Source organism: Aequorivita sp. CIP111184, assembly GCF_900489465.1.
GTDB lineage: Bacteria > Bacteroidota > Bacteroidia > Flavobacteriales > Flavobacteriaceae > Aequorivita.
The window spans coordinates 519,044-634,386 of sequence record NZ_UEFQ01000013.1 but is presented as its reverse complement, the minus strand read 5'-3'; the positions used below and the strand labels follow the sequence as shown (position 1 = coordinate 634,386).

Annotated in this window: 110 protein-coding genes, 3 tRNA genes and 1 pseudogene (1 of these 114 cut by a window edge); 49 read left to right on the top strand and 65 right to left on the bottom strand. The window is 36.2% G+C overall.

What is annotated here, in order from left to right:
* Nucleotides 1-2,928, bottom strand: partial view of a hypothetical protein gene (locus AEQU1_RS03055; RefSeq protein WP_111878675.1) — the 5' portion only. Its footprint begins 1,557 nt before the window's first position; only the first 2,928 of its 4,485 coding nucleotides appear in the window; its start codon is at nucleotides 2,926-2,928; its stop codon lies off the left edge, out of view.
* A gap of 9 nt (nucleotides 2,929-2,937) precedes the next feature.
* Entirely contained in the window at nucleotides 2,938-3,609 is a 672-nt protein-coding gene (locus tag AEQU1_RS03050; protein ID WP_111878673.1) for a hypothetical protein, read from the bottom strand.
* Nucleotides 3,610-4,290: 681 nt separating this feature from the next.
* On the opposite strand from AEQU1_RS03050, the gene AEQU1_RS03045 reads away from it, so the two are divergent.
* Nucleotides 4,291-4,449 carry a hypothetical protein gene (locus AEQU1_RS03045; RefSeq protein ID WP_181566694.1) on the top strand — a complete coding sequence of 53 codons (159 nt, stop codon included), beginning with the start codon at nucleotides 4,291-4,293 and terminating at the stop codon, nucleotides 4,447-4,449.
* Here AEQU1_RS03045 and AEQU1_RS03040 read toward each other — a convergent pair.
* The gene (locus tag AEQU1_RS03040; RefSeq protein ID WP_181566693.1) at nucleotides 4,446-4,598 is read right to left on the bottom strand and encodes a hypothetical protein; all 153 of its coding nucleotides are present in this window, start codon (nucleotides 4,596-4,598) and stop codon (nucleotides 4,446-4,448) included. The genes AEQU1_RS03045 and AEQU1_RS03040 overlap by 4 nt on opposite strands.
* Before the next feature lie 467 nt (nucleotides 4,599-5,065).
* Between AEQU1_RS03040 and AEQU1_RS03035 the strand changes: the two genes are divergently transcribed.
* Complete coding sequence (locus AEQU1_RS03035) at nucleotides 5,066-5,215, top strand: hypothetical protein (protein ID WP_181566692.1); 150 nt, start codon at nucleotides 5,066-5,068, stop codon at nucleotides 5,213-5,215.
* 711 nt (nucleotides 5,216-5,926) lie between these two features.
* Nucleotides 5,927-6,169 (top strand): hypothetical protein, encoded by a 243-nt coding sequence (locus tag AEQU1_RS03030; protein WP_111878670.1) that lies wholly within the window; start codon nucleotides 5,927-5,929, stop codon nucleotides 6,167-6,169.
* A gap of 180 nt (nucleotides 6,170-6,349) precedes the next feature.
* On the opposite strand, the gene AEQU1_RS03025 is transcribed toward AEQU1_RS03030, so the two are convergent.
* The 3 genes from AEQU1_RS03025 to AEQU1_RS03015 all read right to left on the bottom strand — a co-directional run bounded on the left by AEQU1_RS03025 (nucleotide 6,350) and on the right by AEQU1_RS03015 (nucleotide 8,382).
* Nucleotides 6,350-7,612: a type II toxin-antitoxin system HipA family toxin gene (locus AEQU1_RS03025; protein ID WP_111878668.1), complete on the bottom strand. Its 1,263-nt coding sequence runs from the start codon at nucleotides 7,610-7,612 to the stop codon at nucleotides 6,350-6,352.
* A 3-nt stretch (nucleotides 7,613-7,615) separates the two neighbouring features.
* Nucleotides 7,616-7,879, bottom strand: a complete 264-nt coding sequence (locus tag AEQU1_RS03020; RefSeq protein WP_111878667.1) for a helix-turn-helix domain-containing protein — start codon at nucleotides 7,877-7,879, stop codon at nucleotides 7,616-7,618.
* Between the two features lie 421 nt (nucleotides 7,880-8,300).
* Nucleotides 8,301-8,382, bottom strand: a tRNA-Leu gene (locus tag AEQU1_RS03015).
* Between the two features lie 121 nt (nucleotides 8,383-8,503).
* On the opposite strand from AEQU1_RS03015, the gene AEQU1_RS03010 reads away from it, so the two are divergent.
* The 12 genes from AEQU1_RS03010 to AEQU1_RS02955 all read left to right on the top strand — a co-directional run bounded on the left by AEQU1_RS03010 (nucleotide 8,504) and on the right by AEQU1_RS02955 (nucleotide 23,161).
* Nucleotides 8,504-9,442 carry a ribose-phosphate pyrophosphokinase gene (locus tag AEQU1_RS03010; protein ID WP_111878665.1) on the top strand — a complete coding sequence of 313 codons (939 nt, stop codon included), beginning with the start codon at nucleotides 8,504-8,506 and terminating at the stop codon, nucleotides 9,440-9,442.
* A 141-nt stretch (nucleotides 9,443-9,583) separates the two neighbouring features.
* A complete protein-coding gene (locus tag AEQU1_RS03005) occupies nucleotides 9,584-10,231 on the top strand; it encodes a 50S ribosomal protein L25/general stress protein Ctc (RefSeq protein WP_111878663.1) in 648 nt (215 codons plus the stop codon).
* Nucleotides 10,232-10,310: 79 nt separating this feature from the next.
* Nucleotides 10,311-10,943 (top strand): aminoacyl-tRNA hydrolase, encoded by a 633-nt coding sequence (gene pth, locus AEQU1_RS03000; RefSeq protein ID WP_111878662.1) that lies wholly within the window; start codon nucleotides 10,311-10,313, stop codon nucleotides 10,941-10,943.
* A gap of 2 nt (nucleotides 10,944-10,945) precedes the next feature.
* Nucleotides 10,946-11,878 (top strand): bifunctional riboflavin kinase/FAD synthetase, encoded by a 933-nt coding sequence (locus AEQU1_RS02995; protein ID WP_111878660.1) that lies wholly within the window; start codon nucleotides 10,946-10,948, stop codon nucleotides 11,876-11,878.
* Nucleotides 11,871-13,208, top strand: coding sequence for an HTTM domain-containing protein (locus AEQU1_RS02990; RefSeq protein ID WP_111878659.1), 1,338 nt, complete (start codon nucleotides 11,871-11,873; stop codon nucleotides 13,206-13,208). Before AEQU1_RS02995 ends, AEQU1_RS02990 begins: the two co-directional genes overlap by 8 nt.
* A gap of 41 nt (nucleotides 13,209-13,249) precedes the next feature.
* Nucleotides 13,250-14,521: a serine--tRNA ligase gene (serS, locus tag AEQU1_RS02985; RefSeq protein WP_111878657.1), complete on the top strand. Its 1,272-nt coding sequence runs from the start codon at nucleotides 13,250-13,252 to the stop codon at nucleotides 14,519-14,521.
* Nucleotides 14,522-14,567: 46 nt separating this feature from the next.
* Nucleotides 14,568-15,350: an enoyl-CoA hydratase/isomerase family protein gene (locus AEQU1_RS02980; protein ID WP_111878655.1), complete on the top strand. Its 783-nt coding sequence runs from the start codon at nucleotides 14,568-14,570 to the stop codon at nucleotides 15,348-15,350.
* Nucleotides 15,351-15,366: 16 nt separating this feature from the next.
* Complete coding sequence (locus AEQU1_RS02975) at nucleotides 15,367-17,184, top strand: Xaa-Pro dipeptidyl-peptidase (protein ID WP_111878653.1); 1,818 nt, start codon at nucleotides 15,367-15,369, stop codon at nucleotides 17,182-17,184.
* A 75-nt stretch (nucleotides 17,185-17,259) separates the two neighbouring features.
* The gene (locus tag AEQU1_RS02970; protein ID WP_111878652.1) at nucleotides 17,260-18,330 is read left to right on the top strand and encodes a PA0069 family radical SAM protein; all 1,071 of its coding nucleotides are present in this window, start codon (nucleotides 17,260-17,262) and stop codon (nucleotides 18,328-18,330) included.
* 102 nt (nucleotides 18,331-18,432) lie between these two features.
* Nucleotides 18,433-20,103 (top strand): AraC family transcriptional regulator, encoded by a 1,671-nt coding sequence (locus AEQU1_RS02965; protein ID WP_181566691.1) that lies wholly within the window; start codon nucleotides 18,433-18,435, stop codon nucleotides 20,101-20,103.
* A gap of 210 nt (nucleotides 20,104-20,313) precedes the next feature.
* On the top strand, nucleotides 20,314-20,736 hold the full coding sequence (locus tag AEQU1_RS02960) for a hypothetical protein (RefSeq protein WP_111878649.1): 423 nt from the start codon (nucleotides 20,314-20,316) through the stop codon (nucleotides 20,734-20,736).
* Between the two features lie 127 nt (nucleotides 20,737-20,863).
* On the top strand, nucleotides 20,864-23,161 hold the full coding sequence (locus AEQU1_RS02955; RefSeq protein WP_111878647.1) for a S9 family peptidase: 2,298 nt from the start codon (nucleotides 20,864-20,866) through the stop codon (nucleotides 23,159-23,161).
* An 84-nt stretch (nucleotides 23,162-23,245) separates the two neighbouring features.
* Here the strand turns inward: AEQU1_RS02955 and AEQU1_RS02950 are convergent, their stop codons facing one another.
* From AEQU1_RS02950 to AEQU1_RS02930, 5 genes are all read right to left on the bottom strand, one after another.
* The gene (locus tag AEQU1_RS02950) at nucleotides 23,246-24,412 is read right to left on the bottom strand and encodes an RDD family protein (protein ID WP_111878645.1); all 1,167 of its coding nucleotides are present in this window, start codon (nucleotides 24,410-24,412) and stop codon (nucleotides 23,246-23,248) included.
* Nucleotides 24,413-24,472: 60 nt separating this feature from the next.
* A complete protein-coding gene (locus AEQU1_RS02945) occupies nucleotides 24,473-24,940 on the bottom strand; it encodes a toll/interleukin-1 receptor domain-containing protein (protein WP_111878644.1) in 468 nt (155 codons plus the stop codon).
* Nucleotides 24,941-25,171: 231 nt separating this feature from the next.
* Complete coding sequence (locus AEQU1_RS02940; RefSeq protein WP_111878642.1) at nucleotides 25,172-25,840, bottom strand: HD domain-containing protein; 669 nt, start codon at nucleotides 25,838-25,840, stop codon at nucleotides 25,172-25,174.
* Nucleotides 25,840-26,583, bottom strand: coding sequence for a 1-acyl-sn-glycerol-3-phosphate acyltransferase (locus tag AEQU1_RS02935; protein ID WP_111878641.1), 744 nt, complete (start codon nucleotides 26,581-26,583; stop codon nucleotides 25,840-25,842). Before AEQU1_RS02935 ends, AEQU1_RS02940 begins: the two co-directional genes overlap by 1 nt.
* Before the next feature lie 318 nt (nucleotides 26,584-26,901).
* Entirely contained in the window at nucleotides 26,902-27,312 is a 411-nt protein-coding gene (locus tag AEQU1_RS02930) for a BrxA/BrxB family bacilliredoxin (RefSeq protein ID WP_111878638.1), read from the bottom strand.
* A gap of 206 nt (nucleotides 27,313-27,518) precedes the next feature.
* Between AEQU1_RS02930 and AEQU1_RS02925 the strand changes: the two genes are divergently transcribed.
* The 4 genes from AEQU1_RS02925 (at nucleotide 27,519) to AEQU1_RS02910 (ending at nucleotide 31,447) form a co-directional block, all read left to right on the top strand.
* Entirely contained in the window at nucleotides 27,519-28,250 is a 732-nt protein-coding gene (locus AEQU1_RS02925; protein WP_111879037.1) for a TerB family tellurite resistance protein, read from the top strand.
* Nucleotides 28,251-28,387: 137 nt separating this feature from the next.
* On the top strand, nucleotides 28,388-29,047 hold the full coding sequence (locus AEQU1_RS02920; protein WP_111878636.1) for a metal-dependent transcriptional regulator: 660 nt from the start codon (nucleotides 28,388-28,390) through the stop codon (nucleotides 29,045-29,047).
* A gap of 2 nt (nucleotides 29,048-29,049) precedes the next feature.
* Nucleotides 29,050-30,930, top strand: coding sequence for an Nramp family divalent metal transporter (locus AEQU1_RS02915; RefSeq protein WP_111878634.1), 1,881 nt, complete (start codon nucleotides 29,050-29,052; stop codon nucleotides 30,928-30,930).
* 100 nt (nucleotides 30,931-31,030) lie between these two features.
* A complete protein-coding gene (locus AEQU1_RS02910) occupies nucleotides 31,031-31,447 on the top strand; it encodes a hypothetical protein (protein ID WP_146743708.1) in 417 nt (138 codons plus the stop codon).
* Nucleotide 31,448: 1 nt separating this feature from the next.
* Here AEQU1_RS02910 and AEQU1_RS02905 read toward each other — a convergent pair whose 3' ends face one another.
* From AEQU1_RS02905 to AEQU1_RS02890, 4 genes are all read right to left on the bottom strand, one after another.
* Nucleotides 31,449-31,607, bottom strand: coding sequence for a hypothetical protein (locus AEQU1_RS02905; protein WP_181566690.1), 159 nt, complete (start codon nucleotides 31,605-31,607; stop codon nucleotides 31,449-31,451).
* 231 nt (nucleotides 31,608-31,838) lie between these two features.
* Nucleotides 31,839-33,938 (bottom strand): ferrous iron transport protein B, encoded by a 2,100-nt coding sequence (feoB, locus tag AEQU1_RS02900; protein ID WP_111878631.1) that lies wholly within the window; start codon nucleotides 33,936-33,938, stop codon nucleotides 31,839-31,841.
* Nucleotides 33,939-33,975: 37 nt separating this feature from the next.
* The gene (locus AEQU1_RS02895) at nucleotides 33,976-34,200 is read right to left on the bottom strand and encodes a FeoA family protein (RefSeq protein WP_111878629.1); all 225 of its coding nucleotides are present in this window, start codon (nucleotides 34,198-34,200) and stop codon (nucleotides 33,976-33,978) included.
* A gap of 110 nt (nucleotides 34,201-34,310) precedes the next feature.
* Nucleotides 34,311-34,976 carry an SCO family protein gene (locus AEQU1_RS02890; RefSeq protein ID WP_111878627.1) on the bottom strand — a complete coding sequence of 222 codons (666 nt, stop codon included), beginning with the start codon at nucleotides 34,974-34,976 and terminating at the stop codon, nucleotides 34,311-34,313.
* A gap of 180 nt (nucleotides 34,977-35,156) precedes the next feature.
* Between AEQU1_RS02890 and AEQU1_RS02885 the strand changes: the two genes are divergently transcribed.
* The 8 genes from AEQU1_RS02885 to AEQU1_RS02850 all read left to right on the top strand — a co-directional run bounded on the left by AEQU1_RS02885 (nucleotide 35,157) and on the right by AEQU1_RS02850 (nucleotide 43,094).
* Nucleotides 35,157-37,091 carry a M1 family aminopeptidase gene (locus AEQU1_RS02885; RefSeq protein ID WP_111878626.1) on the top strand — a complete coding sequence of 645 codons (1,935 nt, stop codon included), beginning with the start codon at nucleotides 35,157-35,159 and terminating at the stop codon, nucleotides 37,089-37,091.
* A gap of 287 nt (nucleotides 37,092-37,378) precedes the next feature.
* The gene (gene rseP / locus AEQU1_RS02880; RefSeq protein ID WP_111878623.1) at nucleotides 37,379-38,710 is read left to right on the top strand and encodes an RIP metalloprotease RseP; all 1,332 of its coding nucleotides are present in this window, start codon (nucleotides 37,379-37,381) and stop codon (nucleotides 38,708-38,710) included.
* 245 nt (nucleotides 38,711-38,955) lie between these two features.
* Complete coding sequence (locus AEQU1_RS02875) at nucleotides 38,956-39,543, top strand: RNA polymerase sigma factor (RefSeq protein WP_111878622.1); 588 nt, start codon at nucleotides 38,956-38,958, stop codon at nucleotides 39,541-39,543.
* Nucleotides 39,530-40,264 carry a CDC27 family protein gene (locus AEQU1_RS02870; RefSeq protein WP_111878621.1) on the top strand — a complete coding sequence of 245 codons (735 nt, stop codon included), beginning with the start codon at nucleotides 39,530-39,532 and terminating at the stop codon, nucleotides 40,262-40,264. The genes AEQU1_RS02875 and AEQU1_RS02870 overlap by 14 nt, the downstream gene beginning before the upstream one ends.
* A 105-nt stretch (nucleotides 40,265-40,369) precedes the next feature.
* Nucleotides 40,370-40,443, top strand: a tRNA-Asn gene (locus tag AEQU1_RS02865).
* A gap of 162 nt (nucleotides 40,444-40,605) precedes the next feature.
* Nucleotides 40,606-41,595, top strand: coding sequence for a DNA topoisomerase IB (locus AEQU1_RS02860; protein WP_111878620.1), 990 nt, complete (start codon nucleotides 40,606-40,608; stop codon nucleotides 41,593-41,595).
* Nucleotides 41,596-41,749: 154 nt separating this feature from the next.
* Nucleotides 41,750-41,821: transfer RNA gene (locus AEQU1_RS02855), tRNA-Arg, on the top strand.
* Nucleotides 41,822-42,224: 403 nt separating this feature from the next.
* The gene (locus AEQU1_RS02850) at nucleotides 42,225-43,094 is read left to right on the top strand and encodes an SdiA-regulated domain-containing protein (protein WP_111878619.1); all 870 of its coding nucleotides are present in this window, start codon (nucleotides 42,225-42,227) and stop codon (nucleotides 43,092-43,094) included.
* Nucleotides 43,095-43,109: 15 nt separating this feature from the next.
* On the opposite strand, the gene AEQU1_RS02845 is transcribed toward AEQU1_RS02850, so the two are convergent.
* Nucleotides 43,110-44,057: an NAD-dependent epimerase/dehydratase family protein gene (locus AEQU1_RS02845; RefSeq protein WP_111879036.1), complete on the bottom strand. Its 948-nt coding sequence runs from the start codon at nucleotides 44,055-44,057 to the stop codon at nucleotides 43,110-43,112.
* A gap of 116 nt (nucleotides 44,058-44,173) precedes the next feature.
* On the opposite strand from AEQU1_RS02845, the gene AEQU1_RS02840 reads away from it, so the two are divergent.
* Both AEQU1_RS02840 and AEQU1_RS02835 read left to right on the top strand, forming a co-directional pair.
* Nucleotides 44,174-44,764, top strand: a complete 591-nt coding sequence (locus AEQU1_RS02840; RefSeq protein ID WP_111878617.1) for a hypothetical protein — start codon at nucleotides 44,174-44,176, stop codon at nucleotides 44,762-44,764.
* A gap of 73 nt (nucleotides 44,765-44,837) precedes the next feature.
* Nucleotides 44,838-46,904 carry a M13 family metallopeptidase gene (locus AEQU1_RS02835; protein ID WP_111878615.1) on the top strand — a complete coding sequence of 689 codons (2,067 nt, stop codon included), beginning with the start codon at nucleotides 44,838-44,840 and terminating at the stop codon, nucleotides 46,902-46,904.
* 54 nt (nucleotides 46,905-46,958) lie between these two features.
* On the opposite strand, the gene AEQU1_RS02830 is transcribed toward AEQU1_RS02835, so the two are convergent.
* Together AEQU1_RS02830 and AEQU1_RS02825 are read right to left on the bottom strand one after the other, a co-directional pair.
* Entirely contained in the window at nucleotides 46,959-47,765 is an 807-nt protein-coding gene (locus AEQU1_RS02830) for an NAD(P)H-binding protein (RefSeq protein ID WP_111878614.1), read from the bottom strand.
* Nucleotides 47,758-50,127: a M20/M25/M40 family metallo-hydrolase gene (locus AEQU1_RS02825; protein ID WP_111878613.1), complete on the bottom strand. Its 2,370-nt coding sequence runs from the start codon at nucleotides 50,125-50,127 to the stop codon at nucleotides 47,758-47,760. Before AEQU1_RS02825 ends, AEQU1_RS02830 begins: the two co-directional genes overlap by 8 nt.
* A 122-nt stretch (nucleotides 50,128-50,249) precedes the next feature.
* On the opposite strand from AEQU1_RS02825, the gene AEQU1_RS02820 reads away from it, so the two are divergent.
* On the top strand, nucleotides 50,250-50,711 hold the full coding sequence (locus AEQU1_RS02820) for a CBS domain-containing protein (RefSeq protein WP_111878611.1): 462 nt from the start codon (nucleotides 50,250-50,252) through the stop codon (nucleotides 50,709-50,711).
* Here AEQU1_RS02820 and AEQU1_RS02815 read toward each other — a convergent pair whose 3' ends face one another.
* A complete protein-coding gene (locus AEQU1_RS02815; protein ID WP_111878610.1) occupies nucleotides 50,712-51,293 on the bottom strand; it encodes a TMEM175 family protein in 582 nt (193 codons plus the stop codon).
* A gap of 176 nt (nucleotides 51,294-51,469) precedes the next feature.
* On the opposite strand from AEQU1_RS02815, the gene AEQU1_RS02810 reads away from it, so the two are divergent.
* The 5 genes from AEQU1_RS02810 (at nucleotide 51,470) to AEQU1_RS02795 (ending at nucleotide 55,840) form a co-directional block, all read left to right on the top strand.
* Entirely contained in the window at nucleotides 51,470-52,228 is a 759-nt protein-coding gene (locus tag AEQU1_RS02810; protein WP_111879034.1) for a ferritin-like domain-containing protein, read from the top strand.
* Nucleotides 52,229-52,259: 31 nt separating this feature from the next.
* Nucleotides 52,260-53,087, top strand: a complete 828-nt coding sequence (locus AEQU1_RS02805) for a ferritin-like domain-containing protein (protein ID WP_111878607.1) — start codon at nucleotides 52,260-52,262, stop codon at nucleotides 53,085-53,087.
* A 264-nt stretch (nucleotides 53,088-53,351) separates the two neighbouring features.
* Complete coding sequence (locus tag AEQU1_RS02800; protein ID WP_111815382.1) at nucleotides 53,352-53,687, top strand: single-stranded DNA-binding protein; 336 nt, start codon at nucleotides 53,352-53,354, stop codon at nucleotides 53,685-53,687.
* 73 nt (nucleotides 53,688-53,760) lie between these two features.
* A complete protein-coding gene (locus AEQU1_RS16355) occupies nucleotides 53,761-54,180 on the top strand; it encodes a DEAD/DEAH box helicase (protein WP_309300243.1) in 420 nt (139 codons plus the stop codon).
* Nucleotides 54,146-55,840 carry a RecQ family ATP-dependent DNA helicase gene (locus tag AEQU1_RS02795; protein ID WP_309300242.1) on the top strand — a complete coding sequence of 565 codons (1,695 nt, stop codon included), beginning with the start codon at nucleotides 54,146-54,148 and terminating at the stop codon, nucleotides 55,838-55,840. The genes AEQU1_RS16355 and AEQU1_RS02795 overlap by 35 nt, the downstream gene beginning before the upstream one ends.
* 8 nt (nucleotides 55,841-55,848) lie before the next feature.
* Here AEQU1_RS02795 and AEQU1_RS02790 read toward each other — a convergent pair whose 3' ends face one another.
* From AEQU1_RS02790 to metG, 6 genes are all read right to left on the bottom strand, one after another.
* Entirely contained in the window at nucleotides 55,849-56,043 is a 195-nt protein-coding gene (locus AEQU1_RS02790; protein ID WP_111878606.1) for a hypothetical protein, read from the bottom strand.
* A 2-nt stretch (nucleotides 56,044-56,045) separates the two neighbouring features.
* Nucleotides 56,046-56,996 (bottom strand): histone deacetylase, encoded by a 951-nt coding sequence (locus AEQU1_RS02785; RefSeq protein ID WP_111878604.1) that lies wholly within the window; start codon nucleotides 56,994-56,996, stop codon nucleotides 56,046-56,048.
* A gap of 27 nt (nucleotides 56,997-57,023) precedes the next feature.
* Nucleotides 57,024-57,440: an ester cyclase gene (locus AEQU1_RS02780; protein WP_111878603.1), complete on the bottom strand. Its 417-nt coding sequence runs from the start codon at nucleotides 57,438-57,440 to the stop codon at nucleotides 57,024-57,026.
* Between the two features lie 100 nt (nucleotides 57,441-57,540).
* Complete coding sequence (locus AEQU1_RS02775) at nucleotides 57,541-59,682, bottom strand: Tex family protein (protein WP_111878602.1); 2,142 nt, start codon at nucleotides 59,680-59,682, stop codon at nucleotides 57,541-57,543.
* 9 nt (nucleotides 59,683-59,691) lie between these two features.
* Nucleotides 59,692-61,158, bottom strand: coding sequence for a hypothetical protein (locus AEQU1_RS02770; RefSeq protein WP_111878601.1), 1,467 nt, complete (start codon nucleotides 61,156-61,158; stop codon nucleotides 59,692-59,694).
* Between the two features lie 6 nt (nucleotides 61,159-61,164).
* Complete coding sequence (metG, locus tag AEQU1_RS02765; RefSeq protein ID WP_111878599.1) at nucleotides 61,165-63,240, bottom strand: methionine--tRNA ligase; 2,076 nt, start codon at nucleotides 63,238-63,240, stop codon at nucleotides 61,165-61,167.
* Between the two features lie 62 nt (nucleotides 63,241-63,302).
* On the opposite strand from metG, the gene AEQU1_RS02760 reads away from it, so the two are divergent.
* From AEQU1_RS02760 to cysM, 4 genes are all read left to right on the top strand, one after another.
* On the top strand, nucleotides 63,303-64,199 hold the full coding sequence (locus tag AEQU1_RS02760; RefSeq protein WP_111878597.1) for an LD-carboxypeptidase: 897 nt from the start codon (nucleotides 63,303-63,305) through the stop codon (nucleotides 64,197-64,199).
* 22 nt (nucleotides 64,200-64,221) lie between these two features.
* Nucleotides 64,222-64,584, top strand: coding sequence for a YraN family protein (locus AEQU1_RS02755; RefSeq protein ID WP_111878596.1), 363 nt, complete (start codon nucleotides 64,222-64,224; stop codon nucleotides 64,582-64,584).
* Nucleotides 64,585-64,665: 81 nt separating this feature from the next.
* Nucleotides 64,666-65,454: a serine O-acetyltransferase EpsC gene (gene epsC / locus AEQU1_RS02750; protein ID WP_111878595.1), complete on the top strand. Its 789-nt coding sequence runs from the start codon at nucleotides 64,666-64,668 to the stop codon at nucleotides 65,452-65,454.
* Nucleotides 65,447-66,331: a cysteine synthase CysM gene (cysM, locus tag AEQU1_RS02745; RefSeq protein WP_181566689.1), complete on the top strand. Its 885-nt coding sequence runs from the start codon at nucleotides 65,447-65,449 to the stop codon at nucleotides 66,329-66,331. The genes epsC and cysM overlap by 8 nt, the downstream gene beginning before the upstream one ends.
* Nucleotides 66,332-66,361: 30 nt before the next feature.
* On the opposite strand, the gene AEQU1_RS02740 is transcribed toward cysM, so the two are convergent.
* Both AEQU1_RS02740 and mfd read right to left on the bottom strand, forming a co-directional pair.
* On the bottom strand, nucleotides 66,362-67,165 hold the full coding sequence (locus AEQU1_RS02740; RefSeq protein ID WP_111878591.1) for a helix-turn-helix domain-containing protein: 804 nt from the start codon (nucleotides 67,163-67,165) through the stop codon (nucleotides 66,362-66,364).
* Nucleotides 67,166-67,270: 105 nt separating this feature from the next.
* A complete protein-coding gene (gene mfd / locus AEQU1_RS02735) occupies nucleotides 67,271-70,612 on the bottom strand; it encodes a transcription-repair coupling factor (RefSeq protein WP_111878590.1) in 3,342 nt (1,113 codons plus the stop codon).
* Between the two features lie 102 nt (nucleotides 70,613-70,714).
* On the opposite strand from mfd, the gene AEQU1_RS02730 reads away from it, so the two are divergent.
* On the top strand, nucleotides 70,715-72,067 hold the full coding sequence (locus AEQU1_RS02730) for an NAD(P)/FAD-dependent oxidoreductase (RefSeq protein WP_111878589.1): 1,353 nt from the start codon (nucleotides 70,715-70,717) through the stop codon (nucleotides 72,065-72,067).
* A 63-nt stretch (nucleotides 72,068-72,130) separates the two neighbouring features.
* Here AEQU1_RS02730 and AEQU1_RS02725 read toward each other — a convergent pair whose 3' ends face one another.
* From AEQU1_RS02725 to AEQU1_RS02705, 5 genes are all read right to left on the bottom strand, one after another.
* A complete protein-coding gene (locus AEQU1_RS02725) occupies nucleotides 72,131-72,931 on the bottom strand; it encodes a tryptophan-rich sensory protein (RefSeq protein ID WP_111878588.1) in 801 nt (266 codons plus the stop codon).
* A gap of 95 nt (nucleotides 72,932-73,026) precedes the next feature.
* Complete coding sequence (gene pdeM, locus AEQU1_RS02720; protein WP_111878586.1) at nucleotides 73,027-73,665, bottom strand: ligase-associated DNA damage response endonuclease PdeM; 639 nt, start codon at nucleotides 73,663-73,665, stop codon at nucleotides 73,027-73,029.
* Entirely contained in the window at nucleotides 73,662-76,121 is a 2,460-nt protein-coding gene (locus AEQU1_RS02715; RefSeq protein ID WP_111878585.1) for a ligase-associated DNA damage response DEXH box helicase, read from the bottom strand. The genes pdeM and AEQU1_RS02715 overlap by 4 nt, the downstream gene beginning before the upstream one ends.
* Complete coding sequence (locus tag AEQU1_RS02710) at nucleotides 76,118-77,710, bottom strand: ATP-dependent DNA ligase (protein ID WP_111878583.1); 1,593 nt, start codon at nucleotides 77,708-77,710, stop codon at nucleotides 76,118-76,120. The genes AEQU1_RS02715 and AEQU1_RS02710 overlap by 4 nt, the downstream gene beginning before the upstream one ends.
* A gap of 3 nt (nucleotides 77,711-77,713) precedes the next feature.
* On the bottom strand, nucleotides 77,714-78,736 hold the full coding sequence (locus AEQU1_RS02705) for a ligase-associated DNA damage response exonuclease (protein ID WP_111878580.1): 1,023 nt from the start codon (nucleotides 78,734-78,736) through the stop codon (nucleotides 77,714-77,716).
* 149 nt (nucleotides 78,737-78,885) lie between these two features.
* Between AEQU1_RS02705 and AEQU1_RS02700 the strand changes: the two genes are divergently transcribed.
* The gene (locus tag AEQU1_RS02700) at nucleotides 78,886-79,314 is read left to right on the top strand and encodes a TerB family tellurite resistance protein (protein WP_111878579.1); all 429 of its coding nucleotides are present in this window, start codon (nucleotides 78,886-78,888) and stop codon (nucleotides 79,312-79,314) included.
* A 47-nt stretch (nucleotides 79,315-79,361) separates the two neighbouring features.
* Here AEQU1_RS02700 and fbp read toward each other — a convergent pair whose 3' ends face one another.
* Nucleotides 79,362-80,369 carry a class 1 fructose-bisphosphatase gene (gene fbp / locus AEQU1_RS02695; protein ID WP_111879032.1) on the bottom strand — a complete coding sequence of 336 codons (1,008 nt, stop codon included), beginning with the start codon at nucleotides 80,367-80,369 and terminating at the stop codon, nucleotides 79,362-79,364.
* A 125-nt stretch (nucleotides 80,370-80,494) separates the two neighbouring features.
* Between fbp and AEQU1_RS02690 the strand changes: the two genes are divergently transcribed.
* From AEQU1_RS02690 to AEQU1_RS02675, 4 genes are all read left to right on the top strand, one after another.
* Entirely contained in the window at nucleotides 80,495-80,965 is a 471-nt protein-coding gene (locus AEQU1_RS02690; protein ID WP_111878577.1) for a GNAT family N-acetyltransferase, read from the top strand.
* A gap of 14 nt (nucleotides 80,966-80,979) precedes the next feature.
* Nucleotides 80,980-82,239 (top strand): aspartate kinase, encoded by a 1,260-nt coding sequence (locus AEQU1_RS02685; protein ID WP_111878576.1) that lies wholly within the window; start codon nucleotides 80,980-80,982, stop codon nucleotides 82,237-82,239.
* A 50-nt stretch (nucleotides 82,240-82,289) separates the two neighbouring features.
* Nucleotides 82,290-84,104 carry a lysophospholipid acyltransferase family protein gene (locus tag AEQU1_RS02680; RefSeq protein ID WP_111878574.1) on the top strand — a complete coding sequence of 605 codons (1,815 nt, stop codon included), beginning with the start codon at nucleotides 82,290-82,292 and terminating at the stop codon, nucleotides 84,102-84,104.
* Nucleotides 84,105-84,177: 73 nt separating this feature from the next.
* Nucleotides 84,178-84,930 (top strand): DUF5995 family protein, encoded by a 753-nt coding sequence (locus tag AEQU1_RS02675; protein WP_111878573.1) that lies wholly within the window; start codon nucleotides 84,178-84,180, stop codon nucleotides 84,928-84,930.
* Here AEQU1_RS02675 and AEQU1_RS02670 read toward each other — a convergent pair.
* The 18 genes from AEQU1_RS02670 to AEQU1_RS02585 all read right to left on the bottom strand — a co-directional run bounded on the left by AEQU1_RS02670 (nucleotide 84,927) and on the right by AEQU1_RS02585 (nucleotide 98,064).
* On the bottom strand, nucleotides 84,927-85,310 hold the full coding sequence (locus AEQU1_RS02670; protein ID WP_111878571.1) for a DoxX family protein: 384 nt from the start codon (nucleotides 85,308-85,310) through the stop codon (nucleotides 84,927-84,929). The two genes, AEQU1_RS02675 and AEQU1_RS02670, sit on opposite strands and share 4 nt — an antisense overlap.
* Before the next feature lie 5 nt (nucleotides 85,311-85,315).
* Entirely contained in the window at nucleotides 85,316-85,732 is a 417-nt protein-coding gene (locus tag AEQU1_RS02665) for a VOC family protein (RefSeq protein ID WP_111878570.1), read from the bottom strand.
* Between the two features lie 58 nt (nucleotides 85,733-85,790).
* Complete coding sequence (locus AEQU1_RS02660) at nucleotides 85,791-86,147, bottom strand: TM2 domain-containing protein (protein ID WP_111878569.1); 357 nt, start codon at nucleotides 86,145-86,147, stop codon at nucleotides 85,791-85,793.
* A 44-nt stretch (nucleotides 86,148-86,191) separates the two neighbouring features.
* Complete coding sequence (locus tag AEQU1_RS02655) at nucleotides 86,192-86,578, bottom strand: VOC family protein (RefSeq protein WP_111879031.1); 387 nt, start codon at nucleotides 86,576-86,578, stop codon at nucleotides 86,192-86,194.
* A 4-nt stretch (nucleotides 86,579-86,582) separates the two neighbouring features.
* Nucleotides 86,583-87,524, bottom strand: a complete 942-nt coding sequence (locus AEQU1_RS02650) for a 2-hydroxyacid dehydrogenase (protein ID WP_111878568.1) — start codon at nucleotides 87,522-87,524, stop codon at nucleotides 86,583-86,585.
* A gap of 3 nt (nucleotides 87,525-87,527) precedes the next feature.
* Nucleotides 87,528-87,893 carry a cupin domain-containing protein gene (locus AEQU1_RS02645; RefSeq protein WP_111878566.1) on the bottom strand — a complete coding sequence of 122 codons (366 nt, stop codon included), beginning with the start codon at nucleotides 87,891-87,893 and terminating at the stop codon, nucleotides 87,528-87,530.
* A 2-nt stretch (nucleotides 87,894-87,895) separates the two neighbouring features.
* Nucleotides 87,896-88,414, bottom strand: a complete 519-nt coding sequence (locus AEQU1_RS02640; RefSeq protein ID WP_146743707.1) for a hypothetical protein — start codon at nucleotides 88,412-88,414, stop codon at nucleotides 87,896-87,898.
* A 9-nt stretch (nucleotides 88,415-88,423) separates the two neighbouring features.
* On the bottom strand, nucleotides 88,424-88,957 hold the full coding sequence (locus AEQU1_RS02635) for an outer membrane beta-barrel protein (protein WP_111878563.1): 534 nt from the start codon (nucleotides 88,955-88,957) through the stop codon (nucleotides 88,424-88,426).
* A 92-nt stretch (nucleotides 88,958-89,049) separates the two neighbouring features.
* Nucleotides 89,050-89,925: an ATP synthase F1 subunit gamma gene (gene atpG / locus AEQU1_RS02630; protein WP_111878561.1), complete on the bottom strand. Its 876-nt coding sequence runs from the start codon at nucleotides 89,923-89,925 to the stop codon at nucleotides 89,050-89,052.
* Nucleotides 89,926-89,997: 72 nt separating this feature from the next.
* Nucleotides 89,998-91,578 (bottom strand): F0F1 ATP synthase subunit alpha, encoded by a 1,581-nt coding sequence (atpA, locus tag AEQU1_RS02625; protein ID WP_111878560.1) that lies wholly within the window; start codon nucleotides 91,576-91,578, stop codon nucleotides 89,998-90,000.
* Between the two features lie 103 nt (nucleotides 91,579-91,681).
* Nucleotides 91,682-92,218, bottom strand: coding sequence for an ATP synthase F1 subunit delta (gene atpH / locus AEQU1_RS02620; protein WP_111878558.1), 537 nt, complete (start codon nucleotides 92,216-92,218; stop codon nucleotides 91,682-91,684).
* Between the two features lie 7 nt (nucleotides 92,219-92,225).
* On the bottom strand, nucleotides 92,226-92,726 hold the full coding sequence (locus AEQU1_RS02615; RefSeq protein ID WP_111878557.1) for a F0F1 ATP synthase subunit B: 501 nt from the start codon (nucleotides 92,724-92,726) through the stop codon (nucleotides 92,226-92,228).
* A gap of 108 nt (nucleotides 92,727-92,834) precedes the next feature.
* A complete protein-coding gene (atpE, locus tag AEQU1_RS02610) occupies nucleotides 92,835-93,026 on the bottom strand; it encodes an ATP synthase F0 subunit C (protein WP_111842971.1) in 192 nt (63 codons plus the stop codon).
* 73 nt (nucleotides 93,027-93,099) lie between these two features.
* The gene (gene atpB / locus AEQU1_RS02605; protein WP_258455105.1) at nucleotides 93,100-94,263 is read right to left on the bottom strand and encodes a F0F1 ATP synthase subunit A; all 1,164 of its coding nucleotides are present in this window, start codon (nucleotides 94,261-94,263) and stop codon (nucleotides 93,100-93,102) included.
* A 101-nt stretch (nucleotides 94,264-94,364) separates the two neighbouring features.
* Nucleotides 94,365-94,754, bottom strand: coding sequence for a DUF6168 family protein (locus tag AEQU1_RS02600; RefSeq protein WP_111878554.1), 390 nt, complete (start codon nucleotides 94,752-94,754; stop codon nucleotides 94,365-94,367).
* A gap of 10 nt (nucleotides 94,755-94,764) precedes the next feature.
* A complete protein-coding gene (locus AEQU1_RS02595; protein WP_111878552.1) occupies nucleotides 94,765-94,983 on the bottom strand; it encodes an AtpZ/AtpI family protein in 219 nt (72 codons plus the stop codon).
* Nucleotides 94,984-94,994: 11 nt separating this feature from the next.
* Nucleotides 94,995-95,471 carry a polymer-forming cytoskeletal protein gene (locus AEQU1_RS02590; RefSeq protein WP_111878550.1) on the bottom strand — a complete coding sequence of 159 codons (477 nt, stop codon included), beginning with the start codon at nucleotides 95,469-95,471 and terminating at the stop codon, nucleotides 94,995-94,997.
* Between the two features lie 49 nt (nucleotides 95,472-95,520).
* Nucleotides 95,521-98,064 carry a hypothetical protein gene (locus AEQU1_RS02585; RefSeq protein ID WP_111878549.1) on the bottom strand — a complete coding sequence of 848 codons (2,544 nt, stop codon included), beginning with the start codon at nucleotides 98,062-98,064 and terminating at the stop codon, nucleotides 95,521-95,523.
* Nucleotides 98,065-98,257: 193 nt separating this feature from the next.
* On the opposite strand from AEQU1_RS02585, the gene AEQU1_RS02580 reads away from it, so the two are divergent.
* Nucleotides 98,258-99,298 (top strand): 2Fe-2S iron-sulfur cluster-binding protein, encoded by a 1,041-nt coding sequence (locus AEQU1_RS02580; RefSeq protein ID WP_111878547.1) that lies wholly within the window; start codon nucleotides 98,258-98,260, stop codon nucleotides 99,296-99,298.
* A gap of 18 nt (nucleotides 99,299-99,316) precedes the next feature.
* On the opposite strand, the gene AEQU1_RS02575 is transcribed toward AEQU1_RS02580, so the two are convergent.
* From AEQU1_RS02575 to AEQU1_RS02555, 5 genes are read right to left on the bottom strand one after another with little or no spacing between them, the layout of a single operon-like run.
* Nucleotides 99,317-100,348 (bottom strand): glycosyltransferase family 9 protein, encoded by a 1,032-nt coding sequence (locus AEQU1_RS02575; RefSeq protein WP_111878546.1) that lies wholly within the window; start codon nucleotides 100,346-100,348, stop codon nucleotides 99,317-99,319.
* A gap of 36 nt (nucleotides 100,349-100,384) precedes the next feature.
* On the bottom strand, nucleotides 100,385-100,993 hold the full coding sequence (locus AEQU1_RS02570; RefSeq protein ID WP_111878544.1) for a DUF4254 domain-containing protein: 609 nt from the start codon (nucleotides 100,991-100,993) through the stop codon (nucleotides 100,385-100,387).
* 3 nt (nucleotides 100,994-100,996) lie between these two features.
* Nucleotides 100,997-101,995 carry a DNA adenine methylase gene (locus tag AEQU1_RS02565; RefSeq protein ID WP_111878542.1) on the bottom strand — a complete coding sequence of 333 codons (999 nt, stop codon included), beginning with the start codon at nucleotides 101,993-101,995 and terminating at the stop codon, nucleotides 100,997-100,999.
* Nucleotides 101,992-102,636, bottom strand: a complete 645-nt coding sequence (locus AEQU1_RS02560; protein ID WP_111878540.1) for a hypothetical protein — start codon at nucleotides 102,634-102,636, stop codon at nucleotides 101,992-101,994. The genes AEQU1_RS02565 and AEQU1_RS02560 overlap by 4 nt, the downstream gene beginning before the upstream one ends.
* On the bottom strand, nucleotides 102,633-103,586 hold the full coding sequence (locus tag AEQU1_RS02555; RefSeq protein WP_111878539.1) for a DUF6427 family protein: 954 nt from the start codon (nucleotides 103,584-103,586) through the stop codon (nucleotides 102,633-102,635). The genes AEQU1_RS02560 and AEQU1_RS02555 overlap by 4 nt, the downstream gene beginning before the upstream one ends.
* A 41-nt stretch (nucleotides 103,587-103,627) precedes the next feature.
* On the opposite strand from AEQU1_RS02555, the gene AEQU1_RS02550 reads away from it, so the two are divergent.
* Entirely contained in the window at nucleotides 103,628-103,855 is a 228-nt protein-coding gene (locus AEQU1_RS02550) for a DUF6341 family protein (RefSeq protein WP_111878537.1), read from the top strand.
* Between the two features lie 4 nt (nucleotides 103,856-103,859).
* Here AEQU1_RS02550 and purD read toward each other — a convergent pair whose 3' ends face one another.
* Entirely contained in the window at nucleotides 103,860-105,131 is a 1,272-nt protein-coding gene (purD, locus tag AEQU1_RS02545) for a phosphoribosylamine--glycine ligase (RefSeq protein ID WP_111878535.1), read from the bottom strand.
* Nucleotides 105,132-105,250: 119 nt separating this feature from the next.
* On the opposite strand from purD, the gene AEQU1_RS02540 reads away from it, so the two are divergent.
* Together AEQU1_RS02540 and AEQU1_RS02535 are read left to right on the top strand one after the other, a co-directional pair.
* Nucleotides 105,251-106,561, top strand: a complete 1,311-nt coding sequence (locus tag AEQU1_RS02540) for a phenylacetate--CoA ligase family protein (RefSeq protein WP_111878534.1) — start codon at nucleotides 105,251-105,253, stop codon at nucleotides 106,559-106,561.
* A gap of 11 nt (nucleotides 106,562-106,572) precedes the next feature.
* Nucleotides 106,573-107,736 carry a glycosyltransferase family 4 protein gene (locus AEQU1_RS02535; RefSeq protein ID WP_111878532.1) on the top strand — a complete coding sequence of 388 codons (1,164 nt, stop codon included), beginning with the start codon at nucleotides 106,573-106,575 and terminating at the stop codon, nucleotides 107,734-107,736.
* Here the strand turns inward: AEQU1_RS02535 and AEQU1_RS02530 are convergent.
* From AEQU1_RS02530 to AEQU1_RS16415, 8 genes and pseudogenes are all read right to left on the bottom strand, one after another.
* A complete protein-coding gene (locus tag AEQU1_RS02530) occupies nucleotides 107,733-109,085 on the bottom strand; it encodes an exopolysaccharide biosynthesis polyprenyl glycosylphosphotransferase (RefSeq protein WP_111878530.1) in 1,353 nt (450 codons plus the stop codon). The two genes, AEQU1_RS02535 and AEQU1_RS02530, sit on opposite strands and share 4 nt — an antisense overlap.
* A gap of 5 nt (nucleotides 109,086-109,090) precedes the next feature.
* Nucleotides 109,091-110,077 carry a UDP-glucuronic acid decarboxylase family protein gene (locus tag AEQU1_RS02525; protein WP_111878529.1) on the bottom strand — a complete coding sequence of 329 codons (987 nt, stop codon included), beginning with the start codon at nucleotides 110,075-110,077 and terminating at the stop codon, nucleotides 109,091-109,093.
* Nucleotides 110,074-111,387: a UDP-glucose/GDP-mannose dehydrogenase family protein gene (locus tag AEQU1_RS02520; protein WP_111878527.1), complete on the bottom strand. Its 1,314-nt coding sequence runs from the start codon at nucleotides 111,385-111,387 to the stop codon at nucleotides 110,074-110,076. Before AEQU1_RS02520 ends, AEQU1_RS02525 begins: the two co-directional genes overlap by 4 nt.
* A gap of 79 nt (nucleotides 111,388-111,466) precedes the next feature.
* Complete coding sequence (locus tag AEQU1_RS02515) at nucleotides 111,467-112,696, bottom strand: O-antigen ligase family protein (protein WP_111878525.1); 1,230 nt, start codon at nucleotides 112,694-112,696, stop codon at nucleotides 111,467-111,469.
* Between the two features lie 286 nt (nucleotides 112,697-112,982).
* Complete coding sequence (locus AEQU1_RS02510) at nucleotides 112,983-113,729, bottom strand: WecB/TagA/CpsF family glycosyltransferase (protein ID WP_258455104.1); 747 nt, start codon at nucleotides 113,727-113,729, stop codon at nucleotides 112,983-112,985.
* Between the two features lie 39 nt (nucleotides 113,730-113,768).
* Nucleotides 113,769-114,134, bottom strand: a complete 366-nt coding sequence (locus AEQU1_RS02505; protein WP_111878522.1) for a hypothetical protein — start codon at nucleotides 114,132-114,134, stop codon at nucleotides 113,769-113,771.
* A 111-nt stretch (nucleotides 114,135-114,245) separates the two neighbouring features.
* Nucleotides 114,246-114,875, bottom strand: coding sequence for a sialate O-acetylesterase (locus AEQU1_RS02500; protein ID WP_181566688.1), 630 nt, complete (start codon nucleotides 114,873-114,875; stop codon nucleotides 114,246-114,248).
* Between the two features lie 68 nt (nucleotides 114,876-114,943).
* Nucleotides 114,944-115,093: pseudogene (locus AEQU1_RS16415) on the bottom strand (DapH/DapD/GlmU-related protein); the annotation flags it as partial.
* Between the last annotated feature and the right edge of the window lie 250 nt (nucleotides 115,094-115,343).

The window sequence follows — 115,343 nt, the reverse complement described above, 5'->3', positions numbered from 1 at the left end:
TGTGAAAACTCGTAATTCAACTTTTTTTCTAAAGTTTGATAGTAATATATCTTCTATTTTACTTTTTTCACCATCATTTAGCCAATGATACATTTGACCAAATACTTCTAACATCATAAAGTTCAAATATTGATTTAAACTATATAATTCTTCAAGTTTTGTCGTATTTGTAAAAAAGCGATAGGCTTCATTTTTAAACTTTTTTGGATATTTGAAGATAATACTGAAACCAATTATAATTTCAACAATTCTATTAGAATCGAGATATTTATATACTTCATCTTTTACAAAAATAGGAGCGATTATAAATTTGTCTTCAAGATAGGTTTGAAGAATGTCCAATTGTTTATTATGATAATATAAATCGAGGTTCTTTCTATCATATAATAAAAAAGCAGAATCAAGTTTTATAACGCCATTACTCTCAAATTGACGTTTTGTAATTATTTCAGTTATAATATCTTTTACTAATGTATAGGCTACATCTGGGTGTTTCTCCCATAGTTTTTCATATATTTCAATCCCTAGATTTTGGGTGTAGAAATAATTTTTATCGTCATTTATATCTGTTCCTTCAGTAATATCAATATGCTCATGTAATTTTTTGGCCGTCCATTTGGGAAAATTTACTGATGTATTATCTAGGATTCTATAATACCAGTATTGCTTAGAATATTCTTTTTTTCGGCTAAAAACATCTTCAATTAATTCTATTGCAAGTTCACTTTTAACCTCGCCTACTTGCCATAGATAATCTATTATTAACTCATCCTTGATGGGTGAATCTTTTAAAGCTTTGTAGTACTTGAGTAAATCCTCTTTATTCTCAGCTAAAGTAAATCGTCTAAAAGAACTTGTTATTTGACTTTGTAGTTCTTCATTATTATTTTCAATATCATCTCTAAAAATATCCCTATCTATAAAAAAAGATAACCATCCTTGACCCATATGTGATGCATTAAAGGCGCTTTTTAATTCATCAACTTTAAAGACTATATGTTCAACAGTATTTTGCTCGGCAATAGTTGGGTTTTCTTGAAATGCAATTTCCTGAAGGATCAATAGCTTAATATGAAAGCGAACCTCTTTATGTTGCAGAATTTTATTGACATCAATTATATATTCATTATGCAACACACTACTTTTATAGTTTAGGATTTGTTTAATTTTTGATCTTACAAACAACCCTTGATGTCTCTTTAGAATATCTTTGAGAAAATCTTTTTCTCCATTTATAAAGTTTCTTGCATAGGCATAATCAAAAAAAGATTGATGAAAAAACTCAATGTTTTTACCCTCAACAAGGATGCCTTCTGATTTTAGAAATTTTATCTCTTTAAAATAATTGTCTTCAAATAATCGAGCATCTAAATTTATTTCTTGAAGCTCGTACATTTTTGAAGCTACTTTAAATACAAAATCAGATAATTTTTTAGGGTTTATAACAGTTAGATTAAAGCTATTTGCAACCAAAATTTTCTGTTTCCATAATTGCGAATACAAATCTTGAAGACTCTTAATTTCTTTGACCTTAAGACTTTCCGAGTAAACCTTTAAGAACACATCAAGATGCAAGGGAACAGCAATTAATTCTAGAAAAGCTTCTGTAAATTGTCCTACCTTATCAATTCCAGATCGTGTTAAAACATCGAATAGAACATCTCTTTTAAGCGCCCTAACTATAAAGCTTTTCTTTCCCTTGTAATTAGCGATAATAGGATCATAATTTAGATCATAAATTCTAGTAGAGATAACGATTTTAACTTTTGGATGATTTGTAAATCTCTGTATAAGATTATCATAGAATTTGAGCGGTTTTAAATCTGAAGATAAGGCTTGAGATAAAGCGTCTATTTGATCAATTAAAAGAACTCCTGTCGTATCAGAGTCAATAATTCTGTCAAATAATTTTTCAAAACTTATATTGAGATTATACTCGTTTTCTAAATCTGTTATTGAATTAAAGATTAATCTATCAGCTTTTAATGAAATTACAGGAATATTTTCATCCTTTAGTTTAGAATAGAGTTGAGATAGAATAACTGATTTACCCATTCCAGCATTACCAGCAACGACAGCTATATTCGATTCATTGTCTTTAGGCTTTTGGTGTATCCATTTAAAAATATCTTCTGTCTCCGCTCGTTCAACTTTCAACAATTCATTCTTACCAAAAAAAGATTTTACACGTGTAATATCATTTGATATTAACTCCGTTTTTTCAACTGCAAGCTCCTTGCTTATAGAAAAATGTTTGTTATTGGTGTATTTTTCTATCAGTAAATTTTCTTGCTCATTGCCAACTAATGATTGTGGTGAAAAATATCGGTTTTTCAAGTAAGGATTAATACGTACTATAGGATCTAAGTCTACGGCTGTTATCGCCACTACATTTAAGGTATTAAGAAGTTCCCTTAATTGCTCTTGAGCTTCTTCAACATTTAATTTTTCAAATGATTTTACAGAAGTAATTTTATTAATAATTGGGCTAATTTTTCTTGATGACCAATTTTGATTGAAACTGGCCAAAAGTAATTTTGTTGCTTGAGTAAAATCTTTTGATACAACAAAGTAATATGTAAAATCCTCAATATCATAAATTAAAGAAGACCCTCTCTTCTTCCCTAATTGAATTTCTAAAATATGATATAATAGAAATTTGATAATCTCAGCTAAAACTATTTCAACAGTAAGGTTACTTTTATATTTCTTGCATTGCACCACACCTTTAATTCGACTATCAAAAAAAAGCATAGCATCAGCTCCCCGTTCTCCTACTCCAGAAGACAGCTCTATGTTATCATAAATCCCTTGATAAAGACCTCTATCAATTTGATCCTTAAAATAATAATACACGACCTCTTCAAATTCCCTATTGTTTAATGCATTAAAATCCAATGCCCTATTAGCATATACATCTATTTTCATATATTAAATTCATTTAAAATTGATGCCATTTTCAAGTAACCAACTATTGATTAATTCTTTTGTAATCCTAGTTTTTCGACCAGAACATTCTAAACTTTTTATTGCAAATAAATTCGCCACTTCCTTATGATGACCTAATGGAACAAAACGATGCTCAATTAGTTTTTTAATTTCATAGAGAGGCAAACATCTCATAGAAACATTTTTCGCCAGGCCTAGTAGAGTGTAGTCATCATAATCGAATAATTCTTTAGCACTTTCCCAAATTTCTATACATCTACTTGATGCAAGGACCTGATCTAAATCGTTAATTGTAATTGCGTTTATGGCACGTTGAAAGACTTCTGTGACTAAATAACAATCACTTTGGGATACAAATACAATTTTAGCTTTTCGATCAGCTTCAAATTGTTGCTTAATGTGTTTTATTACGCAATGAGAAACTAATTCACCATTTTTCCAATGCAAACTTTTTGCTGGTGATATATGCTTTACATTGTAAAATGTAGTCATCTTATTTTGTAACACTTTTATATCATCTATAATGCTTGAATCAGTAATAAATGTTTCTGGGTAAATAATCCTATCTGGCTCAAAAAAGCTATAGGCAATTTGTAAAGCCAAAAACCAACTTTGATATTCAACACCCATATGTGTAGCACTACCACCTGGATATGACATTATTTGCTATAATTTTGGCGTGCGCTTGGATGCATAAAAAGGTTTTATTTTTTAATGTAGCGCCAAAATAAGAAATTTGATTACTAATATGTGAGTATCAATAAAAATTAAAAAATTTGTAGTGTTTGTTTGGGAACATTCTTAGATATTACTTTTTAATTTCAAAAACCACACTAGACAGGAGCGAGCGGACTCAATTTCAAATTTTGTTCTTTCAAGATTCACTTCTACGAATATAATTCATTTAAAATTTTGGGATTTTGTCCAAGACAATGTATTGAAGCGCATTTCCCGAAATGCAATGAAGTGGGAATGGGCTGGAACGGGTTGTGATTACTATTCGAATTTGTTATTATGAGCCGATTAGGAATACTATTCGGCTCATAATTTGAATTTTTCTGAGCCGAAAAAATTAAATACGCTTATTGACTACCAATTCACTATCTGAAATTTCGGGTTCTATACACAAGAGGCGTCAAATCTCAACTAAATAAGGAGTGATGGAAAAATTTAAAAATATAAATGAAGTAATAATTGAAGCTGTGCAAGTATTAAATAATCATGGATTTATTACATGCGAATCATGTCATGGTGGAGAAGGGCATTGTTTTGATTTGCCCACAGTGAGATTTCAGGACAATGAATTTGACTTAATAAGGGTGTATAGAATATGCGAAAATTATGGCATTAAAATATATCAAGCGAATAAGAGTATATGGAACGGTAGAAATAGAAACAGGAGATACAAATCTTTGCCAAAAAGGAGAAGTTTGGAACGTTCCTTTTAATGAAATAATATTTTTGGAACGTCCTAAACTTCTTAAAAACAAAAAAGCTTAAAGTCTTTTACAGTGGTCGCATTTTGGACGCCCATCTGTTCCAGATTTTTTGTACTTCGCCTCAATGTTGTTTCCTTCTGTACAACTGCTATTGTCATGATAAACAGATGCAGAAGGATGTGTACTGTGAAATGGTGACACCTTTCCCATATTTTAAAAATTTAAAGGGTTAATACTGAGGGGAGAATACTCAAATTTACATAATATATTTTTAAATTCACTTTAAATCAACCCTTTATGAAATATTTTCTTTTCATAATACTATTATCTTCATTAGGTTGCAAGGAACAACCAAAGGACAACTACGAGTTAAACATAGAAGTACAACAAAGCAAAACGGAAATACATCGATTAGAGAAGATTAACGAGAGTCTTAACGAGAGTCTTAACGAGCAATTAGAGAAATGCTCGGATTTTGTGAATGTTCTTGTGGATAATTAATTTTGGATCGATTAAGTGTATAATTTCTTCGTTAAAATACGCAAGTAGTTAAAAATCAAATTGTTGACAACTTCGTTAATAACGTTTGTGGTTAAATGTGCTTTAATTTAATAACTACTTTATATTTGATTAAAACCAAAATGAAAATATTTACTAACTTTTAAATAATGGGGATTATGGAAAAAAGTACGACAAAACAAAGATCAATTAGGCTAAAGGAATCATTTATCCTAAAAATTGAAAGTATGGCGGAAGAGGAGAACAGAACATTTAATAATATGGTGGAAACCTTATTGATTAAGGCAACGCAACAATCAACTTGTTAAAATAAAAATGGACACTCGGCAAAGTGTCCATTTTATTAAAGCCGAATTTCTTACGGCTTTGTGTTAAGAAATAGTATTAATTTTTAATTCCAAGACTATGGCGAAGACCAAAGGGGGCAATAAAAAAGTGTATGTAGCCCCACATACAAGGAATGGTAAAAAAGTAGGACCTCATTATAGGTCTACTCCAAACTAAAACTATTTTTTCCCGGAGCACTATTTTTATAGTAGTGCTCCTTTGGATTTGGAAAGTCCATTTCCGTTATTGTTTAATTAAACCCGCTAGGATCCAATGACTACAAGAACAGTCACGATTCGTATCCCCTCTAGGAGGGTTACGATCACTAGGACAATCCGTATTACTAGACGCATAGTGCGTTAGTAATCGGTATCGAGGGTGCAACCTCGGTATTTTGTAAGTGTCGCTCAGCTTAGTGAGCTTAGAACTTGAAATTAGTAAAATAAAGGGCATTAACACTATGATGACAGCCTGAAAAGATATAAGGAACTTTCGCATTAGAAGCCACCCTTAACACTCAAAATTTTACTTCTTAGAACATAAAAACGTCTATACCTAACGGTGTAGGCGTTTTTTTATTTGGTCAAATGTAAAAATTTAACTTGAATTTACCTAAATTCGTCTCCCAAACTTATTAACATATAAGCGCTTAATTGTCAATAATTGACATATAAGTGTGTATATGTCAATTTATGAACAAATCTTTAAAAGAAATATATGTTGCTGTAGCAAACAATAATATTGTTTATGCTAATACTTGTCTTAATAGGTTTGTTAAGGGAATGAAACTATACATTCCTGATATGGATTCCAGGAATACTCTGAAGAAAAAACTTGATGAAAGCGGTGTGGCCTATTATAACAATAAGGTGGGAACGCCTTATGCTATTTATTACTATAAAAATTCAGAGTATAGAGGGATTAAAAATGTTTGACCTTCCAGACTGAATAATCTTTGTAAATAATTGGAAATTCTTTTTTACAAATTACTGTATTCAGCATCAGGTATTGTTTTTCTTTTTAGCATTAAGTTCTTAAAAGTTTATAATTGAAAAAATATGACCCTAATTATATTAACGTATAATTGATTTGGGAATATTGCTTTCTAATTGCCACTATTCTATTCTCTTTATTTCTTTTTGGATTGCTTTAATTATATTCTCAGGTATCCCTAATTCCAGCGCCACCACCATCCATCTTGGCATCAATGCCTGAATCTCCTCTATCATGCCTTTAGGGTTTTTAATGACAAATTCTTCGGCAATCGTTAGCAAATCTTTTAAAGTAATCCCAGTACGCTTTCCATTTATAGACAAAGCTCTAGAGGTAGTTTTAAATGTAAATAGTGGATTTAGTGCATAAGTCAAATCATAAGCAGGTCCTAAGTTCCACTTGTTTTCTTCTTTGTTATAGATAAAACTGTGGTTCTTTAAATGGTCGTCTACGTTTCTAAATACTACATTAAATACCATACGCTTAAACAACTGTTGTAAGTCTTTATGCGGCACTTCTAGTCCTAAAGCCACTTTAAAAAGATTCTCATAAGAGGAATTTTCTGGTTGACTTTTATAGTCCCAACCCGTTAAACCAGTAGCAGTTAATACGTGCTGTTTTTCTCCGTGTTGTCTGTCGTATCTTAATGTTGCGAAGTGTTTGTTTTCAATGAGTTTAGATGGCATCATATCAATACCTGCTTCTTGCGCTAGCAAATAATATGCATATTCTACTTTTTCTTTGTTATAACCATCGCTATCGTCAAGGTGTAGCTTGACTAGATAGTGGTTGTATTCGTCGCTTGTTTCTCTGTCTCCTGCTATAATTGCTCCCGTTTTCTTATGTTCTGAGATTAAAATTTTTGGTCTTGCACCACCCGCAGAACTTCCTATTTTAAAAACGTTTAGTAATGATAATTCATCAAGGGAAGCACCAGAAGTATCGTCCTTTAGCTTTAAAACCTTTTCTAAAATGCTAATAATATCATCGATGTTTATAGAAGTGGTATTTGGTAATTCTTTCACAGGTTTGTATTCCAAAGCACCCATACCACGATCAGCCACATAAGCAAGCTGCTCTAAAGGAGTTGCTTTCTGAATACCTCTCGCTGTTAACCATTCTTGAAAAATGATATTACCAAAGGTATCTGGTAAAGAATCTGCTATCATAGGGGGCAAACCTTGAAAGGTATCTTGCTGGTATTCGGTAAATACCTGCGCTGGTTTGGTACGCTTAAAAATAAATGGAAAAAGTTTTGAGAATTGGCCAGACTCCAAAAACTCTGGATTGTATTGAAAAAAGGATTTACCCTGATCTATGTCATAGCCTAGTTTACCAATTTCTTGGTTAAAAGCAATGACATCTATAATTTTATCTCTAGCCATCTATTAATACAGTGAAATGTCATTTTGACTAACAATAACTTTATCTATTTCCTTGGCAATAGATTGTAATAAACCAAAATGATTTGCTACTTTTAAAATATTATCAAGCGTGGCATTTTTGCCATTCTCGATGTTCTGAATAGTTGTGCTTGAGACCTCAAGCGCTTCTGCAAGTTCATCTCTAGACAGCCCATTTGATTTACGAAGTGCCTTAGAAGCCTTACCAATCTTGATTTTTACATCTTTTAATGTAATAATTTCTAACATATTATACCAATATAATGGTTAAATATAATCAATTTAGCCCATATTTACCATTATAACACTAAAAATATTGTTCTGTAAAGCTGCTATGATAGACTTTATTTTATGAAGACGGGATGAATCAACTTTAGTTAACTTTTGAGAAAAACACTGAAAATTGGTACTTTTCTCAAAAATTTACTATTGAATTTATATTTTGCTTACCTATTAATTACGACTATTACTTTGAAAATATAATTTGAATAGATTTTAAAGCCTCGAAAACACTCAAAAAATAAGATTTTGGATAGTCCCACTTTTCTCCAGACTATTATTTATCAAATCAATACAAATCCAATTAAATATTATAAAGAATGAAAATGTTGTACCTATGTTGTACCAAGTCATAAAAAAAAGACTCCAACATTTCTGCTGAAGCCTTTTGTACTCGAGGCGGGAATCGAACCCGCACGTCCTAAAACACTGGATTTTGAATCCAGCGCGTCTACCAATTCCGCCACTCGAGCAAACGGGAGGCAAAAATAAACAAATATTTGTAATTTACTTTAAAATTTATCTGGCTATTTTTTTAAATATCGCTAACTATTAATTTTTACCTTTGCAGTCTATTCAAACAAAACCTAAAAAATGTCAACTCTCGCACCGGACCCCAAGATTTTTGCCTGTAAACAAAGTGAAGCACTCGCACAAGACATAGCAGATGCCTTCGGGATTCCTTTAGGAAAAGTTATAACTTCCCATTATAGTGACGGCGAATTCCAACCTTCCTTTGAAGAATCTGTTCGCGGAAGCCGTGTTTTTCTAATTGGCTCCACATTTCCAAACAGTGACCATTTAATGGAACTGTTGTTAATGATAGATGCCGCAAAACGTGCATCTGCAAGACACATTACAGCAGTATTGCCATATTTTGGCTGGGCGCGTCAGGATAGAAAAGACAAGCCACGCGTTCCGATTGCAGCAAAATTAGTTGCAAAAATGCTAGAAACTGCTGGAGCAACAAGAATTATAACCATGGATCTGCACGCAGATCAAATTCAAGGATTTTTCGAAAAACCTGTGGATCACCTTTTTGCTTCCACCATATTTCTTCCATATTTAAGAAGTTTGAAACTTGACAATCTTACCATCGCTTCGCCTGATATGGGCGGCTCAAAACGTGCGTATGCCTATTCAAAGTTTTTAAATAGTGATGTGGTAATCTGCTACAAACAACGTGAAAAAGCCAATATAATCTCACATATGGAACTTATTGGCGACGTAAAAGGTAAAAATGTAGTGCTTGTTGATGATATGGTTGATACCGCCGGAACCCTTACTACGGCCGCAGATTTAATGATGGAGCGAGGCGCATTGAGCGTCCGTGCAGTTTGTACACACCCGCTTCTTTCAGGAAATGCTTATGAGCGAATAGAAAAATCACAAATGCTAGAACTTATTGTTTCAGATTCTATTCCCACCAAACCAAGTAATAAAATTAGAGTAATTAGTTGTGCGAAGCTTTTTGCGGAAGTAATGTTAAGTGTTAACGCCAACAAATCCATCAGTTCCAAGTTTTTGATGTAAAACTATTTTGAAAAGAGTAGTATTTTTTTAAAAATTGAAAAAATCAAAAATCGTAAATTGATAATCCAAAATAAAATTTATCTTTGCACTCCCTAAAAAACAGCTTTTTAGGGAGTTTTTATTAACAAACAATTAAAAAAAATGAAATCAATTACAATTAAAGGATCACAAAGAGAAAGCGTGGGCAAAAAGGCAACTAAAGCCCTACGTAATGCTGGAATGGTTCCTTGCGTAGTTTACGGAGGGAATGAGCCAATTAGCTTTTCAGCAGAAGAAATTGCATTTAAAGATTTGGTTTACACTCCAGACGTACACACAGTTGTAGTTAATTTAGGTGGCCAAAAAGTTAACGCTATCCTTCAGGATATACAATTTCACCCTGTAACGGACCGTATTCTTCACGTAGATTTTTATCAAATCTTTGATGATAAGGAAGTAACTATGGAAATACCTGTACGTACAACCGGAAACGCTCGCGGTGTTCGTAACGGTGGTACATTGCGTATTGTTACTCGTAAACTTCGCGTAAAAGCGTTGCCAGAAAATCTTCCAGATTTTATCGAGGCAGACATTACCGAAATGCGTATTGGTAACAAAATGTACACTAAGTCTCTTGAAACAGACAATTACAAAATTATGCACCCAGAAAACACAGTTATCTGTCAGGTTAGAACTTCACGTACCGCAATTGTGGACGATGCTGATGATGAAACTGAAACTGCTGAAGGTGCAGAAGGAGAAGAAGTTCCAGCTACAGAAACAGATGATGTTGCTGCAGTAAAGGAATAAATTTCTTTTTTGAAGATAACCAAAAAGCATCCTGTTAATTCAGGGTGCTTTTTTTATTTTTACCGAAGATTATAAAAATATGCTGTCATTTTTCAGAAAATTATTTTCAGCAAAAGCTGACCAAAAAGTTACCGAAGAAGATTCTATGAAAAAATTTCTTATCGTAGGCCTTGGCAATATTGGCCCTAAATATGCAAATACCCGCCACAACATAGGGTTTAAAGTAGTTGATTTTTATGCCGCTAAAAATTCACTAACGTGGGAAACAGCCAAACTAGGGGACATCAGTTCACATAAAGTAAAAGGAAGAACCCTAATTTTTCTGAAACCCAGCACGTATATGAACTTAAGCGGAAAGGCCGTAAATTACTGGCTCGATAAAGAAAAAATTCCGCTGGAAAATATGCTTGTCATTACCGACGATTTAAATTTGGCATTTGGAACCATTCGCATAAAAACGAAAGGCAGCGACGGCGGTCACAATGGTTTAAAAGATATCCAAAACACGTTGCAAACTACAAATTACAATCGTTTCCGCTTTGGAATTAGCGATGCTTTTGCAAAAGGAAGACAAGTAGATTATGTTTTGGGTGACTGGGAAGCCGAAGAAGAAAAACAACTTCCAGAACGTTTGGAGTTGAGCTGTAACATTATAGAATCCTTCGCACTTGCAGGAATTAATATTACTATGAATACCTTTAACGGAAAATAATTTTGGAGAAATATTCATCAGCCTCTACTTTTAAAAATGAACGCCAAAGCGTAGTCACCATCGGCACTTTTGACGGCGTTCATATTGGCCATAAGACAATTCTGAAACGTTTGGTGGAAACTGCCAAAAAAGAAAATCTAGATTCTGTGGTGCTAACTTTTTTTCCGCATCCGCGGATGGTGCTTCAGCAAAAATCAGACATTAAGCTTTTAAACACTATTGAAGAAAGAACCCATTTATTGGAAAAAACGGAACTGGACTATTTAATAATACATCCTTTTACGCAAGCATTTTCAAGATTGACAGCTTTGGAATATGTGCGTGATATTTTGGTGAATAAATTAAAGGCTAAAAAAATAATCATAGGTTATGACCACCGTTTCGGAAGAAATAGAACCGCCAATATTGATGATTTAAAAGAATTCGGAAAGACATATAATTTTGAAGTTGAAGAGATTTCAGCAAAGGAAATTGATGATGTAGCAATTAGTTCCACAAAAATCAGAAAAGCTTTAAATGAAGGCGATATTGAAACTGCCAACAATTATTTGGGTTATTATTTTATGATTTCTGGGGAAGTTGTGAAAGGAAAGGCCATTGGCAGAACCATGAAGTATCCTACCGCAAATTTGAAATTGAAAGAAAACTACAAACTCATTCCAAAAAACGGGGTTTATATAGTTCAAGCTTTAATTGAAGATGAAAAAATATTCGGAATAACAAGTATAGGTACCAATCCCACAGTAGGCGGTACCGAAAAAACCATTGAAACCCACTTTCTCGATTTCAACAAAGACTTATACGGAAAGGAAATCACCATTGAATTTTTAAAATTCATTAGAGATGAGGAAACATTTGATTCGTTAGAATTATTACGTCAAGAAATAGTAAAAGATGAGCATTTCGCAAAGCAATATTTAAAAGAGCGTGAATAAATTTCTTTTCAAACAGGTTGATAACATTGGGCTCGTTCTTTTTCGTGTCGTGTTTGGCCTTTTGATTGCTACCGAAGCTATTGGTGCTGTTTTTTCAGGTTGGCTACGTCGTACTTTAGTTGATACACCATTTACTTTCAACTTTATTGGCTTCGATTTTCTACAATATCTGCAAGGTGATTTATTGTATTATTACTTCGCAATAATGGCCATCTTTGGTATTTTCGTGATGTTGGGCTACAAGTACCGCTTCAGTATGGTTGCCTATGCAATTATGTGGACCTGCGTTTATTTAATGCAGAAATCAAGTTACAACAACCATTATTATTTAATGATGTTGTTGTGTTGGATAATGGCTCTTCTTCCTGCCAACCGTTGGTTTTCACTTGATGCAAAAATAAATCCCAAACTCAAAAATCCTGCAATGTCGCACTGGGTGCTTATTGTTTTAATTCTCCAAGTCTGGATTGTTTATACATATGCCTCTGTCGCCAAATTGTATCCAGATTGGCTCAATGGCTCTATGACTGCATTACTTATGGAAGGAAAAAGTGATTATTGGATCATTGGAAGCATATTGCAAAAAACCTGGGTCCATTGGACAATTGCTTATACAGGTATTTTCTTCGACTTACTTATTGTTCCTTTAATGCTTTGGAAACGTACACGGCTTCTTGGTTTTATTATTTCTATATTTTTTCATCTTTTTAATTCCTTCATTTTTCACATTGGCATTTTTCCGTATATGTCCATTGCGTTTGCCTTGTTTTTCTTTTCTCCGGAAATACTTCAAAAACGATTTCTTCCTAAGAAAAAATTATATACAGGAAATGATGTAATTATTCCGAAACATAAAAACCTAATTATCGGTGTATTTTCAGTTTACTTTCTGTTTCAGATTGGCCTCCCGCTTCGACACTGGTTTTTAAAAGATGATGTTCTATGGACTGAAGAAGGCCACCGCCTTAGCTGGCGAATGATGCTTCGGGCCAAGAGTGGAAGCCTTGTGGTTTGGGTAAAGGATAAGAAAACGGGTAAAAAATCATATTACAATTACGGTACCATGCTTGGGCGCAAGCAAAAAGCAGCAGTAACAACCAAACCAGATTTAATGTGGCAACTCGCACAAAAAATAAAAACTGTTGAAGCCGAAAAAGGTAATGATGTAGCTGTTTATATGGAATCAAAAATTAGTGTGAACGATGGCCCTTACCATCCCTTTATTGATGCCAATGTTGATCTTGCTTCACAAATATGGCATCCTTTTAAACACAGTGAATGGATTTTGCCATCTCCAGAGGATTATAACGAAAAGCCTGATAAAGAATAAGGTGATTTTCCTAACTTTGCTTTTCAAATTAATTTAGGAAAATGCTAGAAGTAACCAACATTCGCGAAAACAAAGAAAAATATATAAAAGCCCTTGCCAAACGTGGTATTGACGCAGCTTCCACTATGGAAGAAATTTTAAACCTTGATGAAGAACGCCGCAGTTCGCAAGCGCAGTTAGATGAAGTTTTAGCGCAAAGCAATTCCTACTCAAAAGAAATTGGGAAGCTTTTTCAAAGCGGTGAAACACAAAAAGCAAACGAACTAAAGGAAAAAACGGTTGAGTTGAAGGAATCTTCAAAGCAACTAAACGACCAAATGTTGGCTGCTGCTGAAAAGTTACAACAGCTACTTTACACGCTTCCAAATATCCCAAATGATTTGGTACCGGCCGGAACCGACGAGAATGATAACGAAGAAGTTTACAAGGAAGGCGACATTCCAAAACTTGTTGAAGGAGCATTGCCGCATTGGGAGCTTGCCAAAAAATATGATTTAATCGATTTTGAACTCGGTGTGAAAATTACAGGCGCAGGTTTTCCAGTTTATAAAGGAAAAGGAGCCCGTTTACAGCGCGCATTGATTGCTTACTTTTTAGACAAAAATACTTCCGCTGGCTATACAGAATATCAAGTGCCCCATTTGGTTAATGAAGCATCCGGTTATGGAACTGGGCAATTACCAGATAAAGAAGGACAAATGTATCATGTGGGCATTGACGATCTTTATTTAATTCCAACAGCTGAGGTGCCAGTAACAAATATGTTCCGGGGCGATTTGCTGAATAATTCAGATTTACCTATAACATGTACCGCTTATACACCTTGTTTCCGTCGCGAAGCTGGAAGTTACGGCGCACACGTTCGCGGTTTAAACCGTCTGCACCAATTTGATAAAGTTGAAATAGTTCGCATTGAGCATCCCGATAATTCATATGCTGCTTTGGATGGAATGGTTGAGCACGTTAAAGACATTCTTCGTGAGTTGAAATTGCCGTACAGAATTCTTCGTCTTTGTGGCGGCGATTTAGGTTTTACTTCAGCTTTAACATACGATTTTGAAGTATTTTCAACTGCGCAAGATCGTTGGTTGGAAATTTCTTCAGTTTCAAATTTTGAAACTTTTCAAGCGAACCGTTTAAAACTTCGCTTTAAAGATTCTGACGGAAAGAATAAACTTGCACACACTTTAAACGGAAGCTCATTGGCATTGCCAAGAGTTTTAGCAGGAATTCTTGAAAACTATCAAACGGAAGATGGAATAAAAATCCCCGAAGTTTTAGTTCCATATTGCGGATTTGATTTTATAAAATAATTTTTCGTGATGTAGTACACATCACTCACATTTAAAAATATTTAAAATGAGTTACCAAAACATCCTTTCAGACACTAAAAACGGCATCACAACCATCACTATCAATCGCCCTTCAAAATTGAACGCCTTGAATCGTGAAACCATCCAAGAGTTGCACGATGCTTTTGAGAAAGCTGAAAATTCTTCCAAAACGAAAGTGGTAATTGTAACTGGAAGTGGCGAAAAAGCGTTTATTGCAGGAGCAGACATTAGTGAATTTGCCGATTTTTCAATTGAAGAAGGTGGAAAGTTAGCTGCAAAAGGACAAGAATTATTGTTTGATTTTGTTGCAAACTTTTCAAAACCAGTAATTGCAGCCGTAAACGGTTTCGCTTTGGGCGGGGGATTAGAATTGGCGATGGCGTCACATTTCCGTATTGCTTCCGATAATGCAAAAATGGGGCTTCCCGAAGTTTCATTGGGCGTAATTCCTGGCTATGGCGGCACACAGCGTTTACCACAATTGGTGGGCAAAGGCCGCGCGATGGAAATGATTATGACCGCCGGGATGATTGATGCTACTCAAGCGCTGCAATACGGCTTGGTAAACCACGTAACAACTCCGGAAGAATTGTTAGAATTTGCTGGAAAAATTGCTGGAAAAATTATGAAAAATTCTTCGGTTGCAATAACGTCAGCAATTCGTGCAATCAATGCAAATTATGAAGATGGCGAAAACGGTTTTGAAGTTGAAATTGAAGAGTTCGGTAATTGTTTTGGCACCGAAGATTTTAAAGAAGGCACACAGGCATTTCTTCAAAAGAGAAAAGCTGATTTTCCTGGGAAATAATTAATTAAAGAATAGTATGAAAAATTACATCTTACTTTTTTTAGCTCTAGCTTTTACCTTTTCTGTAACTGCCCAAGAAAAAGCCGAACCTTGGTTTAAAAACGGTGAAGCACAAATTGTTCCCGCTTTTGAAAATCAAAAAGATTGGATAAGAACAGATCTTTGGGTTGAAACCACTTTTAACACTGACGGCGATGGCAAACTAGACAGAATGCACGTAGATGTTACGCGGCCCAAACAAACCGAAGATGGCTTGAAACTTCCCGTGGTTTATGAATCAAGCCCATATTTTGCAGGCGTTGCGCCAGAAGTTGAAGGAGCTTTTCACGATGTGCATCACGAATTGGGTGCTCCCGAAAAGGAAATTGTACATCCTTCAGTAAAAAGACTTGGAGAACGGCCTATAATTTCAAATTCACAAATTAAAACCTGGGTTCCGCGAGGTTACATTGTTATTCATTCCTCTTCGCCGGGAACGGGACTTTCGCAAGGTTCGCCAACCGTAGGCGGTGATAATGAATCCTTAGCTCCTAAAGCAGTTATCGATTGGTTAAACGGTCGTGCAAAAGCCTACACAACTCCAGACGGAAACGAAGAAGTAAAAGCTTATTGGACCACTGGTAAAGTTGGCATGACAGGTACTTCTTATAATGGAACAATTCCGCTGGCAGCTGCAACCACTGGTGTTGAAGGGCTTGAGGCTATAATTCCCATCGCGCCAAATACTTCCTATTACCATTATTACCGAAGCAACGGATTGGTGCGTTCGCCGGGTGGATATTTGGGCGAAGATGTGGATGTACTTTATGATTTCATAAACAGTGGTGATGAATCGAAACGTGCTTATAATAATGCAACGTATCGCGATGACGAAATTAAAAATGGAATAGACCGCAAAACTGGTGATTACAATGAGTTTTGGGCGGGTCGCGATTATTTGAACGATATGAAGCCAATGAAAGCCGCGCTATTTATGTCGCACGGTTTTAACGATTGGAACGTAATGCCTGAACACAGCTACAGAATTTACAAAGCTGCAGAGGAAATGGGCTTGCCTGTAAAAATCTATTACCATCAAAACGGTCACGGAGGACCACCACCGTTTTCTATGATGAACCGTTGGTTTACACGTTACCTTTTCGGAATTGATAATGGGATTGAAAAAGAGCCGAAAGCTTGGATTGTTCGCGAAGATGATAAAAATGACAACCCTACTCCCTACGCAGATTATCCAAATCCGGAGGCTAAAAAAGTTACGCTTCATTTAAATTCCACCTCCCCAAATGAAGGAGTTTTAACTGTTGGAAAAAACAAGAAACAAGGCACCAAAATCTTGACGGACGATTATAATTTTTCTGGCGAAGAACTTGCTCAACTTCCAATTTCAGACCACAGACTACTTTTTGTAACACCTATTTTAAAGAAAGACCTGCATATATCTGGTCTTTCAAAATTGAACATCAAATTAGCCAGCAGTAAACCCGCAGCCAATCTTTCTGTTTGGATGGTTTCTTTGCCTTGGAATAAAGACAAGAATGCAAAAATAACCGACAATATTATTACGCGAGGGTGGGCAGATCCGCAGAACTACAAATCCATTTCAGAAAGTGAGCCTTTAAAACCTGGAAAGTTCTACGAAATGTCTTTTAATCTTATACCAGACGATCAAGTAATTCCCGCTGGGCAACAAATTGGCTTGATGATTTTTTCAAGTGATAGTCAATTTACACTTTTGCCCGAACCGGGAACTATATTAACTGTTAATCTTGATGAAACAACAATTGAAATTCCAGTTGTTGGTGGAAAAGAAAAATTCGAAAAGGCAATTAAATAGGAATATTTCCAAATATAAAAGGAAATAATCCAAATAATAATTAACTTTGAAGAGTAAAATTTTCAAAGTTTTTTTATGGCTGATAATGTTCTAAAGGGCCGTGGTGCACAAAAAAATATAAATAACCGTTTTTTCGAAAACAGTCACGAAGTGCTGGATGAGTACCTCAATTTTTGTGAAGCGGAAGGTGAAGAAGCAGACAAGAACAAAACAAACTATATTGAAGTTTTTCCGAAAACGTTTGTAAATAAAGTTGATAGCCCCGATGTGGGGATGGGTTTTTCAGCCAATCCTTACCAAGGTTGCGAGCACGGTTGCGTATATTGTTACGCACGCAATAGTCACGAATATTGGGGTTATGGCGCGGGATTGGATTTTGAACGAAATATCCTTTTCAAAAAAAATGCGCCCCAGCTTTTAGAGGAAAAAATAACTTCAAAAAATTGGCAGGGAAACCCCATCGTTTTTTCGGGTAACACAGATTGTTACCAGCCATTGGAACGAAAACTTGAAATCACACGAAAATGTTTGGAGGTAATGCTGAAGTGGAAACACCCAACTGGCATTATCACCAAAAATTCATTGATTCTCCGCGATCTTGATATTTTGAAAGAAATGGCAAAACTGAATATTATTTCAGTAAACATTTCCATCACTTCCCTTTCAGAAGATACGAGACGCTTGTTGGAACCAAGAACGGCGACTATAAAACAACGGTTAAAAACTGTGGAAACCCTTTCAGAAAATGGAATTCCCGTTCGGGTAATGATGGCACCAATTATTCCTTCGCTGAACAGTCACGAAATTCTTCCTTTGGTAAAAAAAGTTGCCGAACTTGGAGCGAACGATGTGAGTTACACCATTGTTAGATTAAACGGCCAAATTGCCGAAATTTTTAAGGATTGGGCGCACAAAACCATACCAGATAAAGCTGAGAGAATTCTAAACCAAATTGCCGAATGCCACGGCGGAAACCTCAACGATAGCAATTGGGGAAGGCGAATGAAAGGTGAAGGAACCATTAGCGAACAAGTAAAAAACACAATGAATCTTGCCAAAAATAAGTTTTTAAAAGACCGAAAAACTGAGCCTTTGGATGTATCGCATTTTCTGCAGCTTAAAAACCCGCAGATGCGTTTATTTTAAATAGTATCTTTGGCGCATAGCAAGTTAAATGAAAGCCATACCAGAATATTTATGTCCCTATTTAAAAAATTTCTTCTTTTTTGTTTTCTTTTAAATTGTTCGATGTTTTTTGGGCAGGAAAAAACAGAGCTTTCGCAATTGTCTTTTGAATCACTTAGTGACTCTATTCAGAAATACATTAACACAGATCTATCAAAATCTGTTATTTTATGCAACGCTTACATACAAAAAGCCATAAGAGAAAAAGATAAAAAACAACAGTATTTAGGCTTGGAAGCTCTTACTTCAACTTATCTAAGTCACCGCCAACTCCAGAAAGGACAGGAGTATTTTAAAAAAACGCTAGAATTTGCCGAAAAAAACCAATTGGAGGAGCAAATTATTACAGCGCATATTTTGGGAGCGAAAAGCAAAATGCTTGTTCCGGACGCATCCTTGGCATTGGATGAACTAAATAAGGCACTCGAGCTTGCCCAAAAATTAGATAATGATGATTATAGGGAAGCTATTTTAATAAATATAGCTTATATATTACAACTATCTGGAGATACCCAACAAGCAATTGATATTCGTAAAAAAACCATCTCAATTTATAAAAATAAGCCGCTTGATTCTGTGTATACTTCTGTTGAGAAAAAGCAGGTTCTCGTAAATTGCTATTATTTACTTTCCGAATCCTTTCTTAAAATAAAGCAGGCGGATTCCGCTAAGCACTACGCCAAGCAAATTTCAAAATTGATAACTCCCGAAGATAGTTGCGGTCAAAGAATCCTTTATATAACAAGAGGCGAAATTGATTTCTTCGAGAAAAAATATAGTGCTGCCAAGAAAAATTTTGCTTTCGCTTCACAACTGTGTGATCCAAATTCACCATTGATGGATTTGAGAATGAATTATGATTTGGGAAAAGCGGCGCACGGGGAAGGCAATTTTGAGGAGGCAAAAACTACGTTGTTAAAAGGCTTGGAAAAGTATGACGTAAAACCTTCGGAGGAAGGGTATATGGACAATTACTACAAGCTTTTGGCAGACAGCTTTAAAGAAACAGGCAATTTTGAAAAGGCGAATTATTATTTTGAAAAGTATATTAATTCCACCTCAGAATTCGATAAAATAAAAAGTGATCTAAAAGCTTCCACTAAAGCACAGGAAATAGAAAGATTCAGAACCGAACTGAAAACGCTGGAAACAGAAAAAAACAAAAAGCAAACCTACCTGAATTATTTATTTTTAGGAGCTTCGCTGATAATTTTAGCATTGCTTTTTGTCTTACTTCACTTTTACAGAAACAAAAAGAAAAACGAAGCCAAATTTGAAGCTTTACTTAACAAAATGAAGCATTCTTCAGAAAATGAACTTTCTATTATTGATACGAAAGATGAGGTGCTGGAAGAAAAAAACACCACTGATGTATCCGAAGAAACAAAACAACAAATTTTAGCAGGGCTTAAAAAGTTAGAGAAACAGGAATATTTTCTAAAACAGGAATGTAACTCATACAATGTTGCAAAAAAGATAAATACAAACACCTCTTATCTGTCAAAAGTAATTAACTCCCATTACGGTAAAAACTTCAATACGTACATAAACGATCTTCGTATTAATTACACCATTGTCCGCCTTAAAAACGATGTGATTTTTAGGTCCTACTCCATTCAATCTATCGCCGAGGAAGTGGGATATAAATCGGCAGATTCCTTTACAAAATACTTCAAAAAAGATACAGGACTGAACCCTTCTTTCTACATTAAAGAAATTAAGAATATCGCCTAAAAAACTCTTTTGAACCCTAGATTTATAAATATAGGGTTAGCGAATTCGTCGTCTTTTCTATTTTTATAAAATTCCCTTAAGCTCTTTAAACACAGTATATTTCATCGTTATTTATATTCCCCAATTTCCTAAATCTAGGGAAGCTTCTCTTTTATTAATGTGTTTTGTGTTGCAAGTTTGTTTCAGAAATTAACCACTAAAACAATTTATATGAAATCACAAAAAAATCAAAAACGCAATCACAAACTTATTGTAAAAATAATCCTCGGTTTTATAATCGGGATTTCATTTGGTTTCGGTGTAGGTAAATTCTTCAAATCTGAAAAAAAACTTACTTCTTCCATTGAAAAAACCATTCAACAAAACTGTCAGTGCGAAAGTATCACTTCAAATTTCGGAGCAGTTGGAATTCAGTTCAGCAAAGAAGACGGTTTCAGCAATAAGAAATTAAGCTTCACGCTAATAAATTGCGATTATTATTCTTCGGAAAAAGAGGAAGCCACACGGTTGAACGAAATTTTAAAACAAGAGGTTGAAAATTATGCTTCGGTAGATTTTATCTCCTTTCAATTTAAATCAGAAGAGAAAAATGAAATTGTAAAAATCAAGAACGGGAGTATTTTAAATCAATAATAATTTAAATATACAAGTATGAAAAGCAAAACCACAAAACGTATTCAAGCTATCAAATTTGGAATTGGAATTATAATAGGAATTTCAATCTATTTAATCGTAAAACTAATATTCTAAATAAAACATTATGACAACACTTATAAAATTTACAATCGCAATAACATTACTGTTTTTAGGAGCAAAAGTAAATGCACAAGAGCTGAACGGCTCTTACAGCGGCACTCTGGATGTGCAGGGAATGCAAATGGAACTAATCTACAACATAACCCAAACGGCAGACGGATTAACGGCGACACTTGATGTTCCTGTGCAAGGAGCCTCAGGAATTGAACTGGATTCGGTAATTTTACAGGACAAAGAAGTTACCATCAAATCTGCCAAAATGAAAATGACCTTTACGGGGACATTATCTGGGAACAACATTGAGGGAACTTACGAACAAATGGGCCAAGAATACCCACTAACCCTAAAAAAGACTTTGAAAACAAAACCAGGAAACACTTCGCTGCCATCAACAGATGCTGAATTAACAAAACTCGCTTCAAAAGAAACTGGAAATTATAAATATTCCGTTGCAGATTATTTTAAAACCCCCGAAGCCTATTCGTTTAAACTTTCGCCAAATGGCAGGTTTATAAGCTATATGAAAAGAAGGGAAACAGGAGAGCGCGATTTATATTTAAAAGAAACGGCAACACAAAAGGAAACGTTATTGATTAAGCAGGAAGAAGATTTAATTCGCGGCTATTTTTGGGCCAACAACAATCGTATTCTTTACCTACAGGACAAAGGCGGAAATGAAAACCATCACGTTTTTGGCGTAGATGTTACAGGCGAGAGCAAAAAAGAACTTACTCCTTATGAAGGCGTAAAAGTAAACATTATTGAATCTTTGAAAGAAGACGAGGATCACGTAATTGTTCAAATGAACAAAGACAACTTGCAACAGGAAGAACCCTATAAACTCAATATAAATACCGGAGAAGCTATAAAGTTATATACAGTAAACGCAGGCGATCCGCCCGTAGCTGGTTACGATTTTGACCGCAACGGAAATCTACGTGCTATTAACCGAATTGTTGATGGAATCAATGCTGAAATTTTGTATAACATTGATGGTGAATTTAAGCAGTTAAGAGTTACAGATTTTGGAGATGTTTTTGGTATCTCTTCCTTCAATCCTAATACTGACAATCCAGACGATGCTTATGTAATTTCCAATTTGGGAAAAGACAAAATGGAGATTCAGCTTTTTGATTTGAAGAAAAATGAAAAGATAAAAACCATTTTTAGCAATGATACTTTTGATGTTTCCGGATTATCTCTATCCCGAAAACGCAATTATGAAATAGATTACTTCTCATACACGGGCGAAAAGGCAGTGATTGTTCCAGTTAGCAGCACTTACAAGAAAATATATAAGCGTTTGCAAAAAGAATTTGGAGAGAAGCAGTTTTTCACCGTAGATAGAACCGATGACGAATCGCAGTATATGGTGGCGGTTACCAGCGACAAAATTGTAGGCGAATATTATCTGTACGATGTTGAAAAAGATACCGTAACCCTTCTGTACAAATTATTGCCACAGTTAAAGTCCGAAGATATGGCTACTATGAAGCCCATTTCTTATAAAAGTCGCGATGGACTTACCATTCACGGTTATATCACGCTTCCAAACAGTTACAAAAAAGGTGAGATGCTGCCTGTAATTGTAAATCCTCATGGCGGGCCACAAGGAATCAGGGATAATTGGGGGTTCAATCCAGAGGCACAACTTTTTGCTAGTCGCGGTTATGCAACTTTGCACGTCAATTTTAGAGTTTCCGGTGGTTATGGCAAAGAATTTTTAAAAGCGGGTTATGGACAAATAGGGCGTAAAGCCATGGACGATGTGGAAGATGGTATTGATTACATAGTAAATCAAGGCTGGGCAGATAAAAACAAAGTTGCAATTTACGGTGGAAGTCACGGTGGTTATGCCGTATTACGCGGAATGACCAAAACCCCAGATAAATATGCTTGTGGTGTAGATTATGTAGGCGTAAGCAATTTGCATACGTTTATGAAAACTATTCCTCCTTATTGGGAAAAATACCGGGACTTACTTTATAAAATTTGGTACAACCCGAATATTCCAGAAGAGAAAGCTATTATGGATGAGATTTCGCCTGCGCTACACGTTAATAAAATCCAGAAACCACTATTCGTTGTTCAAGGTGCTAATGATCCACGTGTAAATATTGACGAAGCAGATCAAATTGTTGAAAGCCTAAGAAAAAGAGGGGTAGAAGTACCTTATATGGTAAAATATGACGAAGGCCATGGCTTTGGAAAAGAAGAAAATAGATTGTCCTTGTATGAAGCAATGATGGGCTTTTTTGCAGAAAATCTTAAGGCTGATAAAGTAAATCCTGTAAAAGAGTAAACACATCAAAATATTTATCAAACCAAATAATGCCGATGCAAAAAGCATCGGCATTATTATTTACCACTATATTTCAGAAAGCAATTAATGCTTCATCTTTTCACCCACAACGGTATAGGAAAGCTGATCGTGAAAGAATTTTTTGGTTTTAATAAATGTGAAAATCTGTATGATAAAAGGAATTATCAAAACATAGGAATAGGCAACAATAAAACGGAGAATATTTCGCCAAAAGGCTTTAAAAAAAGAAACCCGATGTCCATTTCTATCGGTAATCTCCAGTTTCATAATTTGTTTGCCAAAAGTACCCCGATGCTTTGAGGACTCGAAAATGGCGCAGATAACAAAATAGAAAAAAAAGCTGAATAAAATCATAAAGAGTGTCTCGGTTTCCGATATTTCTTGAGTGTCTGAAACAATTACCGAAATAATAGTCCAAAAAAGAAAAGCTATTAGCACTGAAGGAATCGCGGTGATTATATTGTCTAGAAAAAAGGCTATAGCACGTTTCCAAAATACATTTTTATAGTAACTTTTTCGCCAATCAACATCCATGGCTACATTGTTGATGTTTTTGGGTTTTGCTTTAAGCGGTTGCGGTTCCACTTTTTTGGGCTCTACTTTTTCTTGTATTTTTTCAACACTGGGTGCTTCTTTATCAGTTTCTACCTCAAACGTTTCATTTTCTGGTGGGGTTCTATCTATATGTGTTTCGGTCAATAGTTCAGAAACCTTTTCATCAACTAGCTCATCTTCCTCTGCATTTTCATAACTAAAATTCTCGATAGACTCATAGATATCTGTAACTACTGCAGTTAAGGCATCGTCTTCACTATTCCAAAATTGCTTGTTATTTAGCGGTTGGATATTTTTTGGTAAGAGTGGCAAATTTACAAACGGAGTCGATTTCCACATACAGTTACGCACCAAAATAGGAAGCATTACGGTTTCATTTCTATTATATCTTTCTATGACTTTCTGGGTGCGCAGATACGTTTCATCATCGTTAATGAAATCGGAACTTATAAAAGCAAGGACAATATCTGCTTTATACAATTTCTCTTTGTATTGTTTTACATCCTGACCGGGTGGAATTTCAAAGTCACTTTCAATTTCAATGGGTCTTTTTGAGCTTCTTATGACTGGGGCAAGATATTTTTTTACAGCTATACACTGTTGTTCATCCTCTGGTGCCGCTAAAAAATAGATGTTTATTGTAGCTGTGGATACTTCTGATTGATCAATTGCCATTTTGAAAATCTTTTATTGGTTAGTAATTAGTTAATATTATAACTGGGCCTAGCCAGTAAACTATTTTGCTAAAATGTGGTCAACGAGTCGTTCAATACCGTCTGCCACTTCTGTAAAAGCAGCATCTCGATCTGGATAGTCTAAAATTGGACGGGCGTTTCGGGGCAGAGCCTGCAATTTTGCATAGGGCAATGAGGTCCATTTGCAGTTTCTAAGAATAATGGGCACTACGTAAGCACTACCTTCTTCATGACGACGCATGGATTCTGCCAACTCTTTATCCCAAATAAAATCTGAAGCATTAAAATCAACACTAATTAAGAGCAAAATTACATTGGCCTTTCGCAATTCATCCATTATAGAATCATTCCATTCCTGCCCAGCAATTAGAGCTCTATCATTCCAAGTATCAATTTTTCCGGATCGTTTTAATACCTTTAGGTATTTGTCCATTTCGTTTTTGAGTTCCTCATCTTCGTGGGCGTAGGAGGTAAAGATTTGAACTTTTTTTGTTGAAGAATCTGACATAATATCCAAAATTAATTTTATAATTAGCCTCCAGAAATATTGGAGTATTAAAATTGTAATGTGAGGATATTACTTTTTTAAAATATGTTATTAAAGGACTAAATTTAAGTAATTTATCGGAAATAGGCTTCACAAATGTTTCTTTTAAGTCATTTGGCAAGAATGATTTGTAGCGACTCTTAAGATAATAGGACTGTAATTTCACACAATAAATAAGGAAAACTAAATCCGTTATATTTTTTTACCTGCCCATTCCGCATAGAATTGTTTAAGAAATTCTTCCATAAATAAATGTCTGTCTGCAGCGATTCGCCGTCCAGTTTCAGTATTCATTCGGTCTTTTAACAGAAACAGTTTTTCGTAGAAATGATTGATTGTTGGTGCATCCGAAGCTTTGTATTCTGAAGGAGTCATATTCAAATTCGGTTTTATTTCCGGGTCGTAAAGTTTTCGGTTTTTAAAACCTCCATAATTAAAAGTTCTAGCAATTCCTATTGCCCCCAACGCATCCAACCTATCTGCATCTTGAACAACATCCAATTCCTTTGAATGAAATTCTTGGTTTTTATTGCCACCTTTAAAAGAAATATTTTCAATTATTTTTACAACGTGCTCAATTATTTCTTCTGAAAGATTTTGTGATTTTAAGAATTGACGTGCCATTTTTGGCCCCAAGGTTTCATCGCCATCGTGGAATTTTGAATCGGCTATATCGTGAAGCAATGCACCGAGTACGACTACAGTTTTGTCCACTGTTTCACTTTCGGAAATCAACAATGAATTTTTGTAAACACGTTCAATGTGAAACCAATCGTGGCCACCTTCGGCATTTTGTAATTTATTCTTAACGAAGCTGATTGTGTTTTGGATTATTTCTTCGGTAGAAAAAAATGAAACCATTATTTGTGGATTTTTGAAGTGACTGTTTCTTCCACTTTGTCAATCAGCATTTCAACATCATAATCTGATATTTTGATTGCGGGGTGGGCAATTATTTCTAGGCAAACACCTAATTGTATAGGGAACATGCCCCGACGTTGTAGTTTCCAGGAATTGTTAATTGTAACTGGAACAACATATCCATCAGGAATTTTTTTGAAAAGCGTTTGCAATCCGCTTCTTCGGAAGGGTTTGGGAACACCAGTTTTGCTTCGGGTTCCTTCAGGGAAAATTACTCCACTTCTTTTAAATTTTTGAAGGTATTTTGAAAACTTCACCAATTCTACTATCGCCTGCCTTGGGTTTTTTCTGTCTATTAAAATGGAACCGCCGTGACGTAGATTATAGGAAACAGAAGGGATTCCTTTTCCTAATTCTACCTTGGAAATAAATTTGGGATGATATTTCCGCAAATACCAGCTTAAGGGTGAAATATCCCACATGCTTTGATGGTTTGAAACAATTATTATTGGCACATTGTTGGGAATGCTCGTGTTTATATCAACGTGAAAAGTGGTTCCTAAAACATTTAAACACCGCAATAAGGTCCAATTGAAACAATCAACACTTTTTTTGTGTGCATTGTATCCAAACCAGTTAAAGCAAACCCACTGAACTGGATGAAAAAATAAAATTGTAATACCGAAGAGCAGGTAAAACAATACCGTAAATGGATAACTGATAATTTTTAATAGTGCATTCATTACGGTTCAAAAATAAGAAAACCGCCTTAAAAAAGACGGTTTTACTTTTTACTTATTTATATTTTCAAAATTGAATATTCAACGTTTGGATTTTGACTTATTTTTTAAGGTGTTTCGGTCTATATAAATATAGTTGTAAACACAAAGAGCAACAATTAATAACCAAAATGCTCGGTATAACCAATCATTTATTTCTTTTCCGAATAAATGTGAAACCGTCGGATTTTGATAAATGTTAAAAATAAGAGCTCCGAGCGCTAAAATACCTATCACAATTGTAAATGGCTTAGTAATTTTCATAATGCCAGATTCTCAAATTTAGCAGTATTCGTTATAAGCGCCTTTCAGGTTTTCAGCAATCATTTGTGCGGGACGGCCTTCAATATGGTGGCGTTCCAGCATATGAACCAATTCGCCATTTTTAAACAATGCCATAGAAGGTGAACTTGGCGGAAAGGGAACCATATTAGCTCGAGCAGTATCTACAGCTTCGCGGTCAACGCCTGCAAAAACTGTCACTAAATGATCTGGCTTTTTACTGTTATCAAGTGACATTGCTGCGCCAGGCCGTGCGTTTGCAGCTGCACAACCACAAACAGAATTTACAACTACTAAAGTTGTTCCTTCTTGTTTTAATGCCTCTTCAACATCGCTTGCTGTATATAATTCGGAAAAACCTACTTTAGTTAGATCTTCACGCATCGGTTTTACTAGTTCGGGTGGGTACATAAATATTTCTTTTAATGATTATTGAAATGTGATTGCAAAGATACAAATTATGATGTTCAGAAAATTCCAAATTCTCTGTTCAGTATGCCAAGGAAATCATAAAATTTAAATTAAACCGCATAATGAATGTTTCGTATTTAGTGTTTTAAATTTGTTTGTTTAATTGAGTACCTTTGTCGGCTCAAAAAAAGAAAAATTACAATTCTATGCTTCGTTGGTTATTGGCCGTTCTTGGTTACTTTGTTTATAGATTTCCGGGTGCTATCGCGGGTTTTCTTATAGGAAGTCTTTTAGACAATCTAAGTGTGAAGGGTAAAACTTTTCAAACGTCTTTCGGCACATCACAACAGCAAGTTACTCCTGCAGATTTTGAACTCAATTTGCTTTCCTTGGCCTCATTGGTCATAAAAGCGGACGGCCAAGTAAGCCAGACAGAACTGGATTATGTACGCCAGTATTTTGTGCAGGCTTACGGACGGGAGCGTGCCAACGCTACATTTAAAGTTTTTAATGAAGTAATAAAGAATCGTGAAATTTCGGCACAAAACATTTGTAGCCTTTTACAACAACGAACTCGTTATGAAAGCCGTCTTCAAATTCTTCACTTTTTGTTCAGCATTGCAAACGCAGATGGCAACGTTTCAACTTCCGAAGTAAACGAAATAAATAGAATTGCTGGATTTCTAGGTATATATGCGCGCGATTTTGAAAGCATAAAAGCAATGTTTTTCAAAAATCCCGACAGCGCTTACAAGATTTTGGAGATTGAAAGGACCGCCACAACCTCAGAAATAAAAACCGCTTACCGCACAATGGTAAAAAAATACCATCCCGACAAACTACAGCATATGGACGAAGCCCACCAAAAAGGTGGCGAGGAAAAGTTCAAAAAGGTGCAGGAAGCATATGAGCAGCTTCAAAAAGAGCGCGGGTTTTAGTTTTCACAAATAATTATTTTCTTCAAGAATATTAACTTTGGCTTTTTAGCTAATTTGAAACTATATATTTTAATTTTTTTAGACAAGGCTAAAAATATAATATGCATTAATAGAAAAATATATTTACTTTTGTGCCTATGTTTACATTAGCCGAAGAAAATTATCTTAAAGCCATTTTTCACCTGGAAAACGAATTTCAGGGTGAGATTAGCACAAATGCAATTGCAGAAAGTATGGAAACTAAGCCATCATCTGTAACAGATATGATTCAAAAACTCGCAGAGAAAAAATTGCTCACCTATAAGCGTTATAAAGGGGTGCAATTGACAGGGAGTGGGAAAAAAGTAGCAGCAGGTGTTATAAGAAAACACAGATTATGGGAAGTTTTTTTAGTTGAGAAATTGAGTTTTCATTGGGATGAAGTTCACGAAATTGCCGAACAATTAGAGCATATTCAATCTGAAGAGCTCATAATACGCCTCGATAAATTTTTGGGCAGTCCAGATTTTGATCCACACGGTGATCCAATTCCGGATAAACATGGCGTTTTAAAACGCACAGAGAAAAAAATACTTTCAGAAATTGACAAAAACCAGAAAGGAGTTTGTGTGGGAGTGAAAGAATCTAGCCCAGAGTTTCTTCAATATTTAGACAAAAAGAAAATCAGTATCGGCACCAAAATCTATGTTTTGGGGAAAGAATTTTTTGACGGGTCTATGATAATTCAAGTAGGAAGCGAACAATTTTTTATCTCACATAAAATTGCAGAGAACCTTTACGTTCAAACCCAAGAATAGCGATGGACAGAAGAAGCCATAAATCACTCGAGGAAGTTCACGGAACGATTGAAACAGCTGGAAAAAAATCATCCTGGAAAAAATTGCTAGCCTTTTTGGGACCAGCATATCTTGTGAGTGTTGGTTATATGGATCCCGGAAATTGGGCAACAGATATTGCCGGAGGAAGCCAGTTTGGTTATAAATTAATTTGGGTATTGCTAATGAGCAATATTATGGCGTTGCTACTTCAAAGCCTTTGTGCGCGTTTGGGTGTTGTTCGCGGAAGAGATTTGGCCCAAGCATCCCGAGAAGCCTATAATCCATTTGTGAATTTTGTTCTCTATATATTAGCTGAAATCGCCATTGTAGCCTGCGATTTAGCCGAAGTTATCGGTATGGCCATTGGTTTAAACCTTCTTTTTGGATTACCAATGGTATGGGGTGTAACAATTACTGCGCTTGATACTTTTTTGCTGCTTTTTCTTTTAAACAAAGGGATGCGAAAGATGGAAGTTTTCATTATTGGCTTAATTTTTATTATTGGAGGTTCTTTTGTTGTCGAAATGTTTTTTGCGAAGCCAGATATGGGGGATCTTATGGCTGGTTTTATTCCCTCCCTTCCCAATAGTGCAGCTCTTTATATTGCTATTGGTATTATTGGTGCAACCGTTATGCCGCATAACCTTTACCTACATTCTTCCCTCGTACAATCCCGAAAAATAGAAAGAACAAAAAAGGGGATTAAACAAGCATTGAAATTTAATTTTATTGATTCGGCAATTGCACTAAACTTGGCCTTTTTTGTGAATGCAGCAATTTTAATACTTGCAGCAGCAGTTTTCCACAAAAACGGAATGTTTGAAGTTGCAGAAATACAAGATGCGCACGAATTATTAGCACCACTTTTAGGTTCAAACGTGGCCCCTGCGTTTTTTGCCATCGCCCTGATTGCAGCGGGACAGAGTAGTACATTAACCGGAACTCTTGCAGGACAAATTGTAATGGAAGGGCATTTAAATTTGCGCATCCAACCGTGGGTTCGCAGATTAATTACACGTATGCTTGCTATTATTCCTGCTCTTTTCACCGTAATTTATTTCGGAGAAAGCGGTACTGGAAAGCTGCTTGTATTAAGCCAGGTGGTATTAAGCCTTCAACTTGGATTTGCAATAATTCCTTTAATCCATTTTGTAAGCAACAAAAAGCTAATGAACGGATTTCATATAAAATGGCCGTTGCGCATTGGCTCTTGGCTCATAACCATTATAATTGTTGGATTGAATGCAAAACTGGTTTATGATGAAATTTCAGGTTGGCTCACAACTTCTGAAAACCCAATATATATTTGGACTTTGGTAATTCCCGCAGCTATTGGTGCAGCAGTGTTGTTGATTTATATAACTTTTAAAACTACTATTAAAGATATTAAATCGGAAAAAAGAAAAATGGTTCCACACATACTCGATGCGAAAGTGGACGAACTGGCCCGCCCGCTTTCCTATAAAAAAATTGCGATTCCAGTGGATTTTTCAACTTCTGACGAAAAAAGTATTTCCGCGGCTCTGCAATTGGGTGGAAAAGATGCGGAATATACGCTCATTCACATTGTAGAAACACCAGGAGCTATGATTTATGGAGATGAAATAGATGATTATGAAACCGAAAGTGATGAAGCTTTTTTAAATACCTATAAAGAAAAATTGACAGAAAAAGGATTCAACGTTTCTGTTAAACTTGGGTTTGGTTCTCCGAAAAAGCATATTCCTAAAATTGTGAATGCAGCAGAATTTGATTTGTTAGTTTTAGGCGGTCACGGTCACAGCGGGTTTAAAGATTTACTTTTCGGAACCACTGTTGATAGTGTTCGCCACAAAGTAAATATCCCTGTGTTTATTGTTTAAAAATAATTTTTAAGGCAACTTTAGATTCAGGATTTCTAATTTCCTTAATATTATGGCACTAATTTTTAATGTATCTTTAAAATTGAAAAAATTTACTACAATGAAAAACTCACTTTTAGCAGTACTAATTCTTTTTTCTTCATTCGCTTTTGGGCAAGAGGAGTCTGCAGAAACTCCTAAAATTGCCGTGAAAGTTCCAAAAGGGGAAACCGTAATTTTGAAAGGTGTCTCTATAAAATTTTTAGACGTTGTGGAAGACTCACGTTGTCCAACGGGCGTTACATGCATCTGGGCTGGTCGTGCAATTGTAAAGGTTGAAGTGACTTCTAACGGAACTAAGGAAGAAAAGATGTTGACTTTTGGAGAAGTAAGACCCGGTGAAGAAAAAAACACAAATATTTATAGCTCCAGTAAGTTTTCAATTAACGGTCTTACGCTTAACCCCTATCCAACTTCAGAAAGTACAGGTAAAGATAAAGGCTACGTATTGTTGATTTGTGAAGAAAAAAATGAATAATTTAATGACAACCACAATCTTTCTTGCCACATTTGGTTTTCCCACCATCTAAAGTACCGCTTGAATTTTGGCGTGCTTCAAAAATAGGATTCCACACAAACTTTTTTAGCAAAAAGCCTGCAGCAATAGAAAAAATTATTAAAACTAGAATAGTTTGCATATTCAAAGATACTTAAAAACGCCTAAGGCGCAAATATAAGAAGGTTCCGAAAATTTGAACTGTTTAAGATTAATGGAAAGTACAACTCCCGCAATCTGAATGATCTCCCGGCTTATTGCCCGCAGAATTCTTATTGTTTTCAAAAGGATTCCAAACAAACCTTTTTACAAGAAATCCCAAGGCGAATACAAATGTTACTAAAACTAATATTATCTGCATAATAAAGATATTTTATTTCAAAAATTGATAGGCTGCCAGCGCCACAATATATGCAATTGCTGTCATTACAAATAATTGCCACATTGGCCACTTCCAGCTATTTGTTTCCTTTTTCACGATTGCTAACGTGCTCATACACTGCATTGCAAAAGCATAAAACAACAATAATGATACGCCACTCGCAAAATTGAAAAGAGGGCCTCCCAAAACAGGGTTTATTTCTGCTGCCATTCTATTTTTAATGGTTTCTTCCTGCTCGCTTCCAACGCTGTAAATTGTTGCGAGCGTTCCTACAAACACTTCGCGTGCCGCGAAAGAACTTACAATGGCAATTCCAATTTTCCAATCGTAACCCAAAGGTCTAACAACTGGTTCAATGGCATGGCCCACATGCCCAATATAGGAATGTTCCAATTTATAGGAATCAACATGCATCGCGATATCATCTTCTGAAAGATTTTGTGAAGCGTATTGTTTTTGAATAATTTCCTCCGCATTATTAAAATCCCCAGGACCATAAGAAGCCAAAACCCAAAGGATAATTGAAATTGCAAGTATTATTTTTCCCGCACCAAAAACGAAAGCCTTTGTTTTTTCAACTACGGTAATTAATACATTCTTCGGAAGTGGAAGTTTATAATTTGGCATTTCCACAACAAAGAAGCTTTTGGTTTTTATTTTAAGAATTTTATCCAACAGATATGCTGAAAAAATTGCCGCCCCAAAACCTAAAACGTACATAAACATTAACGTAAGCCCTTGTAAACTGAAGATTCCCAAAACCCGATCATCTGGAATAACCAATGAAATTATGATTAAATAAACAGGTAAACGCGCCGAACATGTTGTAAAAGGCGTAACCAAAATAGTAATCAGGCGTTCCTTCCAGTTTTCAATATTTCGAGTGGCCATAATTGCGGGAATAGCACAAGCGGTTCCGGCAACTAAGGGCACAACACTTTTCCCGCTGAGACCAAAACGCCGCATTACTCTATCCATTAAAAAAACAACACGGCTCATATATCCAGTTTCTTCCAAAATTGAAATAAACAGAAAAAGAAACGCAATCTGAGGGATAAAAATCACAATTCCTCCCAGTCCGGGAATAATTCCCTCAGCAATCAAACTAGTAAAATCTCCAGGAGGCAAAGTAGTTTTAGCCCATTCGCTCAAAGATGCAAAGGTGCTATCTATAAAATCCATGGGATATGAGCTCCAATCAAAAATAGCTTGAAAAATTAGCAGCAGTATTCCGAAGAAAATAACATAGCCCCAAATTTTATGGGTCAAAATTCGGTCCAAGCGACTTCTTAAATCTTTCGCGTTTGCTGTGTCTATATGAAGTGTTTCTTTTAAAATTTCGTTTATAAACTGGTAGCGTGCAACAGTTTCTTTTTGCTGAAGCCTTTTCAGGTTGCTTACAGATTCTGTTTGAAACGAAGCCACACCTTTCAGATCATTTCTACTCAATGTGCCGAAATTAACATCCTGTGTAATAACCAACCAAAGTTTATAAAGATCTTGGTTTGGGAAAGCTTTTCTTAAACGGTCAAAATACTCGGGAGATATGCTTGAAGCATTTAGACTTGGTCTTGTGGAAAGTTGATTGTAGTTTTCAATCAATTCCTTCAAATAATCAAAACCAAGATTTTTGCGCGAGCTGATAAGCGCAATTTTGGTATTTAATTTTTCTTCAAGCAACGCAACATCCAGTGAAATTGCTTTCCGCTTCATCCTATCAGACATATTAATTGCCAGGATAGCGGGAATTCCTAAATCTTTTATTTGTGTGAAAAGCAGCAGATTCCTCTTAAGGTTTTCTATATCTGCAACCACTACGGCAACATCTGGAAAGTCTTTGTCGTTTTTATTAAGTAGTAATTCAATAACCACATTTTCGTCAACTGAGGAAGCATTCAAACTGTAAGTTCCCGGTAAATCCAACACGTGAACCTTGCAAGCACGACCAAATTTGCATGTGCCTTGTTTCTTTTCTACAGTGATTCCAGGATAGTTCCCCACTTTTTGGTTCAGTCCCGTAAGCCTGTTGAACACAGAAGTTTTTCCCGTGTTCGGGTTTCCAATAAGTGAGACGTTTATGTGTTTTGCCATATTTCGGCTTCGCTTAAAAAGGCGAGTTTTAATTTAATTATATCAGTTCAATTTCAATCTTGCTGGCGGTTTCTTTCCGAATGGCGAGATGGCTGCCATTAATGTTTAAATACAGTGGATCATTAAAAGGAGCTACCTGTACCAAACAAACTTCGTTACCTGGAAGACATCCCATCTCCAATAGTTTTAGGGGAACAACATCAACAGAAAATTCCTTAATAATACCGCGCTGCCCTTTTTTTAATGAAGCTATTGTAATCATCTTTTATTTAGATTGATTTTAAACAAGGCAAAAGTAAAGTAAAAAATGGACGTGGGAAAAGACTTTCCCTTTTTTTGGATGAAACCCGATTTTAATTATTTAAGAAGTAATTAATCTTCCTTTTCTAGAATTTTAATATCGTGTAAAAGCTTGTCAATAGATTCAGGATCTGTTCCGTCATAAAAACCGCGAATACGTTTCTTTTTATCTACCAATACGAAATTTTCGGTGTGTACGAGATCATTTTCTGAGAAAGGGACATCTTTAGCAGCTAGGTAAGATTTTCGGGCTAGGTCATAGATTTCCTTTTTATCGCCGGTTACCAAATTCCATTTGGCATCGTTAACTCCTTTTTCCAGGGCATATCTTTTAAGTTGTGCAACTGTATCAATTTCCGGAGTTACGGTATGGGAAAGCAACATTACCTCATCATCATTCTTCAATTTTTCTTGTATTTCCGCCATATTACCCGTCATTATTGGGCAAATTGTCTGGCAAGTGGTGAAGAAAAAATCCGCAATATATATTTTGTCTTTGTAATCGTCTTGAGTAATGGTCTCTCCATTTTGGTTGATCAAACTAAAATCTGCAATAGTGTGATACTTTTTCACATATTGAAGTGTGGTGTCTACAAGTTCTGTGGAAACATCTGCTGGCTGATAGATTTTCAGCACCTCTTTCGGTTTCATTATCTGGTAAATAATTGCGATAATGATAATTGAAAGAACAAGAAAAAAAATTGCGAAGAATTTATATTTGCTAAAAAAAGTAAGCATTGCGTTAAATTTTAGACTTAAAGTATATAATTGGGAGCAAAAATAACTCCTAATACTAACAAAATGAATACATTTAACATCCTAATTTCACAGTGAAATGTATCTTCTTATTTATTTTATTCAATCTTGGAAATGAAACGATGTATTTCAACAAAACTATAATTATATAAATATGAACCAATGAAAAAATTAGTACTCCCCTTTTTATTTTTAATTTCCTTTTTTTCCTTTTCGCAAAATTTTCAAGAACAAAACATAAGTGAAGCTGAAGCCAAAGCTGCAACTGGTATGTTTGCTGGAGAGCGAAACTTGAATACCAACAATTATGATATTAAGTATGCCCGTTTGGAATTGACAGTAGATCCATCGCAACCTTTTATCAGTGGAAAAATCACTTCACATTTTGAAGCGAAGGAAAACATGAATGCCGTAACCTTTGAACTTGTTGATAATATGACAGTTTCACAGGTTACCCAACGAGGCACTCCGCTTACATTCACACAAAACAATAATGACGAAGTTGTAATAACACTACCCCAGATTCAAAATCTAGGGGTTTTGGATTCTCTTTCCGTTAGCTATTCTGGAAACCCAATAAGTTCTGGTTTTGGTTCCTTTGAAGTATCTACTCACAACGGAGATCCTGTTATGTGGACACTTTCCGAGCCTTTTGGCGCAAAAGCCTGGTGGCCCTGCAAACAGGATTTGATTGATAAAATAGAATTAATTGATGTTTACATTACTACGCCGCGTTTTAATCCTTCAAATGAAGAATATGTGGCAGTTTCAAACGGATTGGAGCTAAGCCAAACCATTAACGGTAGCAACAAAACCACACATTTTAGACATCAATATCCTATTCCTGCTTATCTAGTGGCCATTGCAGTAACTAACTACACGGTTTATTCGCATACAGTGGATAATAACGGAAACCCTTTTGAGATTGTAAACTATATTTATCCCGAAGATCTTGCTTATGCACAAGCCCGAACTCCCGTTACGGTTGATATTATGAATCTTTACGCAGATCTTTTTGAGCCCTATCCGTTTGCTGATGAAAAATACGGCCATGCAGAATTTGGCTGGGGCGGTGGAATGGAGCATACAACTGTTTCCTTTATGGGCGGACTAAGCCGTGGATTGATTGCTCACGAACTTGGTCACCAATGGTTTGGAGATAAAGTAACCTGTGGTAGCTGGCAGGATATTTGGCTAAATGAAGGTTTTGCAACCTATTTAGCTGGAATGGTGATTGAAAATCTTGATGGTAATACAGGTTTTAGAAGCTGGAAAGCAGATCAAATCTCTTCGATAACACAAGAAACCGATGGATCTGTATATATTCCAGCTCAAGATACCACTTCTGTTAACCGAATTTTTAGCAGCAGACTTACCTACAATAAAGGCTCAATGGTGTTACATATGCTTCGCAAAAAATTAGGCGATGCCGTTTTCTTTCAAGGTTTAAAAGATTATTTGGCAGATCCTGCGCTTGCGTACGGATATGCTAAAACAGGAGATCTAATTCGTAATCTGGAGAATGCGAGCGGCGAAGATCTTACAGAATTTTTTGATGATTGGATTTACGGCCAAGGTTATCCAAGGTATACTATTCAATGGAATCAAGCTAATGGGTCGACAAATTTGAACGTGAAAATTTCACAGACCCAAAGCAATTCTTCGGTTTCATTTTTTGAAGTGCCAGTGCCTTTAAGAATTATTGGTACTCAGGGGGAAACACTGGATATCGTTTTAGACAATACAACAAACGATCAAACGTTCCAGCCAGCAATAGGCTTTACGGTTCAAAACGTACTGTTTGATCCAGAAAAAGATATTATTTCAAGAAACAATAATGTTGTTTTGGGTGCTGGAGATTTTGCTTTGGACCAGCAACTAATTTTATACCCAAATCCAACGTCTGCAGCTATAACCCTTCAAAAATCTGAAGCTTTGCAAATAAACCAAGTGAGAATTTACAATGCTTTGGGACAATTACTTTACAAAGAAAATTATTCTGAAAATATTGATGTTTCCAGATTTTCAAAGGGCATTCTGTTTTTCCAAATTGAAACCGAACAAGGAATTATAAATAAAACAATTGTGAAAGAATAAGTTTGTTCGTTACGATAGATTCATAAATTTATACAATTATTTCAAGATTCACAGCTATAAATTTTTGAGTAATACAATAAAACGATTTCAAAATATATAATAAATAAGCGGGAACAAACCCGCTTATTTTTTTTGCAAGGTCTAAAAGCTTACTTTTGTGCGATTTTTGCCTAAAACCGCTAGATATTAAGCGGAACCAAGATATAGCAAGCAAAATCATTTTAGGCTCGATTTTGGTAATAAGATATTTATTAATCGAGACCATTTAAAAATATATTTAAGACACTATGAGTCCATTTTTTATAAAAACTATTCAGCTTCTTTTAAGTTTATCCCTTTTAATCGTACTCCACGAATTGGGACACTTTATTCCTGCAAAAATTTTCAAGACAAGAGTTGAAAAATTCTATCTTTTCTTTGATGTGAAGTTTTCACTTTTCAAAAAGAAAATTGGCGACACCGTATATGGTATTGGCTGGTTGCCATTGGGTGGCTATATTAAGATTGCCGGGATGATAGACGAGAGCATGGACAAAGAGCAAATGGCACAACCGCCACAGCCTTGGGAATTCCGAAGCAAACCAGCTTGGCAACGGCTCATTATTATGCTGGGTGGTGTAACAGTGAACATTATTCTGGGATTTGTTATCTATATGGGAATCCTTTATTTCTATGGAAGAAATATTACCACCAATGAAGACATTCCACAAGGTTTTGCAGTTACTGAACAATTTAAGGATTACGGTTTTCGGGATGGCGATCATGTTCTGACTGTAAATGAAGAGCCCTTAGAAGATGTTATGGACATAAACAGATATCTCTTTCTGCGCGATGTTTCAAAAGTAGAAGTAAAACATGCTGATGGCACTTCTGAAAGCATTTCGGTGCCAGAAGATGCAGGGACTAAAATGTTCAAAAATGATACTCATTTCCCTTTTACTCCAATGCGAATAGCAGTAATAGATACCATATACCCTGATTATCCAGCTAATAATTCTGGTTTTGAAATAGGGGATAAAATTTTATCTGTTAATGGTAAGCCTATTAAATATTTTGATGAATTTGGTTCAGTAATAAAAGAAAATGGTCAAAACGAAAATCTATTTGTGGTCTCAAGAGAAAACCAAATAGATACCATTAAAGTTACGGCCAATAATGAAGGAAAAATTGGCATAAATGCATTTGGAAAAGAGTTACGATCACAAGTTGGTAAAACGAAGCTTGAATACTCTATTGGCGAAAGCATCGTTGGCGGTTTTGGTTATGGCTTTAATACATTGAAAGATTACGTAAAGCAATTCAAATATGTTTTCACTAAAAAAGGTGCGACCCAAGTAGGTGGTTTTGGTGCCATAGGGAATCTTTTCCCTGATGTTTGGGACTGGCAAAGCTTTTGGGCAACTACGGCTTTAATCTCAATAATACTCGCATTTATGAACATTCTACCTATTCCTGCTTTGGATGGTGGCCACGTAATGTTTCTTTTATACGAAATAGTCACCGGCCGTAAACCAAACGACAAGTTTATGGAATACGCACAAATGGTCGGTTTCTTCATTTTGATAGCTTTAGTGCTTTTTGCTAACGGAAACGACATCTATCGTTGGTTGTTTGAATAAACGAATATAAAACGCTTAAAAAAAATACTTCGGAACTACTTCGAAGTATTTTTTTTGAAGTATTGTGATGACATTTTAGGCGCTTCTTCGATGTAGTTAAAACAGCTGAATGGAATATTTTGAATACATGTAAAAGGAATTTATGGCTCATTTCAACGAAAAAAAATATCCATATAACTTAAGTTGCACAATTTTTTTTAAACGATTGCGTATAAATTGTATCTTTCTGTATTGTTTCAATCAAAATGCAGAAAATAAGCAACCAAAATAGTACGGATTTGCCATTAAATGAAATGGTAGCGCTCATAAAAAAAAATGATGCGACTGCCCTAAAACAATTATATAAAACAAATTTTCCTAAAGTGAAACGCTATGTTTATAAAAACAGTGGCGATGAGCAACAGGCAAAAGATTTATACCAAGAAGCATTCATTGCGATGTGGCGAAATATTAAAGACGATAAATTTTCTGCTCAAAGTGAAACAGCCATCAATGGGTATCTTTTTCAGATTGCAAAATATAAATGGTTGGACCACGTGCGGTCGGTAAGATATAAAAACACCACATTTATAAATCGTGAAATTGAATATAAGGAGCCAGAAATAGAGGAAAATGAAATGCAGAATAGAAAAATTAAAATTATTATGGACTCCATAAGCAAACTTGAAAAACGCTGCCAATTGCTTATGAAACTTTTCTACTTTGAACAGAAACCCTTTAAAGAAATAGCCAAAATAATGGCCATGGACGAGGCCTCTGCGCGAAATGCAAAATATAGATGCCAAGAACAATTAAAAAAAATGACCCAAATTATCCCCAATGGATCCAAATAAAAAAATAGAAAACAATCAAGAAAATCAAGAGCTTATTGATGCCTATCTTTTGGGCAAACTAGATACAGCTGAATTGGCCGATTTTAATGAGCGCATGAAAATTTATACAGATTTTAAAACGCTGGTTGAAGAGCAACGCCTACTTTTTAATAGCGTAGAGGAATACAACTTAAAAAATGCCTTAGATAACTTTCATGAAGACATTGCAGAAGAGCCCGAAAAAAAATGGAAAAATATAGGTTGGCTTGCTTTAGCGGCCTCTTTTTTAATATTAATTGGTGTTACTTCTTGGGCAATTTTTACTAGTGGAAATTCTCCTGAAAAAGTCTTTGCTGAAAATTTTAAACCTGACCCCGGCCTTCCCACCACTATGGGAACTTCTTCAGAATATGAATTTTATTATGGAATGGTTAATTATAAACGAAAGGAATATGCTGATGCCATATCACGTTGGGAGCCTATTTATGGGGCTCATCCAGAAAATGATACCTTGGTGTATTTTTTAGGAGTGGCAAATTTGGCAAACGGAAATGCCCGACAAGCTGAAAAATATCTCCAAAAAGCAAATAAAAAAACTAAGAGTGTTTTTTATGAAGACACAAAATATTATTTGGCTTTGTCACTTTTGAAAGAAAACAAAATACAAGAAGCTATAGAAACGCTTACAAACAGTAGCTCTTCCGCAAATATATCGCTACTCCAACAAATTAAAGACCTATAATTTTTTATATTTTGAAATATTAAAAAACAGAAAAATCACAAAGTTTTTGGTTTTTATTTTGATGGAATTAAAAAATAGGTATATTTGCAACCGCTAACGCAAAATTCCTCCTTAGCTCAGTTGGTTAGAGCATCTGACTGTTAATCAGAGGGTCCTTGGTTCGAGCCCAAGAGGAGGAGCTTAGTTAGAGAAAGCCTTTACAGAAATGTAGAGGCTTTTGTGTTTTAGATAGGTAAAACATAAATTAAACATTCTCTTTTATTTAGCATTTATAATCTTCCAAAATCGCACAATTTTTCTGTAAGAATAAAATTTTGTTTTAATTTTATTTTAAAAAAGCTATGTATTACAGAAAGAAGCACGGTAAAGGCTTTACCTATCAAGATAATGATGGGAAAACCATAAAAGAAAAGGAAACACTAGACTGGATAAAATCACTAATAATTCCGCCCGCTTGGACAAATGTTGAAATAAGTGAAAACAGAAATGTAAAATTATTGGTTACAGGAAGAGATGACAAAGACCGTAAGCAGTACATCTATCATGCTAAACATACAAAGCGCCAAAATTCTAAAAAATTTGATCGCATTATACATTTTGCCGATCAGCTAGAGCATATGCGGCGGGTAACCGGGCAGCATCTGCGTAAGCGAAAATTGAATCGGGAAAAGGTTATGGCCACTATGTTGCGTTTATTGGAATCTGCATTTTTTCGTCCCGGCAGCGAAACATATTCTAAAGAAAATGAGACGTATGGCTTAACTACTTTAAGACATAAACACCTTAAAATTGAGGGTGATGAAATGATCTTTACTTATAACGGGAAATCTGGTCAAGATCAGGAAAAACATATAGTGGATAAAAAATTGGCCAAAATTGTAAAAGAAATTGATGATATGCCCGGCTATGAAATTTTCAAATATCTAGACGAAGACAACAATATTGTTGACGTTAGGAGTGACGATTTGAATGCCTATATCCACGAAGTAATGGGTGAAGAATTTTCAGCTAAGGATTTCAGAACTTGGGCGGGAACAATGATTGCCGCAATAGCGTTGGACGAACTTGGGGTTGTTGATAAAAAAGATCAAAAACTATTGGACCAAAATATAAAAGAAGCCGTAAATATGGTTTCTGAAAGGTTGGGCAACACACCTTCTGTAGCAAGAAGTAGTTATATTGATCCACGTGTTATTGATGATTATACAAAAGGACGTACACTACAATATTTTGAAAAGGAAATAAATCAATTGCTTAAAAAGGCAGAAAATTTATCAAAAGAAGAAATTGGTGTTTTGTGCATGCTTCGCAATCGTTTAAAAAAGAAATAAGAACATTTCATTGGCTTGAAGTTTACTAATAGCAATCGTTCTAAAATAACTAAATTTGCCTTCCATAATGAAGGCCTCATAGTTCAATGGAAAGAATAGCCCCGAAGCCTCGGGGTCCTAAACTTTAGGTACTAATTATTGGAGCAAAAAAATTGGCCTCATAGTTCAATGGATAGAATAGAAGTTTCCTAAACTTTAGATCCAAGTTCGATTCTTGGTGAGGCTACAAAATTAGATCTAAGTTCCCCCGACGCTTCGGGGTTGGTGAGGCTACAAAATTAGATCTAAGTTCCCCCGACGCTTCGGGGTTGGTGAGGCTACAAAATTAGATCCAAGTTCCCCCGACGCTTCGGGGTTGGTGAGGCTACTAAATTAGATCCATACTTCCCCAAACTTTAGGGCTTGTGAGGCCAAGGAAAAATCTAGAACAATCGCTTTTTAAGCTTTTGATGAATAGTTTGATATTTTATGAAACCGAATTGAGAACTAGCATTTGATGGTTGCAAATAAATAATAGTTTCATTTTTTTATAATAATTTTATGCCAACCAAATTAATATTTAGCTTAAATTATCGCCTATTTCATTTCAACCAATTGAAAAATTAAAAATCTAACACTACTAAAACTTTATGAACGAAAACAAAATAGCTTTTTGGATAATATTTGGCGTATTAGCCTTTGTCGGTATTTTATGGTATGCCTTTGAAAATCCAGCTCTCAATCCGCGTTTAGAAGAAGAAACCTATACAATAATCCGCAAATGGGATATGCCCGTTGAACTCAATGAAATTTCAGGTATTGGTTGGATTTCTGAAGACAAAATTGCCTGTGTGCAGGATGAGGAAGGTATTATTTTTGTGTATAATCTTTCCACTTCATTGGTAGATTACCAAATCAATTTTTCTAAAGCTGGAGATTATGAAGGACTCGTAATAGTTGACAGCACCGCATATGTTTTGGAAAGTAATGGTGAGATATTTGAGGTTGCGAATTTTTTGAAAACCGATTTCACAGTAAAAAGCTATAAAACTCCTTTTACAGGGAAAAACAATATGGAATCTTTAGGGGTTGATCTCAAGAACAACAGGCTTTTAATGACTGCAAAAAACAAAGATCCACAAGGGAAAGATTATAAAAGTATTTATGCATTTGATCTCGCTACCAAAACAATTTCAAATAACCCTATAGCTAAAATTTCACTTAAAGATCCTGTTTTCCAAATTAAAGATACTGATGACGATGTTGATAAAACCCCTTCTTTTTCACCATCAGATATGGATATAAACCCCGCTGATGGAAATATCTATGTTTTACAGAGCAATCCACCCCAAGTATTAATTATGGATTCCTTGAGCAAGCCGAAAATTATACATTACTTCCACAGTGATATTTTTCCCCAACCCGAAGGAATTACATTCTCTCCAGAAGGAACGCTCTATATATCTAATGAAGGAAAAAATGGCACTGCAAATATTCTTGAGGTAGAGTTTAAAAAGTAATATTGTTGGTCAATATCAATACTTTCCTTTCAAGTTTTCAAGCATAATAGTTGTCATTTCATCTAAAGAAATTTCACTTTTCCAATTCCAATCTTCCTTAGCTTTAGTATCGTCAATGCTTTGCGGCCAGCTATCGGCAATAGCCTGTCTAAAATCGGGCTCATATCCAATCTTAAATTCTGGAATATGTTTCTGAATACTCGCGGTTATTTCTTCTGGATTAAAACTCATTGCGGCAAGATTATAGGAGCTTCTAATTTTAACCTTTTCAGGTTCTGTTTCCATAATATTTACAGTTGCTTTTATTGCATCGTCCATAAACATCATGGGTAGTGTAGTTTCAGCATTTAAAAAACAAATGTATTTTTTGTGTTTTATAGCTTTGTGATATATATCCACCGCATAGTCCGTAGTTCCACCACCCGGAAGTGTTTTATAGCTTATTAATCCAGGATAGCGGATGCTGCGAACATCTACTCCGTAACGGTTAAAATAATATTCACACCAACGCTCGCCAGTTTGCTTGCTTATTCCGTAAACGGTGCTTGGCTCCATAACGGTCCGTTGAGGGGTATTGGTCTTGGGGGTTGTAGGGCCAAAAACTGCAATACTAGAAGGCCAGAATATTTTTTCAATTTTTTTGTCTTTTGCTAAATTCAAGACGTGAAAAAGTGAATTCATATTCAAATTCCATCCTTTCATAGGAAACTTTTCTGCTGTGGCCGAAAGCATAGCCGCCATTAAATAAACATCTGTAATTTCATGGCGTATCACAATTTCTTCAATCGCATTGTAATCCATGGCGTCCAAAATTTCAAACGGACCACCTTTCATCAGTTCATCATCTCCTTCACGAATGTCGCTTGCTATTACTTTATGCTTGCCAAATTTATCCCGCAAATAAACTGTTAATTCCGTTCCTATTTGTCCGCAAGCACCAATGATTAGAATTCGTTTCTTCATATTTTTCTTTTTCAAAAATGAAGTGTAAATATACATATTATCACTTCTTTCAAAGCCAAAAAAAATTATGCTTCATGTAGTTAATAACCAGTATCTTTGTTCCTCTTTTATTTTTTATGAGATTTACAGTTTTCCTTTTAATAATTCTTGGCTTTATTTTTTCATGCGGAAATTCTTCTGAAGAGAATCAAAACCAAGAGCCTACAAATGACGCTTCCATTATTTTTGGCTACAAAGAGTATAGTTTCCCGGAGCTTTCTGCCCCTGCAAAAGAGCAAGCAGTACATTGGGGAGTTTTGGAAGATTTATTTTTGGAAGCAAAAAAAATTAACGGTAGCAATTATGAAGGTTTAAGAACCCATTCTGAACGCTTAAAAGAATACTCAGATTCTATTTTTAAAAACATTCCAGATACACTTAACACTAAGCCCATAAACAGTAGATTGTTAGTTTTAAAAACACGTTCTGAGTTACTCTATCAAACATCACATCAATCTTTATTGGATTCTGCCAAAATTCAAAATTCCGTTAAAGAGATGAACGTTGCTGTAAATAACTTAATAGTGCAACTAAACGAAAAATTTCAGAAAGACAATATAGATTTTCAAAGGAAAGAAGACGAAGAAACCGAATTGAAAAAACAAAAGCGCTATAAAGATTCCATCATGAATTTGGAAATTCAAGACAAAAAGAACAAAAAAGTGTAACAAAAACAAGGAAAAGACAACTTATCATATTATATAAATTCAAACAATAAATACTTTAATCAAAAATCATAAAATGAAGACTAATTTTTTAAAACCCGTTGTTGCTTTTGCAGTTATTGCAGTAGCCGCAACCGCTTGTAAAGAGAAGACCGAAGTTGCGCAGGCAGACACTGAGCCACACGGAATTATTCTTGCAAACATGGACACCACTGTAAGTCCTAAAGCAGATTTTTACAATTATGTGAATGGAAACTGGATGAAAAATAACGAGATTCCAGATGATCAAACCAGTTGGGCTGGATTCACTATTCTAAGAAAAAAGACTGATGCCGATATGCTGGACATTTTGGCAAGAGCAAAAGAAAGCGGAAAATATGCTGAAAAAACAGACCAAGCCAAAGCTTTGATGATATATGAATCTAAGTTGGATTCTGTTTCAAGAAATAAAGCCGGTATTGAACCAATTAAACCAACGCTTGAAAAAATAGCAGCCATGAAAACCATGGAAGATTTTCAAAAATTAATGAGTGAAGATGCAGTTGCAGTTTCACAACCATTTTTGGGTCTTGCCGCATTTTCTAACCCAAGCAATAGTTCAATAAACTCTGCATATATTACACCAGGTGGTTTAGGCCTTCCGGACCGTGATTTTTATACCAATACAGATCCTGCTTCGGTAAAAATACGTGAGCAATATGTAGATCATATTACAAGAATGCTTCAGTTTTTAGGCGATTCTGAAGAATCTGCCCGTAAGCAAGCAGAAATCATTCTTGCTTTTGAAACAAAACTTGCTACTCCAAGATTGGACAAAGTGGCGAGTCGTGATTTCAGGAACTTCAACAATCCAAGAAGTATTGATGAACTTCAAAAAATGCTTCCACAACTTCAGTGGGAAGAGGCATTTAAAGGTATGGGTGTTACCAAAAAAATGGATACTGTTATCGTGATGCAACCAAAATACATGGAAACATTGAAGCAAATGTTCGCGAAGCCAGATTTTGATACTTGGAAAACTGTGATGCGTTGGTCAACTTTAAACAGTTCTGCTGGTATGTTGACAACAGAAATTGATAAAGCTAATTTTGATTTTTATGAAACGACTCTAAAAGGCACCAAAAAACAAAAACCTGCGACCGAACGTGCATTAGCAACTGTTAATGGAAGTGTAGGTGAAGCTTTGGGTAAATTATATGTGGATGAGATGTTTCCGCCAGAAGCAAAAGAAAAAGCAGAAACAATGATTACTAACGTCATTGCAGCTTATAAAGACCGAATCAACGCTTTAGATTGGATGAGCGATAGCACAAAAGTAAAAGCCATTGAAAAACTAGACAAGTTTACTGTAAAGATTGGATACCCAGATAAATGGAAAGATTATTCATCTATGGAAGTGAAAACTGGAAATACATATTATGACAATATGGTAGCCGTTCAAACTTGGAACATGAAAGACAATCTTGAAAAAATAGATGAGCCCGTAGACCGCACTGAATGGGGAATGAGCCCACAAACAGTGAATGCTTATTTTAACCCATTCAATAACGAAATCGTTTTCCCAGCAGCAATTCTTCAACCACCTTTCTACGATTACAAGGCAGATGAAGCTGTAAATTATGGTGGAATTGGCGCCGTAATTGGTCATGAGATTTCGCATGCTTTTGATGATAGCGGTTCACGTTTTGACGCTAACGGAAACTTGGTAAACTGGTGGACAGATAAAGATCTTGAAAACTTTACCCAACGCGGTGATAAACTTGCGGAGCAATACAGTAGTGTTGAGGTTTTAGACAGCGTTTACATCAACGGGAAATTTACTTTAGGCGAAAACATTGGCGATCTTGGCGGTGTACTTGCTGCTTATGATGGTTTACAACGTTTTTACAAAGAAAATGGACGTCCTGATAACATTGATGGTTTTACGCCAGAACAACGTTTCTTTATGAGCTGGGCCACAGTATGGCGCACCAAATCTCGTGAAGAGGCACTTCGCAACCAAGTGAAAACAGACCCACATTCTCCAGGAATGGTTCGTGCTACACAACCCTTGCTAAATGTTGACTCTTTTTATGAAGCTTTTGATATTAAAGAAGGCGACCCAATGTACCTTGCTCCGGAAGACAGAGTTCGTATTTGGTAGTTTTTAAAGTATTTTATTGAAATGAAAAGGAGCTGTAAAAGGCTCCTTTTTTTATTATAGAGAAGTTTTAAATGAATAATTTAAAATCTTTTCCAAATTTTCAGAATCCACCTGTTTAAAAATTTCATTGGTATCTCCTTCAGCAAAAGTTGGCGGTTCCAAACCAAGCTCTTTTGTTTTTTGAATATAATAGTCTGATTTTTTGGGATGGTCTGGGTTTACAGCATTAAAAACATTACCGAAAGCGTCCTGTTTTAAAATTTCAATTAAAATAGTAATACAATCATCACGGTGAATTAAATTTACCGGCGCATTACCATCGCTTAAATCTTTTCGCCCAGCTAAGTATTTTGCGGGCTGACGACTACCGCCAATTAATCCTCCAAAACGCACAACGGTAGTTTGCAATTCTTCTGAATTAATAAATAATTCTTCCACTTGTCGCAATTGTTTTCCAGCAATGGTATCGGGTTGTGGTTCGTTATTTTCAGTTACATTTCCCTGTGAATCATCATAAACTGAAGTGCTGCTAATCAAAATTATTTTTTCAACAGAAGATTCCTTTATGGCTTCAAGCAAATGGGTCATTTTCAAAACATAATCTGCCCCAGTATTTTTTCGGAGTCCAGGCGGAATCATGATCATCAAACAATCGGCATTCTTCAGCAGTGTTTTTACTTCCCCTATAACTCCGATCTCAGATATCTCCAAGGGATAGGCATCAAAACCATTCTTCTGGAGCATCGTGGCTTTTTCAATGGTTGTTACAGAACCCTTTACCATATATCCAAGCATATTCAATCGATACGCTAAAGGTTGCCCAAGCCATCCTAATCCTGCAATGGCAATTGTTTTATTCATTGTTTAAAATTATTTCGGAATTGAGCTGCAAGGTATCTATAACTTTTCTTTTTAAAGAATTAATGGAAAATGTGCGCTTAACTGCTACTGCATCAGTAACCACAAAAGGTTTTGGCATCGTATAATCTGGTCTTTTTGCAATTTCGAATTGCGAATTTGCCATTAAATCGAAAGAATATTCCATCACTTTAAACGAAACAGATGCATCTTTTTCTACTGAAAATTTAACTTTCAAGGAATCATTTTCGGAAACGTAATAATTGATGAGCGCACTATTTTTGGTGCCACGATAATCATTTATAGAATCTAAACCATTTGCTTTTTTCCCGTTGAATTCCAAAAATTTAAAACGAGTATCTTCAATACTATACAAATCTATTTTGTTCACGCTCCGCTTCGGAACAATTGTAAATTTTACATTCCGAAGGTTTTCAACCAAAGTATCTTCATTCAAAATCACTTCAAAATCTGGAATATTTTTCTCGGGAGCTTTGGCAGCATAAATGAAATTGGTTCCGTATTTATTATAAGAAGCTTCACCTAAAACTTTGGACGCATTTTCAGGTTTTTCACCAAAATATTGCTTTGTCCATTCGTCAATTTCTTTGTCATAAGTGAGCCAATAGGTTTTGTTAGTATCTGTATCTTTATAATAAACGAGGCTGTTTGGTTTTTTCCTTTCTTCGGAAAAATCACTTTTTGTATGTGCTTTTATAAAGAAAAATACCGCAAGTAGAAAGCACAGAACTGAAAGTATTCCTTTCCATTTATAATACCCAAAAACTGGCCAAAGGAGCGAAAAAAGCAAAACAGTGAACACACAACTAATCACAAGCATTTTTAAGCCCAAACCAACTGGGAAAAATTGAATGAGTGGCGCAAAAATAAACAGTGCGGGAGCTGCCAAAAGCGCCATTGCCAAAAGACTGGCACGTTCCTGCCGAAGCATTACAAAAAAAGACAACAATCCAAAAAACACAGGAATAATAAAGAAGGCGGCACCTTTAAGAATAATAAATACTGCTACGTTTATAAATAACCAAAACAATAGCGGAGCAATATAAAATGAAGGCTCGTTGAATTTTTTGGTGAATCTTTTATAAATGGCAAACGTAATTGCTAATGAAAGAAAGACAAAAAACGCAATGTACCAATGTCCATTATAGGTAAAACCTTGCTGGATTTCGGAGTATTGTGGGTAAAGCGACAAGATTAATTTCCAACCAAATAAACCAATAAGTCCGCAAAAAATTAGAGAAAGCAAAAAAGGAACAAAGCCAAGAGCCATTGCTTTTCCGTTAAGTTTTCTTCTGTAAAGTCCGTAAAAAATTAGAAACAAAAACAGTAAAGTTGCTAAAATAAGCATTGGTAAAATCCACGAAAAAGGATAGCTTATCATTTTTACCAAAGGAAGATTTACGTATACATCATCCGTTTCCGACTTCATCTTTGAAAGATCAGCATTGGCAAAATAATGAATAAGCGGAAGCAGATAACTACCTTGGTGAGCAAGGCTATTTCTACTTAAATTCTGAAAAGTATCATTAGCGGTATGATAATTAAAATGACTATCAATAAAAGCGAAGAAAAAACTATCAATATCGCCGTCTTCCCTAAAAATAGTAGAATCGGTATCATTCGGGAGCATTTTGTAAACACTGTACATTAAAGAAGATGCGACGGGATAATCGGGATTTGCTTGTATAAATTCCTTAACCAAGTTTGAATTACCGCCGTTGGTTTCCAAAATCATATTGCTTGGGCCGCTACTACCTCGTGCTTCAAAATTGAGCACTAAACCTACGTTTTTTGACCAAGGATGTTCGTTTACGAAAAGTTTGGCTCCGTCCAGCCCAATTTCTTCAGCATCTGAAAAAAGAATTATAATGTCGTTTTTCGGTTTTTCACCCGAAGCGAGATAGGCACGAACGCTTTCCAAAATAGTAACCAAGCCACTTCCAGCATCGCTAGCTCCAAAAGAAGGAACAAGAGCACTATCGTAATGCGTAAGTAGCAACAGTGCTTTTCCATCTTCTGAACCTTTTATTCGTGCAACAATATTTATGGGTTTATCAAGTGTTTTTGATTCTGGGTTGAGGCTAAACCCTTCTTGAATGTGCGGATCGAGACCAAGTTTTTGCAATTCAGAAATTAAAAATTCACGAACTTCTTCGTGGCCTTTAGAACCTAAATAATGTGGTTTTTTTGAAATTTCGCTCAATGGCTGCAAAGCTTTATCTACAGAAAATTCAGTTGCCGAAACAGGCTCGTCTACATCGTAATGTGGTGTCAATCCATAAAAACTGTAAAAGACCAATGCAATAATGAGCAGTAGTGAAAGGATGGCACCAAGTTTTTTCATGGTTGGGAAGTTTAGGTTGTTAAAAATACAATTTTAATCTGAAGCGTTTTTTCATCCATATATATTCATTTCTGCAGTTTGATAAAATTGACTATATTAGAAGTTCGCAAAAATTTGATACTATGGGAATTAAAAGTTTTATTGGCAGAAGGGCTAAGCCCCAAAAAGGTTCTTCGGAAAAAATAAAGGTTTCCGATTATATGACTCGAAATCTCACGACCTTCAAACCAGACCAATCTGTGCTAGAAGTAATAGAAATTCTTTTAAAGAAAAGAATTTCTGGCGGCCCAGTTGTTAACGATAAAAATGAATTGGTCGGTATCATTTCCGAAGGCGATTGTATGAAACAACTGAGTGACTGTCGCTACCACAACCACCCAATGGAAGACGTGAAAGTTGAACTACATATGATTAAAAACGTTGATACCATTGATGGTGAAATGAACGTACTGGATGCAGCCAGTAAATTTTTGGAATCAAAGCACCGACGTTTTCCGATAATAGAAAATGGAAAGCTAGTTGGCCAGATAAGCCAGCGTGATGTGCTAAGGGCAGCTATGGAATTAAAAGGACAATCTTGGTAGTTATACTTTTTCCCTAAAAATAATCTCAATCCGTCTATCGGGAATCAACCATATTAAAGCTACACAAATATATAGTGCTCCGGCAATCCACGGACTATAAAAAGAGGCAATAATAGCAACGACATAAATTATTGGAGATGCTTTTCCTTTCAAATCATTTCCCAATGCCTTCGCCAATAGAGAATCTTTTCCCTGCACCGCCAAAATTCTATTCTGAAGAATAAAAAAGGCAATTGCGGCCATCAATAGCACAGCTCCGTAAAGAGCCATTGGCAATTCGGAAAAATGATTTTCACCAATCCAGCCCGTAACAAAAGGGATTAAGGAAAGCCAAAACAACAAATGAAGATTGGCCCATAGAATTCCACCATTAATTTTTTGTACGGCATGCATCATATGGTGGTGGTTGTTCCAGTAAATACCTACATAAATAAAACTAAGTATATAACTCAAGAATACAGGCAACACGGATTTTAGTGCGGCTAAATCTGTTCCTTCCGGCACCTTTAGTTCTAAGACCATTATAGTGATTATTATGGCGAGAACACCATCGCTGAATGCTTCAAGTCTGTTGCTGTTCATACTGATAACTTAGCTCTCTTACATTATTGAATTCATACTTCCAGCCACTATAACCTACCATTTTTGCGTTATTTAACTCTTTTTGGTAAACCGTTGGTAAACATTTAACCTTAATATTAAAACCAAAGGTGTGATTACTACGTAAATTTAAAACATTAACCAAAACAAACATGATTATGAAAAACAAAATTGAAAAAGAGTTCCCAACAACCCAAAATGATCGCAGGAGATTTTTGAAGCTTAGCGGAGCAGCCTTAGTAGGTACCGGCTTATTTTTTATGACTGGGTGTAGCGACGATGATGAAGTTATGACGCTCGAAACCCCACCAGATCAATTTGATTTAGGAGGTGGAAATCTAGGAATCTTAAATTATGCATATGCCTTAGAACAATTAGAGGCAGCATTTTATACAAAGGTTATACAAGGTAGCTATTATGCTGGTGCACCTTCCAGAGAAAAAACCTTATTCAAGGATATTTATAATCACGAGGTAATCCATAGAGATTTCTTCAAAACTGCCATTAGTGCAGCTGTGGACCAAAGTATGGTTCTTCCAGATTTGGAATTTGATTTCTCTTCAGTTGATTTCAGCAGTAGGGATGCCGTTCTCGGACTCTCACAGGTATTGGAAGATACTGGTGTTAGAGCCTATAATGGCGCAGGACAGTTAATTGATGTTAGTAATGCTGCAGGTCAGACATACTTATTATTAGCAGGAAAAATAGTCTCTGTGGAAGCAAGACATGCGTCCGCAATTAGAGATTTAATAAATCCAGGTTCAATGGATTTTGCCGGTGATGATATTTTAATAGGTCTAGGCGGAACCGCTCCTGCTTTTGATCAAGCAGCAGCTCCAAAGACAGTGTTAAATGAGGTTATAGCAACCGGATTCTTGAAAACTGAATTCACAGCATTTAACTTACCGAATTTCTAAAATTAACTATCAATCTTAAAAACATAATATTATGAATTTTATAAAAATATTAGATATTCTTTCAGACGATAAGCTTTTAAAAGAGAAGAGCTCTAGAAGGGATTCATTTCAACAATTTAAAAATGTAGGGAAAAATGTTGCCTTGGCATCAATACCTTTTGCTTTGGCCGCAACGAGCTCCAAAACTAAAGCTGCTACTCTTGCTATGGGTTTTGGAAACAAAATGGCTTCCAACGAGGATGTACTAAAATTTGCACTAACCTTAGAATATTTGGAACGCGAATTTTACCAATTGGGCTTAGATAGTGGGGTTATTCCATCAGAGGATGAAACCGTATTTTCTACTATTTCCAGACATGAGGATGCACACGTAGATTTTCTACTTGCGGCACTGGGTTTACAAGATGGTGATCTAAAACCAGAGTTCGATTTCACTGGAGCACCTGGTGGATTAAACCTTGACCCCTTTAATGATTACCCAACCTTTATGGCGCTTGCACAAGGGTTTGAAGACACGGGAGTTCGTGCTTATAAAGGGCAGGCTGGAGCATTGGCCAATGACGATACCTTATTGACCTACGCTTTGCAGATTCACTCTGTTGAAGCGCGCCATGCGGCACAGGTAAGAAGAATGCGCGGAGAAAAGGGCTGGATTACTAGATCTCAAAATACTTTGCCATCAGCTTTTGCTCCCATTTATGGAGGTGAAACTCCGGAGAGTAATCTCGTTCAGGGTGGTGTAAACTTAAGCGGGTTGTTCGGTTCCGTAGGTGGCGACGATGCCGTTACTGAGGCTTTCGATGAACCTTTGACTATGAACGAAGTTCTTGCTATTGGCGGTATCTTTATCGTTTCCTAATCAAAATAAATACACATTTGAAGAATAAATTCTGGACATTCCAGGATTTTTTTTTGATGTTTTTCGAAATTCTGAAAAGAGCTCCGAATACTATAAACATTGGATTTTCTTAAAATAAGATATGTTTTCAAACGCTTACAAACAACTATAAACGATAGTAAATACGTAACAACCAACTAAAATTTAGAAGCCAATGTAAGTTTGTCCTGTCGAATAAAAATAACTTCGATAGTATCAATTGTTTAACATTAAAATTTAGAAATCATGAACGCACTTAGAAACAAAGTACAGTTGATTGGAAGATTGGGCCAAGACCCAGAAATCGTAACTTTTGCCGATGGCAATAAAATGGCCAAATTCTCAATGGCCACAGATGACAGTTACAAAGACAAAGAGGGTCAAAAAGTAGAACGCACCTATTGGCACAACGTAGTTGTAAAAGGTGGACTCGTTAAGGTGGTCGAAAATTATGTGACCAAAGGTCAGGAGATCGTAATAGAAGGAAAGCTTACGAATAGGTCGTGGGATGATAAGGAGGGCAATAAACATTATATTACTGAAGTATTTTGCAACGAGCTAGTCATGCTGGGGAGTAAATAAAACGACTGGCCAACCAAGCCTCCCGATTAAATTCGGGAGGCTTTTTAAATTTGAAATCTTTATTTTTACAGCAATGGATACAACTACTCAATTAAACATATTCGATTTGCTCAAAACGCATTTCGGTTACGAGAAATTTCTACCAAATCAGGAAGAAATCATAAATAATATATTAGATCAAAAAGACACCATCGCAATTATGCCCACAGGCGGCGGGAAATCGTTGTGCTTTCAATTGCCCGCATTGGCTATGGAAGGAACTGCAATTATTGTTTCTCCACTAATTGCTTTGATGAAAGATCAAGTGGATGCATTAAAAGCCAATGGAATTTCAGCTACCTTTTTCAACAGTTCACAACCTTACGAAGAGCAGCAACAAGTTTTAAAAGATCTGCAAAATGAAAATTTAAAATTATTATATGTAGCCCCCCGAAAGCCTTCCTCTATTGAATTTTATTTTGAATTCAATAAAAATAAGTCTATTCGCCGTTGACGAAGCTCATTGTATTTCCAGTTGGGGCCACGATTTTCGCCCAGCTTATACGCAACTAAAAAGTTTAAAAGAACAATTTCCACACGTTCCATTGATAGCGCTTACCGCTACTGCAGATAAACCTACGCGGGAAGACATTGCAACGCAGCTTGCAATTCCGAATGCAAAAACATTTATAGCTTCCTTTGATAGACCAAATCTATATTTAGATGTTAGATCTGGACAAAATCGCAATAAGCAGATTTTAAATTTCATTGCCAGACGAGGCAGGCAAAGTGGTATTATTTATTGCTTAAGCAGAAAGAGCACCGAAAAACTAGCCGCAACACTCAAGTCCAAAGGCCATGAGGCTGAAGCTTACCACGCCGGACTTACGGCTGAAGAGAGAAATACTATACAAGATAACTTTTTGAATGACCGAACGCCAATTATTGTTGCGACAATAGCCTTTGGAATGGGGATCGACAAAAGCAACGTGCGCTGGGTAATTCATTATAATATGCCAAAAAACATTGAAGGTTATTATCAGGAGATTGGTCGTAGCGGAAGAGATGGTTTGGCTTCTCATACAATTCTTTTTTACAGTTTCGCAGATGTTATTATGCTCCGGAAGTTTGCTGAAGGAACTGCAACCGAAGCTTATCAGCTGGCGAAACTTGAAAGAATACAGCAATTTGCAGAAGCCTTAAGCTGCAGAAGAAAGGCCCTATTGGGCTATTTTGGAGAACATATTACAGAAGATTGCGGGAATTGCGATATCTGCAAAACCCCACCAAAATATTTTGACGGTACGCTTATCGCCCAAAAAGTATGTTCCGCGGTGGCGAGATTGCAGGAACAAGAAGCATTAGGAATGGTTTTGGACGTACTTCGCGGATCACAAAATGCTCAAGTGTACGACAAAGGTTATCAAAATATAAAAACTTTCGGAGCTGCAAAAGACATTTCGTGGCGGGATTTGCAGCAATATATTATCCAGCTTCTAAATCAAGGAGTTTTACAAATCTATTTTCACGAAAACGGGCGCTTGTTGCTTACTCCTTTCGCAAAAAAAGTTTTGTACGAGGGTAAAAAAGTTCGGTTGGCAAACGTAATTCAAGAAGTAGAAAAAGTAAAAACAGAAAAAACGCCTCGAAAACGCGCTGATCTTTTTGAAAAGTTGAAAACACTTCGCATAAAATTAGCACAGGAAGCTGGTATGCCTGCTTATATCGTGTTCAGCGACGCAGCGTTAGAAGATATGGAATACAAGAAGCCACGCAACCGTGAAGATTTTGCAGAAATTTCCGGAGTTGGAGAAGCAAAACTAGAAAAGTATGCAGATGATTTTCTAAAAGTCATCAATCGGCATTTGGACAGTACGGAAAGTGATTTGCCAACCCACGAACGCAGTTACAAAATGTTTACTGCAGATAATCTTTCTCCGTTAGAAATCGCTGAGCAACGCGGACTTTCGGAAGATTCTGTTTATGGGCACTTCATAAAAATGCATCAATTAGGAAGTGAATTTAACTTTTCAGAATTCATTACTTCTGAAGAAATTCAACAAATAAAAAAAGCTCAAAAGACACTTGCAGATCCAGAAGCATTAAAACCGTACTTCGAATATTTTGAAGAAAAAATTCCATATTGGAAGATAAAACTTGGGCTGTATTTGTGATTTCAAATTTAGAATTCTAAATTTAATTCTAAAAAATTAAAACGTTCTAATCGATTTGCTTTGCTCATATCAAAACAAGGGCAACGCTTACATCGTTTGTGTTCCCCCTTTTTGAGGTACTTTTTGCAGCATTCTTCCTTCAACCCTTTTTTTAGCTTACTTGGAGAAGCTTTAGAGAGGATAGATTTTTCCTTTTTTGACATTTTTAAAAATAAATCTCCTTTGCCAATCTAAAAGTATTAGCGTGTGCCTCAATTATAATCTTTATTTCTGGCGAATAACCACCTCCCATACTCACTGCAACCGGAATTTTCAAATCTTTGCATAGTTGCAAAACAAATCGATCCCGTTCTTTGCAACCTTCTACAGTACAATTAAGTCTACCTAATTTGTCGGTTTCCAAAATATCTACTCCACTTAAATAAAATATGAAATCGGGTTTCTGTTCTTCAATCAACTTTGGTAAAGTTTCTTTTAATTTTTGAAGATAAATTGCATCGCCACTTCCATCGGGAATGGCAATATCCAAATCACTTTTTTCTTTTTCAAAAGGATAATTTCCTGCACCGTGCATAGAAAATGTAAAAACGCTTTCGTCATTTTCAAAAATTTTGGCGGTGCCGTTACCTTGGTGAACGTCCAAATCCACTATTAATATTTTGTTGACAACGACGTTGTCGTTCCGCACCTGTTGCGGAACCGTTTTATCGACTGTTCCATATTTCATCAAAAGGTATTTCGCCGCAATCGCTTGATCATTCAACAAACAAAATCCTTCCCCGTGATCGGTATAGGCGTGGTGTGTGCCGCCGGCAATGTTCATTGCAATGCCATATTTCAATGCATATTCACAACAATCAATCGTCCCTTGGGAAATAATCCTTCCTCGTTGTACAAGCGCCTCGGAAAGTGGAAACCCAATTTTTCGTGCTGCACTTTTATCTAAAGTAAGATTCAGTAAACTATTAAAATATTCCTTTGTGTGCACCGCGAGAATATTTTCTTCGGAAAGCATTTTTGGTTCAAAAAAGTTTTCGGCTTTGCAGGTTCCTTCGTGCAACAATTGTTGTGGAAGCAACTCATATTTAGACATAGGAAAACGGTGTCCTTTGGGCAGAGGGTGTTTGTAGATGGGGTGGAAAGCAATTTTAAGCATTCAGCGTATGTAATTTGAACTGAATCCTTATGAAGTGGGATCAAAGCCCAATTGTTTCAAAATTCCAAGTTCATCGGTACTTCCCCAACGTTCTATTAATTTACCATCTTCAAAACGACTTATTTGCATGCCTCGGACTTGAAAACTTTTTCCAGTAGGGGAAATTCCCATAAAATTTCCTTTATGTGTGCCAGAAGCAGTATATGCAAAACTTACATTTTCCTCATCCGTAACCATGTGTTTCACATCAACTTTAAAGTCTGGAAAAGCTTTTCGCATCATACTAAAAAAATCAATAAATCCTTGCGCTCCTTTTCCCTGTATTTCAGCTGGATCGTGGTCTTTTACATTTTCTGAAACAACCCCACGGATGTTTTCCAAATTTCCTGAATTTACTGCATCGCCAAATGTTTCCTGTGCCTGAATGTTCCTTTCTTTACTCATAATTATTTTCCTTTCAAGATAAGAAATATTCAGATCAACCACTTTTGTTTTAGATGGTTTGGGAAATGTTTAGCAATTGCTGAAAACTATTTTGAAGAATTTAATTTTTGTGTAATTTCAGCTGAATTCGCTTTCTGGGCACATCAACCTCCAATACTTTTACCACAATTTGTTGGTGCAAATGCACGTGCTCACTAACATCTGAAACATATTTGTCGGCAAGGTTCGAAACGTGAATTAAGCCACTTTCCTTTATTCCAATATCCACAAAACAGCCGAAATTAGTAATGTTATTCACAATTCCAGGCAGCAATTGGCCTTCCTGCAAATCTTTAATGGTTTTTATATTTTGGTTGAAAGTGAAAACTTTCGCCTCTTCGCGAATGTCAAGTCCTGGTTTTTCCAATTCCTTGATAATATCTTGCAAAGTGGGAAGTCCAATTTTTTCTGAAGTGTATTTTTCTAAATCTATTTTCTGAAGCAGCGCTTTATTTCCAATCAATTCAAAAATTTTTACCCCTTCATCCTTCGCCATTTTTGAAACCACCGAATAACTTTCGGGATGCACGGAAGAATCGTCTAATGGATTTTTACCGTTTTTTATTCGAAGAAATCCGGCTGCCTGCTCAAACGCTTTTCCGCCTAAACGTGGAACTTTTTTAACTTCTTCTCTTGAAGAGAATGCACCGTTTTCTTCACGATAATTTACCACATTTTCAGCCAGTTTTGGGCCGATTCCCGATACGTAACTCAGTAAAGGAATGCTTGCGGTATTTATATTCACCCCAACAGAATTTACACACATTTCTACAGATGTGTCCAACGAACTTTTCAATTTTGACTGATCCACATCGTGCTGATATTGACCAACACCGATGGATTTTGCGTCAATTTTTACCAGTTCCGCCAAAGGATCCTGCAAACGGCGGCCGATAGAAACTGAACCGCGAACGGTAACATCATAATTCGGAAATTCATCCCGAGCAATTTTTGAAGCCGAGTAGATAGATGCCCCAGCCTCGCTCACCACAAAAACCTGCATCGGGTTTTTAAACTGAATTCGTTTTATAAATTGCTCTGTTTCCCGCGAAGCAGTTCCATTTCCTATAGCGATGGCTTCTATTTTATAAGCATCTGCTAGCGAGCTTATCTTTTTTATCGCGCCTTTGGTGTCGTTTTTTGGCGCATGTGGATAAATGGTTTCATTGTGCTGTAAACCGCCTTGAGCGTCAAGACAAACAACTTTACAACCACTTTTAAAACCAGGATCAATAGCCAAAACCCGCTTTTCACCCAAAGGCGAACCTAGCAAAAGTTGTTTTAAGTTTTTGGCGAAAACATTAATTGCGGTTTCATCTGCTTTCTCTTTGGCTGCAGATAATGCTTCATTTGAAAGTGCTGGAAACAAAAGCCGTTTGTAGCTATCTTCAATTGCAAGTTTTATTTGTTTTGAAGCAGCATCGTTCAGTTTTACAACGCGATCTTCAATTTTTGAGATTGCTTTTTCATCATCAATTTCTATTTTTTGGCGAATGAACCCTTCGGAAGTTGCGCGCAGAATTGCCAGCAATCGGTGTGAGGGAATTCTATTTAAAGCTTCGTTCCAATCAAAATAATCACGGAATTTCTGCGCTTTTTCGTCATCTTCAAGCTTCTTTACAACTTTGGTTGAAATCGCTGCAAAACGCTCCAATTGGTGCCGCAGCATATTCCGAATATCGGTGCGTTCGTTGATCCATTCAGCTATAATGTGGCGTGCGCCTTCCAAAGCTTCTTCTTTAGAATTTACTTCGCCTTTCACATATTTTAATGCGATTGAAGAAATATCAGAAGTCCCGAGACTTCGGGTCTGGGCCATTAAAATTTTCGCCAACGGCTCCAACCCATTTTCTCGGGCGGTGTCTGCCTTTGTTTTTCGCTTTTTTTTGTACGGCAGATACAAATCTTCCAAAGCGATTAAATCTGTAGCTCCCTCAATTTTCTTCTGAAGTTCAGAAGTCAAAACCTTCTGTTCTTCCAAAGATTTAAGGATAGCTGTTTTGCGTTTTTCAAGCGCTTCAAACTGCTCTTTGAATTTTACGATATCGCCAATCTGAACCTCATCCAGATTTCCCGTTAATTCTTTTCTATAGCGTGAAATAAAAGGAATGGTGCAATCTTCGTTTAAAAGCTTTACAGTGTTTTGAACGCTTTTTTCAGGAAGTTGGGTTTGGGAGGTTATGTATTGAAAGAGGCTTTTCATAATAGAAAATTAATCTGAAAATTTAAAAAGCTCATAAATATCTGCTTCATCATTATATTTTCCATAAATAAAAGAATTCTGAAGCTTAAAAATAGTCTCGGCCTTCGCTTTCGGATTTTTTAAAGTAAATGCTTCTATTGTGTCAAAAACATTATGAGGTGTAACTCCAGGAATATGTTCAAAATTTTTATCAAACAAGCATTCAATCCGGGTAGATTTATTAAACTTATAGGAATAAAAAGAATAAAATACTGGATTAAAAGAAAATGTAAACGCACCAACCGTTGCGATAGCCATTCCTGTATTCAAACCAGTCATGACCATTGCACCCCCACCACCGCTATTTGATATTTCCATATTGCCGCCCATGGTTATTTGATATCCATTTTTTGTGGAAATTACTGCCAAACCAATATCTTCGGTAGTAATTTTACGAAGAAACTGAGATGTTTTATCCAGTTCCCGTCGTTTCTTGGCGCCAAAAGAAGTTCCTTCTTGAATTATTGGGCTATTTTTAAATGTTATTTCTTCGTCTTTTGAGAGTTCAATTCTTTTTATTTCTTGTTTTGTGTCAATATTTTTTACTGTAAATATCAAGGTGTCACTCAAAGCACTTATTTGATAAATGTTATCCTTGAAAATATAGGAATTGCTTTCAGGCAAAAAACCTTCAAATGGAAATTGTTCCTTTTCAATCGTTTTTAAATTTACTGTTAATTCGGGCACATTAAATTCTAAAATATAAGTGTATAGCAATCCCCCATCAATTGTTAGAAGGAATGAATTGTTGCGATCGTAAATTTTATTGAGATTACTTGTTATTGAAATGTTATTAGGATTTGATTCTTCAATTTTCACGACAGAACCTTCTGTTTTAAATTGTTCCCTATTAGTTAAAAGAAAATCGAGGTCTACTTGCTTATTTTTTCTGTCTCCAAAATATTTATCGTTAAAATCGAAGGATTTTTTATCAAATTTACCATCATGATCAAAGACATAAATATTTAATAATGAACTATTTCTGCTAACGGTTAAAATGTAGAATTTATCTCGGAAACTGTGTGACTGTAAGTATGTTTCATTCTTAAGTTTAAAATTATACTCTGTTTCCAATGTGGCCTTTCTATTAAAGTCAAAAAGAACACTTCCAAAGTTTTTATTATTTTGATTTTTAACAAAAAGTCTAATTTGTCCATTTCTATGTGTGCTTCCAATAATTTCATTATAAAACTTGGGCAAACCATCGGAAGAAAATTTTCCCAACGGCTCCAAATTCTCGGAATATAAATACCCGTTAAGAGTTTTATTATCGTCAAGAAAAATAGCAAAGGTGTTATTTTCATTTTCTACAACAGCAAAAGCATCTCCAGGTGATTTACTCCGTGTTTTTAAATCATTGGGGATAGAAAGAAACGGTTTTTGAGAGAAAACTTGAAATGAAACCAGAAACGAAAAAAACAGCAGTTTTATCTTCATAAAAAATTAATTAATCGTCGCCCCATTCTCAACCCCATCTTCTCCAGGATTTACAAAAACAAGTTTTCCTTCCGCATTTTCGGTCATTAAAATCATTCCTTGGCTTTCCACACCTCTAAGGGCCCGCGGCGCAAGATTTACCAAAACAGTAACTTTTTTGCCAATAATATCTTCAGCTTTAAAACTTTGCGCGATACCGGAAACAATGGTGCGAACGTCAATGCCTGTATCAATTTTTAAAACCAAAAGTTTATCTGCTTTGGGCATTTTTTCCGCTTCAATGATTGTTCCCACCCGCATATCAAGTTTTGCGAAATCATCGTATTGAATGGTTTCTTTTTGTGGAGTTACCTTTTTGTTTGCTGCTTCGTTCATTTTCTTGCTTGCTTGTAGTTTATCTAATTGTTGTTGAATTTGCTCGTCTTCTATTTTGCTGAAAAGCAATTCGGCTTTGTCCAATTTATGTCCGGGTTTTAGTAATTCTGATTCGGTAGAAACATCATCCCATTTCAAAGAGGTCTCGACCGCGTTCGAGCGGATATTGAGCATGTTTTTCAACTTATCTGAAGTAAATGGTAAAAATGGTTCACTCAAAACTGCCAACGCGGAAGCAATTTGCAATGCAACATACATCACGGTTTTGGTTCGCTCCTCATCAGTTTTGATAGTTTTCCATGGCTCTTCATCTGCTAGATATTTGTTTCCGAGGCGGGCAACATTCATTAATTCTCCCTGCGCTTCACGAAAGCGATAACGCTCCAAGGAACTTGCAATCACCGTTGGATAGGCTTTCAATTCGCTTAAGGTCTGTTCATCAACTTCTGAAAACGCTCCTGCATTTGGTACAATTCCTTCGTAATATTTATCAGTTAAAACCATGACTCGGTTTATGAAATTTCCGAAGATGGCAACCAATTCATTATTATTTCGGGCTTGAAAATCGGCCCAAGTAAAGTCGTTATCCTTTGTCTCGGGAGCGTTTGCAGTTAAAGTATAACGCAACACATCCTGCTGGTTTGGAAAATCCTCCAAATATTCGTGCAGCCAAACCGCCCAGTTTTTACTAGTTGAAATTTTGTTGCCTTCTAGATTCAAAAATTCGTTTGCCGGAACATTTTCAGGAAGTATGTAACTTCCCTCTGCTTTCAACATTGCCGGGAAAATAATACAATGGAAAACAATATTGTCTTTCCCTATAAAATGGAGGAGTTTTGTATTTTCATCTTTCCAATAATCTTCCCAATTTTTGCCTTCTCGCTCCGCCCATTCTTTAGTTGAAGAAATATAGCCAATCGGTGCATCAAACCACACATAAAGTACTTTTCCCTCGGCACCTTTTACGGGTACTGGAATTCCCCAATCCAAATCGCGAGTAACGGCGCGGGGACGCAAACCATCGTCAATCCAGCTTTTGCATTGCCCGAGAACGTTGGTTTTCCAATCTTTTTTGTGGTCGATAAGAATCCACTCTCTTAAAAAATCTTCGTATTCATTCAAAGGTAAAAACCAATGTTTCGTTTCTTTCAGAATAGGCTTATTTCCCGAAATTGCACTTCGTGGATTTATCAAATCTGTTGCGTTGTGGCTGGTGCCACAGTTTTCGCATTGGTCGCCATAGCTTTCTTCAAAACCACATTTTGGACAAGTTCCCACAACAAAACGATCTGCCAAAAACTGGTTTGCCTCTTCATCGTATAATTGTTCGGTCACTTCTTCAATAAATTTTCCGTCTTCATAGAGTTTCTTGAAAAATTCAGAAGCAGTTTTATGATGGATTTCCGCAGAAGTGCGTGAATAATTATCAAAGGAAATTCCAAAATCGGCAAAACTTTTTTTGATGATTTCGTGGTATTTATCAACCACTTGCTGTGGCGTGATGCCTTCCTTTTTTGCTTTTATGGTGATTGGCACTCCGTGTTCATCACTACCGCAAATAAAGGCAACATCTTTGTTTTGAAGCCGTTGGTAACGTGCATAAATATCTGCTGGCACATAAACACCTGCTAGATGCCCGATGTGAACGGGACCATTTGTATAAGGCAAAGCGGCGGTAATTGTATACCTGTTTGGGTTTTGATCCATAATTTTTTTTGAGATGACAAAAGTACATATAAATGTAGTAATTTGTGGGTTTAAATAGATTCATGATTACTCCAAACACACTTCAAAAGGGCGATACGGTGGCCATTGTTTCCACCGCACGGAAAATTTCAAAAGAAGAATTAAAAGCTGCACTTCAATTGCTTGAAAGTTGGGGATTGAAAGCCGTTTTAGGAAAAACTATCGGCGCAGAAGAAAACCAATTTGCTGGAAGCGATGAATTACGTGCAGCAGATTTTCAGCAAATGCTTGATGATCCTAACGTGAAAGCCATTTGGTGCGCTCGCGGCGGTTACGGAACAGTTCGAATTATTGACAAGCTTAATTTTTCAGCATTTAAAAAAAATCCAAAATGGATTGTTGGTTATAGTGATGTAACTGTGCTGCACTCACACATCCATAATTTGGGAATTGAAACGCTGCACGCGCAAATGTGTTTGGAAATTGAAAATAAAACCTCCGAAACTGTAGAATCTATTCGGAAAGTTTTATTTGGTAAAAATTATAATATTGAGTTTGAAAGGAAAGATTCCCTCGCTCCGCTGGGAGTTCTAAGAGGACAACTTATTGGCGGAAATCTTTCGGTGCTTTATTCGCTCTGCGGAAGTGCTTCAGAAATGAAAACGGACGGGAAGATTCTTTTTATTGAAGATCTTGACGAAATGCTCTACCATATTGACCGAATGATGGTGAATTTAAAGCGAAGTGGTTATCTCAAAAATTTGAACGCTTTAATAATTGGCGGAATGACAGAGATGAAAGACAACAAAGTTTACTTCGGAAAAACAGCTGAGGAAATAATTATTGATTTGGTGAAAGAATATAAGTACCCTGTAATTTCAAATTTTCCCGCGGGACATATTAAAGATAACAAAGCATTGATTATAGGAAGAGAAGTTGAATTAAATGTAATAGAAAATAAAATTGCTTTAAGCTTTTAGCCGTAAGCTTATAACTTTAATAATGGCCAGTCACAACGAACTCGGAAAATTAGGAGAAGAATTAGCCGCTCAATATTTATTGAAAAACGGCTATAAAATACTACGCCGTAATTTTTATTTTGACAAAGCCGAGATTGATATAATTGCCCAAAAGGAAGAAGAAACTGTTGTAATAGTAGAAGTAAAAACCCGAAACAGTGATTTTTTCGGCGATCCACAAAGTTTTGTAACTCCCGGGAAAATTAAAAATCTGGTAAAAGCAGCCAATGAATATATTATTTCAAATGACCTTAATGTTGAAGTGCGCTTCGATATTATTGCGATTCTGAAAAATCAAAAAGTTGAGAAATTAGAGCATTTTGAAAACGCTTTTTATCATTTTTGAAAGAGAATCTTCTATAGTATTTCTGTAATTTTAGGGTTGAATAAACGACCTCCCTAGATTCAGTTATAATTAATCCCAATTATGAAAGAAGATATTATTCAAGCTATTCAAAAACAAAAAGAAAACCCTAACTTAAAGTATCGCTTAAAAGAACGGACTGAAGAGTTTACCAATATTTTATTTCATACTCTATTTGATTCAGAAACTTCTGTTTCAAAAAATTTGGATGTCCTAGAAACACTTTTTGAAGAACTGGTAGAAATTGCATGTTGGAAGCCTGAAAAACCATGTAAAAAGCTGTGGAAATTCTACCTAAAAAAACTTCCTGAAATTTTAGAAAAACTGAATAAAGATGCAAAGGCATTTGTAGAAAACGATCCTGCAGCTAATTCAATTGAAGAAATATATTTATCGTACCCAGGATTTTACGCAATTGTAATTTATAGACTGAGTCACGAATTATATAAATTTGGAATGCCTTTAGTGCCAAGACTCATGAGCGAATATGCACACCGCTTTACAGGAGCTGATATTAATCCCGGCGCACAAATAGGAGAGTCTTTTTTTCTAGATCATGCCACAGGTACCGTAATAGGAGAAACTACTATTATTAAAGATAATGTAAAAATTTATCAGGGGGTTACCTTGGGTGCGCTTTCAGTAGCCAGAAATTTACGCAATATAAAACGCCACCCAACAGTTGAAAACAACGTAGTTATTTACGCGAATGCGACTATTTTAGGTGGAAAAACAACGATTGGAGCCAATAGTGTTATAGGCGGAAATACGTGGATAACAAGTTCAATTGCACCAAATTCTATTGTATCCAATACCAATCAAGTAAAAATTAAAACAGCAGATAATGTATAAAACCATTCTAGATATTATAGGAAATACTCCCTTAATAGAAGCCAAAAGTTTAGTGAAAAATCCAAACATAACCTTGCTTTTGAAAATGGAAGGCAACAATCCAGGTGGTAGTGTAAAAGATCGGGCTGCATATAATATGATTATCTCTGCATTGGAACGGGGTGAAATTGATAAAGACTCTAAACTAATTGAAGCTACAAGTGGTAATACGGGAATAGCATTAGCTATGATAGCAGGAATTTTTAAGCTAAACATAGAACTAGTTATGCCAGAAAATTCGACCAAAGAACGCGTACAAACTATGCGGGCCTATGGGGCAAAGGTAACTTTAACCTCATCAGAAATTGGAATAGAAGGTTCACGAGATTATGCAGAACAAAAAGTTTTAAATGAAGGTTATTATTCATTTAACCAATTTGCTAATGAAGATAATTGGAAGGCACATTACAAAACCACAGGACCTGAAATTTGGAATGATACCGAAGGAAAAATAACCCATTTTGTTTCCGCAATGGGAACTACAGGCACTATTATGGGAACTTCGACATTTTTAAAAGAAAAGAATAAAAATATTCAAATTGTAGGGGCGCAACCCACAGATAATTCTAAAATACCTGGAATTCGAAAATGGCCGGAAGCTTATTTGCCTAAAATATTTAATCCCAAAAAAGTGGATCAAGTAATAGAAGTAAGTGAAGAAGAAGCTACAAAAATGACAAAGCGCTTAGCTGAAGAAGAGGGTGTTTTCGCCGGAATGAGCAGTGGCGGAAGTGTAACTGCAGCTTTAAAACTAGCTGAAACTTTAGAGAGCGGAGTAATTGTAGCAATAATCTGTGATCGAGGTGACCGTTATTTATCATCGACTTTATTCGATTAGTTTTTTACTAAGAAAAAAAAGCCTGTTTAATTATTCATCCGATTCCTTTTTCACAAACTCCTCAATTTTATAAAGTAAAATAATTTGTAAAATAATAGCCGGAATTAAAAAAGTAATTCCCAACCAAGCCATAAAAACCATTGCAAACAATATTCCGCTAACTACTTCAAATCCACCGGCTATTTCTGGAATTTTCCCTAATGGTTCTTTCAAGCGCATTATTGCTAAACCAAAAATTATACTCCCAATACCGGAAAAAATGGATTGTGTAACAACAACATATTCAATATTGAAAGGTTCAAAATAAAGCGAAATCATATCGTAACCATAAAACAGAATGGTTGTGCCAATTAAAAAGAAGACTCCTATTTTCAGTAAATAATTATTAAAGATTTTACCACTCAAAACAAAGCCCCACAAAAAATAAATGTAGGCAATCATTACTATAAATTTCATACTGATGTATGCGGCTTTCGGAATTATCAATTCATCTTCTTGAAATCTGGCATAATCAACAGCGAATTCCACAAAGCCAGAGAGAAAATAAATGATCCCACAAATCCATGCAAGTTTTAGATAAAATGTTGAGAATTTAATTCCTTCTAAATTGAAATTTTCAGAATCGGTAGTTTTTGATTCTTGCAGATTTTCCAAATCCTCACCCAAAGCATTCAAAATGGTTTTAAGTGTAAAACTTCGCGGAGTAACTTCCCCCGCTTCAATACGCTGGATAGTTCGCACATTTATATTGCACCGCTCTACAAGTTCTTCCTGCGTGAAGCCTTTTTGCTTTCGAAGCTCTAGAAGTTTGCGGCCTAGTTCGGGTTGTTTCATTGTTTAAATTTTATGAAGCAATAGTACAATGCCAGTAAAGATAGTGCAATATTTTCAAGGGAACTTCACCCGACATTTACCCGACATTTGCTGAATATAAAGGCTTTATTCCGAAAAAGGCTCCAAAGCTCGAAGTGCTTTATCTACCGAAGAAATTCCTTCAAAAGTCAACAACAATCGCAATCCGTTACGGGTTTGTTTTTCTTTCATTGTTACTTTTTGTGGATGGCTTTGTACATATTGAAGCACTTTTGTGAAAGAAGGACTTTGATAAAATCCACTCTGTTGATCTGCCACAAAATAACCAACCAGTTTTTTCTGCTTCATAATAACCCGCTCCAAGCCCATAGAAATTGCAATCCATTTTATGCGAACACTGTTCAGCAAATCTTCGGCTTGTTTTGGCATTTCTCCAAAACGGTCCAACAATTCTTTTTCGAATTTTTGAAGTTCTGCTTCATTTTTCAGCTCATTCAATTTTGTGTAAAGATTGAGTCTTTCGGTAATGTTGTTTACATAATCATCCGGAAACAGCAATTCGAAATCGGTATCAATCGTCATTTCTTTTACGAAATTCTTCTTCGGGCCTTCGGTTTCATCGTAAAGATTTTTGAATTCTTTTTCTTTCAATTCATCAATCGCTTCAGCAAGTATTTTTTGGTAGGTTTCAAATCCAATTTCGTTTATAAATCCACTTTGCTCACCACCCAATAAATCTCCCGCACCGCGAATTTCCAAATCTTTCATTGCAATGTTGATACCGCTTCCCAATTCTGAAAACTGTTCCAAAGCTGTGATACGTTTTCGGGCTTCGTCCGTCATTGCAGAATATTCGGGAGTGATGAAATAACAGAACGCTTTTTTATTACTTCGACCCACACGACCACGCATTTGGTGCAAATCTGAAAGACCGAAATTATTGGCGTTATTGATGAAAATGGTATTCGCATTCGGCACGTCCAACCCACTTTCAATAATGGTTGTGGAAACTAAAACGTCAAATTCATTATTCATAAAACGAAGCATCAAATCTTCTAGTTTTTTCCCGTCCATTTGCCCGTGACCGATGCCAATTTTCGCATCGGGAACCAAACGTTGGATCATTCCAGCCACTTCCTTTATGTTTTCAATTCTATTGTGAACAAAGAAAACCTGTCCGCCGCGTGAGATTTCATAGCGAACGGCATCGCGAATACTTTCTTCCCCAAAACGGATAACGTGCGTTTCCACGGGATAACGGTTGGGCGGCGGCGTAGTAATTACCGAAAGATCGCGCGCAGCCATCAAACTAAACTGAAGCGTACGCGGAATGGGCGTTGCAGTCAGCGTGAGCGTATCCACATTTTCTTTAATGGTTTTCAATTTATCTTTTACACCAACGCCAAATTTCTGTTCTTCATCAATAATTAAAAGCCCTAAATCTTTAAATTCAACCGCTTTGCTGACCAATTGGTGGGTGCCAATTACAATATCCAATCTTCCATCTTTCAGGCCTTCGAGAACTATTTTGCGTTCTTTGGGTGTTCTAAAACGGTTTAGATAATCAACTTTTACGGGCATTTCAGAAAGGCGTTCCGAAAATGTTTTAAAATGCTGAAACGCTAAAATAGTCGTCGGCACTAAAACAGCGACTTGCTTGCCATTATCTACCGCTTTGAACGCTGCCCGAATGGCGACTTCCGTTTTTCCAAAACCAACATCGCCACAAACCAAACGGTCCATTGGGCGTTCGTTTTCCATATCTCTTTTTACGTCTTCCGTGGCGGTGCTTTGATCTGGCGTGTCTTCATAAATAAAAGAAGATTCCAATTCGGCCTGTAAATAACTATCTGGATCATAAGCGAAACCTTTCAAGGTTCGGCGTTTGGCGTATAATTCAATTAAATTAAAAGCGATTTCCTTTACGCGGGTTTTGGTTTTTTGCTTGAGTTTTTTCCACGCATCACTACCTAATTTGTAGATTTTGGGCTCTCGTCCATCTTTACCATTATATTTTGAAATCTTGTGAAGCGAATGAATACTGAGGTACAAGATATCGCGCTCGCCATAAAAAAGTTTAATGGCTTCCTGCATTTTTCCTTCCACTTCAATTTTTTGCAAACCGCCAAATTTCCCAATTCCGTGGTCAATGTGCGTCACATAATCGCCCACTTCAAGATTGGTAATTTCCTTTAAAGTAATCGCTTGTTTTTTGGCGTAACCGTTTTTTAGTTGAAACTTATGATAACGCTCAAATATTTGATGGTCGGTATAACAAACAAGTTTTAAATCGTCATCAATAAAACCTTGAAACAGCGGAAATACAATAGTTTCAAACTGCTCTACATTTTGTTGAGCATCCTCAAAAATATCGTGAAAGCGTTTTGCCTGCTGTTCGCTACTACAGAAAATATAGTTTTTAAAACCATTTTGTGTATTCTCATTCAAGTTTTCAATCAGCAGATTAAACTGTTTGTTGAATGAAGGTTGTGGTTTTGTGTGAAATGAAATTGAAGATGAATCTGAAACTGATCCATTCTTTATGTGAACTGCTGTAAAATCTTCAAGTTGTTTTTTTAGCAATTCCGAAGTACAGAATAATTCCGAAGGTTTTGCACGTTTTATTTCCGAATCAATTGCATTAAAAGCATCAATTGCTTTTTTGAAAAGATTGTCGATAGCGCTGCTGAAAAGCTCTTCATTTTTAAGAAAAACAACCGTTTTAGAAGCAATGTATTTCAGAAAACTTTCGCGGTTTTCATCTATCATTTTGTTTTCCACATTTGGAATGATGGAAACCTTTTTAACCTGTTCCAAAGAAAGCTGTGTTTCCACATCAAAGGTTCGAATGCTATCTACATCATCACCAAAAAATTCAATTCGGTACGGTTCATCATTACTGAAACTGAACACATCCAAAATCCCCCCACGAACCGAAAATTCGCCCGGTTCGGTAACAAAATCAGTACGTTTGAAATTGTATTCAAACAAGACCTCGTTCACAAAATCGATGGAAAGTTGGTCGTTTACTGCAATTTTTAAAGTGTTTCGTTCCAGTTCCTTTCGAGTAACTACTTTTTCAAAAAGCGCTTCGGGATACGTAACAATGAAGGCAGGTTTTTTGCGGGAATTTATTCGGTTTAAAACCTCGCTTCGCAACAAAACATTGGCGTTATCGGTCTCTTCAATTTGGTACGGACGCCTATAACTTCCCGGGTAGAACAGCACATTTTTGTCGCCTAAAAGATTTTCCAAATCGTTTAAATGATAGGCCGCTTCTTCTTTATCGTTTAAAATAAAAAGAAAAGGTAATTCCGAAGTTTTAAAAACCTCAGCTAAAACCAGTGAAAGCGAGGAGCCTACAATGCCAGAAACTGAAATGTTTGATTGGGATTCGGCAATAGTATCCCCCAGTTTTCGGGTTTGCGAAGACTTTGAATAAAGTGAAGTAACGAGTGTTTTGCTCATTGAGCGGCAAAGATAGTACGTAGCTTTATTTTACAAAGCGCAAAATTCAACTTTATCATTTTGATAACATAAATAACTTAAGTGTTTCTCTATTTTCGGACTATGGCAATAGAAGAATACGATGTTTTTGTAATAGGAACCGGAACGGCCGGTAAAACCGTGGCATATGATTGTGCTGCCGAAGGTATGAAAGTAGCAATTGCAGACAACCGCGAATATGGCGGAACTTGTCCAAACAGAGGTTGCGACCCGAAAAAAGTTTTGGTGGGAATTACCGAAGCAATGCAACTTTCTGAAAATTTAAAAGGAAAAGGAATAGTTTCCGTCCCAAAGATTGATTGGGTGGCACTTCAGAAATTTAAGTCAACATTTACAGATGCAATACCGTTTGCTACTGAAAGGGATTTGAAAGAAGCAGGAATTGAAATGTATCATCAATCCCCGAAATTTCTTGATGAGAATACACTTTCTGTTGAAGGAAAAACGATTAAGGCTAAGAAAATTGTAATCGCAACGGGACAAAAACCAATGGAATTGAAAATTCCGGGAAGGGAACATTTAATTATAAGTGACGACTTTCTAGAATTGGAAGAACTGCCCGAAAGTATTGTATTTGTTGGCGCGGGTTATATCGGGATGGAGTTTGCACATATTGCGGCTCGTTGTGGAGCGAAGGTTACTGTTGTGGAATTTGGAGAACGGCCGCTCGCACCTTTTGAAGCCGATATTGTTTCGCACCTCACAACAGCTTCGGAAAAACTTGGAATAGAATTTATCTTCAATGCACAGGTTTCCAAAGTGGAAAAACTTCAAAAAAATTATCGTGTTTCCTTTCAAAAAAACGGCAAAACAGAATCTGTTGATGCTCGAATGGTTTTTAATACTGCCGGCCGCGTGCCTTCCATTGACGAACTGGATTTGGAAAAAGGAAATGTTGCTTTTGAAAAAGGTGGCATTTCCGTGAATGATTATCTTCAGAATACCACCAACAAAAGTGTGTATGCCTGTGGTGACGTTTCGGCAAGCGGATCTTTGCCGTTGACGCCTGTATCTTCTCAGGAAGCGCGTATTGTGTCAGAAAATATTCGCAAAGAAAACAAAACGAAATTGGATTTTCCACCTGTTCCGTCCGTGGTTTTTACAATTCCACAAGTTGCTTCCATTGGCTTAACAGAAGATGAAGCAAAGGAAAAGGGCTATGATTTTGTTGTGGAATATAAAAGCGTTCCAAAGTGGTTCAACGCAAAACGTGTAAACGAAGAGATTTACGCATATAAAACTATAGTCGATAAAGATAGGAATTTGATTTTGGGTGCGCATATTATTGCTTCCGAAGCTGGAGAAATGATCAATTTATTTGTTCTCGCAATGTGCGGAAAACTCACTACGGAAAACATAAAAGCAATGATTTTCGCCTACCCTACTTGGGGAAATGATATCAAGGGAATGGTTTAATGATTAACGATTGCAGATTTTTGATTTTTTGTCTTAAATCTTTCAGCGAAGCGGTCTTAAATCTTATGTCTTTTTTAAATATTCTTTGCATTTATTCACAGGACTGGTATCGCGATTTTTAAATGCGTGATAACTGCTACTTACAAAAAGAACCGCTGCTACAGCAATTGCAGCATAGGCAACTGTTTGGCTCACTTCCCAATTGGCAACGGCAATAGCTGCCAAAGCCCAAACACCAACCAATGCGAATTCGCGCATATTTCGTTTCCAGGTAACAAATAGATTTATTATTCCTGCTATTATAATCATTGTAACTGCCCAGGAAGCTTCACTATAACCCCAAGCGTTCCATTCAGTACTCGTTAAATAGGCCGCAACATTTGCAATACTTGCAACCGTAACCCAACCGCTATAAAACACGAAAGGCCACCAGAGAAAAGCAATTACGGAAATTGGTGCATCCCAAAGTTCCATTCGGTTGTTCATTACAATTTTAAGCAGTGAGTAAAGCAAGACGAAAATGGCGAGGATGGAGAATTCCATATAACCATAAAGCCAAAAAGTAATCCACATAATATTGGCGAAGCAGGAAAGCACAAACCACCAACCAGTTTGAAGAACAAACGCATCATCGCGCACTTTTGTAAACAGACTTCGGCTTTGATATATTACAAATCCCAACAGCATCAAATAAATAAGTCCCCAAATGGAAAAAGCATATCCGGCTGGAGTAAAAAGATTTTTTGATGAATTTGAAATTTCTCCAATAGTGGTGCCATTTATAGCTCTTGTGTTTGAAAGATAGTTTACAAAAACTGTTGCAACGAAGGCAATGATGTTGGCTATTTGTAATGTTTTTTTCATAAAAAAAATTTATTAATGTCCATTCGATCGCAATCGAGAACTTAGGATTTCTATCGTAAAATTAGGTCCCGACTGAGCTCGACCTGACACTATCGTTATTTTGAAACACAAATTACTTCTCCCTCTACAATGGCAAAAACCTCATCACTCTCCGATGGTTTTAAAATATGTTTCCCCGTAAAGTTACCAAAAGCGGGAAGAATAAGTTGATTTTCAGATTTATAAAAACAAGCAAATCTTAAATATTGTCTGCCCACACCTCTCATTCGTACTCCCGGATGAATATGTCCAGAAAAATTAAAAGTTCCTTTTATTTCTGTGGGATGGTGGGTTAAATGAAAACCATCTAATAACAATTCATCAAAGACTTTTATCCCCAAATCTTCATATAAATATTTCGGAATAATATCGTGATTGCCTGAAATTAGAATAATTTCAGCTTTTATATACTCCACCCATTTTTCAAAATCCTGCCATTCCTCATTCAGTTTACTATGAAATAAATCGCCCAAAAAACAGATGGTTTCCGGTTGAAAATAATTACTGATTTCAGTAAGTTTTTCAAGATTTTCAAAAGCTGCTTTTGCAGGAACTGGCGCGCCGTGTTTCCTGAAATGCGACACTTTTCCTAAATGCACGTCGGCAATAAGCAGCATTTTTTTGTTCTGCCAAAAGATGGCGCCGCTTGGGTGTAAATTAAAATTGTTGTTATGTATTTTGATGTTTTGAATCATTTTTCCAATAGCAATGTCATTTTCTTAATTCTATCAGCCAATTTTTCAGAAGAAAGTTTTGCCCGTAGCCCATCTGTAATTATGGGAAAACTAAACGGAGTGGCTTTTTCGCACTGTTTCCAAATTATATTTTGGAAACTAATACGCTCCAAAACTTGACGCAAGCGCCCTTCTTCCAATTGATGTTCAAAAGTTTCACGGTAGGCCTGAAGATACAAAAGATTGTCCGGCTCATAATCGCGAAATACATCGAAAAGTAATTGGCTATTGCTCTGAAGATGCTTCGTTTTAATAACTTTATTTGGATACCCTTGAAAAACCATTCCACTAATTACTGCAATATCCCGAAATTTTCTACGCGCCAATTCAGTATAATTTAAACTTTTTTGAAGATCCTGATATAAATATTCCGCAGAAAAAAGATTGTTATCTAGGACCGTTTGAATATCTAAACATTGATCGCTTAACAGTTCAAAACCGTAATCGTTATAAGCCAAAGAAAAAGAAATGGGAGACAGCAAACTGATTCTGTAAGCGAGTAAACTGCTCATTGCTTCGTGCACAAACCGACCTTCAAATGGATAGAAAAGGGAATGATATCCATCACGGGTTTTAAAGGTTTCAATTAGAAATTCATTTTCTCCGGGAACAATACTTTCGCGTTCCTGACGGTCAAAAATGTCGCTCAGTGCTTTTAATTCTGGCGTGTTTCTTTTATGGTCTGCTTCGCTTTGCATTTCTTCCCGAAGAATTTTACTCATTTGAGAAGACAGCGGTAAACGACCGCCCAAAAAGCTAGCTATTTTTCCTGATTTCTTTGTAGATTTTCGCACCTGCGCCTGCATTTGCCGAAGTCGAACCAATTCTAAAGTCCGTCCCGCAAACACAAAACTATCACCGATCTTTAATTTACTTATAAACCATTCTTCGATTGTGCCTATAAAACCGCCAGAAACGTATTTTACAAGCATCATCGAATCGCTCACAATTGTACCGATTGAAAGCCGATGCATCATTGCAATTTGTCTGCTCTCCACTTTGAAAAGGCCTTCTGGCGTGACTTCCACTTTTTTATATTCATCGTAAGCCTTTAAACTTTGGCTTCCCAAAGTGATAAAATTTAGGCACCAATTCCATTGTTCCTCGGTAATTCCCTGAAAACAAAAGGTGTTTTTAATTTCGGGGAAAATTTCCTTCGGAAAAAATCCGTTGCCTACAGCGAGGCTTACCAAATATTGAATCAATACGTCGAAACTGAGTAAATACGGGATTCTATCTTCAACCACTTCATCTTTTACAGCTCTTTTTAAAGCGGAAGCTTCCAACAATTCCAAAGCGTGAGTGGGCAAAAAGTAAATCACCGAAGGCTCGCCTGGTCTATGATTACTTCGCCCGGCCCGTTGCAGGAATTTAGCAACTCCTTTCGGCCCACCTATTTGGATTACGGTTTCCACGGGCGCAAAATCGACTCCCAAATCCAAACTGGAAGTTGCAACCACTGCGGTTAAAGATTCGTTTCTAATTGCCTGCTCCACCCAAAGTCGTGTGTCTTTACCGATACTTCCGTGGTGCATCGCGATTTCACCCGCGAATTCTGGATGTTTTTCAAGAATTTTTTGAAACCAAATTTCGCATTGGCCTCGTGTATTTGTAAAAATTAGAGTGGTTTTACTAGCTTTTATAATAGGAATAATTTCTTCCAAAAGGTGCAATCCCAAATGTCCACGCCATGGAAAAGTTTCCATTTTTTTTGGAATAATTGATCGTACCTCGATTTTCTTTTTTTGATTTGCTTTAATTAAAATTGAATTTTTTCTGAATTCTGGATCCATTCCCAACAGCACATCCTGCGCTTCTTCAAGATTTCCAATAGTTGCCGAAATTCCCCAAATTCTTAAATGTGGTGAAACAGTTTTTAATCGTGAAAGCGCCAATTCCATTTGAACGCCTCGTTTGCTCCCCAAAAGTTCGTGCCATTCGTCCACAACAATAGCGGTCAACGTTTTAAAGGTTTTATCATACCCTTTTGACGCCAGTAAAAGCATCAAACTTTCGGGCGTGGTGATTAACAAATCGGGCATTTCCCTTTTTTGTTTTGCGCGATCACTTTGTGAAGTGTCGCCGGTACGAATTCCTACTGTCAATCCCGTTTCCAAATCATCCGCAACACGTTGTGCTGCTTGCTGAATTTCTACAGAAAGTGCGCGTAAAGGCGTAATCCAAATGGCTTTAATGCCTTTGGTGTGTTTAGTTTTGTAATTAGGATTTTCCTTTAAATATTGCAACACAATTGGAAACCATAGCGCATACGTTTTCCCGCTTCCTGTTGGCGCGTTTAGCAAGCCGTGTTTGCCATCGAGAAAGGCTTTCCACGTTTTTTGTTGAAATGGAAATGATTTCCAATCTTTTGAATGAAACCAATCCTCCGCAATTGAAATGAGTTCAGCTTGTTTCATTTTGGTATTAGCGCTTTTAGGTCAGAAAGTGTATTTGCCTCTTCTATAGGTTTGTCTTTTCGCCAACGAAGTATTCTTGGAAAACGTGTTGCAATTCCACTTTTGTGGCGACTACTTTCAGCGATTCCTTCAAAAGCAATTTCAAAAACGTGTTCTGGCGTTACACTTCTAACTGGACCAAAACGTTCCAATGTATTTCGTTTTATCCACGCATCAACTTGCCGAAATTCAGCGTCGGTCAAACCTGAATAGGCTTTTGCGAAGGTGACCAATTCACCATCTTCCCAAAGCGCAAAAGTATAATCTGTATAAAGGTTGGCTCGCCTTCCGTGTCCGCGCATTGCGTAGGTTAAGACCGCGTCAATTGTAAATGGATCGATTTTCCATTTCCACCAATCGCCCTTTTTTCTTCCTACCAAATACGGTGAATCCTTTCGTTTTAGCATCAAACCTTCGCTGCGCTTTTCCCGTGAGAGGTCTCTTTCCGCGGCAGCTTCTTCCCACGTTTCAAAATTCATTGTTTCGCTTAAATAGATTCCGATTTCTTCGCTATTTATATTCTGAATTAATTCATCCAAAATCGTTCTTCTTTCTGAAAATGGTTTTTGCCGAATATCTTCGCCATTCCACTCAAGCAAATCATAGGCATTTAGGATTACAGGTGTTTTCTGTAAAAGTGCTTTTGAAATATTCTTTCTTCCAATTCGAGTTTGAAGTGCATTGAAATTACCAATTTCCCCTTCTCCAAACGGAAGGATTTCGCCGTCAATTACAGTTCCATTTGGGACTGCTTTCAAAAATTCTTGAAACTCGGGATATTTATCAGTCACCAATTCTTCCCCGCGCGACCACACAAAAACCTCGTCATTTCTGATGATTACTTGACTTCGGATGCCATCCCATTTGTGCTCAAAACTCCAATCTGAAATTGGACCCAAATCCTCTTGAAAATTATTTTCAACAGCATACGCTAAATAAAATGGATAGGGTTTGCTGAGGTAATCTTCCTCATTTTGCTCGAGGATTAGCTTTTTATAAGTAGTTTTTTCTGGCGTCCAATCGCCCATTAATTTATAAGCGAGAATATCTTCATCAATTCCTGTGGCTTTGGAAAGGGCGCGTGTCATTAGTTTTTGGCTTACGCCGATTCGAAAACTTCCCGTTAGAATTTTATTAAAAACGAAACGTTCAAAATAATTAAGAGCCAACCAATTATCGTGCAGATATTTCTTCTTTTCTTCTTCGGAAAGGGTTCGCAATTCTATAATTTCTGAAACGAATTGTGAAAGTGATTTCTCGGAATGCTCCTCGGAAGTTGGTAAAATCAATGCAATGGTTTCCGCTAAATCGCCAACAATATGATAACTTTCCTCAAAAAGCCAAAGGGGAATACCGCTAATTTCCGTAGCCCAAAGTCGAAGTAATGTAGTATTTACGGGTCGTTTCGGCCGTCGATGCGAGAGTATGGCAATTGTCCAAAGTTTATCTTCATCATTTGCATTTTGAAAATAAGCAGTAAGCGCCGCCACTTTTTCATTGGTTTTGTTTGTGCTGTCAAGCTTTTTTATGAGTTGGGCGAAATCTTTCACAGTTTAATCTTCGTTATCTATTTTCTTTTCGGTTTCAGAACTTTCTTCTTCGTATTGCGTTTTTTCAGTTCGAGCGTCGTAACCCAATTCTTCCCTTAAATAGCGTGAAAAAATATCAGTATATCCGTGCGTGGCGATAATTTTTTCGCAACCCGTCGCTTCAATTGCAGAAAGCAAACCTTCCCAATCGGCGTGATCGCTTAACACAAATCCGCGATCAACTGCTCTTCTTCTTCGTGCGCCGCGAAAAGTCATCCATCCGCTTGCAGAAGCAGTAACATATGGCACGAATCTTCTAATCCAAGTGCTACCGTGGGCGCTGGGCGGTGCTACGATTATGTTTCCTCTTATTTCTTCTTTTGAGGTATCGCGTGTTATTAAAGTAGTTTCGGGCAAGTCGTAAAAAGGGCGAACCACTTCAGTCATATTTTCAACGGCGCCGTGTGTGTAAATTTTTCCGATGGAAGTATCCAAATGTTTCAATATTCGCTGCGCTTTTCCTAAGCTGTAGCCAAATAGAATCGAAGTTCTGCCTTCACTTTTATTGGTTGCCCACCATTCGTTTACATCTTTAAAAACTTCGGCTTGTGGTTCCCATTTAAAGGCAGGCAAACCGAAAGTACATTCCGTAATAAACGTGTGGCATTTTACCGGTTCGTAAACTTCGGCCAAACCATCATCTTCAGTTTTAAAATCGCCCGTAAAAACCCAAACTTCACCTTTGTATTCAACACGAACTTGTGACGAAGCAATAATATGTCCGGCGGGATGCAGTGAAAATTTAACACCGTTTATTGTGAAAGTTTCATTCCACGCCTTTCCAGTGACTGAAATATCTCCCAAGCGATGCTTAATTATGGGAACATTGTTGGTGTGTGTAATATATTGTTTATGCCCCCAACGACTGTGATCGGCGTGGCCGTGGGTGATTATGCATTTATCCACAGGCCGCCAAGCATCGATATAAACGTTGGCTTTTTCGCAGTAAATACCTTTATCGTTAAAAACAAGAAGTGGTTGAGTCATAAATTTCTTTTCACTAGCACAATAAAATTACACTTTTGATAAATAATTTATTAGCAATTAAGAAAAGTTTAGGTTGTGATATTTTTCAGCAGGAATAAGAATGGTAAAATGGATTACAAATTTTATATTTGCAGCATAAAAACCAAATTATGTCATTTACAGATTTATTCGAAAGTGGGGAGCATTCCCGAAATGTAGGTCACTTTGCTTCTATTGCAAATATTGCTTCTATTAACGGTGAACTGAATCCAGAGGAAGAGAAAATGCTAAAGCGTTTTGCCAGAAAACTTGATATTGAAGAGGCCGAATATACCGAGATTTTAAAAAACCCGGGGAAATATCCAATTAACCCACCCAATGATTCTGAAAAAAGATTGGAACGAATTCACGATCTTTTCGAAATGATTTTCGCCGATCACGAAATTGACAACCACGAACGCTTTTTAATTGAAAAATATGCTATCGGTCTTGGTTACACTACCGAGATTGCACGAGATTTAATAAAAAGATCAGTTGCGATATACAGCGGAGGCTTAAGCCTTGAAGATTACCGTTATTTGCTAAATAGAAAAGATTAATTCTTCCTTGAAGAAATAAGCAACCCGTAGTGAAAGCTTCGGGTTTTTTATTTGGCGTTTCTCATAAACTCCTCAGCCTTTTCTACCATTTTAGTACTTCCGCAGAAAAAAGGAACCCTTTGGTGCAAACTTGTGGGCTTTATATTTAAAATACTTTCAAACCCATTGCTAGCCATACCTCCTGCCTGTTCGGCAATCATCGCCATTGGGTTGCATTCGTACAATAGCCTTAGTTTTCCATCGGGGTTTTTTGAAGTATTTGGGTAAATATAAATGCCGCCCTTTATCATATTCCTATGAAAATCTGAAACCAAAGACCCTATGTATCTTGAGGTATAGGGACGATCTTCTTCTTCCTTTTGGCAGTATTTTATATAATCTTTTACCCCTTGTGGAAAATGGACATAATTGCCTTCGTTTACCGAATAAATACTTCCAGTTTCAGGGAATTTCATATTGGGGTGCGAAAGATAGTACGTTCCAATAGCAGGATTTAAAGTAAAACCGTTAACGCCGTAACCCGTAGTATAAACAATCATTGTGGAAGTGCCGTAAACTATATATCCCGCTGCCACTTGATTAATGCCAGGTTGTAAAAAATCCTCAATGGTAACTGGGGTTCCTGAAGGAGTGATTCTTCTAAAAATGGAAAAAATAGTACCTACGGAAACATTTACATCTATGTTTGAAGAACCGTCCAAAGGATCGATAAGTACAACATATTTATTGTCGTTTTTCTCGTTTCTTCCTTTAATAGTAATGAAATCATCTTCCTCTTCGCTAGCAATTCCGCAGACAATTTCACGATTTGTAAGGGTGTTTATAAAAACTTCATTCGCAAAAACATCGAGTTTTTGTTGGTCTTCGCCTTGTATGTTCATATCTCCGGCCGCTCCCAAAATATCCACCAATCCGGCTTTGTTAACTTTGTGGTTTACCACTTTTGCTGCCAAACGGATGGAATTGATAAGCCGCGACAATTCTCCGGAAGAGTATTTGAATTCACTTTGGTTTTCAATTATAAACTCGCCGAGGGATTGATTTATTTTTGCCATTGGATTGTAGTGGTTCCTGAATTTCACGCAAATATCGGGATTTTTAAGAAATTGAACCGATATTTGTTGGGGTAAAACAAAATAGAAATAGAAATCTAAACCCAAAATCAACAAAAAAAACGATTATGACAGTTAGAGAAGCTATAAAGGACGACATGCCGCAAGTTTTGGAACTTATAAAAGAGCTTGCAATTTTTGAGAAAGAACCCGAAGCGGTTGAAGTAACTGTGCAAGATCTGGAACGCGAAGGTTTTGGCGAAAATCCTCTGTTTATATGTTTTGTTGCAGAAATGGATGAAGAAATTGTAGGAACAGCTTTGGTTTATTATCGCTTTTCAACTTGGAAAGGACGCACCCTTCATTTAGAAGATTTAATCGTAAAAGAAGCCAAAAGAGGTAGCGGAATTGGCGAAGCACTTTATAAGCAAGTTATGAAATTTGCTCACGATCAAGGCCTTAAACGCGTCGCTTGGGATGTATTGGACTGGAATACCGGTGCTATCCGTTTCTATGAACGCAGCGGAGCTAATGTTTTAAAAACTTGGCGGGTTGTTCATATGGATGAAAAAGGACTGAATAATTATATGAATTCATAAAATAAATAATCTGAATGAAAATCTTCAAATTCGGAGGGGCCTCAATAAAAGATGCGGCCGGAGTAAAAAATGTTTCTGAGGTACTGAAAATCACCAATGAGAAAAACTTGGTAATCGTGGTTTCCGCAATGGGAAAAACAACCAATTTACTCGAAAAGGTTATTTCTGAATATCTAAATGATGACACCGCTAAATGTAAAGAATACGTTTCCGAATTTAAAGAATATCATCTTGAAATTTTAAAAGGTCTCTTTGAAAATACAAATCATTCCGTTTATCAAAACATTTCAGAATTGTTTACAAAAATGGCTTCTTTTTTAGACGGTAACAAATCTAAGAACCATGCATTCGTGTATGATCAAGTTGTGAGTTTTGGCGAAATGGTTTCCAGCGCAATAGTTTCCAAATATCTCTCTGAAATTGGGTTAAAGAATGAATTCTTAGACGTTCGAAAATGTATTAAAACCGACGCAAGCTATCGTGATGCAAATGTAGATTGGGAGGCGACTCAGAAGGAAATCCAGAAAAAAGTGAATTTAACGGGAATCACCATTACACAAGGCTTTTTAGGATCAGAAACCACCAATAATTTCACCACTACCCTTGGTCGTGAGGGAAGTGATTACACCGCAGCAATTTTTGCGTATTGTTTAAATGCCGAAAGTGTTACTATTTGGAAAGACGTTCCCGGTGTTCTGAATGCAGATCCACGTTATTTTACGCAGACTATGCTGCTGAACCACATAAGCTACCGTGAGGCAATTGAACTTGCTTTTTATGGTGCTTCGGTAATTCACCCAAAAACATTGCAGCCATTGCAGCGTAAGGAAATTCCGCTTTACGTGAAATCATTTTTAGATCCCACAGCGCCTGGAACCTGTGTTGGGAAAGGAGTTACGCTGGATCCACATACTTCTTGTTTTATTTTGAAAAAGGATTTGGTACTAATCTCCCTTTCTTCTTTAGACTTCTCTTTTATGATGGAAGATAATATTGGCGACGTTTTTAAATGGCTACACAAACACAAAATGAAAGTTGAAATGATTCAAAATTCCGCCATTAGCTTTTCGGTTTGTGTTAATGACAAATTCAACAATTTAGAGGCATTGCTTGCAAAGCTTCGAGAAAAATTCAGTGTAAAATGGAATGAAAACGTAACACTTTACACCATTCGCCATTTTAACCCCACTGAAGTAAAGGCACTTGCGGAAAATAAAAACATTCTTTTAAAACAGGAAAGCAAGGAAACGGTACAGTTGGTAATTAAGGAATAGTATCGTTTGCTTTCGTTATATTTGTGGGATATAAACAACCAAAATATTTCATGGGATTAGTAAATGCAAAGGAAGTTGCAAAAACAATAAACGTCGATAGATTCGGCTTTTTTGGCACCTTTTTGGGCTGGTCTTTAATGAAAATTTTGAACATTACAACCCTCAACAAAATTTATGATAAAAACAAACATTTACATGATTTGGAATTCATAAATGCACTAGTTGAAGAGTTTGAAATAAAATTTGAAATACCAGAAGAAGATTTACGCCGCATACCGAAAACAGGCGCTTTTATAACAATTTCAAACCATCCGCTTGGAGGAATTGACGGTATTTTATTACTTAAATTATTATTGGAGCATCGTCCAGATTTCAAAATTGTTGCAAATTTCCTCTTGCATCGCATTGAACCGCTGAAACCTTACGTGATGCCTGTAAATCCTTTTGAGGACAGAAAAGATGTAAAATCAAGCATTACAGGTTTTAAATCTGCACTGAAGCATTTACAGGATGGTCATCCCCTGGGGATTTTTCCAGCAGGTGAGGTTTCCACTTATAGAGATGGCAAATTATTGGTTGATAAACCTTGGGAAGAAGCCGCGATGAAATTGGTGAAAAAGGCTGAAGTACCCGTTGTACCAATATATTTCCACGCAAAAAATAGCAAACTGTTCTATAGATTGGCAAAAATGAGCGACACTTTGCGAACCGCTAAATTGCCTTCGGAGCTTTTGACTCAAAAAGAACGGTTAATAAAAGTGCGGATAGGAAACGCTATTTCGGTTGAAGATCAAAAAGAACACCCGACATTGTCTGTATTTACTGAGTTTTTGCGGAAGAAAACCTATATGCTTTCGAATGCTTTTCAGAAGAAAAAATTGTTGGACAATATTCCTAAAACACTAAAATTCCCGAAACCTCCGAAAAAAATAGCGGGTCCAATTCCACTAAAGGCGATGGAAGCAGAAATAGAAAAGCTCCGCGAAAATGACAAGCGCTTGCTTGTAAGCAAAAATTATGAAGTGTTTTTGGCAGAAGCAAATTCAATTCCATACATTCTTCAAGAAATTGGTCGGCTAAGAGAAATTACATTCCGTGAGGTGGGTGAAGGCACCAACAATAGTACTGACCTTGACAAATTTGATAGTTATTATCACCATATGTTTCTTTGGGATAATGATGCACATAAAATGGCTGGAGCTTATAGGATGGGCTTAGGTTCTGAAATTTTTCCGCGTTTTGGGATTGATGGTTTTTATTTGCAGGATCTTTTTCGTTTTGAGCCCGAATTGTACGAGATGATGAGCAAATCCATCGAAATGGGTCGCGCTTTCGTTATTAAGGAATATCAACTTCGCCCAATGCCGCTATTCTTGCTATGGAAAGGAATCGTGCACACAACACTTCGTTATCCCGAACACAGATATTTAATTGGTGGCGTAAGCATAAGCAACAAGTTTTCCGAGTTCTCTAAAAGTTTGATGATTGAGTTTATGAAATCAAACTATTATGATCCGTATGTAGCGCAATACATTAATCCGAAAAAGGAATACAAAGTAAAATTAAAAGATGCCGATAAGGATTTCATTTTTGATGAAAGCGAGGCAGACCTTAATAAATTTGACAAAATAATTGACGAAGTGGAGCCAGGAAATCTTCGTTTGCCTGTGCTTATAAAAAAATACATCAAGCAAAATGCCAAAGTTGTGGCCTTTAATGTTGATCCACTTTTCAACAATGCGGTAGATGGTTTAATGTACATTCGCATTGCAGATTTACCGGAAAGTACCGTGAAACCTGTTATGGAAGAATTTCAAGCAGAACTGGAAAAAAAATATTCAGACTCCCAAAACGGAGATAAATAAATTCAACTTTCTTTCCTCACTTTAAAAAATAGTTTCAAAATAGCATAACTTCGTAAATGCTAACTATTTAAATATGCTACCTAAAACCATAGATGAAGTAATTTCAGCCCTCGATTCAATTATTGAAAAAGAATGTGTCAATAATTCCTGCATGGCCTATTTTCCTATTTTATACAGAAAAGTAACCATTCGCATAAAAGAAGGAATTCACAATAATGAATTTGAAAATAACCCACGAATGGAAAAACTGGACGTGCTTTTCGCCAATAGATATATTGATGCTTACGAATCTTTGGGCGCTAATAATTCTTTCACAAAAAGCTGGAAAAATGCATTTGAAGCTGCGAAAAATGGAAAACTATTGGTTATGCAACATCTGCTCCTAGGCATCAACGCGCATATAAATTTAGATTTGGGAATTGCCGTTGCACAGACCGTTGGTGACGATGGTGAGTTAATGGATTTTGAAAACGATTTCAATAAGATTAACGCTATTTTGGGTTCTATGATTGCGAATGTAGAATCAAAAATTATTTCCGTTTCACCTTTGTTTGGTTTGTTAGACAAATTTGGAAAAGGTCGTGAAGATAAGTTAGTTAGTTTCAGTATAAACATCGCGCGGGATGGAGCTTGGCTTTTCGCAAACCAATATCATATTTCGCCAAATAAAATAGATGAACTGAATAGCCGCGATACAATTATAGCAATACTTGCCGAGAAATTGATTACCCAAAAAAGTTGGGTACTGAAATATTTGGTGAAAACAATTTATTTTTTTGAAAATAAAAATGTATCTCAAATAGTGGCAGTTCTTAAGAAGGATTAAAAAAGAATCAAACTTCCGCCGTGTGTAGCGAAAATCACGAAAGCACCAAGAAATAAAAGAAGGTCGTAATGCCAGCCGTAGCCTTTATCCTCATAAAAACCCGTTTTCCACACGAAGATCTTTTTATACAGAGCTCCGGACATCGCGCCCATAATTAGTAATGCACCAATTTGTGTAAAAACTCCAAAGGCAATTGAAACGGCGCCAACTATTTCGGCAAGTCCTAAAATAGTGGTTGCGGTTGGCGACATCCCGATGCTTTCTCCTCTTTCTTTTGGTTTCTGAACATGGCTCTTTCCACTTGAGAAAAACACGATGGCAATAATTATTCTGAGCAACAAAAGGGCGAAACCGGTAAGAAAAGCTGTATCAAAAATCATATCTTTTATTTTGATTGGTAGGGATTATAGCTTCCAAAGCTCCAAATGTAACCTTCGGGATCTTTGCAGCTGTAGCTACGACCACCGTAGTCTTCATTCTTAATATCCATAACTATTTGGGCACCATTTGCTTTTGCATTGTTGTAATGATCGTCAACTTCATCAATAATAATATATGCTGTTTGGGTATTCAATCCATTGGCTTGTGCAGGCGTGCCCGTCATTTTTCCGAATTCACTTTCTGCACGTTGCGGACCAATCATAACCATCGCATTACCCAAAGAAAGTTCAGCGTGATGTACTAAATTATTTTCATCTCTATAAACGAAGTGTTCCTTAAACCCAAAAGCATTGGTTAAAAAATCAACCGCAGCGTTGACATCTTTATAGCTCATTGCGGGTATTACTCCATACTTGCTCATATTATTTTCATTTAAGTATATAAAAAAGCCTTTGAAAAATCCAAAGGCTTTTAAATTTTTAGAACCATCCTTTTTTCCCTATTTGATAAGTTTGGTAAAATTCTTCGTCGCTTTTTGTGAGATATAAAATTCCTTCAATTAGTGCTATAATTGCACCTATTCCACACATGAATGTTAAAACAATTTGCAAAAATCCTTCTTTATTATAGCCTAAAATAAATTTGTGAATTCCAAAGTATCCAACAACCAAAGCTAAAACCCCAGCCAGAATTTTTTTATTTTCTTGTGAGTGTGAAATTTTATTCCACTCTTCCTTAAACTCATTGGCGGTATGCTTTGCCTGTTGCTCAAAACTATCTGTGGCATCTTCCCTGCGCTTTTTGGTGCTATCGTATTCTGAATTTTGTTGTTCCATTGTTTTAATTATCTGATTTTTAAAGGGTAATAAATGTATAAAAATTATAAGATTGTTTCATCTGCAGGTTCCCAAAGTTCAATTTTGTTTCCTTCGGGATCGAGAATCCATCCAAATTTTCCATAATCATAAGTCTCCATTTCACCTACTATTGTAACCCCTTCTTCTTTTAATACTTTCAGCAGTTCTTCTAAATTTTCAACACGATAATTCATCATAAATTCTTTTTCACTGGGAGCAAAATATTTGGTATCAGCTTTAAACGGGCTCCATTGCGTTGTGCATTTTTCACCATTTTCATTCTGCCAATTGAAAGTGCTACCATAGTCATTCGTGTCAAATCCCAAGTGTGTTTTGTACCAATCTCGTGTTTTATCGGGATCTTTTGTTTTGAAGAAAATTCCGCCAATACCAGTTACTCTCTTTTTCATTTTATTAGTTTTTAAAATTTTGAATAATTTTTTGAGCAATTACTTTTGCGAGTTTTTCTTTGCTTTCCAAAGTCCATCCAGCAATATGCGGACTTAAAATTACATGGTCCATCGTGAATAGTTCTTTTAAAGAATTCGGCATATTATCAGAATCAAAAAGTGTTTCAAAAGAAAGTTTTTCAAATTCCAAAACATCAAGTCCGGCACCTAGAATTTTTCTAGATTTTAATGCTGAAACCAAATCAGCAGTAACCACGCTTTTCCCACGGGCGGTATTTATAAGCCAAAATGATTTTGAAAAGGAATTGATAAATTTTGAATCTACCATCTTGTCGGTCAATGGCGTCCAAGGCGTGTGAAGGCTCAAAACATCAACTTTTTGTTGCAGTTCTTTTAAAGAAACTTGTTTGGCATTTTCGTCACCTACATTCTCTTGAATATCGTAACAAAGCACTTCGCAATCAAAACCTTTCAGTTTTTTTGCGAAAGCTTTCCCCATATTTCCGTAACCGATGATTCCGACTGTTTTTCCTTCCAGTTCAACGCCACGGTTTGATTCACGGTTCCATAGACCATTTTTAACCTCTCTGTCGGCTTTATTTAGGTTGTTGAATAGCGAAAGAAGCATTCCCAGAGCATGTTCGCCTACAGCGTTTCTATTGCCTTCGGGAGCGGCTATTAATGTGATGCCAAGATTTTCTGCATATTCTGTATCGATGCTTTCCAAACCGGCGCCAACGCGAGCTATAAATTTCAAGTTTTTGGCAGCATCAAGAAATTGTTTGTCAATATTGAAGCGGCTTCGGATTACAATTCCATCGTAATTAGAAATTATTTCTTCCACTTCAGGTTTTGAGGCTTTGTAATTTTCTTCATTTGAAAAACCAGCTTCCTCCAGCATTTTCAGTAATAAAAAATGGTTGTTATCGAGGTGAAGGATTTTCATAGTTTAGATTTTAGGATATTCGGCAACGGTCTTTTCCGAAGTTACATTACCAGTGTGTTTTGTGGAAAGTTTTTCAAATAGAAGTACGTGCACTTCTTCTCCTTTTAAAGTTTTTGGACAGTGCTCAACTCCTTTGGGAACTACAATAATTTCACCTTCTTTTACAATTTCAATCTTATCACGAAAATGCATTTCCAAAGTTCCTTTTTGCACAAAAAATAGCTCGTCTTCTTCCTCGTGTTTGTGCCAAACAAATTCATCTTTCAATTTGGCCAAAAGCACTTGCATATTGTCTACAATCGCTATTTGATGTGGATGCCAATGTTGCTTAAAAGTTGAAAACTTATCTTGGAGATTAATTGTTTTCATAATTATTCGTGCGGATTGGCTTGTGGATATGGAATCATTTCCTTTTGGGAAAGATTTAAAATTTTATAATAACTCTTCTTCCCATTAAACCAATATTCCACCACTGCTTGGTTATTTTCCAATTCAAAAGAAAATTTTTTTATAGGCGTGTTCTGCGCTTCTTTCATTGGATCAGCGTCCATAATAACGTCGCGTGGAGCATCATTTTTAAGATAACCAACATAGTTAGAGGGTTCATTGATATTGCCTTTTGCCTCAAGCATTTGATTTCTGAAATAGATGTTTTGAATAATCACATCAGGATCTAATTCATTAAAAGTAATATGAATGTTAGTTCCGGAGCCACCGTCTTTTACCCCTGCAACCCAATTTTGATAGTATGCGTCAGCTATTTTAAATGGTGGATTTTGAGTCAATGTTTTTTTTATAGACACTTCCTGTGTTCCACCACAGTTGGAAAAGCTGAACAAAAATAACGGCACCACAAAAAGCGTGATTAATATTTTTAGGTTTTTCATCATTCCTTAAAATTACAATTTAAACGCGAGACCTAAAAATACCGCAATTCCATCTGCAGCATCGACATTTAAGGTAATATTTTGTGCATTAAAATAAGGTAAGAGAAGCTTTAAATATAACTTTTCTCCTATTCTATAGTGTGCTCCAGGACCAATATTATAAATGGTAAGCGCACTGTTTTCAATATAACCCTGTGTTTGATCTTCAAATCCGAAACCGTAGCCTACTTGTGCAAAAACATTCCATTTTTCTTTGTTTACGAAGTAATAGTGAATAGAAGGCATAAACCCATAGGAATGGATTGTAACACCGCTATTATCTTTTACTAAAGTATTATTTGAAGTAAAAAAACTTCCTGACAGCGAAACTTTATTTGAAACAAAAAACTCAAAACTAGCCAAACCGATTGCTCCAAAATCGTCTTCATTGTTGGTTGTGGTTGGATAGGGAGAAAGTGCTATAGAGAGAATCATTTCGCTTTTTTGATTTTGAGCGAATGTTATGGAACAAAAAAGAAAAGTGAAAAGAAAAAGTAGTGTTTTCATTGGTCAAATTTTTAATGAAGATAATTAAAATATTTCACCATAAAAAAAGCCTTTCGAAAACGAAAGGCTTTTAAAAGAGTATTTATAATTTATTATCCGGCCAATGCTTCTGCACCACCAACTATCTCAAGGATTTCATTGGTAATAGCGGCTTGACGCGCTTTGTTGTATTGAAGTTTTAATGCATCGCGAAGCTCCGTTGCGTTATCTGTTGCTTTGTGCATGGCAGTCATACGTGCACCGTGCTCGCTGGCAACGCTATCACGAAGTGCTTTAAACAATTGTGTTTTTAAGCTCTTTGGGATCAACGCTTCAACAATTTCTTCTTTTGAAGGTTCAAAAATATAGAAGGTTTCAGATGTTTTTGATTCTTGACCTTCAATTAGTTTTGGAGGTAGAATTGGCAAAAACTGCTCTGTCATCACTACTTGAGTCGCGGCGTTTTTGAAATTGTTATACACAATTACAATTTTATCATATTTTCCTTCGGAAAAGAGCAGCATTAATTTTTCAGCGATTTCTGAAGTATTTTCAAAAGAAAGATCATCAAAAATACCGTTGTTATTTTCGAATATAGTTCCAGTTTTCTTAAGAATATCATTACCCTTTTTTCCAAGAGTCATAAAATCAACTTGCTTACCAGCGTAAGTATTTAACGCCAAATTACGAGATTGTTTTATAATATTGCTATTGAAAGCTCCCGCCAAACCACGGTTACTGGTAATGGCAACAACCAAAATTTTGTTCGCCTCGCGCTGGTCAGAATACTTGCTTCCGGTATCGGCATCAAGTGTGGCGCTTAAGTTTTGCAAAAGTTCGGTAAGTTTTTCAGAATAGGGACGCATTGCGGTAATGGCGTCTTGCGCCTTTTTCAACTTGGCGGCAGATACCATTTTCATGGCACTGGTAATCTGCATCGTTGAACCAACGGATGATATTCTGTTTCTAATTTCCTTTAAATTCGCCATTCTTTTATAGAATTGAGTATTTAGTATTGAGTACTGAGACTAAAATTCTCAATACTCAATACTAAAATCTAACTACTTTTTATATTTCGCTGAAAGATCGTTGGCAACAGACGTCAATACATCAATTGCATCATCAGTAAGTTTACCTGCTTTCAAATCGTTAAGCGTATCTCTGTGCTTTACGTTTAGCATTTCAAGGTAATCTCTTTCAAATTCTTTAATCTTATCTACAGGAACGCTACGCATCAAGTTTTTAGAACCTGCATAAATAACCGCAATTTGATCTTCTACCGTGTAAGGATCGTTTTCATTTTGCTTTAAAATTTCTACGTTACGTCTACCTTTTTCAATTACGTTTAAAGTTGCTGCATCCAAGTCTGAACCGAATTTAGAAAACGCTTCCAATTCACGGAAAGCTGCTTGATCCAGTTTCAAGGTACCTGCTACTTTTTTCATCGATTTAATTTGAGCGTTACCACCCACACGCGATACCGAAATACCTACGTTAATAGCTGGACGAACCCCCGCGTTGAACAAATCTCCATCTAAGAAAATCTGACCATCGGTAATCGAAATTACATTTGTAGGGATATACGCCGAAACATCACCCGCTTGTGTTTCAATAATAGGCAGTGCGGTTAATGAACCACCACCTTTTACAATTCCTTTCAATGATTCTGGAAGGTCGTTCATTTCTTTTGCAATACCATCATCAGCAATTACCTTCGCAGCACGCTCCAACAATCTTGAGTGAAGGAAGAAAACGTCTCCAGGATAAGCCTCACGTCCTGGTGGGCGACGAAGCAAAAGGGAAACTTCACGGTAGGCAACCGCTTGTTTTGAAAGATCATCAAAAACGATTAACGCTGGACGACCAGTATCACGGAAGTACTCACCAATTGCAGCACCTGCAAATGGAGCATAAACCTGCATTGGAGCAGGATCTGAAGCGTTAGCAGCTACAATTGTAGTATATGCTAAAGCGCCCTTTTCTTCTAATACTTGTGCAATGTTTGCAACTGTTGAAGCTTTTTGCCCAATCGCAACATATATACAATATACAGGTTCACCTGCATCGTAAAATTCTTTTTGGTTCAAAATGGTATCGATACAAACGGTAGATTTACCTGTTTGACGGTCACCAATAACAAGCTCACGTTGGCCACGACCTACGGGAATCATTGCATCAATTGCCTTAATACCAGTTTGAAGTGGTTCAGTTACTGGCTGACGATAAATAACTCCTGGTGCTTTACGCTCCAAAGGCATTTCATAAGTTTCACCAGTTATTGGTCCTTTTCCGTCAATAGGCAGACCCAATGTGTTTACTACGCGGCCAACGATACCTTCACCTACTTGAAGCGAAGCAATACGCTGAGTACGTTTAACAGTTGAACCTTCCTTTACTCCTTTTGAAGGACCTAAAAGTACAATACCTACGTTGTCTTCCTCAAGGTTCAATACAATACCTTCAAGACCGCTATCGAAAGCTACCAATTCGCCATATTGAGCGTTTGAAAGTCCGTATGCACGAACAATACCATCACCTACGGTTAAAACAGTTCCTACTTCATCCAGGGAAGCAGTTGCTTCAAAGCCTGTAAGTTGTTGCTTTAATATTGCTGATACTTCAGCTGGTTTTACTTCTGCCATTTTGATTTTAGATTTTAGATGCTAGATTTCAGATTTCATCCTCAACTTCACATCGTACTATAACTTGACTTAATATTTGTAGTCCGAAGCTTTACGCGAAGGACTATATTGATTTACTAAATTCTCTTTTTATATTTCCTAATTGGTTCGCGATACTCGCGTTGTATTGAATATCACCAACGCGAAGGATAAACCCTCCAATAATAGCTGGGTCTATTTCACTTCTAAGTGTAACTTTTTCACTTCCGGTCAATTCTTTTACTTTGTCCATTACCTTTCTTTCCAATTCATCAGAAAGTGGAACAGCTGTAGTTACGGTTGCTACTTTAACTCCTTCTTGTTCATTGTAAAGATCAACGAAGCTTTTAGCCACTTTTCCTAATAATGGCGTACGTTTGTTTGCCACCAATAAAGTGATAAGTGAATGGGTAATTTCTGATTGCCCACTGAAAATTTTTAATAAAGCCTCTTTTTTATCATTGGCTTTTATTACAGGACTTTGAAGTACTGTTTGCAATTCCCTACTTCCCTCAATGGTATAGTAAACAGATTGCATATCGCCAAACAAAACAGCTTCTGTGTTGTTTTCGTTTGCTTTCTGCAAAATTGCTTTCGCGTATCGTATCGCTGCTCTGCTCATTTGGGTATTAGTTTAATTTAGCGTCGCCCAACATTTCATTAACAAGTTTCAATTGCTTGTCTTTATCGGAAAGTTCGTGTTTTACTACTTTTTCTGCAATTTCCAATGAAAGGCTTGCTACTTGTTGTTTCAATTCTGCGATAGCAGATTTCTTTTCGCTTTCAATAGCTGCTTGAGCTTGGGCTACCATTTTGTCAGCCTCAGTTTTGGCATCCTCTTTAGCGTCAGCAATCATTTTTGCTTTAATCTCGCGCGCTTCTTTCATCATCATTTCGCGTTCTACACGTGCTTCTTGCAATAATTTTTCGTTATCTGCTTGAAGGTTTTGCATTTCAAGTTTTGCTTTTTCAGCAGAATCCAATGCATTTTTAATTCCTTCTTCACGATCGTTAACCGCGTTCAAGATGGGCTTCCATGCAAATTTGCGAAGCAAAAAAAGCAACAACACAAATATGATTATTTGCCAGATGAAAAGTCCGAATGAAAAGTCGTTAATTAATTTTTCCATATCAACGTCCGCTGTGGCGGATATTTATTTAATTTAACCTTATGCTCAATTTTAAATTTTAACAAACAGCTGTAACCAACCGTCACAGCCGTTTGTTAGTTTTTTTGATTATCCAGCGAAAATCGCTGCAAAACCGATACCTTCAATAAGCGCCGCTGCAATAAGCATTGCTGTTTGAATTTTTCCGTAAGCTTCTGGCTGACGTGCGATAGCTTCCATAGCTTTCCCACCAATCATACCGATACCGATACCGGCACCGATTACTGCTAAACCTGCTCCTACAATACTTGGAATTTCCATAATATATATTTATTAAAAATTAAACACTCGTTTTAAAAAACCTCTCGACTGCGCTCGAGGAGACAACCGTCTTTTATAAATGCTGAATTTCGCCTTCATGCGCTTCGTGCTCTGCGTGCGTTTCGCTTGCAAAACCAAAATACAAGGCTGCCAACATTGTAAAAATATATGCTTGTAGCAATGCTACCAATAATTCAATAAGTGAAATGGCAAAAGAAAGTCCAAAAGACAATGGGCCGCCAATCCAGCTTTTAAAAATAAATATCAACCCGATCAAGCTCATCAATACTACGTGGCCCGCTGTCATGTTTGCGTACAAACGTATAAGTAGTGCAAAAGGTTTAATGAAAAGCCCTAAAATTTCAATAGGAACGAGAATGATGTAAATTAATATTTTTCCAGCCCACGGCATTCCGTCGCCAAGTGGATCAAAAATATGTTTCCAGTAATCTTTTGTGCCGGTAAAAGTTGTTATCAAGAAAACGATTAGCGCCAAAGCTGTTGTAACCGCAATATTTCCCGTAACGTTTACACCAAGTGGCGTAAGGCCAAACATATTTAAAAACCATATAAAGAAAAATACGGTCAATAGGAATGGCATGTATTTTTTGTATTTATTCTCTCCAATGTTTGCAATAGCAATATCATCGCGAATGTAAAGTACGATAGGTTCAAAGAAACGGCCCATACCTGTTGGAATACTTCCGTTTTTCGCATAACTTTTTGCAAGACTACGAAATAACCAAATAAGCAAAAGACCAACCACAAGCATCATTATAACACTTTTGGTGATTGAGAAATCTACCGGACGCACGTTTGTTGGATGATCGCCGTGTTCGGCATCATAATTTAAAGTGCCTTCAGCATTAGTTCGGTAAATTTTTTCGTGGTGAAGGGCGTAGTATTTTCCGTTAGATTCAACTATTTCTTCGCCATGCCCAAATTCTGAAGACATAAAGGTATGAAGCCCTTCATCCCAGATAATTACTGGAAGCGGAAAACCATAATGGTGTGTTTCACCTGTTTCTTCATTGGTAGATCCAAATAGGTTGAAACTGTGCGAATCTAGCAAGTGATGATTGATAAATTCCTTTATTTCTTCTTTTTTTGTTTTACTTCCAGTTTCACCCGGAGCTACTTCCTTAACCTCCATGCCGTGCTCTTCTTGGGCTATGGCTGAGAAAGAAACAATAAACAATAAAACTGAGAGTATTCTAATCAATGTTTTTCTTTGCATCTTTGAACAAATAACGGTGTCCTTAAAATCGGTGCAAAAATACATTTCTTTCTGAGAAAGAAAAAACTATTTTTTGAGTTTTTTTCTTCGGAAGAAATCTGCTAAGATTCCTGATTATTAAGCTGTTTTGAAAGAAATGCAACTTCTAAAATCAAACAAGTGGCGTAAGGCACAAAAAAAGCAGCAAATTCAGATGTTGACATCGTTCCGTCTTCTCTATAAAAAGGATAGAATACAAGAAAGAAAACCAAGAATTTAATTCCGCTGCCTGCAAGAAACATAAACCCAGTATGTGAAGCTTTTTTGTTGAACTTTGATTGGATGAAGATTAAAATGCTAGCTGCCAAGGCATAATTTACTAAATAAGAAAGTACAATTCTATCTGCAAAAATTTGCAACCCCATATTTTGAAGTATAAATAGGTGTGCAACAAAGACTATTGTCACTACCAATAAAAGAACCATCAAAAATTTGAAAGTAGTTTTTTTCATCAAAAAAAATCTATGAGTTGAGTTTATTGGTCTGTTTTATTACCAAAAAAAGTGACGCTGCAACGCCCACGAGCGTACAAATGATAAGAAATGTTTTTCCGCCTTCAGAATATTTGCCATCTAGCCATTGTCCCAATTTCACAAAAAGATAAATAATAACGCCCATCTGTATACCGATGCCAGACAAAATGGCCCATCTTTTTATTCCATTATCTTTTTTATCGGCCATTTTAGAGAAGTTTAATCGTCTAGATCGCTATCAACGGTAGCTTTTTTAATGCGTTGTTGGCGATCAAAAGGGTGTGTCTTAGAATTTTCTATAGGCGTTTGGTTTGTGGTAACCGCGCTTTTTGTTTTTCCGTCCTGCATCACGCAAGAGGCATTCATTGTGGCACCGGGCTCAACTGCTAATTTTCCAACTGTTACATCTCCTTCTATTACTGCTGTAGATCTTAAAGAAAGTGTTCCAGAAACCTGAAGGGTACCTTCAAATTTGCCTTCAATATCAGCATTTTCACAAGTAAGAGTTCCAATAATTACTCCTGTTTTTCCCAAAACTACTTTCGAGGGAGTTTTTACATTACCTTCAACAATGCCATCAATTCTAAAGAAACCTGTTGACGATACATCTCCTTTTAACTTGGTGCCTTCATTGATTCTGTTTTGGGCAGAACCTGGTTCAGCGGCAATTCGTTTCTCTTTTTTGTCTGAAAACATAGCAGTTTGTTTTAAAGGTTACTATTCTGTTGTTCGGTTTATTAGTAGACTATTGGTCAATTTCATTTTTATCAAGGTAATCATTAAGATTTTTATGAATCTGAATAATTTTATAATTTGGAGATGAAATTTCGAAAAAAGGACGTTTTATTTTAAACTCTTTGTTCTCTTTTAAAACTTCTCCAAAACCACGAGCACCCAACTTTGTGTTCAATCCGTGAACGATTACTAATCTGGTTTGTGGATTGTAATAATCAATAGAGCTTGACATATTGGTGTATCTATAATCCTTGATAGCTTTATCCAATTGTTCTTTTAGCTTTTGTGCAGCTTCACCTTCTTCACTTGTAAATTTATAAATCAATTTCCAGCTATCTGTTTCGGTTTCGGGCGCAAAATCTTTTATGGCAAGCAGCGGGAGTACGTTGCTGTAAATTTGCTGTGCTTGTTTTCCTTCGTCGCTGTTTGGATAGTTCAGTGAAACAAAGTTTAACGCTTTTTTATAGGCTTCAAAACCTTGCTGACGGCCTATGGCAGTGGCCTTCAATAATTCAAACTTTGGTACGATATCATTGCCGTTATACACCATCATATATTCATCGCTTTTTTGAATAACCTCAGCATATTTTGCAGCTTCAAATTCTTTATACAATTGTTTGTACTTAAATTCTGGGCTAGACTCATCTGTGGGCAACTGTGAATTTGGGTTGCGAAGTATTTCCGCATAACGTGTATCGGCATGGTTTGTTAATACATCATTTCTGTATTTGTCTGCTTCGGAAGGATTTTCCAAAATTTCATAAATCTTCACCAAATTATATTTGGCAGGAACCACTAATCGATCCTCAGGATTATAGGTAAGAAGTTTTTCAAGTCTATTAGCCGCGAGATTGTATTCCTTGAATTTTTCTTTATAAATCAACCCTAGTTGATAATAAGCAAAATTTCGGTCCATCGCCAAACTGTCAATTAATTTCTGTTCGGTAGGTATTCTTTTAATATAAGTTTGTGGCATGTAAAGCTCATTCTCGGCGATGGGTGTTTGCTGTGCAACTACTTCATCTAGGTTTTCCAAAGATGATTTTTTGCTGGAAAGTCTCCAATTATCCTCCAACTTTCGGTCGCCCCATATTTTTCGGAATTCTCCCTTTCCATAAGCTACCGTAGATGTATTGTAAAAATAGAACGTACTGCCTTTGTTTGGCCCTGAGGCTGCTTTTCCTTTTTGAAAGAATTCTTTATTCGCGATTTTCTGTTCAATTTTAATAGCTTCCAAGGAATCTTTTATAGCTTGCTCTTTTAATTTTGAAGTGTAATCGGTAAAAAAGGCAAGCTGTTCAGACTCGCTCATTTTTGTTAATTTTAGAATACTGTCGTTTTTTGTGGCAATATCTTCGTATTTTATAACGTCATCAAGATTTTCTCTCTTCTTTGTAACGCGGCGCCATTGGCGGCTTTTTTCTTCAAGATAAGTTAACGTACTGTCATAATAGGCTCCAGCAGTTTTGTATTGCGCATTGTCAAAATTTATTACCGCAAGTGTTTGATAGTTTACGGACTGAAGGATTCTGTCTTGTTTAAAGGCTTTTATAGATTTATTGTAATACTTAACAGCTGTTTCAGTACTGTCGCTATTGCGGTAATAGTCTCCAAACTGGTTATAGATTTTATCAAGAAAAGGACGGTTTTCACGATTTTTTTCAAGGTCTTGTAACAGTTCCAAAAACGCAGTACGGTCACCTTTTTCGTAATCGAAATTTTTTCCTTTTTCTAAATAGGCATTAATCATATAAGCCCGAGAGGTTTTGCGGTTCATTTCAATAACCTGATCAAAAGCGATGTTGGCGCTATCTTTTTCACCCAAACGGTTGTAAAGTTGACCTTTTATGAAAGTATATCTTCCTTTCAATTCTTTGTCCTTTACATTCTCAGTAGCCATTTTTATGTATTCCAGCGCTGGCTGTAATGAATCCAAATTAATGAACGCCTGAGACATCATTGCGGCACCGTCGGCAATTTCATCTTCATTTAATTCTGCCGACTCAAACATCTTTTTGAGGTTCTCGATAGCATATTCTTCATTTTTTAAACGAATGTTGGTTTTTGCCTTCCATACCTTGGCAACGTTTATATTATTACTTGATGGGTAACGGTCCAAAATAAAGTTGAAAGCATCTAGAGCAGGAATAAAACGGCCGTCATAATAACGTGCTTTCCCAAGCAACATATAGGCTTCATCTATCTGTGGGTTGTATTCCTTGCCGTTTATATACATGGAATGTTTCTGGATTGCTTTTGCTGCTTTTTCTTCAGCTCGGTTGAAATCGGCATTTTTAGATGCGCCGGGTGATTTTGTTTCTTCTTCGGCAATATCGATACGTTCTACCGGAAGTATTTCCCAAAAATTATCGCGAAAACCATAAGCCAATTGCTCTTTCCCGTTTGTAAAAGCCATATCACCATTGTACAAAGTGTTGTATTCAGTGGTGACCGCATGAATGTTACGGTTTAAAAAAGTATTTTTTTTGCGTGAACAAGCTGCCAAAAAAACAACAGCCAGAATGAATAATGTAATTTTATATGTGCCCTTCAAAATGGTTTCAGTTTATATAATATTGTAACTTAAAAGGTTCTATTTTAGTATGTAGAATCACTAAAGAGCGGTAAAAATACATTTCTTTTTAATATCTGCTTAAAGAAACGTCCAAAAAATTGCAGTACTTTAAAGCTTTTGAAGCTTTGTTTCCTTGATTTCCTTCGTACTTTTGCACAAAAATTTCAAGATTATGAGCGAATTTCATGCGCTTACCGTTTCCGAACTAAAAAAAGAAACCCCGAATTCAGTTTCTATATCATTTTCAGTTCCTGAAAACTTAAAAAAACTTTTCACCTTTAAGGCAGGCCAATATATAACCATCCAACATCAAAATGACGGAAAAGATTTACGTCGTGCCTATTCCATCTGCTCTTCCCCAAAAAGCGGTTTGCTAAAAGTAGCCGTAAAAAAAGTGGAGAAAGGCGCTTTTTCAGAATACGCAAATAAAGATTTGAAGGTTGGCGATATACTACGAGTAATGCCTCCGATGGGGAAATTTATTTTGGAGCCCAATTTAAAAAACTATGCGGCTTTTGCAGCTGGTAGCGGGATAACACCCGTATTATCCTTGGTAAAAAGCACTTTAGAAGAAATGCCGCACAGCACTTTCCTCTTGGTTTATGGCAACCAAAATGTTGAAGAAACCATGTTCTATAATGAAATTTTGGAACTTCAAAAACTGTTTCCGAATAGGTTTTATGCAGAATTTGTTTTTAGCAGAAAAGAAGCCGAAAATGCTAAATTTGGAAGAATTGACCGCTCTATCGTGAACTTTTTTCTGAAAAATAAATATGCCGAAACCATACACGAAGCTTTCTATTTGTGCGGGCCCGAAGAAATGATTGACGAAGTTTCCGCAACATTGAAGCATAACGGTATCAATTCAAAACAGATTCATCACGAGCTTTTTTCTACTGCGGAAAAAGGACTTTTGGTAGAAAAACATGATGGGAACACAAATATTACCATCACTTTAGATGATGATGTGGAAATTTTTGTAATGCCGCAAACCAAATCTATTCTTGAAGCAGCTTTAGACCAAGGTTTAGATCCGCCATATTCTTGCCAAGGTGGTATATGTAGTACCTGTATTGCACGATTAAAAGAAGGCAAAGCTGAAATGCGTAAAAACCAAATTTTAACAGAGTCTGAAATTGCGGAAGGCTTAATACTTACATGCCAAGCACATCCTACAACCCCAACGGTAGTGGTGGATTATGATGATGTTTAAATAATTTCTCAAAGAAATTTAAAGCAATTCTTGCACTTTTTGAACCACTGTTTCAGGAGTGATAGTATTCATCGCTTCATCATAACCTTTCGGAAATTTATTCCCGTAAATAGAAGTAGGAATTAACGGATATTGCTCACGATCAGCCACCAATTGATTGTTTTCGGGCTGATTGAATGGAATGAAACCTGCAGATGGATGCGTCACCCCCCAAAGGGTAACCACTGGCACGCCATACATTGAGGCTAGATGGCCATTGCCACTGTCCATTGAAAGCATTAAATCTAAATTTGAAATCAATGCAAGTTCTTCTTCAAAAGTTAGTTTTCCTGCAACGTTGGTCACGTTTGCAAATGGATTTTCAAGTTTCTTGAGTAGTTCAATTTCCTTCTTTCCGCCACCGAAAAGAAAGATTCTATATTTGTCCTTTCTATCCAGCTCACGGATTACTTCGGCCATTAGACTTAAAGGATACATTTTGCTTTTATAGGCTGCAAAAGGAGCGATTCCGATAAGTTTTTTCGGCTCTATTCCTAAAAGTCCATTAAGTTTAGGGGATAATCTTTTCTTTGACGGAGCAATATATTTTTTGAGATCAATTGAAAAACCAAGGTTTCCAAAAACATCTGCATAGCGCTGATGTGTGGTTTTTAGTTGTGAAATGTTTTTACCTTTTGAAGAAATCAATTCTTTTTTTTCTGCTCTCCCTTTATCAATCGTTGCAGTTTCCAATCCTTTAAATTTCAGATATTTTGTGATGATTTTGGAACGAATCACATTATGAAGGTCTGCAACGGCATCTATTCCTAAATCTTTCGCTTCATTTGCTAATTTTATCAATCCGAAACGTTTGTGTTCTCCATAAACATCAGCTTCCAAAAAGGCAATGCTGGGAATTCCTTCAAAAAATGGTTTAAAAAATGGACGTGAAAGTACCGTTATTTTTAGTTCAGGATAGGTTTGTGTCAAAACCTGAAGCACGGGCACCGTCATTGCCACATCGCCCATTGCGGAAAGGCGAATTACAAGTATGTGTGTGGGTTTAGGCATTGATGTCTTTAAAACCTGTTTAGTTTAAAAAAAGGTTTATTTTTTCCCACGAAGTACAGGGTTCAACTCATCGTCATTATACATCTTCATCTGTTTATAGACTTTCATATATTTTTTGCCGTGAGCTATATCTTCCAATAATTGGTTAATGGCGGTGCTTAAATCTACACGCTGCTCCAATAGCACATTCAGTTTTGCTTTGCAGGCCATTTGGTGCTCTTGGGAAGCATCGGTACGATTGGCTTCTTCGTTCATATGATACACTTTCAAAGCTAAAATAGAAAGACGGTCAATTCCCCAAGCAGGGCTTTCGGTGTTTATGGTAGCGCCTTCATTTACTTTTACATCCTTGAATTTTTCAAGGAAATAGCTATCAATATACTCAACCATATCTGTGCGGTCTTGGTTGGAAGCATCTATTTGACGTTTCAGTTTCAATGCCCCGACAGGGTCAATATTAGGATCGCGGATAATGTCTTCATAATGCCACTGCACTGTGTCTATCCAGCATTTACGATATAATAAATGTTCAATTAAATGACTGTCTTTATCGTACGGATTACTGAATGGTTGATCCACGGAATTCAGTTCGTGATATTTGTCTATAACTTCTGCGAAGATTTTGTTGGCTTTGTCGCTGAACATAATTTATCTTTTTTCTAAAATGTGTAAATATTCAAAAGTTTCTGAGGCTTTGTGGTTTCTATTTTCGGTTTTGTCCGCTTTAAAACGTTGGTATTTTTTAGTTTTCAAAGAATATTTTCCGAAGCGCTCCATTACCTTTTCAACTTCCTTTTGGCTCATCAATCCCTCGTTGTTATAACTCAGGAAAATATAGGGAAATTGTGCATTTTCAATCAATTCCTCAAAGCTTTTAAGGACTTCTCCTGTTCTGCACCAATCGCTTTTGTAGTAATTGCGCAGGCCGGTTTTGCCTCTTGGTACAAAGGTATCATATTTTGCAATAGTATTTAGCAAATGATAGTTGGCGCCGTATTGGCGCGCATTGTAAGGTGGATCTAAATATAAAATATCACCTTCAATATTCTTTATCAGCTCGTTGCTATTCTGCTGAAAAACTTTATGGACACTTTCTGTTTGCTGAAAATTTGCAGGTTTAATGATGATTTTTTTAGCTGCGGAAGTCTTTATATGTTTTAAATACGCACCATATACCGAAGCGGTGTTTGCAACTTTATCTGCACTTTCAAGCAACGAAGCAAGAAGAAAGAAATATTCGTCTTGGGTTATTTTTGAAGACTTTTTCCATTCTTCAATTTGAATTCGAACGGCATCAATTTTCGCCCCATTTTCTGAAGTGAAATAGTTTCTACCTGCTTTTCCAGATTCGGAATAATTCTGAAAAATGAATCCCTTTTTTCCGTTGAGCGAATTCAATTCATTCATTAAATCATCATATTCAAAAGAAATATGATTGCCGATGTAATTTCGGTTGAGCGCATAGCTATAATATTCAACATCATTTGCGATTACTTGTTTTACAAAGGGTTTGAAATTTCGACCAACAATTCCAGTTCCTGCAAAAAGATCGCAAAATGTTTTTTGTGAAAGTTCTTTTCCACAGATTTCAGTAACTGTTTCAAAAATGAAGTTGGAGAGTTTATGTTTGCTGCCTATATAATTCATTTGGAAACCCAGATAATATCGCTCAAAGTTGTTTGATCTTCGGCAAAAATAAAGGAATGTAATTGTTCGGGATTAAAACCTGCAACATATTTTTCAATTGCTTTTTTGAGCAATGAAATTTCAGCTTTCAATTTCCAATGTTCGCCATTTTCAGCATAAACCACGATAAAAAGACGATTTTTAAAATGATGTCGCTTTTGGGTACTTTGGTTTTGGTAAAGCCATTCAATCAGTTCGGTTTTGTGGTTTTGTGCATATTCAAAAGTTTTTTTGAATTGTTTCGGAAAGACTGACGTTTTATGGTCAAAAGGAATTCCGAAGAGATAAAAATCCTTTTCAGAATCTTTTATTTCTACTACAGATTCAATCCCGGTAATATTAGTAAAAATATGTTCTACAGCTTGTGCGCTCCAGAAATTGTACCATCTATTAGCAGCGTATTGAAAAATGTGTTGTTTGTCTATATCTTGTGTCTCGGCTACTGTTGCAATTTTTTTTATAAGTACTTCCCAATTAGAGGTTTTATAAATAAACTGCGTGTAGCGGTCCCATTGATCATTTTGCTTACGAAACCAATTATAGGAATATTGGTGTCTTTTTTTTAATTCCTTTTCAATATTTTCAAGGTTCAGCGCACTCATAAAAATAGAAACACAAAAGGTAGAATTACCACCAGCCAAAGCATAATTTCTTTAAACCAAAACTCCGCTACATCCTTTTCAACATAACGTTCGGTTTCAAAATTTTCAATATAATTAGAGGTTATAATAGCAATGGGCGCTAAAACAAAAAGTATCTCGCCACCTGTTTTTTCTGGTCCTGCCAAGGCAACAAATAATGCTGTAAAACTTAAATACAACAGTAAAAGATAGTTGGGTCTTTCTTTTAATGGAATTAATGAAATCTTTAAAACGCGATACACACCCGCCCAAATATAAAATGCAAGTACTACGGTTATTGGCACCAAAACCGAAGCTGAATTGTACTTTGAAAAATCAAAGCTTATAGCTTCGCGCCAATTTGAAAACCAAAAAAGCGAATCATTAGCTAATAGTTGATATGCCGTATAAATAATAAAAACAGCCGCAAAACCGGTGAACGGAATCAATATTTGCTTGTAATTTGTATTTGGTTTTTGAATTATCGCGATAAATAGCGGAATGAAAAACAAAAGACTCCAAAAATAAAAAAGAGATGCCACGGTTATCCAAATACCGGCATCAAGAATTTTTTTTGAAGAGTTTTTATCACTTCGAAGGCTCATTATTCTTCTTAAAGCAAGTAAAAGAAAGGCATTTGCCAAAAGTATTTTGTGTTGAAGAAAAATAACCGGCAGCATTACCAAAAAACAACTAAAAAAAAGAATTGCAAAAGTATTGTTTTTTGTCAAATGGTTTTTACGAATAATAAAATCCAACAGCAACATAGTCAATATACTTAGCACAATAAAAAATCCATGATCGAGGAACAGAATTGGGGTAATAACAATTGAAGATCCCGAAATTGCACCCAATAAATAACCCACAATTATAAAGGCTCCCAGAATTAAATAATTTACTGGGTTAGATTTTCCAAAAAAGCTTGTTAGCATACGGGGTTATTTTATATTTTTGCACTCTAAAGATTAAAGATATGACTTGGATAGGTTTTTGGGAAGGAATAGCTTCTCTTTTTGAAAATGTTCTTTTTATTCCCTACGATGCACTTCGTTTGTTTCAAGATCAAACTTGGTGGGGCGCAAATATTATTTCCTGGATATTGTTGCTTATTGGCTCTGCAGCATTTATTTATTGGATGATCAAGTTAAAAGATTTCAACGAAAACACAGAAAGCACTTATACTTACGACGAGAAACCATAATTTCTTAAAGGTCGAAACCTATATCATTACGATACTGCATCCTGTCAAAAGATAGTTTTTCTATGTTTTGATAGGATTTTTTTAGTGCCTTTTTGAAATCAGTATCCATAGAAGTTACAGCCAAGACACGCCCACCATTAGTAAGTATTTTACCATTTTCAGATTTTGTTCCCGCGTGAAAAATAATTGAACCCTCTACATTTTCCAACCCTGAAATTTCTTTTCCTTTTTCGTAATCTTCGGGATAGCCTCCAGAAACGAGCATCACCGTAGTTGCAGCTCTTTCATCAATTTCAATAGTGATATTGTTTAATGTTTGTTTAAAGGTTGCTTCAAATAAATCTACCAAATCTGTTTTTATGCGAGGAAGTACAACTTCTGTTTCAGGATCGCCCATTCGAACGTTGTATTCTATTACATATGGTTCATTATTCACTTTTATCAACCCGATAAAAACGAAGCCTTTATAGTCTATCTTTTCTTCAGCAAGTCCATTGACCGTTGGTTTAACGATTCGGTCTTCAATTTTTTTCATCAATGCCTCATCTGCAAAAGGTACTGGAGAGATAGCGCCCATTCCACCAGTATTCAATCCTGTATCGCCCTCACCTATGCGTTTATAATCTTTTGCCGTGGGAAGTATCTTATAATTTTTGCCGTCTGTTAGCACAAAAACGCTCAATTCTATTCCATCCAAAAATTCCTCGATCACTACTTTAGAGCTTGCTTCGCCAAATTTACTGTGCGCAAGCATATTTTCAAGCTCCTGTTTTGCTTCGTTTAAATCGTTTAAAATTAAAACGCCTTTTCCGGCAGCCAGCCCGTCAGCTTTTAAAACATACGGGGGATTCAGTTTTTCTAAAAATATTTTTCCAGCTTCTAAAGATTCAGCTGTAAAACTTTCATAAGCTGCCGTAGGAATGTTGTGCTGCATCATAAATTCCTTAGCGCGCTGTTTGCTGCCTTCTAATAATGCACCCCGTTTTGATGGGCCTATGAGCATCACATTTTTTAATTCCGGAGTTTCGGCAAAATAATTAGCTATTCCTTGTACCAAAGGATCTTCGGGACCTACCACGATCATTTCAATATTATTTTCTAAAACACATTTTTTCACAGCTTCAAAATCAGTGGGCTGAATAGCAATGTTTGTTGCAATGGGTTCAGTACCTGCATTTCCGGGTGCTACAAAAAGATTATCACAGCGTTTGCTCTGTGAGATTTTGTAGGCAAATGTATGTTCGCGACCGCCGGAACCAAGGATTAGAATATTCATAATTGAAATGTTTTGTTTCGTTGTCAAAAATAATTGTTTGTACCTTGAACCGCTAATTTATTTAAAGCGAATTTACTTAAGGGAAATTTTGTTTTGCATTTAAAGAAAAAAATCAGCTTTTGAAACTCTTCGATATTTCATTATTTCTGAAACGTTTCCCTATTAAAAGGGCAAAGGAGGAATTGTTTCAAATTTCAAATATTAAAGAAGCGGATTATGAAGCATTTTTAAATCAAAAAAAATCTGAAATTGTCAATTATCATTTAAAAAACAATTCCTTTTATCGCAGTAAAGTGAAAGAGGATTTTGTGGACTGGGAATCGCTTCCTATAATGAAAAAGGAAGATTATCAAATTCCTTTGGGCAAAAGGCTGTCAGCTGGATTTTCAGAAAAAAATGTATACATCAACAAAACTTCGGGTTCCAGCGGTAATCCAATACGTTTTGCGAAGGATAAATTTAGCCATGCCATTACTTGGGCGTACCATATGGAGCGATTTGGGTGGTACGGCATCGATTTCAATAGTTCGTTGCAGGCGCGTTATTATGGAATTCCGTTAGATATTATTGAAAACAAAACAGTTCGGTTGAAGGATTTTCTTGCAAAACGTCACAGATTTTCAATAAACGATCTTTCGGAAAAAGCACTGGACGAAATGCTTACTGTTTATTCAACAAAGCCATTTGATTATATAAATGGATATACCAGCAGCATTGTACTTTTTGCGAAATATTTAAAGGGAAAAAATATTGTTTTAAAAGCTATTTGTCCTACTTTGAAAGTCTGTATTGTAACTTCCGAGATGCTTTTTGAAGATGATAAAATCTTGCTCGAAAAACATTTGGGTATTCCTGTGGTTAATGAATACGGCTGCTCCGAAGCTGGGGTAATTGCTTTTACCAACCCCAATGGCGAATGGGAAATTGATTCCAAAACACTATTTGTTGAGATTTTGGATGAAGAGGATCGGGAAGTTCCGTTGGGAGAAGAGGGTAGAATTATAATTACTTCGCTACATAACAAAGCACATCCATTTATACGTTATGACATTGGGGATTATGGTGCATTGAGTGAAAAAAGTACCTTTAAAAAACCTATTTTAAAAAAGCTGGCAGGCAGAACGAATGATTTTGCAATTCTTCCAAGCGGAAAAAAAGCAGCAGGAATGACTTTTTATGTTATCACGAAAAAAATAATGGAGGAGAGCGGAAACATTAAAGAGTTTAAAGTGGTACAGACAAAGATTGATACTTTTGAAATAAATTATGTGAGTGTGGAAGAATTGACGGCAGAAAAGAGGACCTTTATTACAAAAACAGTTGAGCAATTCTTGGAGACTGGATTAACTTTTATATTCCAAAGAAAAGAGCAGTTGGACAGATCTGAAAGCGGTAAATTGAAGCAGTTTGTTTCCTTGGTTAAATCCTAATTTTTGGATACGTGCAAAAAGAAATCCTTCTAATAACAAACTACTTTCCACCTGAAAAAGGTGCAGCATCCAACCGCATGTTCAGCTTAGCAGAAGGATTAGCAAATGCAGGATTTAAAGTAAAGGTTGTTTGTCCGTTACCCAATTATCCCACGGGGAAAATTTTTAAAGATTATAAGAGAAAAATATATTTAGCTGAAAACGTTTCCTTTGGAAAAATAACCCGATTGTGGGTTTGGTCCAGCAATTCTGCCAATAAGTTTTTTCGGTTGCTGTCTATGTTTTCTTTTTCAATTAGTTTGGTTTTTTTCTTCATTTTTACCAAAACCTCGAAAAAGATATTTATTCAATATTCGCCTGTATTTGTTGGGTTTACAGCCGTTTGTTTGGGGCGTTTATTTTCTAAGAAAATTATTTTAAATATTTCAGATTTATGGCCATTGGCGGGTTTGGAGATGGGCATTTTAAAAAAGGGATGGTATTACTCACTTTTGGTGAAAATGGAACGCTACTGCTATCGGCATTCAGATTTGATTGTGGGTCAATCTAATGAGATTCTTCAGCATATTTCAAATTTTGAAAAAGAAAAACCTTTCTTTTTATATCGAAATATTCCCAACTTTGAAGCACCTGCAATCACAATTCAAAAATCTTCCAAAGAAATAAAAATAGTATATGCAGGTTTATTGGGAGTTGCGCAAGGAATTTTCGAAATCTGCCAGCGGCTTACATTTCCAGAGAATGTGAGTTTTCATATTTATGGTGCGGGTCCAGAAGTGGAAAAAATAAAAGTTTTTCAAAAACAAAATATTCACTTTTATGGTGAACTAGAGAGGGATACTTTGCACCAAGAACTACAGGAGTATGATATTGTCTTTATCCCTTTGATAAAACGAATATACGGATCTGTACCATCAAAAATATTTGAATATACACGTTTGGGGCTTCCCGTACTTTATTTTGCAGGTGGTGAGGGCGGAGATATTGTTGAAAAAGAATCGTTGGGGTGGGTAGTTCCTGTAAACGATTTTAAGGCTCTGCAAGATTTTATAAATACAATTTCTACGACAGGATTAGAAAGTTTTCCGAAAGAAGTTGTTCAAAAGAATTCCATTTCCGCTTTTGATTTCCAAAAGCAATTTGAAGCATTTACGGTTTCAATCAATAATGTTTAATAGGCTTTTTCTTCTCCCCTAAGAGCGTTATAAACAGTTTGGAAAACAATTTTTATATCAAGAAAGAGGCTCCAGTTTTCAAGATAAAAAATATCGTATTTAACTCTGTTGATAATATGATTGTCATCTTCTACCTCTCCGCGATATCCACTTACTTGAGCTAGGCCAGTAATTCCAGGTTTTATGAAATGGCGTACCATAAATTTATCTATTCGTTCTGCATACATATGAGTGTGGCTAACCATATGTGGTCTTGGCCCTACTACAGACATATCTCCTTTAAGTACATTAATAAACTGTGGTAGCTCATCTATACTGGTTTTTCGGATTATTCTTCCAACCCTAGTCACTCGTATATCTCCTTTTGAAATTTGATGAAGATGCGCCATTGGATTTGGTATCATGCTTCGGAATTTATAGCAGTAAAACTCTTTATAGTCCAAGCCATTTCTTTTTTGTTTAAAGAACACAGGGCCTTTTGATTCTAATTTTATTAATAATCCAAGTAACGGAGTCAACCAAGATAAAATTCCTACAATAATCAGTAGTGAAAGTATTATATCAAAGCTCCTTTTTATAAATTTATTAAAAGGTTCATCTATTGGAATTTTCCGCATTGAAAGAATGGGGAGTACTCCGTAATAGGTGAAATCCAGCTTTTTGCTATAAATTTCTTTATTATCAGGAAGGAATTTTAAAATTTTGAGATTATTGTCTACAAAATCAATCAACTTTATAAGGTCTCTATTACCAATTTCACCAACAGAAGAATAGACCTCATCTATCTCTTCCTTTAAAATATAGTCCATGCATTCTTCAATGGAAACTTTGTCAGATCCTTTTAAGTCAAAGGTTCTGTAAAGTTTATAGCCATATACTGGATTGTTTGTGAAAAACTTGCGGAGTTGATCTGTTTTTTGGTTAAGTCCAATAATAACAACTTTCCGCACATTCCCTCCTAGGTGCAATCGGTATTTTTTGAGCAGAAAATAGATTCCCAGCTTTACAATGGTTATACTCAACAATACCAAAAAAATATACTGGAAGATTATTGAAGCCGATGTTGTTAATTCATTATAAAAGCCAAAAAAGGAAAAAACAATCAGTATGAAAACAATGCCTTGCTTTCCAATTAAGGACATAATTTTTGCAAGATGGGTAAACCTATAGATTTCATAAAAACCAGAACGTAATGAAAGCAATAGCCAGGCGACAGTAAGAAAAACAATATAATTAAAATATGGAAAATGCCCTCCAAAAAATTCAAATGCGAAAAAATGGATAAAGAAAAGGTCTATTCCATAAGAAATAGGCCTTAAAAATCCTGAATATCTTCCGCTCTTAAACATTTTCTTTATTTATTATGCTTTGAAAAATCTTTGTGTTCACTCTTAAATAGGTCTTCTTTTGATAGATTTTTAAAATACTCAAAGGTTTTCTTCATTCCTTCTTCTCTAGAAATTTTTGGTTCCCACCCCAATATCTCCTTTGCTTTTGAAATATCCGGTTCGCGTTGCATAGGGTCATCCTGTGGCAATGGTTTGAAAATAATTTTCTGTTCAGTTCCGGTTAGCTTGATAATTTCATTTGCAAAATCAAGAATAGTAATTTCCTCGGGGTTACCTATGTTTACTGGTAATGGATAATCGCTCATTAGCAATCGGTAGAGTCCTTCAACCTCGTCATCAACATAACAGAATGAACGCGTTTGCGATCCATCGCCAAAAACCGTCAAATCCTCTCCGCGCAATGATTGTCCAATAAAAGCGGGGATTACGCGACCATCATTCAATCGCATTCTTGGTCCATAGGTATTAAAAATGCGGGCAATGCGAGTGTCCAGACCATGGAATCTGTGATAGGCCATAGTGATTGATTCCTGAAAGCGTTTTGCTTCATCATAAACTCCACGAGGTCCAATGGTATTTACATTTCCAAAATATTCCTCTGTTTGTGGATGTACCAAAGGATCTCCATAAACTTCAGAAGTAGAGGCAATCAAAATTCGGGCGTTTTTCTCTTTTGCTAAACCTAGAAGATTATGTGTGCCTAAAGATCCAACTTTTAGCGTTTGAATGGGTATTTTTAAATAATCAATCGGACTTGCAGGCGAAGCAAACTGAAGAATGTAATCTACCTTTCCTGGAACGTGCACAAATTTAGTTATGTCGTGGTGATAAAATTCAAATGACTCCAATTTAAAAAGATGTTCAATATTTTTAAGATCGCCTGTAATAAGATTGTCCATTGCGATTACGTGGAAATCTTCAGCAATAAATTTATCACAGAGGTGCGAGCCTAAAAATCCAGCAGCACCGGTAATTAGAACACGCTTCTTCATAAATTTATTGACTTTCTTCCAATAGAAACATAGGTAAAGCCTTCTGTTTCCATATCGTTAATGTTGTACAGGTTTCTCCCGTCAAAAATAACTGGATTCTTTAATAGACTTTTCAATCTGTTGTAATCTGGAGTGCGGAAAATGCTCCATTCTGTGCATATTAACAAGGCATCAGCTTCTTCAAGAGCTGCATACATTGATTCTGAATAATTTAATTTATCGCCAAAACGTTTTTCAATATTTGGCATCGCTTCGGGATCAAAAACCTGAAGTTTCGCACCTTTATCCAACAGTGCTTGCATCATGTCTATTGATGGCGCTTCGCGAATGTCGTCCGTTTCGGGTTTAAAAGCCAATCCCCAAATAGCGATTGTTTTCCCATTTAAATTATTGTTGAAATAATTATCAATTTTGGGTATCAATATTGTTTTTTGAGCTGAATTGATTTCTATTACCGAATTTAAGATTTTGAAATTGTAATCTTTGTCTTTTCCAGCTTTCTGAAGGGCTTTTACGTCTTTTGGAAAGCAAGAACCTCCATACCCAATTCCGGGGAAAAGGAAACGTTTGCCAATGCGGCTATCGGTGCCCATTCCAGCGCGGACCATGTCTACATCTGCACCTACTTTTTCGCAATAATTAGCGATCTCATTCATAAAAGTGATTTTAGTAGCCAAAAATGAGTTTGCAGCATACTTTGTAAGTTCAGCTGACTTTTCATCCATTACGATGATTGGGTTTCCAGAGCGTACAAAAGGTCCGTAAAGCTTTTTCATCATTGCCGTGGCCCTTTCACTACTGGAACCAACAACGATGCGTTCAGGCTTTAAAAAATCGTCTACTGCAAAGCCTTCTCGAAGGAACTCTGGATTTGATACAACGTCAAATTCACAGGAAGCATTTTTGGCGATTACGTTATGCACTTTTTCTGCCGTACCCACTGGCACGGTACTTTTATCAACGATTACTTTATATTCTTTAATTTTTCTACCAATCTCTTCGGAGACATTCAAAACATATGAAAGGTCTGCAGAGCCGTCTTCATCCTCAGGGGTTGGAAGGGCAAGGAAAATAATGTCGCCATGCTCCAAACCTTCTTCCAAAGAGGTAGTAAATTTTAGGCGATTTGCTTTAATATTTCTTTCAAAAAGAACATCTAAATGTGGTTCATAAATTGGTACCACTCCATTGCGCATTTTCTCGACTTTAGCTTTGTCTATATCAACACAAACTACTTCGTTTCCTGTTTCTGCCAGACAAGTTCCCGTTACGAGACCTACGTAGCCTGTTCCTATTACTGAAATTTTCATTTATCTTCTTCTATCTTTTCAAAAACTGAAAAGGATATTAATTGTTATTAATGGGCAAAAGTACAATTTGCAATTCTTTTTATATGTTTTTTATACTGTTGTTTTCCTTGTTTTGAGCGCTTGCAATAAGCACGATCAAAATGAAGCCTATATAATATGCTCCAATCTGTCTTTGGAATACATTTTCAACCAAACTGTACATTATTAAAAGGGTAATCATTGCTGTGGGCAAAAACTGTTTTTTTGTTGTTAAAAAACTAACAATAATAAAAAGGAGAAATAGCAAGAGGGCAATAAATCCAGCGCTTATATAAAAATCCAAAAACTGATTGTGGGTGTTATATCGCTCGCTTACAAATTTTTCTCTTTTCTTGGGGTTGGATATTTTGTTTTCATAACAGGAAACCAATTTATCCTTTGTTTCGCCAAAACCAATGCCAGTTAAGTTAAAACCTTCATCATTTATAATATTTATAGCACATTTCCATGTCACCGCTCTAAGCTCATAGGTCATAGAATTTTCAATAAACCTTGGAGTAGTATTATTATCTGAAACTTTGGTTTCGTAAAGTTGATTGCCTTTTTCATTTTTCATAAGAAAAAATAATCCTACTAAAGCCGCTACAGCGAATACAGCAATTGCAACTTTCCAAATTTTCCGTTGGCCATAAAATTGACGAATCAACAGTAAAACAACTAATGAAATAACGGCAATTTTTGAGGCGATCAAAATTATGAAGAGTGCATTGATTAATATATTTGCCAAATAATAGTTGTTGTTGGGATGATACTTTTTTTGAATAGCTTGAAAGGAGATCAAAATACTAAAAGTGCTAAGAAGACCTAAATAGAGTCTATCAATTAACAGCGACTCCACCACTTGAGGTGACTCACCCAAAGCAAAACTGCCTGTAGCATCCGTAATTAAAACAAAATTATAAATTGAAAATATAATAGCCGCCAATGCCGAAAAAATGATGGCGCTGTTTATTTTTTTTATATCAGCAACAGGAATGTAAAGAATTGCGAGCCCTAAAGCAATCATTACTTTATTGATAATTTTATAATCTTCCTGCCATCTTCCTGCAAGGAATGAATCAATACAGAGATATGCAAAAAGCCCAAAAAATATAAAAATGGGAAGTGATTTCAATTTCCGAAAATCCTGTTTTTTTATGATAAAAGGAAAAGCGACCACCAAAATTGCCATAAGTATATTTGGAAGTGCTCTTATGTAGTTATCAAAAGGAATAATGAGGTAAAGCAGTAAAAAAGCATAAGGGTATATGGCTGATAGCAGTATCCTCATAATAAAATGGAAATGTTAAAAATTTTAGGGGAAGATAAAAAACTATTGGCAAAAAAACATCTTTTGGTAGAGTAGATATTAGACTAGTAGTCTGTTTGGTTGAGCCTAAATTGATTGTCTTAAAGTACTTATTTCTTTTTGTAGGAAAAAACGCCCTCTTTCCTACATTCTAAGGACCTTGCTATGGCTTTGGTATGGCTTTGCTATGGAGTATCCGTGGCTGGGGTTTTAGAAGCGAAAATGGTGCTATCGAGCAGCTATTTTTTGGTTAGAAAATGAAAGTAGTTTATTTAGAGAATTTTTCTTTTAGAACTAAAAAGATAAATTTCGAATTTCCGACCAAATAGCGTTTCCACATACGTCTTGGCTCTTGTGCAAAGCGATAGAACCACTCCAAACCTGCGTTTTGCATCCAAGCTGGAGCTCGCTTAGTTTTTCCGGCAACTACGTCAAAACTGCCGCCAACGCCCATAATTAGGTTTACGTCTTTAAGGATGTCTCGGTATTTGTAAAGAAAATTTTCTTTGATAGGTGAGGAGATTGCAACGAAAAGCATTTGAGTGCCACTGTCTGCTATCTGTTGGGCAATTGCTTCCTCTTCGGAAGGGCTGAAATAACCATTTCTGTAACCAGCAATAATCTCAGGACTATAGATTTCAGAGTATTTCTGAACAACATTTTTAACCACTTCTTCTTTTGCTCCAAAAAGAAAGATTTTGTTGTGGTTTTTGTGTGCCATTTCTACGAGACTCGCCATTAAATCTATACCTGCAACCCGCTCTTTAAGTGGTTTTCCTAAAAACTTCGAAGCCCAAACCACCGCTTGACCGTCTGCATTGATAATGTGGCATTGATTTACACTGTGGCGCAGTTCTGCATCTTTTTGCATCGCCACAACTTTTCCGGCGTTTACAACAACGTGGTGGAGTTGTTCGCCGGTCTGTATTTTTTCTTCAACCAAGGCAAGGGTTTCTTGCATGGAGAGATTATCAATGGGTGTATTTAGGATTTTTATCCTTTGGTGGGTACTCACAATTTATTTTTAGCGAGCAAAGATAGTATTTATAACATACTAATTGTTTAAATAGATTCCTTCAAAATCCAAATGCTGATCTTCTACATCTAAAGGGGTGGTTATTGATGTGCCATCATTAAGATTTAATGTATAAAGGAATTGGTTATTAAAAGATTTATTAAGGAGCGCAAAAATCCTATTTGATGAAAGCGAATAATCAATATTTCGAACCTCTCTTGTTGAAATAGTTGCTAAGATGGATAAACTATTTCCTGAAGCTTTGTCAATCTCTACAATTTCGTGCTCATCACCACCCAAAGATTTTACTCCAAATATTCTTTCCGTAGTTGTTATAAAAATACTTGAATAGCTATCAGAAATATTAAAAATGCTAAGAGTGGAGGTATCTAAATTAAGTTTCATAAAAATAGGTTGGCCAGATTGTAAAAAATGATTTCATAAAATAAAATTCAAATGGCTTATACTCACGGAAATATCTGGTTGAATTAAATTTTATACGATCGTTTTAGGAACTTAGTTTATCCCCTTGTAAACCATAAATTTAACCAATTTCTCGCTAATATCATTCAATGCTTCTTTGTTGTAATGAACTGGATCTATCAACCATTTTCTTTCAATAAAATCTTTGGTTTCGTTATAGCCAATGAAAGTGTACTTATCTTCTTCGGCCACTTCATCCTGAATTTTTCGAACCACAGCATAACCTTCATCACATTCTTTACAAACTGTGTGCCTTCCTGTTTCTATGATAATAAACGGCAAAGTTGAACCATATCGTTCTCTGTATTCTGAAATTAAATTTTTCAAATCTTCCTTATATTCTTCCGCAGTTAAAATACCCTTTCCAATTGACTCACCATCATTTTCACCTTGTGACCATATTATAGCCTTAATGGTTTCTTCTTTATTGTAAGGAGGATAGAAAATACTCAAACGTTTATCGATTTCTTTAAAACTTTTTTTCAGCAAATCTCCATTGGGACTCCAATTTCCCCAATCGTTTGTTTCCGCTTTTGCATTTAGTGCACTTCCGGCTTTTGCACACTGAATGATATAGGCATCATTACCTGTTAATTTTTTATAGTTATATGCAAGGGTATCTTTTAATGGCACGGCGTTACTCTGTCCCGCAAGCGCAAACATGGTTTTGGGCTTAGAACATGAGGCGAAAAATATGAGTGAAAAAATTATGATCCAACCCTTTTTCATTTCCTAGATTTTATAAATTTTGCTGGAACTCCGCCCATTATAGAATAAGGAGCTACGTTTTTTGTCACCACTGCCCCAGCCCCTATTATAGAGCCCGTGCCTATAATAATCCCTGGCATTACTATTACATTTCTTCCCAGCCAAACATTGTCTTCAATAACTGGTGGGTTGGGTTTTGTTTCACCTTGATTTACCATTGGTATCTCGGTGTTTTCATGATTGTGGGAAGTACTTAATATAGAAACATTGGGTGCAATCATCACGTTATTTCCAATATGAGCCCCTTGGATAAATACATTTTCGTTGATCTGGCAACCTGATCCTATTTTAAGATTTTTTCCATTGGAAAAGTAAACATTGTTCTCAACAAAGCTTTTCTTTCCATTGGGTATAAATTTTAGC

Bases quoted from the DNA above. Each gene is read 5' to 3' on its own strand.
- AEQU1_RS02815 (WP_111878610.1), bottom strand. From the start codon at position 51,293: ATGAACAGCAACAGACTTGAAGCATTCAGCGATGGTGTTCTCGCCATA.
- epsC (WP_111878595.1), top strand. From the start codon at position 64,666: ATGAAAGAAGATATTATTCAAGCTATTCAAAAACAAAAAGAAAACCCT.
- AEQU1_RS02875 (WP_111878622.1), top strand. From the start codon at position 38,956: ATGCAGAAAATAAGCAACCAAAATAGTACGGATTTGCCATTAAATGAA.
- atpE (WP_111842971.1), bottom strand. From the start codon at position 93,026: ATGGAAATTCCAAGTATTGTAGGAGCAGGTTTAGCAGTAATCGGTGCC.
- cysM (WP_181566689.1), top strand. From the start codon at position 65,447: ATGTATAAAACCATTCTAGATATTATAGGAAATACTCCCTTAATAGAA.
- AEQU1_RS02770 (WP_111878601.1), bottom strand. From the start codon at position 61,158: ATGAAGATAAAACTGCTGTTTTTTTCGTTTCTGGTTTCATTTCAAGTT.
- AEQU1_RS02970 (WP_111878652.1), top strand. From the start codon at position 17,260: ATGGCTGATAATGTTCTAAAGGGCCGTGGTGCACAAAAAAATATAAAT.
- AEQU1_RS02925 (WP_111879037.1), top strand. From the start codon at position 27,519: ATGCTTCGTTGGTTATTGGCCGTTCTTGGTTACTTTGTTTATAGATTT.
- AEQU1_RS02835 (WP_111878615.1), top strand. From the start codon at position 44,838: ATGAAGACTAATTTTTTAAAACCCGTTGTTGCTTTTGCAGTTATTGCA.
- AEQU1_RS02870 (WP_111878621.1), top strand. From the start codon at position 39,530: ATGGATCCAAATAAAAAAATAGAAAACAATCAAGAAAATCAAGAGCTT.
- AEQU1_RS02700 (WP_111878579.1), top strand. From the start codon at position 78,886: ATGTCATTTACAGATTTATTCGAAAGTGGGGAGCATTCCCGAAATGTA.
- fbp (WP_111879032.1), bottom strand. From the start codon at position 80,369: ATGGCAAAAATAAATCAATCCCTCGGCGAGTTTATAATTGAAAACCAA.
- pdeM (WP_111878586.1), bottom strand. From the start codon at position 73,665: ATGATTCAAAACATCAAAATACATAACAACAATTTTAATTTACACCCA.
- AEQU1_RS03010 (WP_111878665.1), top strand. From the start codon at position 8,504: ATGTCAACTCTCGCACCGGACCCCAAGATTTTTGCCTGTAAACAAAGT.
- AEQU1_RS02590 (WP_111878550.1), bottom strand. From the start codon at position 95,471: ATGTTTTCAGACAAAAAAGAGAAACGAATTGCCGCTGAACCAGGTTCT.
- AEQU1_RS02690 (WP_111878577.1), top strand. From the start codon at position 80,495: ATGACAGTTAGAGAAGCTATAAAGGACGACATGCCGCAAGTTTTGGAA.
- AEQU1_RS02910 (WP_146743708.1), top strand. From the start codon at position 31,031: ATGAAAAACTCACTTTTAGCAGTACTAATTCTTTTTTCTTCATTCGCT.
- AEQU1_RS02920 (WP_111878636.1), top strand. From the start codon at position 28,388: ATGTTTACATTAGCCGAAGAAAATTATCTTAAAGCCATTTTTCACCTG.
- AEQU1_RS02675 (WP_111878573.1), top strand. From the start codon at position 84,178: ATGCTACCTAAAACCATAGATGAAGTAATTTCAGCCCTCGATTCAATT.
- purD (WP_111878535.1), bottom strand. From the start codon at position 105,131: ATGAATATTCTAATCCTTGGTTCCGGCGGTCGCGAACATACATTTGCC.
- AEQU1_RS02640 (WP_146743707.1), bottom strand. From the start codon at position 88,414: ATGATGAAAAACCTAAAAATATTAATCACGCTTTTTGTGGTGCCGTTA.
- AEQU1_RS02805 (WP_111878607.1), top strand. From the start codon at position 52,260: ATGAATTTTATAAAAATATTAGATATTCTTTCAGACGATAAGCTTTTA.
- AEQU1_RS02670 (WP_111878571.1), bottom strand. From the start codon at position 85,310: ATGATTTTTGATACAGCTTTTCTTACCGGTTTCGCCCTTTTGTTGCTC.
- AEQU1_RS02685 (WP_111878576.1), top strand. From the start codon at position 80,980: ATGAAAATCTTCAAATTCGGAGGGGCCTCAATAAAAGATGCGGCCGGA.
- pth (WP_111878662.1), top strand. From the start codon at position 10,311: ATGCTGTCATTTTTCAGAAAATTATTTTCAGCAAAAGCTGACCAAAAA.
- AEQU1_RS02810 (WP_111879034.1), top strand. From the start codon at position 51,470: ATGAAAAACAAAATTGAAAAAGAGTTCCCAACAACCCAAAATGATCGC.
- AEQU1_RS02930 (WP_111878638.1), bottom strand. From the start codon at position 27,312: ATGTACCCACCCGAACTAGTAAAACCGATGCGTGAAGATCTAACTAAA.
- AEQU1_RS02575 (WP_111878546.1), bottom strand. From the start codon at position 100,348: ATGCCTAAACCCACACACATACTTGTAATTCGCCTTTCCGCAATGGGC.
- AEQU1_RS02905 (WP_181566690.1), bottom strand. From the start codon at position 31,607: ATGCAAACTATTCTAGTTTTAATAATTTTTTCTATTGCTGCAGGCTTT.
- AEQU1_RS02885 (WP_111878626.1), top strand. From the start codon at position 35,157: ATGAAAAAATTAGTACTCCCCTTTTTATTTTTAATTTCCTTTTTTTCC.
- AEQU1_RS02860 (WP_111878620.1), top strand. From the start codon at position 40,606: ATGTATTACAGAAAGAAGCACGGTAAAGGCTTTACCTATCAAGATAAT.
- atpG (WP_111878561.1), bottom strand. From the start codon at position 89,925: ATGGCGAATTTAAAGGAAATTAGAAACAGAATATCATCCGTTGGTTCA.
- AEQU1_RS02635 (WP_111878563.1), bottom strand. From the start codon at position 88,957: ATGAAAACACTACTTTTTCTTTTCACTTTTCTTTTTTGTTCCATAACA.
- AEQU1_RS02520 (WP_111878527.1), bottom strand. From the start codon at position 111,387: ATGAAAATTTCAGTAATAGGAACAGGCTACGTAGGTCTCGTAACGGGA.
- AEQU1_RS02775 (WP_111878602.1), bottom strand. From the start codon at position 59,682: ATGAAAAGCCTCTTTCAATACATAACCTCCCAAACCCAACTTCCTGAA.
- AEQU1_RS02950 (WP_111878645.1), bottom strand. From the start codon at position 24,412: ATGGCAATTGATCAATCAGAAGTATCCACAGCTACAATAAACATCTAT.
- AEQU1_RS02785 (WP_111878604.1), bottom strand. From the start codon at position 56,996: ATGCTTAAAATTGCTTTCCACCCCATCTACAAACACCCTCTGCCCAAA.
- AEQU1_RS03030 (WP_111878670.1), top strand. From the start codon at position 5,927: ATGAACAAATCTTTAAAAGAAATATATGTTGCTGTAGCAAACAATAAT.
- serS (WP_111878657.1), top strand. From the start codon at position 13,250: ATGCTAGAAGTAACCAACATTCGCGAAAACAAAGAAAAATATATAAAA.
- AEQU1_RS02780 (WP_111878603.1), bottom strand. From the start codon at position 57,440: ATGAGTAAAGAAAGGAACATTCAGGCACAGGAAACATTTGGCGATGCA.
- AEQU1_RS02655 (WP_111879031.1), bottom strand. From the start codon at position 86,578: ATGAAAAAGAGAGTAACTGGTATTGGCGGAATTTTCTTCAAAACAAAA.
- AEQU1_RS02570 (WP_111878544.1), bottom strand. From the start codon at position 100,993: ATGTTCAGCGACAAAGCCAACAAAATCTTCGCAGAAGTTATAGACAAA.
- AEQU1_RS02555 (WP_111878539.1), bottom strand. From the start codon at position 103,586: ATGCTAACAAGCTTTTTTGGAAAATCTAACCCAGTAAATTATTTAATT.
- AEQU1_RS02850 (WP_111878619.1), top strand. From the start codon at position 42,225: ATGAACGAAAACAAAATAGCTTTTTGGATAATATTTGGCGTATTAGCC.
- atpA (WP_111878560.1), bottom strand. From the start codon at position 91,578: ATGGCAGAAGTAAAACCAGCTGAAGTATCAGCAATATTAAAGCAACAA.
- AEQU1_RS02790 (WP_111878606.1), bottom strand. From the start codon at position 56,043: ATGTCAAAAAAGGAAAAATCTATCCTCTCTAAAGCTTCTCCAAGTAAG.
- AEQU1_RS02645 (WP_111878566.1), bottom strand. From the start codon at position 87,893: ATGAAAACAATTAATCTCCAAGATAAGTTTTCAACTTTTAAGCAACAT.
- AEQU1_RS02840 (WP_111878617.1), top strand. From the start codon at position 44,174: ATGAGATTTACAGTTTTCCTTTTAATAATTCTTGGCTTTATTTTTTCA.
- AEQU1_RS02935 (WP_111878641.1), bottom strand. From the start codon at position 26,583: ATGAATGCACTATTAAAAATTATCAGTTATCCATTTACGGTATTGTTT.
- AEQU1_RS02730 (WP_111878589.1), top strand. From the start codon at position 70,715: ATGGCAATAGAAGAATACGATGTTTTTGTAATAGGAACCGGAACGGCC.
- AEQU1_RS03005 (WP_111878663.1), top strand. From the start codon at position 9,584: ATGAAATCAATTACAATTAAAGGATCACAAAGAGAAAGCGTGGGCAAA.
- AEQU1_RS02955 (WP_111878647.1), top strand. From the start codon at position 20,864: ATGACAACACTTATAAAATTTACAATCGCAATAACATTACTGTTTTTA.
- AEQU1_RS02565 (WP_111878542.1), bottom strand. From the start codon at position 101,995: ATGAATTATATAGGCAGCAAACATAAACTCTCCAACTTCATTTTTGAA.
- AEQU1_RS02705 (WP_111878580.1), bottom strand. From the start codon at position 78,736: ATGACTCAACCACTTCTTGTTTTTAACGATAAAGGTATTTACTGCGAA.
- AEQU1_RS03050 (WP_111878673.1), bottom strand. From the start codon at position 3,609: ATGTCATATCCAGGTGGTAGTGCTACACATATGGGTGTTGAATATCAA.
- AEQU1_RS02560 (WP_111878540.1), bottom strand. From the start codon at position 102,636: ATGAGTGCGCTGAACCTTGAAAATATTGAAAAGGAATTAAAAAAAAGA.
- AEQU1_RS03020 (WP_111878667.1), bottom strand. From the start codon at position 7,879: ATGTTAGAAATTATTACATTAAAAGATGTAAAAATCAAGATTGGTAAG.
- AEQU1_RS02965 (WP_181566691.1), top strand. From the start codon at position 18,433: ATGTTTTTTGGGCAGGAAAAAACAGAGCTTTCGCAATTGTCTTTTGAA.
- AEQU1_RS02595 (WP_111878552.1), bottom strand. From the start codon at position 94,983: ATGGCCGATAAAAAAGATAATGGAATAAAAAGATGGGCCATTTTGTCT.
- feoB (WP_111878631.1), bottom strand. From the start codon at position 33,938: ATGGCAAAACACATAAACGTCTCACTTATTGGAAACCCGAACACGGGA.
- AEQU1_RS16355 (WP_309300243.1), top strand. From the start codon at position 53,761: ATGGATACAACTACTCAATTAAACATATTCGATTTGCTCAAAACGCAT.
- mfd (WP_111878590.1), bottom strand. From the start codon at position 70,612: ATGAGCAAAACACTCGTTACTTCACTTTATTCAAAGTCTTCGCAAACC.
- AEQU1_RS02615 (WP_111878557.1), bottom strand. From the start codon at position 92,726: ATGGAAAAATTAATTAACGACTTTTCATTCGGACTTTTCATCTGGCAA.
- AEQU1_RS03045 (WP_181566694.1), top strand. From the start codon at position 4,291: ATGGCATTAAAATATATCAAGCGAATAAGAGTATATGGAACGGTAGAA.
- AEQU1_RS02980 (WP_111878655.1), top strand. From the start codon at position 14,568: ATGAGTTACCAAAACATCCTTTCAGACACTAAAAACGGCATCACAACC.
- AEQU1_RS02600 (WP_111878554.1), bottom strand. From the start codon at position 94,754: ATGAAAAAAACTACTTTCAAATTTTTGATGGTTCTTTTATTGGTAGTG.
- AEQU1_RS02715 (WP_111878585.1), bottom strand. From the start codon at position 76,121: ATGAAACAAGCTGAACTCATTTCAATTGCGGAGGATTGGTTTCATTCA.
- rseP (WP_111878623.1), top strand. From the start codon at position 37,379: ATGAGTCCATTTTTTATAAAAACTATTCAGCTTCTTTTAAGTTTATCC.
- AEQU1_RS02845 (WP_111879036.1), bottom strand. From the start codon at position 44,057: ATGAAGAAACGAATTCTAATCATTGGTGCTTGCGGACAAATAGGAACG.
- AEQU1_RS02580 (WP_111878547.1), top strand. From the start codon at position 98,258: ATGAGCGAATTTCATGCGCTTACCGTTTCCGAACTAAAAAAAGAAACC.
- AEQU1_RS02975 (WP_111878653.1), top strand. From the start codon at position 15,367: ATGAAAAATTACATCTTACTTTTTTTAGCTCTAGCTTTTACCTTTTCT.
- AEQU1_RS02725 (WP_111878588.1), bottom strand. From the start codon at position 72,931: ATGAAAAAAACATTACAAATAGCCAACATCATTGCCTTCGTTGCAACA.
- AEQU1_RS02945 (WP_111878644.1), bottom strand. From the start codon at position 24,940: ATGTCAGATTCTTCAACAAAAAAAGTTCAAATCTTTACCTCCTACGCC.
- AEQU1_RS02515 (WP_111878525.1), bottom strand. From the start codon at position 112,696: ATGAGGATACTGCTATCAGCCATATACCCTTATGCTTTTTTACTGCTT.
- AEQU1_RS02940 (WP_111878642.1), bottom strand. From the start codon at position 25,840: ATGGTTTCATTTTTTTCTACCGAAGAAATAATCCAAAACACAATCAGC.
- AEQU1_RS02800 (WP_111815382.1), top strand. From the start codon at position 53,352: ATGAACGCACTTAGAAACAAAGTACAGTTGATTGGAAGATTGGGCCAA.
- atpB (WP_258455105.1), bottom strand. From the start codon at position 94,263: ATGCAAAGAAAAACATTGATTAGAATACTCTCAGTTTTATTGTTTATT.
- AEQU1_RS02760 (WP_111878597.1), top strand. From the start codon at position 63,303: ATGATTACTCCAAACACACTTCAAAAGGGCGATACGGTGGCCATTGTT.
- AEQU1_RS02825 (WP_111878613.1), bottom strand. From the start codon at position 50,127: ATGAAAAAACTTGGTGCCATCCTTTCACTACTGCTCATTATTGCATTG.
- metG (WP_111878599.1), bottom strand. From the start codon at position 63,240: ATGGATCAAAACCCAAACAGGTATACAATTACCGCCGCTTTGCCTTAT.
- AEQU1_RS02650 (WP_111878568.1), bottom strand. From the start codon at position 87,524: ATGAAAATCCTTCACCTCGATAACAACCATTTTTTATTACTGAAAATG.
- AEQU1_RS02680 (WP_111878574.1), top strand. From the start codon at position 82,290: ATGGGATTAGTAAATGCAAAGGAAGTTGCAAAAACAATAAACGTCGAT.
- AEQU1_RS03025 (WP_111878668.1), bottom strand. From the start codon at position 7,612: ATGGCTAGAGATAAAATTATAGATGTCATTGCTTTTAACCAAGAAATT.
- AEQU1_RS02915 (WP_111878634.1), top strand. From the start codon at position 29,050: ATGGACAGAAGAAGCCATAAATCACTCGAGGAAGTTCACGGAACGATT.
- AEQU1_RS02830 (WP_111878614.1), bottom strand. From the start codon at position 47,765: ATGAATAAAACAATTGCCATTGCAGGATTAGGATGGCTTGGGCAACCT.
- AEQU1_RS03040 (WP_181566693.1), bottom strand. From the start codon at position 4,598: ATGGGAAAGGTGTCACCATTTCACAGTACACATCCTTCTGCATCTGTT.
- AEQU1_RS02895 (WP_111878629.1), bottom strand. From the start codon at position 34,200: ATGATTACAATAGCTTCATTAAAAAAAGGGCAGCGCGGTATTATTAAG.
- AEQU1_RS02665 (WP_111878570.1), bottom strand. From the start codon at position 85,732: ATGAGCAAGTATGGAGTAATACCCGCAATGAGCTATAAAGATGTCAAC.
- AEQU1_RS02500 (WP_181566688.1), bottom strand. From the start codon at position 114,875: ATGTTTGCGCTTGCGGGACAGAGTAACGCCGTGCCATTAAAAGATACC.
- AEQU1_RS02525 (WP_111878529.1), bottom strand. From the start codon at position 110,077: ATGAAGAAGCGTGTTCTAATTACCGGTGCTGCTGGATTTTTAGGCTCG.
- atpH (WP_111878558.1), bottom strand. From the start codon at position 92,218: ATGAGCAGAGCAGCGATACGATACGCGAAAGCAATTTTGCAGAAAGCA.
- AEQU1_RS02505 (WP_111878522.1), bottom strand. From the start codon at position 114,134: ATGAAACTTAATTTAGATACCTCCACTCTTAGCATTTTTAATATTTCT.
- AEQU1_RS02820 (WP_111878611.1), top strand. From the start codon at position 50,250: ATGGGAATTAAAAGTTTTATTGGCAGAAGGGCTAAGCCCCAAAAAGGT.
- AEQU1_RS02550 (WP_111878537.1), top strand. From the start codon at position 103,628: ATGACTTGGATAGGTTTTTGGGAAGGAATAGCTTCTCTTTTTGAAAAT.
- AEQU1_RS02755 (WP_111878596.1), top strand. From the start codon at position 64,222: ATGGCCAGTCACAACGAACTCGGAAAATTAGGAGAAGAATTAGCCGCT.
- AEQU1_RS02530 (WP_111878530.1), bottom strand. From the start codon at position 109,085: ATGTTTAAGAGCGGAAGATATTCAGGATTTTTAAGGCCTATTTCTTAT.
- AEQU1_RS02740 (WP_111878591.1), bottom strand. From the start codon at position 67,165: ATGAAACAACCCGAACTAGGCCGCAAACTTCTAGAGCTTCGAAAGCAA.
- AEQU1_RS02660 (WP_111878569.1), bottom strand. From the start codon at position 86,147: ATGGAACAACAAAATTCAGAATACGATAGCACCAAAAAGCGCAGGGAA.
- AEQU1_RS03035 (WP_181566692.1), top strand. From the start codon at position 5,066: ATGGAAAAAAGTACGACAAAACAAAGATCAATTAGGCTAAAGGAATCA.
- AEQU1_RS02960 (WP_111878649.1), top strand. From the start codon at position 20,314: ATGAAATCACAAAAAAATCAAAAACGCAATCACAAACTTATTGTAAAA.
- AEQU1_RS02890 (WP_111878627.1), bottom strand. From the start codon at position 34,976: ATGCTTACTTTTTTTAGCAAATATAAATTCTTCGCAATTTTTTTTCTT.